The organism is Streptomyces sp. NPDC058274, assembly GCF_042881375.1.
Classification (GTDB): domain Bacteria; phylum Actinomycetota; class Actinomycetes; order Streptomycetales; family Streptomycetaceae; genus Streptomyces.
This window is the reverse complement of the sequence record NZ_JBHVXW010000017.1, coordinates 1-115343: the sequence shown is the minus strand read 5'-3', so window position 1 is coordinate 115343 and position 115343 is coordinate 1. Positions and strand designations below refer to the sequence as shown.

The 115343-nt window shown below is 71.8% G+C and carries 88 protein-coding genes, 3 pseudogenes and 1 riboswitch (1 of these 92 running past the window's edge); of the genes and pseudogenes, 35 read left to right on the top strand and 56 right to left on the bottom strand.

Annotated elements, in window-relative coordinates:
- The 4 genes from ACFVYF_RS28160 to ACFVYF_RS28145 form a co-directional block, all read left to right on the top strand.
- Positions 1 to 1315: the 3' portion of a PEP/pyruvate-binding domain-containing protein gene (locus ACFVYF_RS28160; protein WP_389459780.1), read on the top strand. It extends 1367 nt beyond the left edge of the window; only the last 1315 of its 2682 coding nucleotides appear in the window; its start codon lies off the left edge, out of view; it ends in the stop codon at positions 1313 to 1315.
- Positions 1312 to 2265 carry a hypothetical protein gene (locus ACFVYF_RS28155; RefSeq protein WP_389459778.1) on the top strand — a complete coding sequence of 318 codons (954 nt, stop codon included), beginning with the start codon at positions 1312 to 1314 and terminating at the stop codon, positions 2263 to 2265. The genes ACFVYF_RS28160 and ACFVYF_RS28155 overlap by 4 nt, the downstream gene beginning before the upstream one ends.
- Positions 2266 to 2382: 117 nt before the next feature.
- Entirely contained in the window at positions 2383 to 3006 is a 624-nt protein-coding gene (locus tag ACFVYF_RS28150) for a nitroreductase family protein (protein ID WP_389459776.1), read from the top strand.
- An 84-nt stretch (positions 3007 to 3090) separates the two neighbouring features.
- Positions 3091 to 3678: an NUDIX hydrolase gene (locus ACFVYF_RS28145; RefSeq protein WP_389459774.1), complete on the top strand. Its 588-nt coding sequence runs from the start codon at positions 3091 to 3093 to the stop codon at positions 3676 to 3678.
- Here the strand turns inward: ACFVYF_RS28145 and ACFVYF_RS28140 are convergent.
- Together ACFVYF_RS28140 and ACFVYF_RS28135 are read right to left on the bottom strand one after the other, a co-directional pair.
- On the bottom strand, positions 3644 to 4906 hold the full coding sequence (locus ACFVYF_RS28140; RefSeq protein WP_389459772.1) for a metallophosphoesterase: 1263 nt from the start codon (positions 4904 to 4906) through the stop codon (positions 3644 to 3646). The genes ACFVYF_RS28145 and ACFVYF_RS28140 overlap by 35 nt on opposite strands.
- A 62-nt stretch (positions 4907 to 4968) precedes the next feature.
- Positions 4969 to 5211: an SCO4848 family membrane protein gene (locus ACFVYF_RS28135; RefSeq protein WP_389459771.1), complete on the bottom strand. Its 243-nt coding sequence runs from the start codon at positions 5209 to 5211 to the stop codon at positions 4969 to 4971.
- A 91-nt stretch (positions 5212 to 5302) separates the two neighbouring features.
- Between ACFVYF_RS28135 and ACFVYF_RS28130 the strand changes: the two genes are divergently transcribed.
- Positions 5303 to 6619 (top strand): D-alanyl-D-alanine carboxypeptidase family protein, encoded by a 1317-nt coding sequence (locus ACFVYF_RS28130; RefSeq protein WP_389459769.1) that lies wholly within the window; start codon positions 5303 to 5305, stop codon positions 6617 to 6619.
- Here ACFVYF_RS28130 and ACFVYF_RS28125 read toward each other — a convergent pair.
- Genes ACFVYF_RS28125 through ACFVYF_RS28110 form a run of 4 tightly spaced genes read right to left on the bottom strand, consistent with a single transcriptional unit; the run spans position 6567 to position 9503 of the window.
- Positions 6567 to 7487, bottom strand: a complete 921-nt coding sequence (locus ACFVYF_RS28125; protein WP_389459768.1) for a YihY/virulence factor BrkB family protein — start codon at positions 7485 to 7487, stop codon at positions 6567 to 6569. The two genes, ACFVYF_RS28130 and ACFVYF_RS28125, sit on opposite strands and share 53 nt — an antisense overlap.
- Positions 7475 to 8023, bottom strand: coding sequence for a GtrA family protein (locus tag ACFVYF_RS28120; RefSeq protein WP_389459766.1), 549 nt, complete (start codon positions 8021 to 8023; stop codon positions 7475 to 7477). Before ACFVYF_RS28120 ends, ACFVYF_RS28125 begins: the two co-directional genes overlap by 13 nt.
- The gene (locus ACFVYF_RS28115; protein WP_389459765.1) at positions 8020 to 8961 is read right to left on the bottom strand and encodes a decaprenyl-phosphate phosphoribosyltransferase; all 942 of its coding nucleotides are present in this window, start codon (positions 8959 to 8961) and stop codon (positions 8020 to 8022) included. Before ACFVYF_RS28115 ends, ACFVYF_RS28120 begins: the two co-directional genes overlap by 4 nt.
- The gene (locus tag ACFVYF_RS28110) at positions 8958 to 9503 is read right to left on the bottom strand and encodes a phosphatase PAP2 family protein (protein ID WP_389459763.1); all 546 of its coding nucleotides are present in this window, start codon (positions 9501 to 9503) and stop codon (positions 8958 to 8960) included. The genes ACFVYF_RS28115 and ACFVYF_RS28110 overlap by 4 nt, the downstream gene beginning before the upstream one ends.
- Positions 9504 to 9645: 142 nt before the next feature.
- Between ACFVYF_RS28110 and ACFVYF_RS28105 the strand changes: the two genes are divergently transcribed.
- Positions 9646 to 11019, top strand: coding sequence for an FAD-binding protein (locus tag ACFVYF_RS28105; RefSeq protein ID WP_389459761.1), 1374 nt, complete (start codon positions 9646 to 9648; stop codon positions 11017 to 11019).
- A 78-nt stretch (positions 11020 to 11097) separates the two neighbouring features.
- Positions 11098 to 11853 (top strand): decaprenylphospho-beta-D-erythro-pentofuranosid-2-ulose 2-reductase, encoded by a 756-nt coding sequence (locus tag ACFVYF_RS28100; protein WP_389459760.1) that lies wholly within the window; start codon positions 11098 to 11100, stop codon positions 11851 to 11853.
- An 81-nt stretch (positions 11854 to 11934) separates the two neighbouring features.
- Here ACFVYF_RS28100 and ACFVYF_RS28095 read toward each other — a convergent pair whose 3' ends face one another.
- Together ACFVYF_RS28095 and trpS are read right to left on the bottom strand one after the other, a co-directional pair.
- Positions 11935 to 12519, bottom strand: a complete 585-nt coding sequence (locus tag ACFVYF_RS28095) for a 2'-5' RNA ligase family protein (protein WP_389459758.1) — start codon at positions 12517 to 12519, stop codon at positions 11935 to 11937.
- Positions 12520 to 12665: 146 nt separating this feature from the next.
- Positions 12666 to 13679, bottom strand: coding sequence for a tryptophan--tRNA ligase (gene trpS / locus ACFVYF_RS28090; protein ID WP_389459756.1), 1014 nt, complete (start codon positions 13677 to 13679; stop codon positions 12666 to 12668).
- A 102-nt stretch (positions 13680 to 13781) separates the two neighbouring features.
- On the opposite strand from trpS, the pseudogene ACFVYF_RS28085 reads away from it, so the two are divergent.
- Positions 13782 to 13883: pseudogene (locus ACFVYF_RS28085) on the top strand (siderophore-interacting protein); the annotation flags it as partial.
- Positions 13884 to 14209: 326 nt separating this feature from the next.
- On the opposite strand, the gene ACFVYF_RS28080 reads toward ACFVYF_RS28085, so the two are convergent.
- Positions 14210 to 15655: a glycine hydroxymethyltransferase gene (locus ACFVYF_RS28080; RefSeq protein WP_389459754.1), complete on the bottom strand. Its 1446-nt coding sequence runs from the start codon at positions 15653 to 15655 to the stop codon at positions 14210 to 14212.
- A 315-nt stretch (positions 15656 to 15970) separates the two neighbouring features.
- Here ACFVYF_RS28080 and rocD point away from each other — a divergent pair, with 315 nt between their 5' ends.
- On the top strand, positions 15971 to 17185 hold the full coding sequence (rocD, locus tag ACFVYF_RS28075) for an ornithine--oxo-acid transaminase (protein ID WP_389459753.1): 1215 nt from the start codon (positions 15971 to 15973) through the stop codon (positions 17183 to 17185).
- A gap of 92 nt (positions 17186 to 17277) precedes the next feature.
- Positions 17278 to 18129, top strand: coding sequence for a DMT family transporter (locus tag ACFVYF_RS28070; protein ID WP_389459898.1), 852 nt, complete (start codon positions 17278 to 17280; stop codon positions 18127 to 18129).
- Between the two features lie 229 nt (positions 18130 to 18358).
- Here the strand turns inward: ACFVYF_RS28070 and ACFVYF_RS28065 are convergent, their stop codons facing one another.
- On the bottom strand, positions 18359 to 19870 hold the full coding sequence (locus tag ACFVYF_RS28065; RefSeq protein WP_389459751.1) for a PLP-dependent aminotransferase family protein: 1512 nt from the start codon (positions 19868 to 19870) through the stop codon (positions 18359 to 18361).
- Positions 19871 to 19917: 47 nt separating this feature from the next.
- Between ACFVYF_RS28065 and ACFVYF_RS28060 the strand changes: the two genes are divergently transcribed.
- Together ACFVYF_RS28060 and ACFVYF_RS28055 are read left to right on the top strand one after the other, a co-directional pair.
- The gene (locus tag ACFVYF_RS28060) at positions 19918 to 20445 is read left to right on the top strand and encodes a carboxymuconolactone decarboxylase family protein (protein ID WP_389459749.1); all 528 of its coding nucleotides are present in this window, start codon (positions 19918 to 19920) and stop codon (positions 20443 to 20445) included.
- Complete coding sequence (locus tag ACFVYF_RS28055; protein ID WP_389459747.1) at positions 20442 to 21179, top strand: isocitrate lyase/phosphoenolpyruvate mutase family protein; 738 nt, start codon at positions 20442 to 20444, stop codon at positions 21177 to 21179. The genes ACFVYF_RS28060 and ACFVYF_RS28055 overlap by 4 nt, the downstream gene beginning before the upstream one ends.
- Positions 21180 to 21551: 372 nt before the next feature.
- Here the strand turns inward: ACFVYF_RS28055 and ACFVYF_RS28050 are convergent, their stop codons facing one another.
- The 5 genes from ACFVYF_RS28050 to ACFVYF_RS28030 all read right to left on the bottom strand — a co-directional run bounded on the left by ACFVYF_RS28050 (position 21552) and on the right by ACFVYF_RS28030 (position 28842).
- Positions 21552 to 22517: an ABC transporter substrate-binding protein gene (locus tag ACFVYF_RS28050; RefSeq protein WP_389459746.1), complete on the bottom strand. Its 966-nt coding sequence runs from the start codon at positions 22515 to 22517 to the stop codon at positions 21552 to 21554.
- Position 22518: 1 nt separating this feature from the next.
- Positions 22519 to 24477, bottom strand: a complete 1959-nt coding sequence (locus ACFVYF_RS28045; protein WP_389459744.1) for an ABC transporter permease subunit — start codon at positions 24475 to 24477, stop codon at positions 22519 to 22521.
- Entirely contained in the window at positions 24477 to 25592 is a 1116-nt protein-coding gene (locus tag ACFVYF_RS28040) for a glycine betaine/L-proline ABC transporter ATP-binding protein (RefSeq protein ID WP_389459742.1), read from the bottom strand. Before ACFVYF_RS28040 ends, ACFVYF_RS28045 begins: the two co-directional genes overlap by 1 nt.
- A complete protein-coding gene (locus ACFVYF_RS28035) occupies positions 25589 to 27121 on the bottom strand; it encodes a GMC family oxidoreductase (protein WP_389459740.1) in 1533 nt (510 codons plus the stop codon). The genes ACFVYF_RS28040 and ACFVYF_RS28035 overlap by 4 nt, the downstream gene beginning before the upstream one ends.
- Positions 27122 to 27321: 200 nt before the next feature.
- A complete protein-coding gene (locus tag ACFVYF_RS28030) occupies positions 27322 to 28842 on the bottom strand; it encodes an aldehyde dehydrogenase family protein (RefSeq protein WP_389459739.1) in 1521 nt (506 codons plus the stop codon).
- A 208-nt stretch (positions 28843 to 29050) separates the two neighbouring features.
- On the opposite strand from ACFVYF_RS28030, the gene ACFVYF_RS28025 reads away from it, so the two are divergent.
- The gene (locus tag ACFVYF_RS28025; protein WP_389459737.1) at positions 29051 to 29980 is read left to right on the top strand and encodes a GNAT family N-acetyltransferase; all 930 of its coding nucleotides are present in this window, start codon (positions 29051 to 29053) and stop codon (positions 29978 to 29980) included.
- A 73-nt stretch (positions 29981 to 30053) separates the two neighbouring features.
- Here the strand turns inward: ACFVYF_RS28025 and ACFVYF_RS28020 are convergent, their stop codons facing one another.
- The 5 genes from ACFVYF_RS28020 to ACFVYF_RS28000 form a co-directional block, all read right to left on the bottom strand.
- On the bottom strand, positions 30054 to 30884 hold the full coding sequence (locus tag ACFVYF_RS28020; RefSeq protein WP_389459736.1) for a hypothetical protein: 831 nt from the start codon (positions 30882 to 30884) through the stop codon (positions 30054 to 30056).
- Between the two features lie 421 nt (positions 30885 to 31305).
- Positions 31306 to 31716, bottom strand: coding sequence for a hypothetical protein (locus tag ACFVYF_RS28015; RefSeq protein WP_389459734.1), 411 nt, complete (start codon positions 31714 to 31716; stop codon positions 31306 to 31308).
- Positions 31709 to 33460, bottom strand: coding sequence for a hypothetical protein (locus tag ACFVYF_RS28010; RefSeq protein WP_389459733.1), 1752 nt, complete (start codon positions 33458 to 33460; stop codon positions 31709 to 31711). The genes ACFVYF_RS28015 and ACFVYF_RS28010 overlap by 8 nt, the downstream gene beginning before the upstream one ends.
- 207 nt (positions 33461 to 33667) lie before the next feature.
- Positions 33668 to 34657, bottom strand: coding sequence for a malate dehydrogenase (locus ACFVYF_RS28005; RefSeq protein ID WP_389459731.1), 990 nt, complete (start codon positions 34655 to 34657; stop codon positions 33668 to 33670).
- Positions 34658 to 35229: 572 nt separating this feature from the next.
- Positions 35230 to 36471: a DUF2690 domain-containing protein gene (locus ACFVYF_RS28000; RefSeq protein WP_389459729.1), complete on the bottom strand. Its 1242-nt coding sequence runs from the start codon at positions 36469 to 36471 to the stop codon at positions 35230 to 35232.
- A 911-nt stretch (positions 36472 to 37382) separates the two neighbouring features.
- Here ACFVYF_RS28000 and ACFVYF_RS27995 point away from each other — a divergent pair.
- Positions 37383 to 37916: a peptidoglycan-binding protein gene (locus ACFVYF_RS27995; RefSeq protein WP_389459727.1), complete on the top strand. Its 534-nt coding sequence runs from the start codon at positions 37383 to 37385 to the stop codon at positions 37914 to 37916.
- A 7-nt stretch (positions 37917 to 37923) separates the two neighbouring features.
- On the opposite strand, the gene ACFVYF_RS27990 is transcribed toward ACFVYF_RS27995, so the two are convergent.
- From ACFVYF_RS27990 to ACFVYF_RS27980, 3 genes are all read right to left on the bottom strand, one after another.
- On the bottom strand, positions 37924 to 38472 hold the full coding sequence (locus ACFVYF_RS27990; protein WP_389459725.1) for a helix-turn-helix domain-containing protein: 549 nt from the start codon (positions 38470 to 38472) through the stop codon (positions 37924 to 37926).
- Positions 38473 to 38653: 181 nt separating this feature from the next.
- Positions 38654 to 39322, bottom strand: coding sequence for a response regulator (locus tag ACFVYF_RS27985; RefSeq protein ID WP_389459723.1), 669 nt, complete (start codon positions 39320 to 39322; stop codon positions 38654 to 38656).
- A gap of 49 nt (positions 39323 to 39371) precedes the next feature.
- A complete protein-coding gene (locus tag ACFVYF_RS27980; RefSeq protein ID WP_389459722.1) occupies positions 39372 to 40544 on the bottom strand; it encodes a sensor histidine kinase in 1173 nt (390 codons plus the stop codon).
- A 276-nt stretch (positions 40545 to 40820) separates the two neighbouring features.
- Here ACFVYF_RS27980 and ACFVYF_RS27975 point away from each other — a divergent pair, with 276 nt between their 5' ends.
- Positions 40821 to 41207, top strand: a complete 387-nt coding sequence (locus ACFVYF_RS27975) for a peptidoglycan-binding protein (RefSeq protein WP_389459720.1) — start codon at positions 40821 to 40823, stop codon at positions 41205 to 41207.
- Between the two features lie 87 nt (positions 41208 to 41294).
- Here the strand turns inward: ACFVYF_RS27975 and ACFVYF_RS27970 are convergent, their stop codons facing one another.
- Both ACFVYF_RS27970 and ACFVYF_RS27965 read right to left on the bottom strand, forming a co-directional pair.
- Entirely contained in the window at positions 41295 to 41801 is a 507-nt protein-coding gene (locus tag ACFVYF_RS27970; RefSeq protein WP_389459896.1) for a DUF3017 domain-containing protein, read from the bottom strand.
- Positions 41802 to 42096: 295 nt separating this feature from the next.
- Complete coding sequence (locus tag ACFVYF_RS27965; RefSeq protein ID WP_383291140.1) at positions 42097 to 42951, bottom strand: bifunctional methylenetetrahydrofolate dehydrogenase/methenyltetrahydrofolate cyclohydrolase; 855 nt, start codon at positions 42949 to 42951, stop codon at positions 42097 to 42099.
- Between the two features lie 285 nt (positions 42952 to 43236).
- Between ACFVYF_RS27965 and ACFVYF_RS27960 the strand changes: the two genes are divergently transcribed.
- A complete protein-coding gene (locus ACFVYF_RS27960; protein WP_389459718.1) occupies positions 43237 to 43839 on the top strand; it encodes a hypothetical protein in 603 nt (200 codons plus the stop codon).
- A 176-nt stretch (positions 43840 to 44015) separates the two neighbouring features.
- Here the strand turns inward: ACFVYF_RS27960 and purH are convergent, their stop codons facing one another.
- Both purH and purN read right to left on the bottom strand, forming a co-directional pair.
- A complete protein-coding gene (gene purH, locus ACFVYF_RS27955; protein WP_389459716.1) occupies positions 44016 to 45611 on the bottom strand; it encodes a bifunctional phosphoribosylaminoimidazolecarboxamide formyltransferase/IMP cyclohydrolase in 1596 nt (531 codons plus the stop codon).
- Positions 45608 to 46237 carry a phosphoribosylglycinamide formyltransferase gene (purN, locus tag ACFVYF_RS27950; RefSeq protein ID WP_389459715.1) on the bottom strand — a complete coding sequence of 210 codons (630 nt, stop codon included), beginning with the start codon at positions 46235 to 46237 and terminating at the stop codon, positions 45608 to 45610. Before purN ends, purH begins: the two co-directional genes overlap by 4 nt.
- Before the next feature lie 540 nt (positions 46238 to 46777).
- Here purN and ACFVYF_RS27945 point away from each other — a divergent pair.
- A complete protein-coding gene (locus tag ACFVYF_RS27945) occupies positions 46778 to 47794 on the top strand; it encodes a hypothetical protein (protein ID WP_389459713.1) in 1017 nt (338 codons plus the stop codon).
- A gap of 40 nt (positions 47795 to 47834) precedes the next feature.
- Here the strand turns inward: ACFVYF_RS27945 and ACFVYF_RS27940 are convergent, their stop codons facing one another.
- Positions 47835 to 49700, bottom strand: coding sequence for a DUF6350 family protein (locus ACFVYF_RS27940; protein ID WP_389459711.1), 1866 nt, complete (start codon positions 49698 to 49700; stop codon positions 47835 to 47837).
- A 96-nt stretch (positions 49701 to 49796) separates the two neighbouring features.
- On the opposite strand from ACFVYF_RS27940, the gene ACFVYF_RS27935 reads away from it, so the two are divergent.
- Positions 49797 to 51323: a helix-turn-helix domain-containing protein gene (locus ACFVYF_RS27935; protein WP_389459709.1), complete on the top strand. Its 1527-nt coding sequence runs from the start codon at positions 49797 to 49799 to the stop codon at positions 51321 to 51323.
- 154 nt (positions 51324 to 51477) lie between these two features.
- Here the strand turns inward: ACFVYF_RS27935 and sucD are convergent, their stop codons facing one another.
- The 6 genes from sucD to ACFVYF_RS27905 all read right to left on the bottom strand — a co-directional run bounded on the left by sucD (position 51478) and on the right by ACFVYF_RS27905 (position 61498).
- Positions 51478 to 52362: a succinate--CoA ligase subunit alpha gene (sucD, locus tag ACFVYF_RS27930; protein ID WP_389459707.1), complete on the bottom strand. Its 885-nt coding sequence runs from the start codon at positions 52360 to 52362 to the stop codon at positions 51478 to 51480.
- Positions 52363 to 52383: 21 nt separating this feature from the next.
- A complete protein-coding gene (gene sucC / locus ACFVYF_RS27925) occupies positions 52384 to 53562 on the bottom strand; it encodes an ADP-forming succinate--CoA ligase subunit beta (RefSeq protein WP_389459705.1) in 1179 nt (392 codons plus the stop codon).
- A 975-nt stretch (positions 53563 to 54537) separates the two neighbouring features.
- A complete protein-coding gene (locus ACFVYF_RS27920) occupies positions 54538 to 54849 on the bottom strand; it encodes a hypothetical protein (RefSeq protein WP_389459704.1) in 312 nt (103 codons plus the stop codon).
- 1311 nt (positions 54850 to 56160) lie between these two features.
- Complete coding sequence (locus tag ACFVYF_RS27915) at positions 56161 to 57270, bottom strand: vWA domain-containing protein (RefSeq protein WP_389459703.1); 1110 nt, start codon at positions 57268 to 57270, stop codon at positions 56161 to 56163.
- Positions 57271 to 57551: 281 nt separating this feature from the next.
- Positions 57552 to 60335, bottom strand: coding sequence for a DUF5682 family protein (locus ACFVYF_RS27910; protein WP_389459702.1), 2784 nt, complete (start codon positions 60333 to 60335; stop codon positions 57552 to 57554).
- The gene (locus ACFVYF_RS27905) at positions 60332 to 61498 is read right to left on the bottom strand and encodes an AAA family ATPase (protein WP_389459701.1); all 1167 of its coding nucleotides are present in this window, start codon (positions 61496 to 61498) and stop codon (positions 60332 to 60334) included. Before ACFVYF_RS27905 ends, ACFVYF_RS27910 begins: the two co-directional genes overlap by 4 nt.
- Positions 61499 to 61631: 133 nt before the next feature.
- Here ACFVYF_RS27905 and ACFVYF_RS27900 point away from each other — a divergent pair, with 133 nt between their 5' ends.
- Both ACFVYF_RS27900 and ACFVYF_RS27895 read left to right on the top strand, forming a co-directional pair.
- Positions 61632 to 62984 (top strand): SWIM zinc finger family protein, encoded by a 1353-nt coding sequence (locus ACFVYF_RS27900; protein ID WP_389459700.1) that lies wholly within the window; start codon positions 61632 to 61634, stop codon positions 62982 to 62984.
- Between the two features lie 64 nt (positions 62985 to 63048).
- Positions 63049 to 64680: a DUF5691 domain-containing protein gene (locus tag ACFVYF_RS27895; protein WP_389459699.1), complete on the top strand. Its 1632-nt coding sequence runs from the start codon at positions 63049 to 63051 to the stop codon at positions 64678 to 64680.
- A gap of 673 nt (positions 64681 to 65353) precedes the next feature.
- Here ACFVYF_RS27895 and ACFVYF_RS27890 read toward each other — a convergent pair.
- On the bottom strand, positions 65354 to 65770 hold the full coding sequence (locus tag ACFVYF_RS27890) for a cobalamin B12-binding domain-containing protein (RefSeq protein ID WP_389459698.1): 417 nt from the start codon (positions 65768 to 65770) through the stop codon (positions 65354 to 65356).
- Positions 65771 to 66230: 460 nt separating this feature from the next.
- On the opposite strand from ACFVYF_RS27890, the gene ACFVYF_RS27885 reads away from it, so the two are divergent.
- Together ACFVYF_RS27885 and ACFVYF_RS27880 are read left to right on the top strand one after the other, a co-directional pair.
- Positions 66231 to 67091 (top strand): esterase/lipase family protein, encoded by an 861-nt coding sequence (locus tag ACFVYF_RS27885; protein WP_389459697.1) that lies wholly within the window; start codon positions 66231 to 66233, stop codon positions 67089 to 67091.
- 266 nt (positions 67092 to 67357) lie between these two features.
- Positions 67358 to 68995 carry a M23 family metallopeptidase gene (locus ACFVYF_RS27880; protein ID WP_389459696.1) on the top strand — a complete coding sequence of 546 codons (1638 nt, stop codon included), beginning with the start codon at positions 67358 to 67360 and terminating at the stop codon, positions 68993 to 68995.
- Between the two features lie 257 nt (positions 68996 to 69252).
- Here ACFVYF_RS27880 and pcrA read toward each other — a convergent pair whose 3' ends face one another.
- On the bottom strand, positions 69253 to 71775 hold the full coding sequence (gene pcrA, locus ACFVYF_RS27875; protein ID WP_389459695.1) for a DNA helicase PcrA: 2523 nt from the start codon (positions 71773 to 71775) through the stop codon (positions 69253 to 69255).
- 571 nt (positions 71776 to 72346) lie between these two features.
- Positions 72347 to 72519, top strand: a riboswitch (cyclic di-AMP (ydaO/yuaA leader).
- A gap of 7 nt (positions 72520 to 72526) precedes the next feature.
- On the opposite strand from pcrA, the gene ACFVYF_RS27870 reads away from it, so the two are divergent.
- On the top strand, positions 72527 to 73678 hold the full coding sequence (locus tag ACFVYF_RS27870) for an NlpC/P60 family protein (protein ID WP_389459694.1): 1152 nt from the start codon (positions 72527 to 72529) through the stop codon (positions 73676 to 73678).
- A gap of 510 nt (positions 73679 to 74188) precedes the next feature.
- Complete coding sequence (locus ACFVYF_RS27865) at positions 74189 to 75175, top strand: tellurite resistance/C4-dicarboxylate transporter family protein (protein ID WP_389459693.1); 987 nt, start codon at positions 74189 to 74191, stop codon at positions 75173 to 75175.
- A gap of 170 nt (positions 75176 to 75345) precedes the next feature.
- On the opposite strand, the gene ACFVYF_RS27860 is transcribed toward ACFVYF_RS27865, so the two are convergent.
- Positions 75346 to 75699 carry a hypothetical protein gene (locus ACFVYF_RS27860; RefSeq protein WP_383282878.1) on the bottom strand — a complete coding sequence of 118 codons (354 nt, stop codon included), beginning with the start codon at positions 75697 to 75699 and terminating at the stop codon, positions 75346 to 75348.
- Positions 75700 to 76239: 540 nt separating this feature from the next.
- On the opposite strand from ACFVYF_RS27860, the gene ACFVYF_RS27855 reads away from it, so the two are divergent.
- Positions 76240 to 77316, top strand: a complete 1077-nt coding sequence (locus ACFVYF_RS27855) for an NlpC/P60 family protein (RefSeq protein ID WP_389459691.1) — start codon at positions 76240 to 76242, stop codon at positions 77314 to 77316.
- Between the two features lie 102 nt (positions 77317 to 77418).
- Here the strand turns inward: ACFVYF_RS27855 and ACFVYF_RS27850 are convergent, their stop codons facing one another.
- The 4 genes from ACFVYF_RS27850 to ACFVYF_RS27835 all read right to left on the bottom strand — a co-directional run bounded on the left by ACFVYF_RS27850 (position 77419) and on the right by ACFVYF_RS27835 (position 81317).
- Complete coding sequence (locus ACFVYF_RS27850) at positions 77419 to 78441, bottom strand: hypothetical protein (protein ID WP_389459690.1); 1023 nt, start codon at positions 78439 to 78441, stop codon at positions 77419 to 77421.
- A gap of 269 nt (positions 78442 to 78710) precedes the next feature.
- Entirely contained in the window at positions 78711 to 79079 is a 369-nt protein-coding gene (locus ACFVYF_RS27845) for a DUF397 domain-containing protein (RefSeq protein WP_389459688.1), read from the bottom strand.
- A gap of 115 nt (positions 79080 to 79194) precedes the next feature.
- A complete protein-coding gene (locus tag ACFVYF_RS27840) occupies positions 79195 to 79995 on the bottom strand; it encodes a LuxR C-terminal-related transcriptional regulator (protein ID WP_389459687.1) in 801 nt (266 codons plus the stop codon).
- Positions 79992 to 81317: a PspC domain-containing protein gene (locus ACFVYF_RS27835; RefSeq protein WP_389459685.1), complete on the bottom strand. Its 1326-nt coding sequence runs from the start codon at positions 81315 to 81317 to the stop codon at positions 79992 to 79994. The genes ACFVYF_RS27840 and ACFVYF_RS27835 overlap by 4 nt, the downstream gene beginning before the upstream one ends.
- 142 nt (positions 81318 to 81459) lie before the next feature.
- Between ACFVYF_RS27835 and ACFVYF_RS27830 the strand changes: the two genes are divergently transcribed.
- Complete coding sequence (locus tag ACFVYF_RS27830) at positions 81460 to 82950, top strand: PspC domain-containing protein (protein ID WP_389459684.1); 1491 nt, start codon at positions 81460 to 81462, stop codon at positions 82948 to 82950.
- Positions 82937 to 83191: a hypothetical protein gene (locus tag ACFVYF_RS27825; protein ID WP_389459681.1), complete on the top strand. Its 255-nt coding sequence runs from the start codon at positions 82937 to 82939 to the stop codon at positions 83189 to 83191. Before ACFVYF_RS27830 ends, ACFVYF_RS27825 begins: the two co-directional genes overlap by 14 nt.
- A gap of 67 nt (positions 83192 to 83258) precedes the next feature.
- Here the strand turns inward: ACFVYF_RS27825 and ACFVYF_RS27820 are convergent, their stop codons facing one another.
- Together ACFVYF_RS27820 and ACFVYF_RS27815 are read right to left on the bottom strand one after the other, a co-directional pair.
- Positions 83259 to 83789, bottom strand: a complete 531-nt coding sequence (locus ACFVYF_RS27820) for a DoxX family membrane protein (RefSeq protein WP_389459679.1) — start codon at positions 83787 to 83789, stop codon at positions 83259 to 83261.
- A 356-nt stretch (positions 83790 to 84145) separates the two neighbouring features.
- Positions 84146 to 85519 (bottom strand): hypothetical protein, encoded by a 1374-nt coding sequence (locus ACFVYF_RS27815; RefSeq protein WP_389459677.1) that lies wholly within the window; start codon positions 85517 to 85519, stop codon positions 84146 to 84148.
- A 206-nt stretch (positions 85520 to 85725) separates the two neighbouring features.
- Here ACFVYF_RS27815 and ACFVYF_RS27810 point away from each other — a divergent pair.
- Positions 85726 to 85995 (top strand): annotated as a pseudogene (locus ACFVYF_RS27810) (DUF4429 domain-containing protein); the annotation flags it as partial.
- A 221-nt stretch (positions 85996 to 86216) separates the two neighbouring features.
- Here ACFVYF_RS27810 and ACFVYF_RS27805 read toward each other — a convergent pair.
- Complete coding sequence (locus ACFVYF_RS27805) at positions 86217 to 87011, bottom strand: class II aldolase/adducin family protein (protein ID WP_389459675.1); 795 nt, start codon at positions 87009 to 87011, stop codon at positions 86217 to 86219.
- A gap of 470 nt (positions 87012 to 87481) precedes the next feature.
- On the opposite strand from ACFVYF_RS27805, the gene ACFVYF_RS27800 reads away from it, so the two are divergent.
- Both ACFVYF_RS27800 and ACFVYF_RS27795 read left to right on the top strand, forming a co-directional pair.
- Entirely contained in the window at positions 87482 to 88834 is a 1353-nt protein-coding gene (locus tag ACFVYF_RS27800; RefSeq protein WP_389459673.1) for an FG-GAP and VCBS repeat-containing protein, read from the top strand.
- Positions 88835 to 88905: 71 nt separating this feature from the next.
- A complete protein-coding gene (locus ACFVYF_RS27795) occupies positions 88906 to 89373 on the top strand; it encodes a pyridoxamine 5'-phosphate oxidase family protein (protein ID WP_389459671.1) in 468 nt (155 codons plus the stop codon).
- A gap of 7 nt (positions 89374 to 89380) precedes the next feature.
- On the opposite strand, the gene guaA is transcribed toward ACFVYF_RS27795, so the two are convergent.
- Positions 89381 to 90967, bottom strand: a complete 1587-nt coding sequence (gene guaA, locus ACFVYF_RS27790; protein ID WP_383282842.1) for a glutamine-hydrolyzing GMP synthase — start codon at positions 90965 to 90967, stop codon at positions 89381 to 89383.
- Positions 90968 to 91316: 349 nt separating this feature from the next.
- Here guaA and ACFVYF_RS27785 point away from each other — a divergent pair, with 349 nt between their 5' ends.
- A complete protein-coding gene (locus ACFVYF_RS27785; RefSeq protein WP_389459669.1) occupies positions 91317 to 91646 on the top strand; it encodes a chorismate mutase in 330 nt (109 codons plus the stop codon).
- Between the two features lie 685 nt (positions 91647 to 92331).
- Here ACFVYF_RS27785 and ACFVYF_RS27780 read toward each other — a convergent pair.
- Positions 92332 to 93117: a hypothetical protein gene (locus ACFVYF_RS27780; protein ID WP_389459667.1), complete on the bottom strand. Its 786-nt coding sequence runs from the start codon at positions 93115 to 93117 to the stop codon at positions 92332 to 92334.
- A 97-nt stretch (positions 93118 to 93214) separates the two neighbouring features.
- Positions 93215 to 94351 carry a hypothetical protein gene (locus ACFVYF_RS27775; protein WP_389459665.1) on the bottom strand — a complete coding sequence of 379 codons (1137 nt, stop codon included), beginning with the start codon at positions 94349 to 94351 and terminating at the stop codon, positions 93215 to 93217.
- 214 nt (positions 94352 to 94565) lie between these two features.
- Here ACFVYF_RS27775 and ACFVYF_RS27770 point away from each other — a divergent pair, with 214 nt between their 5' ends.
- Entirely contained in the window at positions 94566 to 95576 is a 1011-nt protein-coding gene (locus tag ACFVYF_RS27770) for an LAETG motif-containing sortase-dependent surface protein (RefSeq protein ID WP_389459663.1), read from the top strand.
- A 181-nt stretch (positions 95577 to 95757) separates the two neighbouring features.
- On the opposite strand, the gene ACFVYF_RS27765 is transcribed toward ACFVYF_RS27770, so the two are convergent.
- From ACFVYF_RS27765 to ACFVYF_RS27750, 4 genes and pseudogenes are all read right to left on the bottom strand, one after another.
- Entirely contained in the window at positions 95758 to 97638 is a 1881-nt protein-coding gene (locus ACFVYF_RS27765; protein ID WP_389459661.1) for a GMC oxidoreductase, read from the bottom strand.
- Positions 97639 to 97711: 73 nt separating this feature from the next.
- Positions 97712 to 99388, bottom strand: a complete 1677-nt coding sequence (locus ACFVYF_RS27760) for a succinic semialdehyde dehydrogenase (protein WP_389459659.1) — start codon at positions 99386 to 99388, stop codon at positions 97712 to 97714.
- Positions 99389 to 99968: 580 nt separating this feature from the next.
- Positions 99969 to 100238: a hypothetical protein gene (locus tag ACFVYF_RS27755; RefSeq protein ID WP_389459657.1), complete on the bottom strand. Its 270-nt coding sequence runs from the start codon at positions 100236 to 100238 to the stop codon at positions 99969 to 99971.
- 5 nt (positions 100239 to 100243) lie between these two features.
- Positions 100244 to 100942: pseudogene (locus ACFVYF_RS27750) on the bottom strand (HYD1 signature containing ADP-ribosyltransferase family protein); the annotation flags it as partial.
- On the opposite strand from ACFVYF_RS27750, the gene ACFVYF_RS27745 reads away from it, so the two are divergent.
- Entirely contained in the window at positions 100923 to 101495 is a 573-nt protein-coding gene (locus ACFVYF_RS27745; protein ID WP_389459910.1) for a hypothetical protein, read from the top strand. The pseudogene ACFVYF_RS27750 and the gene ACFVYF_RS27745 overlap by 20 nt on opposite strands.
- 325 nt (positions 101496 to 101820) lie before the next feature.
- A complete protein-coding gene (locus ACFVYF_RS27740; RefSeq protein ID WP_389459655.1) occupies positions 101821 to 102648 on the top strand; it encodes a hypothetical protein in 828 nt (275 codons plus the stop codon).
- Between the two features lie 56 nt (positions 102649 to 102704).
- Here ACFVYF_RS27740 and ACFVYF_RS27735 read toward each other — a convergent pair whose 3' ends face one another.
- The 5 genes from ACFVYF_RS27735 to ACFVYF_RS27715 all read right to left on the bottom strand — a co-directional run bounded on the left by ACFVYF_RS27735 (position 102705) and on the right by ACFVYF_RS27715 (position 113823).
- On the bottom strand, positions 102705 to 104489 hold the full coding sequence (locus ACFVYF_RS27735) for a serine/threonine-protein kinase (RefSeq protein WP_389459653.1): 1785 nt from the start codon (positions 104487 to 104489) through the stop codon (positions 102705 to 102707).
- A gap of 194 nt (positions 104490 to 104683) precedes the next feature.
- Positions 104684 to 106339, bottom strand: coding sequence for a protein kinase (locus tag ACFVYF_RS27730; RefSeq protein WP_389459651.1), 1656 nt, complete (start codon positions 106337 to 106339; stop codon positions 104684 to 104686).
- A 131-nt stretch (positions 106340 to 106470) separates the two neighbouring features.
- Positions 106471 to 108225, bottom strand: a complete 1755-nt coding sequence (locus tag ACFVYF_RS27725) for a serine/threonine-protein kinase (RefSeq protein WP_389459895.1) — start codon at positions 108223 to 108225, stop codon at positions 106471 to 106473.
- Between the two features lie 199 nt (positions 108226 to 108424).
- Complete coding sequence (locus tag ACFVYF_RS27720; protein WP_389459649.1) at positions 108425 to 111100, bottom strand: protein kinase; 2676 nt, start codon at positions 111098 to 111100, stop codon at positions 108425 to 108427.
- 284 nt (positions 111101 to 111384) lie between these two features.
- Positions 111385 to 113823 carry a serine/threonine-protein kinase gene (locus ACFVYF_RS27715; RefSeq protein ID WP_389459893.1) on the bottom strand — a complete coding sequence of 813 codons (2439 nt, stop codon included), beginning with the start codon at positions 113821 to 113823 and terminating at the stop codon, positions 111385 to 111387.
- A gap of 182 nt (positions 113824 to 114005) precedes the next feature.
- Between ACFVYF_RS27715 and ACFVYF_RS27710 the strand changes: the two genes are divergently transcribed.
- On the top strand, positions 114006 to 115166 hold the full coding sequence (locus tag ACFVYF_RS27710; protein WP_389459647.1) for a serine hydrolase domain-containing protein: 1161 nt from the start codon (positions 114006 to 114008) through the stop codon (positions 115164 to 115166).
- Positions 115167 to 115343: the final 177 nt, after the last annotated feature.

Below are 115343 nucleotides of genomic sequence, written 5' to 3'. Positions count from 1 at the left end.
CCGTCTCGCGGACCGGTTCGGCCAGTGGTGGGCGACCACGATCCGCCGGCACCGTGCGGCGGCGGTCGGCGCCGACACCTTCGAGCTGGTGCGGCTCATGCGGAGTCTGTGGGCGCAGGTGCGGGCCGGCTGGGGCCTCACCCTGATGAACGACTTCTTTCTCCAGACGACCACGGACGTGAGCTCGGCCCTGTTCGCGCGCTGGCTGCCCGACGCGGACACCGGTCTGCACAGTGATCTGCTGTGCGGGGACGAGGAGAACACCAGCGTCGCCATCCTGATGTCGACGCTGGACCTCGCCGAACAGGCCAGGGGAAACCCGGCCTTCCTGAAGGATCTCGCGGACGAGTCCCCCGGTGAGGTGTGGTCGCGGCTGGAACAGGGCGCGTACGGCGGGGAGTTCCTCGGTCAGGTCCGCGAGCACCTGCAGGCGTACGGCGACAGGGGACTGCAGGAGCTCAAGCTGGAAGTGCCCGGCCCTCGCCAGCAGCCCTCCCAACTTCTGGCGATCATAGGCAAGTACGCCGCGGCCGGCGTCACCTCCGGAGAGCTCAGGGAACGGGAGAGGGAGATCCGGCGGCAGGCCGAGATCCGGCTCGACCGCCTCCTGGCGGGCAAGCCGGTCCGGCGCCGTCTCCTGCGCGGGCTGCTGGAGTCACAACGGAGATACGTGGCCTTCCGGGAGAACTCCCGGTACGCCCGAAGCGAGCTGTACAGCTTCGCGAAGGACGTGTTCGGCAGGCTGAGCGAGGAACTCGTCGCGCGCGGGGACCTGGACGCGGTGGACGACATCTTCCATCTCCAGCAGGACGAGATACTCGGGTTCTTCGACGGCACAGGCGTCACCGCCGACCTGAAGGGCCTCGCACGCGTCCGGCGTGCCGAGTACGAGCGGCACACCGCCGAACTGCCCATGAACTTCGCCACGCACGGCGCGGTACGGGACTCGCTGCCCGTCCTCACCACGCCCGGCAGCGGGGAGCTCACCCTGCGGGGGCTCGGCTCCAGCGGCGGAGTCGTACGGGGCACGGCCCGTGTGGTTCTCGACCCGCACCAGCCGGTGGACCTGGACGCCGATTCCATTCTCATCGCCCGCGAGACCGACCCCGGCTGGATCTTTTTGATGCTCGCCGTCAAGGGGATCGTCGTCGAGCGGGGCACGATGCTCTCCCACACCGCGATCACGGGGCGCAAGTTCGGTATCCCCACGGTCGTCGCGGTCCCCCACGCGACATCCAGGATCAGCGACGGGGCGTCCATCGAGATCAACGGCGCCACGGGAACGGTGCGGCTGCTGGAGGAGGGCGACGCATGACCGGCACCCTGAGCCCCGCTGCCTTCTCCACGCCCGAGCGCCTGCGGCAGTTCGTCGTCGAGCGTGCGCCCGCCCGCGTCTACCTCACCTACGCCGTCACCTGGGTGCTCGGCCTCCAGTCGGTCGTCGCGCTGGCCGCACCGCCGGGCACCCGCTGGATCCTCGGCACGCGCACACTCACCGAGATCCTGTCCGTGTATCTCGCCCTCGTCTTCGCCCGCATCGTGGACGAGCAGAAGGACCTCGCCTACGACACGGAGCACAACCCCGAACGCCCGCTGCCGCGAGGGGCCGTCAGCGTCGTCGAGCTGCGCGCCACGATGGTGTTCATCGTGGCGGCGGAGACCGTCCTCAACGCGTGGCGGTCACCGCTGCTGCTCGGGCTGATCCTCCTGTTCCTGGCCTACGACTGTTTTCTGGTCCAGCTGGAGCGCTGGTCGCGGACCCTGCGCGACAGCATGTTCCGGAACCTTGCCGTGACGTATCCGGTCCAGGTCCTGCTCAGCGTGCACATCTGGCTCGCCTGCGCGCACACGGGCCCGGCCCTTCCGGTGTGGACCGCGCTGCTGGCGACGGCGCTGGGCGCGAGTGTCTTCCTGCACTTCGAGTTCGCGCGCAAGACCGGCCGCTCGCCAAGGCCCGGCGCCGCGCTCTACTCGAACGTCGTGGGGTGCCGGGGGTCTGTCCTGCTGACGCTGGCCATGCCCGTCATGGCCGTGGCCACGGTCATGGCCGTCGTCGAACCGTGGACCGTCCACGGCGTCGCCGCCTTCGCCGCGTGGGCGCCCGTTTCCGCCGCGGCTTTCGTCTGGCAGGGCGCGGAGCAGTTCGTGACACTCCGCAGGCCCACCTGGCCACCGCTGCCCGCGATGGGCTTTCTGGCCTGGCTGTACGGCGGGCTCTTCGTCGCCGCCCTGTTCGTGGCCCACCCGCTCCTGCGGCACCCGTGACGAGCCGCTCACCGTCCCGGAGGTCCGCGGCGCGTCGTGCCGGCGTGGGCCGGGCCGCATGCCCGAGCCCTGCCGACGCCTCACGGACAGATCCTCACGGACAGACAGGGAGAGCTGATGAACGTAGAGGAAGCACTCACGACGACCCGCGCCGTCAGGCGCCGCCTCGATCTGGCGCGGCCGGTCGGGTTGGACGTGATCAGAGCGTGCCTGGACACTGCGCTGCAGGCACCCGCCGGAGGCGACCGGCAGCAATGGGTCGTCGTGACCGACCGTGCGCTGCGCCGGAAAGTGGGCAGCATCTACCGTCGCTGCTTCGAGCAGCGGTATCCGGGGGTCGTCGACCGCAGGAGCGATGAGCCGACGACTCCTTTGGAGCGGAGCGCGGGGCACCTCGCGCTGCATATGGAAGACGTGCCCGTGCACGTCATTCCGTGTCTCGAACTCAGGGACGGGAACCTTCCGGCCGGGAGCCAGGCCAGCGCCTGGGCGGGGCTCCTGCCGGCGGTGTGGAGCTACATGCTCGCCGCCCGCAGCCGTGGACTCGGCACCGCGTGGACGACCACCCACCTCATGGCCGAGGAGGAGGTGGCGGACCTGCTCGGCATACCGCAGGGCGTCCGCCAGGCGGCCCTGATACCCACCGCGTACACCCTGGGCACCGAGTTCAGCCCGGCACGGCGCAGCCCCTTGGACGGGGTGCTGCACCTCAACGGCTGGCACCGGCGGGAGGGGGGATAGGCCGCTGCCCGGCAGGCTGTGGCCGGCCCGCCACACCGGCAGGGCTGTCTGCCGGACACACATCCGACGGAAAGCGAGCAGGGAATGCCACGGGCGCTTCAGCGGCCGGTCGTCTGCATCCTCGCCGTGCGAGCCCGCGCCTGCGAGGGCTACGAGTTGCTCCTGCAGTCACGGGCGAAGCCGGACGACGACACGCCGTACAACGGATACCTGGAACTCCCGCAAGGCAAGGTGGAGGCGAACGAAACGCTCTCCGACGCGGTCCACCGGGAACTCCGGGAAGAGACGGGGCTCACCGTCACGAGGTTCCTGGCCGGCGGTGAGAGTGGCGCCGCTTCGGGTGTCGAGACGTCGGTCCTGACGACATCGCAGCCACTCATCTGTGTCACCGACTCCGCGCAGAACCACATCGGGCTCGGTGTCGTCGTCGAGGTGTCCGGGGAATTCCAGGAGACGGCGGAGGCCGACGGACACGCCTGGTTCACTCCGGGTGAACTCGTGTCCTTGCTGCCCGAGTCGAGGATCTTTCCGTTGAACGTCCCGATGGTGCGCGCCTTCCTCGACAGCGCCTCCTCGTGGAACGAGACCCGTGGGCCGCAAGGAACCCCGCACGTTCCGCCGGTTGCACCGCCGGCGCTCAGGCCTCCCGGGACGCCAGTTCCACGACCGTGATGTCGGACGGCGCGCCCACGCGCACCGGCGGGCCCCAGGCGCCGGCGCCGCGTGAGACGTACAGCTGGGTGTCGCCGTACCGCTCCAGGCCGGCGACCGTGGGGTTGGCGAGCTCGGCGACGTAGTTGCCGGGCCAGAGCTGGCCGCCGTGGGTGTGGCCGGACAGCTGGAGGTCGACGCCGTGCCTGACGGCCTCGTGGATCTGGACCGGCTGATGGGCGAGGAGCACGCACGCGCGTGCCGGGTCCCGGTCGCCGAGCGCCTTGGCGAAGTCGGGGCCCTGCCCCTCGCTCTCGCCCTGTACGTCGTTCACCCCGGCCAGATCGAATCCGGTCAGCTCGGTCCGCGCGTTCTCCAGCGGGTGCAGACCCAGTTCCCGTACCTCGCGGACCCATTGCTCGGCGCCGGAGTAGTACTCGTGGTTGCCCGTGACGAAGTAGGAGCCGTGGCGTGCGGAGAGCCGGGCGAGCGGTGCGGCGGCCGGGCCGAGGTCCTTGACGCTGCCGTCGACGAGGTCTCCGACGACCGCGATGAGGTCGGGCTGGGTCGCGTTGATGGTGTCGACGACCCGTTGGCAGAAGTCCCGGCCGAGCAGCGGCCCGAGGTGGATGTCGCTGACCACCGCGATCCGGAACCCGTGTGCGGACCGCGGCAGCTTGGCCAGCGGCACGGTGACGCGCTTGACGGAGGGCCCGCGCAGGACGCCGTAGGCGCCGTATCCGACGGTGCCCACAGCGGCGGCGGCCGCGGCCCCGCCGACGACCCGGGAGACGAAGAGCCGCCGGGACGGACCGTCGGTCTTCCGCGGCTCCTCGGATTCCTCGGGCGCGACGCGGTGCGCCGGTTCGGGGCGGCCGGCGGCACCCGCCGGTACCGGCACCGTCTCCCGTACGGCCGCAGCGGTCGCCCCGCGCTCCGTCAGCCGTCGCACCAGCGGCCGCAGGAGCTCGGCCGCCGCCAGCGCGAGCAGGAGGTAGAGCGAGAGCGCCATCCACAGGAACCCGGGCCAGCCCAGCACCTGCTGGAGCCAGAAGGGCGCCCCGGCGCGTTCGGTGGCCACGGCGGCGAACATCAGCACGGGTCCCGCGACGATCGCCGCGGTGCCGGCCCGGCGGCCGAGTCCGGGCCCGCGCGTCGTGTCGCGGACCAGGCGGCGCCACACGTACCAGTGCAGCGCCCCGAACGCGGCCAGGACGGCCAGCCCGATCAGCACGTAGACGATGACCATGACGCCGTAACCCCCGCAGCCCTGGATGTCCCTTTAGTGGCAAATGCCCGACGGATGCGTCCTTAGGACGCGTGGCGCAATGCGCGCAGCCCGCGCAACCCGATCCACCCGACGATCGTCCCCAAGACAAAGGAGACGACGGCCAGAGTGAGATGCACCCAGAAGTACGCCGTGGGGTCGCCGGCGTCGTCGAAGGCGAGCCCGCTGCCGTCCTTGACGAGATTTTTGACGAAAGTGATCCAGATGATCCAGCTCCACACCCCGAAGGCGAGCAGGAACCAGGAGACGGGGCGGCTGAGCTTCATGCGTTCAGTATCACCGCCGTCGAGCGGACGCCGCGGCCGGGGTGGGGAGGGCAGCGCGACTTCCCGCTCGCAGCCCTGTACTTTCTCGACCGTGCCCGCCTCGAAAAAGACCGCCAGGCGCCGCCTGCCGGTCACTTCCGCCGCCCTCCTGTCGTTCTCGCTGTCGCTCTCCCCCGCGGCCCCCGCCTTCGCGGACGCGAGCCCGACGGCCAGCCCGACGGCCACCTCCACGACGACGGCCGACCCCACGGCGCCCCCCTCGGCCACACCCCCGGCGAACATGTCGACCGTCGGCGGCGCCCGGCTCGGCCGGGCCGGGACCCAGGTCAACCTCGGCAGCGGCGCCCCGGTGCTCCCCAAGGACGTGACCGCGCGCTCCTGGATCGTCTCCGACGCCGAGACGGGCGACGTCCTGGCCGCGCACAACGCGCACTGGCGGCTGCCCCCGGCGAGCACCCTGAAGATGCTCTTCGCCGACACGGTGCTGCCGAAGTTCCCCAAGGACCAGAAGCACAAGGTCGAGGTCTCCGACCTCGCGGGCATCGGTACCGGCTCCAGCACGGTCGGGATAAAGGAGGGCGAGACGTACACGGTCCACGACCTGTGGCTCGGCGTCTTCCTGCGCTCCGGCAACGACGCCGTGCACGTCCTGTCCGCGATGAACCAGGGCGTCGACCGCACCGTCCAGGACATGCAGGCGCACGCGGACGAGCTCCAGGCCCTGGACACCCACGTGGTCACCCCGGACGGCTACGACGAGGCGGGTCAGGTCTCGTCGGCGTACGACCTGACGCTGATCGCCCGCTCGGGAATGCAGAAGAAGGACTTCCGGGAGTACTGCAAGACGGTGCGGGCGACGTTCCCCGGAAAGACGACGAAGAACACGAAGGGCAAGGAGATCCGCGAGTCCTTCGAGATCCAGAACACCAACCGGCTGCTGGCCGGTGACAGCGACGTCACGCCGTACCAGGGCATCGCGGGCGTGAAGAACGGCAACACGTCCAACGCGGGCGCCACCTTCACGGGCGTCGCGGAGCGCAACGGCAAGGTCCTGCTGGTCACCGTGATGAACCCGGCGAAGGACGAGCACAACGAGGTCTACAAGGAGACCGCCCGCCTCTTCGACTGGGGCTTCCAGGCGGCCGGCAAGGTCGAGCCGGTGGGCGAGCTGGTGCCGCCGAAGGGCGCCGACACGACGGCGCAGCCGGGTGGGACCGCCTCCGGCCCCGCCGGGGACCAGTCCACCAAGCCGGTGGCGGCCTCCTCCGCCGACAAGGGCGGTACGAGCGGGATCGGGATCGCGCTGGCCGTGACGGGCGGGCTCCTGGTGCTGCTCGCGGCGGGCGTCTTCCTGGTCAACCGCCGGTGGCCGGTGCCGGATCTGGTGCGTCGCCGGACGCGTCGCTGACGTCCGGGCCGGCCTCCGCCTCGAAGCTCTGCGTCGCCGTCCAGGCGGCGCAGAACAGCACCAGTTTCGAGGTGAAGTTGATCCACAGCAGCAGCGCGACGGGCACCCCGAAGGCGCCGTACATGCTCTTCGCCGCGACCCCCTGGATGTAGCCGCTGAGCAGCAGCTTGAGCAGCTCGAATCCGACGGCGCCGATCAGCGCGGCGACCAGCAGCCGGTGCCGGGCCGGCTCGACGCCCGGCAGCAGGGTCAGCACGTACAGCAGCAGCAGGAAGTCGGCGAGTACGGCGACGAGGAACGCGGCGAGGCGCAGCAGGGCGCTGCCCCAGCCGCCCTTGTCGAGGCCGAGCTGGTCGGCGGCCCAGCCCACCAGGGCGGAGGCCACGGTGGACGCGGCGATGGTGATCAGGACGGCCCCGCCCAGGCCGATGAGCACCCCGCCGTCCTTCAGCTTGCGCAGCAGGGGGTTCTCGTCCGAGTCGTCCCGCTCCCACACCGCGCGCAGGCACTCCCGCATCGAGCCGACCCAGCCGATGCCGGTGAACAGCAGCAGGGCACCGGCGATGACACCGACCGTGCCCGCGTTCTGGACCAGGCCGCTGATGTCGAGCTGGTCGGAGATGCCGGGGATCTGCTCGGCGATCTTGTCCTGGAGCTCCTGCTGGCGACTGGAGCTGAGCGTCGCGGCGGCGATCGCGGCGGCGACCGTGAGCAGCGGGAAGAGCGCCACGAAACTGATGAACGTCATCGCGGCGGCGAGCCGCGTCCACTTCACCCGGTCCAGCCGCTCGTACGACCGCCACGCGTGCGTCTCCATCAGCCGCGCGACGAGCGGGCCGATCCCCGGGAGCTTCTTCAGCCAGTCCATGATCCGTCTCTGCCCTCGCCTCGGAAAACCAATGTCCGTGTACCCCAAAAGCGCAGGACGGTGGCGAGCGCCATGCCGATTCCCGCTCCCGACACGGTGTCCGCGCGCTGCGAGGTGAAGCCGAGGCCGTAGTGACTGACGGCGAGGCACAGCAGCTGGACGAGGGCGCCCGCGATGTTCACCGCGAAGAAGATCCCGTACTGCCGCAGGCCCCGCGTCGCCGTGTGCCGGTACGTCCCGAGCGCGTTGCCCGCGTACGCCACCGAGCACCCTGCCACGAAGGAGAGCGCCTTGGCGGTCAGCGGGCCGAGGCCCACGGGACCGCGCAGCCAGACGAAGAGCCCCAGGTCGACGGCGTACGCGAGGCCACCGGTGGCGGCGAAGCCGAGGAGCTCCCGGGCGAGCGGTGTCCGTCCGGCGGGGCTCGGGGGCCGGCCCTTGGCGAGGGGCTCGGTGGGGCTCGATGGCCGCCGCGGGGCGAGGGGCCCGGTGGGGCTCGCCGGCGGGCCGTCCGTGGGCCATTGGGCGAGGCTCACCAGTTCGCCACGGCGAGGGCGTACATCGCCACCCACACCACACCGATCACCGCGAGCGCGCGGTCGCGCAGGACCACGTCCTCGGGCTCGCCCGCCGTGCCCCGGTCGGCGAAGACGGCGTACCGCAGGATCGCGAGGATGAAGGCGATCACCGACAGCTGCCGCCACGGCAGCACGCTGGTGCTCGGCACGCCGCCCTCCTCCAGGGCCCACAGGCAGTAGCCGAGCACGGCGACACCGGCCGCCAGTTGCCAGACGAAGCGGAGGTAGCCGGTCGTGTACTCGGTGAGCAACGCGCGCGTGGCGCCCGCTTTTCCGGCCATCTGCACGGCTTCGGAGTAGCGCTTCGCGGAGACCATGAACAGCGCGCCGAAGCCCGTGGTGATCAGGAACCAGCGCGACAGCGGAATGCCGAGGGCCAGCCCGCCGATCATCGCGCGCATCAGGAACCCGGTGGTGACGACCACGAGGTCGACGACCAGCACGTGCTTCAGGCTGACGCAGTACGCCAGTTGCATGCCGAGGTAGGCGGTCAGCAGGGCCGAGGTGAACGGTGAGCACAGCCAGGCGGCGACGGCGGGGGCGAGCACCGCGAGGGCGCCTCCGACGGCGTAGGCGAGCGGGACGGGGACCTGGCCCGCGGCGACCGGGCGGTGCCGTTTGACCGGATGGGCGCGGTCGGCCTCGGCGTCCCGCGCGTCGTTGACCAGATAGACGGCGGCGGCGCAGGCCGTGAACAGGACGAAGACGAGCGCGAGTTGGCTCAGCGCATGGCGCGAGAAGAGCTGGCCCGCCGCCGCCGGGGCGGCCACGACCAGGACGTTCTTCACCCACTGGCGGGGGCGCGCGGTCCTGAGCAGACCGCGGGCGACGCCGCCGTGTCGGGGCACCGCCGGGGTGGCGCTGCGGGGTTCGAGTACCGCTGTGCGCTCGGTCATCGGGCGGCTCCCATCCAGCGGGCGCCCAGCCGGGCGGTCACGGCACCCAGGGCCGCACCCGCGGCGACGTCCGAGGGGTAGTGCACGCCGACGACGAGCCGGGACACACACATCGCGGCGGCCAGCGGCAGCACCGCGGGCACGCCCAGCGCCCCGAACGCGACCGCCGCTGCCGCCGCCGACGTGGCGTGCGAACTGGGGAAGGAGTGCCGGCCCGCGGTGCGGACCAGCGGCCGGACGTGTCCTGGACGAGGGCGGCGCACCAGCCGTTTCACACCCATGCTGGTCAGGTGCGCGGTGGCGGTCAGCGCCGTGCCGCGCAGCCAGGGGCCGCGCCGCTCCCGGTCGACGGCGGCCCCGACGAGCCCCGCCGTGAGCCACAGCGCGCCGTGCTCCCCCGTCCACGACAGGGCTCGCGCGACGGCCGCCACGCGCGGATCCGCCCCGCACGCGTGGAGTGCCGACAGCAGCCGACGGTCCATGTCGTCGATCCGACGGTCCATTTCGTCAACCCGACGGCCCATGTCGTCAATGTCGTCCATGTGATCTCACTCTTCTAGGTACTGGGCCCAGAATTACGGCAATCTTGGACGACATCCCATTAATCACCCATTTCGGTGAGGACCCGTGAGGACCGGGGAGATGGGGACGTTATGCACCCTTACCGGCGATACGGTCACGGGCATGCCTTCCCACACCGTCTCCGTCACCGGTTGGGGCCGCACCGCCCCGACCGCCGCCTGTCTGGTCCGCCCGCGCAGCTACGAGGAGGCGGTCGCCGCCGTCCGGGAGTGCGGGGCGCGCGGCGGCATCGCACGGGGGCTCGGGCGGGCGTACGGGGACGCCGCGCAGAACGCGGGCGGGGCCGTGCTCGACATGACGGGCCTGGACCGCGTCCACGTGATCGACGCGACGCCCGCCGTGACGGACGGCTCCGCAGGCGGCACCGTCCTGTGCGACGCGGGGGTGAGCCTGCACCGGCTGATGGAAGTCCTGCTCCCGCTCGGCTGGTTCGTGCCCGTCACGCCCGGGACCCGCTATGTCACCGTCGGCGGGGCGATCGGCGCCGACATCCACGGCAAGAACCACCACGTGTCCGGGTCCTTCTCCCGGCACGTCGTCTCCTTCGAACTGCTCACCGCGGACGGCGAGATCCGTACCGTGCGCCGCGGCACGCCCCTCTTCGACGCCACGACCGGCGGCATGGGCCTGACCGGAGTGATCCTCACGGCGACCGTGCGGCTCGAGCCCGTCGAGACCTCGCTGATGTCCGTCGACACCGAACGCGCCGCCGACCTCGACGACTTGATGGCCCGCCTCACCGCCACCGATCACCGCTACCGGTACTCCGTCGCCTGGATCGACCTGCTCGCCCGCGGCGCGGCCATGGGTCGCTCGGTGCTGACGCGCGGCGACCATACGCCCCTGGCCGCGCTGCCCGCCCGCGCGCGCCGGCGCCCGCTGGAGTTCCGTCCCGGCAGGCTTCCGGCCGCGCCCTCCTTCGTACCGGAGGGACTTCTCGGCCGGACGACCGTGGGCCTCTTCAACGAACTCTGGTACCGGAAGGCGCCCCGCGCGCGCACGGGCGAGCTGCAGAAGATCTCCACCTTCTTCCATCCGCTCGACGGGGTTCCGCACTGGAACCGCGTCTACGGGCGCGGCGGATTCGTGCAGTACCAGTTCGTCGTCGGATACGGCCACGAAGAGGCCCTCCGGCGGATCGTGGAGCGCATCTCCGGGCACCGGTGCCCGTCCTTCCTCGCCGTCCTCAAGCGGTTCGGGGACGGCGACCCGGGCTGGCTGTCCTTTCCCGTGCCCGGCTGGACCCTCGCCCTGGACATCCCCGCCAACCTGCCCGGCCTCGGCGCCTTCCTCGACGAACTCGACGACGAGGTCGCCGGCGCCGGCGGCCGCGTCTACCTCGCCAAGGACTCCCGGCTGCGGCCCGAGCTGCTGGACGGGATGTATCCCCGGCTGGGCGAATTCCGGGAGCTGCGGGCCCAGTTGGACCCGCGGGGCGTCTTCACCTCGGATCTGTCGCGGCGGCTTGGGATTTAGCCAGTCAATTGTGGTTTCGATCAAAGGGCCTTCAGAAGAGCACGTCTTCCGATGCGGGCCCCTAGGAGTGTGGTTTCGATGAAGGACGCCTTCGGCATCCCCCAGTCCCTGCTGATCCTCGGCGGCACGTCCGAGATCGCGCTGGCCACCGCGCGCCGGCTGATCGCCCGCCGTACGCGCACGGTGTGGCTCGCCGCCCGGCCCTCCCCCGCCCTCGACGCTGCGGCGGTGCACCTGCGCGGGCTCGGCGCGGACGTCCGTACCGTCGCGTTCGACGCGCTCGACCCCGAGTCCCACGAGACCGTGCTCGGCAAGGTCTTCGCCGAGGGCGACATCGACATGGTGCTGCTCGCCTTCGGTGTCCTCGGCGACCAGGCCCGGGACGAGAAGGAGCCGGTGGCCGCGGTGCGGGTCGCCCAGACCAACTACACGGGAGCGGTCTCCGCGGGGCTGGTGAGCGCACGGGCGCTCCAGGCCCAGGGCCACGGTTCGCTCGTCGTCCTCTCGTCCGTCGCCGGCGAGCGCGCCAGGCGCTCCAACTTCATCTACGGCTCCAGCAAGGCCGGGCTCGACGCGTTCGCGCAGGGTCTGGGCGACGCGCTGCACGGGACGGGGGTGCACGTCATGGTCGTACGTCCCGGATTCGTGCGGACGAAGATGACGGCCGGTCTGACGGAGGCACCGTTGGCGACCACTCCGGAAGCGGTGGCCGTCGCGATCGAGACGGGGCTGCGACGGCGCTCGGAGACGGTCTGGGTACCGGGTGCCCTGCGCCTGGTCATGGCAGCCCTCCGCCACGCTCCCCGCTCGGTCTTCCGCCGCCTGCCGGTCTGACGACCTCGCTCCACCCACGACCGGGGGTGCAGGAAGCGCGGGCCGGCAGGGGGAGAAGGGTGCCGGCCCCGCCGTGGAAGATCAGCGGGCGCGGAGTCTGGTGGAGCGCTTGGAGGGAGCCCCCGCCTGCGGCGGAACCACCGCGCCGCCGAAGACAAACTCCCGCAGCTTCCGCCACACCCCGTCCGGCCCCTGCTCGTAGAGCGCGAACCCGCTGCACGGCCACTCGGCCTCGTACCGGGCGAGCTCCTCGAACGCCCGGTCCATCGCCGCGTCATCGATACCGTGCGCCACGGTGACATGCGGGTGGTACGGGAACTGCAGCTCCCGCGCCACGGGCCCGGACGCGTCCCGCACCTGCTTCTGCAGCCAGGTGCACGCCTCGGCCCCGTCGACGACCCGCACATACACGACGGGCGACAGCGGACGGAACGTACCCGTCCCGCACAGCCGCATCGGGAAGGGCCGCCCGGCCGCCGCGACCTCGACGAGATGCGCATCGATCGCGGGCAGCGCCGAGTCGTCGACCTCGGTCGGCGGCAGCAGCGTGACGTGCGTGGGGATGCCGGAAGCCGCGGGGTCACCGAAGCCCGCGCGCCGCTCCTGGAGCAGGCTGCCATGAGGCTCCGGGACCGCGATCGACACGCCGATCGTTACGGTCCCCACGTCGTCTCCTGTCGTCTCGTCGTGTTCGCCGTCTCCCCCGGGCAGGGGGGACTGCGGTGTCAGCTATCGACTGTACGGCCGCGCGGGCCGGTACCGGCCGTCGTACCGGTGTCGTCCTCGTCTCGTACGGGCTTGCGCACCGGTCGTCAGTGCTTGGCCGGCAGGAAGCCGACCTTGTCGTACGCCTGGGAGAGCGTCTCCGCGGCGACGGCACGCGCCTTCTCCGCACCCTTGGCCAGGACCGAGTCGAGCGTCTCCGGGTCGTCCAGATACTGCTGGGTGCGCTCCCGGAACGGCGTCACGAAGTCGACCATGACCTCGGCCAGGTCCGTCTTCAGCGCACCGTAGCCCTTGCCGTCGTACTTCTGCTCCAGATCCGCGATACCGGCTCCGGTGAGGGTCGAGTAGATGGTCAGCAGGTTGCTGATACCCGGTTTGTGCTCGGGGTCATACCTGATGACGGTGTCGGTGTCGGTGACCGCGCTCTTGACCTTCTTCGCCGTCGTCTTCGGCTCGTCGAGCAGGTTGATCAGACCCTTGGGCGCCGACGCCGACTTGCTCATCTTGATCGTCGGGTCCTGGAGATCGAAGATCTTCGCCGTCTCCTTGAGGATGTACGGCTTCGGGACCGTGAACGTCTCGCCGAAGCGGCCGTTGAACCGCTCGGCCAGATCGCGGGTGAGCTCGATGTGCTGGCGCTGGTCCTCGCCGACCGGGACCTCGTTGGCCTGGTACAGCAGGATGTCCGCGACCTGGAGGATCGGGTACGTGAACAGGCCGACGGAGGCGCGGTCGGCGCCCTGCTTGGCGGACTTGTCCTTGAACTGGGTCATGCGGGACGCCTCGCCGAAGCCGGTGAGGCAGTTCATGATCCAGGCGAGCTGCGCGTGCTCGGGGACGTGGCTCTGGACGAACAGCGTGCAGCGTTCCGGATCGAGACCGGCGGCGAGCAGCTGCGCGGCGGCGAGCCTGGTGTTGGCACGCAGGTCGGCCGGATCCTGCGGAAGGGTGATCGCGTGCAGGTCGACGACCATGTAGAACGCGTCGTGGGACTCCTGCAGAGCCACCCACTGGCGGACGGCGCCGAGGTAGTTGCCGAGGTGGAACGAGCCTGCGGTGGGCTGGATTCCGGAGAGCACGCGGGGGCGATCTGAGGGCATGGGGCCATTCTCTCAGGTGTCCCTCATTGCTCGGGAACAGGTGGGAACCGATCCGTGCCCGGCGGTGCAACAAGAGTGTGAGGTCGCGGGAGGGGGGCCGCATCGTCGATGCGGCCGTGGCTGCTCTCGATCGTCGCCAATGAGACGAGGAACACAGTGCGGACGGCGATGCGCCGGCGGACGCCGGCCGGCCGGGAAGCATCTGGCTGCTCCACGACGTGTCGCCGTGGCGCCTCGACCGCGTCTTTCCCGGCACCTCCCACAGCAAGGAGGTCTGGATCCACACGGCGACCCACGTGCCCGACTCGCTCAACGGCTACTGGCACCGGGCCGAGCACCCGGCCCAGCTGCGGGCACTGCTCAAGAAGCTGGGTGAGGGGCCTGGAGTCGGACGGGCGCTCGGCGTCGCGGGCACAGCCTTGGTACACCGTCTCGGTACGCCGCGTGGCGGCCCGGCGATGTACCGGGCCGCCACGGGACGGCGACGGGAGCTGTGCGACGGGGAGCGGCTTTCAGCGCCCCGGCCGGCCTCAGCCGAGGTCGATCTCCGGGTACAGCGGGAAGCCGGCCAGCAGGTCGGTGGCCCGGTGGGAGATCTCGTCGGAGATCTTCGCGTCGAGGACGTGCTGGGCCTTGGACGGGGTGCCCTTGCCGGTGGTGCCGGGCTCGGCGGCGGTGAGGACCCGGTCGATCAGGCCGGCGATCTCGTCCATCTCGGCCGCGCCCAGGCCACGGGTGGTCAGGGCGGGCGTGCCGATCCGGATACCGGAGGTGTACCAAGCGCCGTTGGGGTCGGCGGGGATGGCATTGCGGTTGGTGACGATGCCCGAGTCGAGCAGGGCGGTCTCGGCCTGACGGCCGGTGAGGCCGTAGGAGGAGGCGACATCGATCAGGTTGAGGTGGTTGTCGGTGCCGCCGGTGACCAGGGTGGCACCCCGGCGCATCAGACCCTCCGCGAGCGCGCGGGCGTTGTCGACGACGGCCTGGGCGTAGTCGCGGAACTCGGGGCGGCGGGCCTCGGCGAGTGCGACGGCCTTGGCGGCCATGACGTGCGGAAGGGGGCCGCCGAGGACCATCGGGCAGCCGCGGTCGACCTGGTCCTTGAGGGAGTCGTCGCAGAGCACCATGCCGCCGCGCGGACCGCGCAGCGACTTGTGGGTGGTGGTGGTGACGATCTGGGCGTGCGGGACCGGGTCGAAGTCGCCGGTGAGGACCTTGCCGGCGACGAGACCGGCGAAGTGCGCCATGTCCACCATCAGCGTCGCGCCGACCTCGTCCGCGATCTCCCGCATGATGCGGAAGTTCACCAGGCGGGGATAGGCGGAGTAGCCGGCGACGATGATCAGCGGCTTGAACTCGCGGGCGGAGGTGCGCAGGGCCTCGTAGTCGATGAGGCCGGTGGCGGGGTCGGTGCCGTAGGAGCGCTGGTCGAACATCTTGCCGGAGATGTTCGGGCGGAAGCCGTGGGTGAGGTGACCGCCGGCGTCCAGGGACATGCCGAGCATGCGCTGGTTGCCGAAGGCCTGGCGCAGTTCGGCCCAGTCGGCGTCGGAGAGGTCGTTGACGTTGCGGACGCCGGCCCGCTCCAGGGCGGGGGCCTCGACGCGGTCGGCGAGGACGGCCCAGAAGGCGACGAGGTTGGCGTCGATGCCGGAGTGCGGCTGGGCGTAGGCGTGGGAGGCGCCGAAGAGTTCGCGGGCGTGCTCGGCGGCGAGGGCTTCGACGGTGTCGACGTTGCGACAGCCGGCGTAGAAGCGGCGGCCGACGGTGCCTTCGGCGTACTTGTCGCTGAACCAGTTGCCCATGGCCAGGAGGGTGGCCGGGGAGGCGTAGTTCTCGGACGCGATCAGCTTGAGCATCTCGCGCTGGTCGGTGATCTCCTGGCCGATGGCTTCGGCGACCCGGGGCTCAACGGCCCGGATCACGTCGAGGGCGCTGCGAAACGCGGTGGACTCGGTGGAGAGGGGCTCTGGCATGACGGCCTCCGGACGTGGCGTTCAGCGTTCACGGTTCGGCCCAGGCGCACGGCACTCGGTCGCTGTCTCTCCCCGGGTGACCGTCCGGGTCCCTCGGCCGGACTGTCTCCCGGCCAGGGATCCGGGGCAGCCCCGGGAAGGCACAGCGCGGGCCGCTCCCCGATGGTCGGTCCCATCCCAGCGCGCCAGTCACGGCCCGCCGGTCAGCCTACCGGGCGCGCCGGATCAGGGGGTTCCCCGGTCCACCATGCGAGCGACGATAGGAAGGGGCCGAAAGCCGCCCCCATTCCCCTGCGCGACAGGAACGGAGACCCCGTGAGCACTCCGGAGACCACACGGGCGTACATCGCCTCGGCCGAGGCGCACAGCGCGCACAACTACCACCCGCTGCCGGTCGTCGTGGCGACGGCCGACGGGGCGTGGATGACGGATGTGGAGGGGCGGCGTTACCTCGATCTGCTGGCCGGTTACTCGGCGCTGAACTTCGGGCACGGCAACCGCCGGCTGATCGACGCGGCGAGGGCGCAGCTGGAGCGGGTGACGCTGACGTCGCGGGCGTTCCACCACGACCGGTTCGCCGAGTTCTGCGCGCGGCTGGCGGAGCTGTGCGGCATGGAGCTGGTGCTGCCGATGAACACGGGGGCGGAGGCGGTGGAGACCGCCGTGAAGACGGCCCGCAAGTGGGGCTACCGGATCAAGGGCGTGCCGGACGGCAGGGCGAGGATCGTGGTCGCGAGCGACAACTTCCACGGGCGGACGACGACGATCATCAGCTTCTCCACGGACGCCGAGGCGCGGGAGGACTTCGGGCCGTACACACCGGGCTTCGACATCGTGCCGTACGGGGATCTCGCGGCGCTGCGCGCGGCGGTCACGGAGGACACGGTCGCGGTGCTGCTGGAGCCGATCCAGGGCGAGGCGGGGGTGCTGGTGCCGCCGCCCGGCTATCTCCAGGGCGTGCGGGAGCTGACGCGGGAGCGGAATGTCCTCTTCATCGCGGACGAGATCCAGTCGGGGCTCGGCCGCACCGGCCGGACCTTCGCCTGTGAGCACGAGGGGGTCGTGCCGGACATGTATGTGCTGGGCAAGGCGCTGGGCGGCGGGGTCGTGCCGGTGTCGGCGGTGGTGTCGAGCCGTGCGGTGCTCGGGGTGTTCCGGCCCGGTGAGCACGGGTCGACGTTCGGCGGGAATCCGCTGGCCTGTGCGGTGGCCCTGGAGGTGATCGCGATGCTGCGGGCGGGTGAGTACCAGCGGCGGGCGGCGGAGCTCGGGGACCATCTGCACCGGGAGTTGCAGGTGCTGGTGGACATGGGCCGGGTGACGGCGGTGCGCGGTCGGGGGCTGTGGGCGGGCGTCGACATCGCCCCGGAGTACGGCACGGGCCGGGAGATCTCCGAGAAGCTGATGGACCGGGGTGTGCTGGTCAAGGACACGCACGGGGTCACGGTCCGGATCGCTCCGCCCCTGGTCGTCAGCAAGGAGGACCTGGACTGGGGCCTGACCCAACTCCGGGGCGTGCTGGGCGTCTAGGTGTATTGGCCTGTCCGGCGGACCCTGCCGTGGGTCGGCGGGTCGGACGCTGTGGAGTCCGGCTCCCCTACAGTCACTTCGTGCTCTTTGGAATGGTGTGCGCCCTTGGTGCGGCGGTCTGCTTCGGTACGGCGACGGTGTTGCAGGCGGTCGCGGCGCGGGCGGCCGCCGGCAGCGGGTCGGGCGGGGACGCGGCACTGCTGCTGCGGGCGCTGCGGCAGTGGCGGTATCTCGCCGGTCTGGCGCTCGACGGACTCGGCTTTCTCCTCCAGATCGCCGCGCTGCGTTCGATCCCCATCTACGCGGTCGGGGCGGCCCTCGCGGCGAGTCTGGCGGTGACGGCGGTGGTCGCGGCCCGGCTGCTCCAGGTGCGGCTGAGCCGGGTCGAGTGGGGTGCGGTGGGAGTCGTGTGCGCGGGGCTGGCGATGCTGGGGCTGGCATCGGGTACGGAGGGCGAGCGGGCCGGGTCGACGGAGTTGAAGTACGCGATGCTGGGCGTCGCGGTGCTCGTACTGCTGGCGGGCGTGGTGGCCGGGCGGTTGCCCGAGCGGGGGCGGGCGCTGGTGCTGGGGCTGGGGGCCGGCTTCGGGTTCGGAGTGGTCGAGGTGGCGGTGCGGCTGATCGACGACCTGTCGGTCGGCGCGCTGCTCGGCAATCCGGCGACGTATGCGCTGCTGCTGGGCGGAGGGGCGGCGTTCGTGCTGCTCACGTCGGCGTTGCAGCGGGGGTCGGTGACGACGGCGACCGCGGGGCTGGTCATCGGGGAGACCATCGGGCCCGCGCTGGTCGGGGTGGTCTGGCTGGGCGACCGTACGCGGGACGGGCTGGAGTGGCTGGCGGTGCTCGGTTTCGCGGTGGCGGTGGTGGGGGCGCTGGCGCTGGCGCGGTTCGGGGAGGCGCCGGTGGAGGAGGGCGTCGCCGGTGGAGGAGCGGTGGCGGGGTGATGTCACCGGGTTCCCCTCCGCTTCTGGGCCGGGCCTCCACCCGCCGTCCCTGCACCCCGCACGCGGCACGCGGCACGTGGCACCCGGCACGCCGCACCCCGAGGAACTCCCCACACACCGCACGGCTGAGGACCTGAGGGAACGGGGGCCTGAAGGAACCGAGAGCTGACGGAACCGAGGGCGGAGGGAACCGGGACCTCAGGAAGCGGGGCCCGGAAGCGCGTCAGTTCTACGGCAGTACCCGGCACAGCGCGTCCAGGGCGGCTGCCCAGGCGTGGTCGGGTGGGGTGCCGTAGCCGACGACCAGGGCGTCGAGGGGTGCGGTGGCTGCGTCGGGGTGGCGGAAGCGGGAGAGGCCGTGGACGGCGAGGCCCTGCCAGGCCGCCGCGCGGACGACCGACGGTTCGGTACCGGCCGGCAGGCGAAGGACGGCGTGCAGGCCCGCCGCGATGCCGGTGGCGTGGACCTCGGGGGCGCGGGCGGACAGGGCGGCGACCAGGGCGTCGCGGCGGCGCCGGTAGCGCAGCCGGACCGCGCGCACATGGCGGTCGTAGGCGCCCGAGGTGATGAACTCCGCCAGGGTCAGCTGGTCAAGGACGCCGGAGGACCAGCCGCCGCCCTTGACCGCCGCGACCTCCGCGGTCAGTGAACGGGGCAGGACCATCCAGCCGAGCCGCAGGCCGGGGGCGAGAGATTTGCTGGCGGTGCCCAGGTAGACGACCTGGTCGGGGTCCAACCCCTGCAAGGCGCCCACGGGTTGGCGGTCGTAGCGGAACTCGCCGTCGTAGTCGTCCTCCAGGATCAGGCCGCCGGTGCGGCGGGCCCAGTCCACGACGGCGGCCCGGCGGTCCGGGTGGAGCGGCACGCCCATCGGGAACTGGTGCGCGGGGGTCATCAGGACCGCGGGTTCGTCGGTCAGGCCGCCGGTGCGCGTGCCCAGTTCGTCGAAGGGCAGGGGCACGGTGCGCAGGCCGGAGCGGTGCAGCAGGTTCCAGTGGACGTCGAGGCCGTACGACTCCACGGCGAGGGAGCGGTGGCCCCGTTCGCGCAGTACGGCGCCGAGCAGCATCAGACCGTCGGCGAAGCCGGCGCAGATCACGATGCGGTCCGGGGTCACCCGGACACCCCGGGCGCGGGCGAGGTATCCGGCGAGGGCCGTGCGCAGTTCGACGCGGCCCCGCGGATCGCCGTAGCCGAAGGCGTCGTGCGGTGCGGCGGTCAGCGCGCGGCGGGCCGCCTTGAGCCAGCCGGTGCGCGGGAAGGTGGCGAGGTCGGGGGTGCCGGGGGTGAGGTCGTAGGCGGGGCGGCCCTGCTCGCGGGCGCGGCGAGTCGACTCCGGTGCCGGTGCCGGGACCGTCCGCTCCGCCACCCGGGTGCCCGAGCCCTGGCGTGCGGTGAGCCAGCCCTCGGCGACGAGATCGCCGTACGCGTCGGCGACCGTGTTGCGGGCGATGCCCAGGTCGGCGGCGAGGGAACGGGAGGACGGGAGACGGGTCCCGGGGGCCAGCCGGCCACCGCGGACCGCCTCGCGCAGGGCGTCGGTCAGCCCCCGGCGCACCCCCGAGCCGGTCGGTTCCAGATGCAGGTCCACGCCGAGGGCGGCACGCAGGGCGTCGTCCGACCCGCCCGACACGGACGACCCGCCCGACACGGACGACGTGGATGCCGCCGGTGCCGACGATGCCGACGATGCCGTCGATGCCGTCGATGCCGTCGATGAAGTGGCCCATGATTCCGCCATGGAAATGGACCATACCCCTGGGCTACTCCGCTCGTAGGGTCGGTCTCATGACGACTCATGCGAACGCGGAGAAGACCGGGCACAGCGACCCGACCGGGGAGTACGCCGCCGAGCACGGCCCCCGTCTGGAGTGGGCCAAGCTCGCGCCGGACGTCTACAAGGCCATGGTCAGGCTGGACGCGGCCGCCCGGCAGGGCGTCGACCCCGTCCTCCTGGAACTGGTGAAGATCCGCGCGTCGCAGCTCAACCACTGCGCGTTCTGCCTGGACATACACAGCAAGGACGCGCTGGCCGCCGGTGAGAGCGTCCAGCGCATCGTGCAGCTCAGCGCCTGGGAGGAGTCGGCGCACTTCTACACGGAGAAGGAGCTCGCGGCGCTCGCGCTGACCGAGGCGGTGACCGTACTGACGGACGGCTTCGTGCCGGACGCGGTGTACGAGAAGGCGGCGCGGCACTTCGAGGAGGCCGAGCTGGCCCAGCTCATCGCCGCGATCACGGTGATCAACGCGTGGAACCGGTTCGGGGTGACCTGCCGTCTCGTGCCCGGTCACTATCAGGCGGGACAGTACAAGTGACGGCGCGCGCGGCGACGCCGGACACGGCTGCCGACGTCTTCCGTGCCCTGCATCACGGGCGGGCGCCGGGCGACCCGCTCGTCCTGCCCGGCCCCTGGGACGCGGCCGGCGCACGGGTGTTCGCGGATGCCGGGTTCCCGGCGCTCGCGACACCCAGCGCCGGGGTCGCCGCTTCGCTCGGGTACGAGGACGGGGCCACGCCGGCCGACGAGATGTTCGCGGCGGTCGCACGGATCGTACGGGCGGTCGACGTGCCCGTGTCCGCGGACGTCGAGGACGGATACGGGCTCGCGCCGGAGGAACTGGTGGACCGGCTGCTGGAGGCGGGGGCGGTGGGCTGCAACCTCGAGGACTCCAACGGGGGTGTCCTCAAGGACCCCGCCCGGCACGCCGACTGGCTCGCCGAGGTGAAAGCGGCGGCGGGCGAGCGGCTCTTTCTCAACGCGCGCGTCGACACGTTCCTGTGCGGTGAGGCCGATCCGGAGCGGGCGATCGAGCGGGCCGCGCTGTACGTGGCCGCGGGTGCCGACTGCGCGTATCCGATCGGTGCTCCCGCCGAGGTGCTTCCCTTGTTGCGGGCCGGGATACAGGGGCCGGTCAACGCGTTCGGCCGGCCCGATGCCGCTTCCGTCGCCGAACTGGGTGAACTGGGAGCGACGCGGATCACGTTCGGGCCGGGGTTGCAGCGCCGGGCGACGGAGGCGTTGCGGAAGATCGTGACGGAGCTGCGGTAAGCCGCGCCGGACCGAAGATCTCCCGGTACCGGACCGAGGACCTCCCCGTACCGGACCGAAGACCACCCCGCGCCGGGCCCAAGACAAGCCCCACCGGACCGGAGACAAGCCGCATCGGACCGGAGACAAGCCGTGGCGGGGGCCGCCCCCACAAGCGCCCCGCCCCACAGCGGAGGACCGCCGCCAGCCCCCCCCCCCGCCGCCACAACCCCCCACTCCTCGCGTGCGTGCGCCCCCCCATCAAAGGCCCCACCGGGGCCCAAACACAACCCCCACCGCACCTCAAACTACCCCTATCGGACCTCATACATGCGCGCCCGGGCCCACCCCCTCCACGCCCCCGCCACAACTGCTCAGGACCTCAGCCTGCCCTCACGCCGGAAGCCACTTCCGCCAAGTCGACTCGTGCGTCCGCACCCACTTCTTCGCCGCCTCCTGGGCCGACATCTTGTCGTTGGCGATCATCAGGGAGACCTCGTTCTGGTCCTCGGTCGTCCACTTGAAGTTCTTCAGGAACTCGGCCGCCTTGCCGCCGCTCTTCGCGAAGTCCGTGTTGAGGTACTTCTGGAGCGGGGTGTGCGGATAGGCGCAGGCGACCTTCTCGGCGTCGGCATCGCAGCCCTCCTGGTAGGCGGGGAGCTTCACCTCCGTCATGGGGACCTTCTCGAAGAGCCACTGGGGCGAGTACCAGTACGTGAGGAAGGGTTTCTTCTCCTTGGCGAACTGCTTGATCTGGGTGATCTGCGCGGCCTCCGAACCGGCGAACACCACCTGGTAGTTCAGCTTCAGGTTGTCGACGAGCGCCTTGTCGTTGGTGACGTAGGAGGGGGACCCGTCGAGCAGTTGGCCCTTGCCGCCGCTCTCCGCCGTCCGCAGCTGGTCCGCGTACTTGTCGAGGTTCTTCCAGTTCGTGACGTCGGGGTGCTGCTTGGCGAAGTACGTCGGGACGTACCAGCCGATGTGGCCGGTGACGCCCAGTTCTCCGCCGGAGGTGATCGTCTTCTTGTCCTGGACGTACCGCTTCTCCTGCTCGGGGTGGCCCCAGTCCTCCAGGATCGCGTCGACGCGGCCCTGGCTGAGCGCGTCCCACGCGGGGACCTCGTCCACCTGGACGGTGTCCACGCGGTAGCCCAGCTCGTGCTCCAACAGGTACTGCGCCACAGCCTCGTTGGACTGTGCGCCGACCCAGGACTGGACGGACAGGGTCACGGTCCTGGCGCCCTGCGCGTTGGCGAAGGGCGAGGCCTGCTTGGTCATGTCGGCGGCACCGCAGCCGGTCGCCAGCACGAGTACCGCGAGGGCGGCCGTCGTCCGCGTCTTCGTCAGCGTACGAGACATGTCACGCTCCCTTCTTCGTGCGGCGTTCGGTCGGCTGGGTCACCCGGTCGAGCATCAGGCCGAGGCAGACGATCGCCGCGCCGGCGACCAGACCGGTGGCCAGGTCGCCCTGGGCGAGGCCGAACACGACGTCGTAGCCGAGCGCGCCACCGCCGACCAGACCGCCGATGATGACGACGGCGAGGACCAGGACGACGCCCTGGTTGACGGCGAGGAGCAGCGCCGGACGGGCCAACGGGAGCTGGACCTGGCGCAGTTGCTGGCCGCTGCTGGCACCGAGTGAGCGGGCCGCCTCCATTGCGGCCGGGTCGACCGCGCGCAGCCCCTGGGTGGTGATGCGCACGACGGCGGGCAGCGCGTAGACGACCGCGGCGGCCACGGCGGGCGCGCGGCCGATGCCGAACAGCGCCACCACGGGGATCAGATACACGAACTGCGGCATCGTCTGGCAGACGTCGAGGACCGGGCGCAACACGCGCTCGACGCGTTCGCTGCGGGCCGCCGCGACACCGGCCGTGAAGCCGAGGACCAGGGTCACGGCGACCGCCGCGAGCACCTGCGACAGGGTGTCGAGGGACGGCTTCCAGACGCCGAGGACGCCGATCGCGGCCATCGCGAGGACGGCGGTGAGCGCCGTGCGCCAGGTGCCGATCAGCCAGGCCAGGGCCGCGACGACGAGCAGCACCGCCCACCAGGGCAGGCCCTGCAGGCCGTCCCGCAGCGGGTCGAGGACCCAGGTGGTGAAGTGGCCGGCCCAGTCGGCGGTGCCGCCGATGTAGGGGACGCCGGAGTAGAGGTGGCCGGTCATCCAGTCGACGGCGTGGTTCACCGGCTCGGCGACCGGCACGATCCAGGCGTCGGGCCAGTCGAGGCGGCCGGCGAGCCGCGCGGCGAGGGTCACGACGACGACCGCGACGGCGGTGTACGCCCAGTGCGCGCCCTTCGTCTCCGCGTTCGCCCCGAGCCGCTCGCCGGCGGCTCCGGTCACCCGGTCGAGGACGATCGCGAGCAGCACGATCGGGATGCCAGCGGCGAGCGCGGCGCCCACGTCGACGGAGGCCAGGGCCTGGTAGACGCGGTCACCGAGGCCGCCGGCGCCGATCACGGACGCGATGACCGCCATGGACAGCGCCATCATGATCGTCTGGTTGAGGCCGAGCAGGAGTTCCTTGCGGGCCAGCGGGAGGCGGGCGGTCAGCAGCCGCTGACGGGCCGTGGCGCCGAGCGAGGCGACGGCCTCCATCACTCCGGTGTCGGCGTCGCGCAGACCCAGCGCGGTGAGCCGGGCCATCGGCGGGGCCGCGTACACGACGGTGGCGAGCACGGCCGCGGGGACGCCGATGCCGAACACCAGGACGACGGGCAGCAGGTAGGCGAACGCCGGCAGCACCTGCATGGTGTCGAGGACGGGACGCAGTGCCCGGTAGGTGCGGTCGGACAGGCCCGCCGCGAGACCGAGCAGGACGCCGAGTACGACGGAGGTCAGGACGGCGACCACCATGAGCGCCAGCGTCTGCATGGCCGGCACCCACATGCCGAGCAGCCCGCAGGCGAGGAACGCGGCGGCCGTGCCGAGGGCGAGCCTGAGCCCCGCGGTCCGCCAGGCGACGGCGGCGGCCACCGCGGTCACGCCGGCCCAGCCGGCCGCGAGCAGCACCAGATAGACGGCGCGTACGGAGAGGACGACGGCGTTGCTGACGTATCCGAAGAAGTAGAGGAACAGCGGGTGGCTGTCGCGGTTGTCGATGATCCAGTCGCTGGTCCTGCCGAGCGGCTCGGTGAGGTCGACGGTCAGGGCGTGCGGCCAGGTGCCGCTCGCCCAGCGGGCGTCGAGCAGCGGGACGAGCACGGCGGCGATGACGGCGAGCAGCAGGAGCTTGCCCACGGGACGGTATGCGCCGAGGCCTCTGGCCCGGCCCACGATCCCGCTCGGGGAAAGGGGCGCGGTGGCGGTAGCCATCAGGCCGCCCCCTCGCCGTCGGCGGACGTGTCCGTCCCTGCCACCACCCCGAGCAGCGCGTCGGAGTCGACGACGCCCAGGCAGCGCCCGGAGTCGACCACCCGCACCGCGCAGCCCGCGCGCGCCACCGCCTCGATGGCTTCCGAGACCGTGGCGTCGGGCTTGACCGCCGGGCCGCGGCCGGCCTCGTCCGCGGACGCGGCGCGCATCGCCCGGCGGACGGTCATGACCTGCTCGCGGGGCACGTCGCGGACGAACTCACGCACGTAGTCGTCGGCCGGCGAGCCGACGATCTCCTCGGGTGTGCCCAGCTGGACGATCCGGCCGTCGCGCATCAGGGCGATGCGGTCGCCGAGGCGCAGGGCCTCGTTCAGATCGTGGGTGATGAAGACCATCGTGCGGCCCTCCTCGCGGTGCAGCCGGATGACCTCCTCCTGCATGTCGCGCCGGATCAGCGGGTCGAGCGCGCTGAACGGCTCGTCGAACAGCAGGACTTCGGGGTCGACGGCGAGCGCCCGGGCGAGGCCGACGCGCTGCTGCTGACCGCCGGACAGCTGCCCGGGCCTGCGCTGCTCCAGGCCTTCGAGGCCGACCTTGACGACGACTTCGGCGGCCCGCCTGCGGCGTTCGGCGCGCGGGACGCCCTGGATCTCCAGGCCGTAGGCGACGTTGTCGAGGACGGAGCGGTGCGGCAGCAGGCCGAAGTGCTGGAAGACCATCGCGGCCCGGTGGCGGCGCAGTTCGCGCAGCCGGCCGCGGTCCATCGCCAGGACGTCCTCGCCGTCGATCGCGAGGCTGCCGGAGGTCGGCTCGATGAGCCGCGTGAGGCAGCGTACGAGGGTGGACTTGCCGGAGCCGGACAGGCCCATGACGACGAAGACCTCGCCCTTGTGCACATCGAAGCCGACATCGCGGACGGCGGCCGTGCAGCCGGTGCGGGAGCGCAGCTCGGCCGGGGTGAGGGCGGCGAGTTCGGGGTCGGCGGGCACGCGGTCCGCCTTCGGACCGAAGACCTTCCACAGATTGCGCACGGAGAAGACGGGGGACGCGCTCCCGGCGCTCACCGGCGTACCGGGGCTCTCGGGGGTCTTCGGGCTCTCCAGGGTCGTACTCATCGGCCCTCACCTCCCAGCAGGTCGGCACACTTCTCGCCGACCATGAGCACCCCGATCATCGGGTTCACGGCGGGCATCGTCGGGAAGACGGAGGCGTCGGCGATGCGGATGCCGTCGAGACCGCGGATGCGCAACTCCGGGTCGACCACGGCGAGTTCGTCCGCCGGGTCGCCCATCCGGCAGGTGCCGGCGGGGTGGTAGACGGTGTGCGCCACCTGACGCGCGTACGCGCTGAGCTCCTCGTCGTCCGTGACCTCGGGACCGGGGCACACCTCGCGCTTGAGCCAGCCGGCCAGCGGTTCGGCGCGGGCTATCTCGCGGGCGATCTTGATGCCGTCGACGAGCGTACGGCCGTCGTAGTCGTCCTCGTCGGTGAAGTAGCGGAAGTCGAGGGCGGGCTTGACGGCCGGGTCGGCGCTCTCCAGGTACAGCCGGCCGCGGCTCTTCGGCTTGGGGATGTTCGGGGTCATCGAGACGCCGTGCGCGGGGCGTTCGTAGCCGAGGCGCTCCGGGTTGTCCGTGAACGGGATCTGGTAGAAGTGGAACATCAGGTCGGGGCCCTGGTGTTCGGGGTCGCGGCGCACGAACAGGCCCGCGTCGGAGTCCATCGCGGAGTTCTCGGGGATGGGGCCGTTCGTCTCCCACACGATGACCGACTCGGGGTGGTCGAGCAGGTTCTCGCCGACGCCGGGCAGGTCGTGCGCGACGGGGATGCCGAGCCGCTCCAGGTCCTCCTTCGGCCCGATGCCGGAGTGCAGCAGCAGCCGCGGCGAGTCCACCGCGCCGGCGCACAGCAGCACTTCGTTCCGGGCGCGTACGAGGGTCTCCTCGCCGTCCTTGCCGCGGACGTGGACGCCGGTGGCGCGGGTGCCGTCGAGTTCGAGGCGGTGGGCCCAGGTCTCCAGCAGGATCGTCAGGTTGGGCCGCTGGTCCATCACCGGGTGGAGATAGGCGACGGAGGCGCTGGAGCGCTTGTTGTTCTCCGGGTGGTACGCCAGGTCGAAGAAGCCGACGCCCTCGGTGAACGGCTTCTTGTTGAAGCCCTCCACGCGCGGCACGTCGAGCGCGGCCTGTGCGGCGTCGACGAAGTCGCGGGCGATGGCGTTCCGGTCCTTCTCGTCGACCGGGACGATGTTGTTGAGGAGCCGCGCGAAGTACGCCTCCATCGGGGCCGCGCCCCAGCCGCGGGCGCCGGCCGCCTCCCACTCGTCCCAGTCGGACGGCAGCGGCTTGAACGCGATCAGGGTGTTGTGCGAGGAGCAGCCGCCGAGCACCCGGGCGCGGCTGTGCCGGATGTGCGAGTTGCCGCGCGGCTGCTCGGTGGTCGGGTAGTCGTAGTCCAGCTCTCCGCCGAGCAGGCCCATCCACCGGCGCAGGGTGAGGACGTCCTCGCGGCCGACGTCGCTGGGGCCGCCCTCGATGACGGCGACGGTGACGTCCGGGTTCTCGGTCAGACGGGACGCGATGACTGACCCCGCGGTGCCGCCTCCGACGACGACGTAGTCGTACGTGTGATCGTGCTCGGGCATGAAGGAGTGCTCCTCTGGGGGTGCAAGGTGCTGCGCGTAAACGGTCGGGGGGTGCGCGGCGGGGGCGGACGGTGGGCGTGGGCCGGGGGGCTCAAGGGCTGGTGGGCCGACGGGCCCTGAGCCGAGGGGCTCATGGGACCTGCGGCTCACGGGGCCCCGGCTCACGGGACCTGAGGCCGGGGCTGACGGTGTCGACCGCGTCAGCCCGCGAACCAGCGCACCGGTTTCGGCGCGAGGTTCTGGTACACGTGCTTCGTCTCCCGGTACTCGGCGAGGCCGGCGGGGCCCAGTTCGCGCCCCACACCGCTCTTGCCGAAGCCGCCCCACTCCGCCTGCGGGAGGTAGGGGTGGAAGTCGTTGATCCAGACGGTGCCGTGGCGCAGCCGTCCGGCGACCCGGCGGGCGCGCCCCGCGTCGGCGGTCCAGACGGCGCCGGCGAGCCCGTACTCGGTGTCGTTGGCGAGCGCGATCGCCTCGTCCTCGGTGCGGAAGGTCTCGACGGTGAGGACGGGTCCGAAGACCTCCTCGCGGACGACCCTCATCGTGCGGTGGCAGCCGTCGAGGACGGTCGGCTCGTAGAAGTAGCCGGTGGCGGGCCGGACTTCGGACGGCTCGGGCCGCTTGCCGCCGGCGCGCAGCAGCGCGCCCTCCGCGAGGGCCGAGGCGACGTACGCCTCGGTCTTTTCCCGCTGCTGCTCGGAGACGAGCGGGCCGCATTCGACGCCGTCCTCGGTGCCGCGCCCGAGCCTGATCCGCTCGGCCCTGCGGGCGAGTTCGGCGACGAAGCGTTCGCGCACGGACTCCTCGATGATGAGGCGCGAGCCGGCCGAGCAGACCTGACCGCTGTGGATGAACGCGGCGTTGAGCGCCTGGTCGACGGCGGTGTCGAACCCCTCCTCCGTCGCGCAGGCGTCGGCGAAGACGACGTTCGGGTTCTTGCCGCCGAGTTCCAGGGCGACCTTCTTGACGCTCACGGCGGCGACCTGTGCGACCTTCGTCCCGCTGACGAGGCCACCGGTGAAGGAGATGAGGTCGACGTCAGGGTGTTCGGCGAGCCGGGCGCCGACGGTGTGGCCGGGGCCGGTGACGATGCCCGCAACTCCGTCGGGCAGTCCGGCCTCGGCGAGCAGGCCGATCAGGGCGACGGTGGTCAGCGGGGTGACCTCGCTCGGCTTGATGACGAAGGTGTTGCCCGCGGCGAGAGCGGGGGCGATCTTCCAACTGGCCTGGAGGAGCGGGTAGTTCCAGGGCGTGATCATGGCGCAGACGCCGACGGGCTCGTGCACGACGACGCTGTGGATGTCGTCGGAACCGGCGTCGACGACTCGCCCGCCGCCCTCTCCCACGACGAGATCGGCGAAGTAGCGGAAGGCGTCGGCGACACAGTCGATGTCGACGCGCCCCTCCTCGACGGTCTTGCCCGCGTCGCGGCTCTCCAGCAGGCCGAGCTCCTCCCGGTCCCGTACGAGGAGATCGGCGACGCGGCGCAGGAGTGCGGCGCGGTCGGCGACGGGGGTGCGGGGCCACGGGCCTTCGTCGAAGGCGCGGCGGGCGGCCTCGACGGCGGCGTCCGCGTCCTTCTCGTCACCCTCCGCGACCACGGCGAACGGCTTGGCATCCGCGGGGTCGACGATCTCGCGCGTGGCACCGGAGGCGGCCTCCTGCCACCGCCCGCCCACATGAATGGTCTGCTGCGCCTGTCGTTCGGTCTCTCGCGCCATGCTCGGCATTGCCTTCCGTTCCTGGTTCTCGCCCCGGCGTCACCCTGGGTCACCCTTGGGCCGTGAGCACCTGCCCTTCTGGCCTCGTTGCATGCACAACCAGTGACCGAAAGTGCCCGGCGTCACGAAAAAACCGGGGGATTTGCGGACAGAACAGCGTCCCTGGACATGGACATCCCGGCATTCCTTTGACTAAAGTCAAAGGAATATGAGGCCGACTACGGAGCCAGTGGCAGTGGACGACGTGCGGGTGCTGCGGCGGTTCAACCGCTACTTCACCCGGCGGATCGGGGTGCTCGACGATCACTACCTCGGGCAGGACCGGCCGCTCGGCGAAGCGCGCCTGCTGTTCGAGGTGGGCGACGGGGCCTCGCTGCGGGAGCTGCGGACCCGGCTGGGGCTGGACGCCGGGTATCTGAGCCGGATGGTCAAGGCGCTGGAGGCGCAGGGGCTGGTGCGGGTGCGGGTGCATCCCGGCGACAGCAGGCTGCGGGTCGCGGAGCTCACGCCCGCCGGCCGCGACGAGGTCACCGAGCAGAACCGGCGGGCCAACGGGCTCGCCGAGGGCCTGCTCAGCGGCCTCAGTCCCGCCCAGCGCGGCGAGCTCACCGCCGCCGTCACCGTCACCGAGCGGCTGCTGCGCCTCGCCGCGATCACCGTCGAGGTCGTCGACGGCGCCTCCCGCGACGCCCGGGCCACGCTCGCCGCGTACGCCGCCGACATCGACGAACGGTTCCCGGAAGGCTTCGATCCCGCCGCCCTCGTCAGGCCGGGTGAGGTGTCGGGCAGGACGGGCGCCTTCCTCGTCGCGTACGAGGAGGGGCGCGCCGTGGGGTGCGGGGCGCTGCGGCGGCTCGCACCGCGCGTCGGCGAGATCCGGCATGTATGGGTGCACCCCGGCGCACGGCGGCTCGGCCTGGCCCGGCGGATCCTCGACGGCCTTGAGCGCGCGGCCGTCGAGCGCGGCTACGGCACCGTCCGCCTCGACACCCACGCGGCGCTCACGGAAGCGCAGGCCCTGTACCGGGCATGCGGGTACACGGAGATTCCGCGCTACGACGAGAACGTGTACGCGGCCCACTGGTTCGAGAAGAGGCTGGCCCGGCCCGGGGCGGACGGGCGCGCCGGGAACCGGTGACTCCCTTGCGGTCGACGTGAACTCCCTTGTGGACAACGGGGTTTGCGGACAGCGGCGACGCGCGCGGCGCGGCTCAACCGCCCGCGCAGTCCGCGCCCGTGGGGCAGAAGGAGTCCAGGGCCATCTGGAAGGGCGTCGTCACGTCCGTACCTTCGACACCGCTCGAGCGGATCGCGTACGGCGTGCCGTCCGGGGCCGTGAACCGGTGGTCGACGACCTGCGTGGGTCCGTCCTGCTCGTCGTCGTAGCGATAGGTCAGCTCCGCCCAGTCGGCGCCGGTCCGCCGGTCGATGACCCGGTAGCCGGCGAGCTTGGCGACGAACCCGAAGGACGGATCGTTCTCGGCCTGGTCCAGCGAGTCGGCCGGGCTGGGCTCGATGACCTCGAACAGGTCGAGCACCCCGCCGCCGCCCGGCGCGGAGTAGTGGACGACCGCCGGTTTGCCGCTGCGCCGGTCCACCGTGCGCGTCCAGCCCTCGGGCACGTCCACGGTGTAGCCGAGGGCATCCACCGCCCGGCTGTAGCCGGGGGACGGTGACGCGTACGGCGAGGCCAGGGGTGACTGCGGGTCCGCGAGGGTGCCCTCGCCCTCGGAAGCGTCGGCGCTCCCGGAACCCTCGGAGCCCTCCTCGCCCGAGGGCGCGCCCTCCGTGGCCGTGACGGTGACCGACGACCGCGCCCCGCCGGCGGCCCCGCCACCCGAGGAGTCGTCCCGGGTCAGCGCCCAGACCCCGCCGCCGGCACCGCCGCCCAGCAACGCGACGGCGACGACCACCAGGAGCAGCCGGCGCGAGCCACCGGACCGGGCCGGCGGCCCGTCACCCGGTCCACCGGGCAGCGACGGCTGACCGTCGCGGGGTCCCCCGGGCCAGGGCGGCCGGCCGTCGCCCGGAACCGGGGTCACCCATGGCTGCGGGGGCGGGGGCGGGGGCGGAGGCAGCGGCCCCTGAGGCAGCAGTCCTTCCGGCCGGAGCAGCGCCGACTGCGTCTCCGCCGTCGACCATCTCTGCCGCTCGGGATCCGCCGGTACGCCACTGGCACCGCCACTCCCACTCCCACTGCCACCGCCACTGCCACTGCCACCGCCACCGCCACTGCCGACGACGGTTCCCCCGCCGTTGGCGTCCGGTGCCGCGCCTCCCCCGGCCCGGGCGTCCGGCGTCGTACCCCTGTCGGCCCGAGCGTCCGGCGACCCGTCTCCCCCGGGTCCGCCCGGCCCCCCGGACGTGCTCGTCCCGTCGTCGTCGACCCAGCGCTGCCGGTCCGCGTCCCACCGTTGCCGCATGTCGTCCCCTCCCCTCGGTTCCCCTGAGCCGGTCGTCCCGTCAGCCGGTGAACTGTGCGATCACCTGCACCACGGCCGCCGTCGACGCCAGCCCCGCCACTGCCGCGGCGGCGGTCTCCAGCCGCTGCCGCAGCCGGCCGAGCCGCGCCGGATCGGCCTGACCGGTCCGCTCGATCTCCCCTTGTACGACGGCGAGTTCACCGTCCAGCTCGCTCGCCCCGGCGGCCTCCGTGAGCAGGTGGAGATGCTCGCGCAGGGTGCGTACGGCGTCGAGGAGAGCCTCGGTCTCCTCGTCGGCGGCGGCCGCGCGCGGCGCCTCGCGGTACTCGGCCGTGCCGTGGTCGCCGAAGCTCACCGCGCTCCGGCTGATCCGGCCGACCCGCGTACCCCCGCCGCCACCGGTTCCGTCCCCGCCCGGCCCCCGGCCCGTCCCGTCGTCCCCGTCATTCATCCCGACTCCCCTCGCCGTACAACGCGCCGCCGCTGCCTGTCGTGACGGCGCTTCTGCTGATCCGGCCCACCGCGGTACCGCCGCTCATCTGCCCGATGAACTGGCCGCCCGCGGCCACGTTGACGATGTGCTGCTCGAAGCTCCCCGTCTCGCAGCCGCTGCGCCGCAGCGCCTCGCGCACCCCGCTCGCGATGCGGTCCTCGACGGTCTTGATGTAGCGGCTGACGTCCATCTCCTGGAAGAGCGACAGCCGGTCGGTGCTGCCCAGTTCCCGTACGGACACCAACGGCGCGTCGGGCGGGGCCTGTTCGGGATGGGCGAGCCAGGTGCGCAGGCACTGCCCGACGGTGCGCAGCGCGGAGAGCCCGGCCACGACGTTCGTCGCCGGCCCGGACAGCAGCGTCCGCAGCACCTCGCCCGCGTCGCCCTCCCCGCGGCCGGCGATGACGTCCACCCGCCGGTACTCCTCGAGGATCGGCCCCAGTACGTGCGGCACCACCTCGAGGACCAGCATCCCGCCCTGCGTGTGCACCCGGACCAGCACCGACACGACCACCTGCTCGTCCCAGGCACCGACTCTGACGCGCAGGAAGTGCCGGCGCGCCTCGCCGCCCTCGTCGACCGACTCGTCGATGTGCAGCCGGGCCGACGACGGCTGGTAGACCCCCTCGTCGCGCCCCACGCCCGACGGCAGATAGACGAACTCGTCGATCTCCAGGTCCCGCAGCCGGTCCCGGCTGGTGAGCGCCGCCGACTCGCGCAGCGCTTCCAGCTTCGGTCTGACGAGGTCGATGATCCGGCGGTTGGTGAGCCGCACCGGTGCGCGCGGCTCGTCCGGGTCGTCGGGGTTCCCGGGATCGTCGGGGTCGTGCGGGAGCCCGTTGCTCCGCCCGTCCGGCGCGGCCCCGTTCAGCACCGTCCGGGGCTTCCTGGCGGGGGTGATCTCCATCGCGAACGACCAGGGCTCGTACGGCTTTCCGGCGCCGACGAACGGCCGGTGGGCGTCGTAGAGCGCGACGTCGGCGTGCTGCTCGCGGGTGATCGCCTCGGCGACGCGGAGCTGGCGGGCGCCGACCGCGGGCGCCGGCGCCGGCGCCCGGGCGAAGACGTCCCGGGCGAGTTCACGGCGCATCACCTCGGCCACATGGGAGCGGTGCACTCCCGTGGTGAAGGTGATCGCCAGCGGGAACAGCAGCGCGAACGGGTCGTCCAGGATCCGGGCGAGGGCGTACGCCCAATAGCCGAGCTCCAGTGCGCGGGCCACGAACGTGAATCCCCAGGCGGTCGCCTGCCGCGGTAACCGCAGCTGGCTCGTCTCCGTGCGGCTCACCGCGTACATGGTCGTGCCCCAGCCGGACGCCGCCCGCGCGCACCACAGAAGGGCGCAGACGATCGCGTAGAAGAGGACCGGGGAGGCGCTGAACAGCACCCCGAGACTGAGGAAACCGAGCACCAGCGCCCCGCCGGGCTCCGTCCACCCGTCCGCGAGGGCGACCTCCACGACGAAGAAGGCGATCCAGATCCCGCACAGGACGAACGCCGTCGCGGCCTCCTGCCGCCGTGCCCGCATCGCGTGCCCGAGCACGGAGACGACGTCGACCCCCAGCGACGGGGGCGCGGGCCGCTCCTCGTGCCCGATGAGTTCGTCGATCACGCCGGCCCGGAACACCGTGTCCAAGTGGGCCCCCGCACACAGCAGCCGGGTGGCCTCGCTGCGTGCGTACCGCCGATTCGATCCCGTCAACGGGACCACCCCCGCCGTCTTTCCCCCGGGCTGACCGCCCGTCACGACCATAGCGAGGTCTATGCCTCTGGCACCCCTTTTGCACGGACAAAGCGCATACGTTCGATACGTACTTTCCGTACGCACGCATTTCGTGCGGAACGCCGAACAGGCCCCGCCCCCGGGTGTGTTCGGGGGGAGGCCTGTTCGGCGTGCGAGTCAGTCGGCTCAGATGAGGCCGAGACCGCGGACCGCCTCGCGCTCCTCCTCGAGCTCCTTGACGGAGGCGTCGATACGGGTGCGGGAGAACTCGTTGATGTCCAGGCCCTGGACGATCTCGTACTGCCCGTCCTTGGTGGTGACCGGGAAGGAGGAGATGAGGCCCTCGGGGACGCCGTAGGAACCGTCCGACGGGATGCCCATGGAGGTCCAGTCGCCGTCCGCGGTGCCGTTGACCCACGTGTACACGTGGTCGATGGCGGCGTTGGCGGCGGAGGCGGCCGAGGACGCGCCGCGCGCCTCGATGATCGCGGCACCGCGCTTGGCGACGGTCGGGATGAACTCCTCGGCCAGCCACTTCTCGTCGTTCACGGTCTCGGCGGCGTTCTTGCCGGCGACCGTGGCGTGGAAGATGTCGGGGTACTGGGTGGCGGAGTGGTTGCCCCAGATGGTGAGGCGCTTGATGTCCGCGACCGTCGAACCCGTCTTCTTCGCGAGCTGGGTCAGCGCGCGGTTGTGGTCGAGGCGGGTCATCGCGGTGAAGCGCTCGGCCGGTACGTCCGGGGCGGCGGCCTGGGCGATCAGGGCGTTGGTGTTCGCCGGGTTGCCGACGACGAGGATCTTGACGTCGTCCGCGGCGTTGTCGTTGATCGCCTTGCCCTGCGGCTTGAAGATGCCACCGTTGGCGGAGAGCAGGTCGCCGCGCTCCATGCCCTTGGTGCGGGGGCGGGCGCCAACGAGCAGACCGACGTTCGTGCCGTCGAAGGCGACGTTCGGGTCGTCCGTGATGTCGATGCCCTGAAGCAGCGGGAAGGCAGAGTCGTCGAGCTCCATCGCCGTGCCCTCGGCGGCCTTGAGCGCCGGGGTGATCTCCAGGAGACGCAGCTTGACCGGCACGTCCGCGCCGAGCAGCTGGCCGGAGGCGATGCGGAAGAGCAGTGCGTAACCGATCTGGCCGGCCGCGCCGGTGACGGTGACGTTCACGGGAGTGCGGGTCATGGCGTTCTCCGTATGACAGCTGGCGGTGGGGCGTCCCTGCCCCGGGTGCAGGATCCCCGCCGCCGACCGGATGACCGGCGCCGACCGCCGCACTGATCGATCAGGGGTTGCGATGATCGATCTCTCGGCGTCAAGAGAGATCCGCCGTCAGGCTATCGCGCATCCGGGACCCCCGACGGCCGGGTCCCGTGTGGCCCGCCCCACAGCGGCCGTTCAGGCCACAAGCAAGAGGCGGCCGCCGGTCCGGGAGAGGGGGACACGGCGGCCGCGGTGGGGTACCGGGGAGGCCCGAGAGGGGGTGTCTGGCTCCCGAACGCGTCCGGATCCCGTGGGGGTACCGTTCCGCCTGCCCCGTACCGGGAAGAGCATTCCTCCGTACGGGACTTTCCTCGCCCGCCCCTCCGGCACCGGGAGTCCGGCCCCTGCCGACGCCGGGAACACACAGGGAGTCCGGCCCCTGCCGACGCCGGGAACACACCGGGGGGCCGCCCCCGCCGAAGCCGCGGGGACCGCACCGAGGCCCGCGGTGGCCAGGGGCGGAGCCGCTCACCTCCGCGGGCCGGGTGTGGGCGCTATGCCGTGCAGCCCCGCTGTCCCGATGCCAGCGTCGCGCAGGCCTTCGCGTCGTCGGCGTCCTTGACGGCCACCATCGGGGTGTACGCGTCGGTGTCCGTGTCGACCGACCCGGTCTGCTTGGCCGCCGTACCCGAGGACACCTCGACCTGGTCGCCCGCCGCCGCCCGGGTGATACGCGCCCAGGCCGCGCCGCAGGTCTTGCTGTAGCGGACCTCGACGAGGGTCGTGCCGACGGTGACGCTGGTGGTGGTCTTGGCCAGCTCACCGCCGCAGCCCATGTTCTCCGGGTCCTTGCCGGTGCAGTCCTTGCCGCTGCACTTCACGCCGGCCGGCAGGTCGGGCTCGGTGCTCGCGGAGGCGGCGGGGGACTTGGGCGTCCCCTCGTCCTTCTTGTCGCCGCCGCCGTCGGTGAGGAACACGGCGGCGGCGATCACCACGAGCGCGCCGACGACACCGGCGAGGAACATCGTCAGCCGCCGCTTGCGGCGCGCCCCGTCGGGCGAACCGCCGTCCCGCGGCCGGGCGTCCTGCGGCGGACCCCCGCCCGGACCGGACGGCGCGGACACGACCGCCGGACCGAAGGAACCGGCAGGACCGAAGGAGCCGCCGGCCCCGGCGAGACCGGCGGAGCCGGAGGCTCCCGAGGGCCCGGACGGGTCGGACGGCGTGGTGGCGGTGACCCCCCAGCCACCGCGCGCGGACCCGCCGGAGCCCGGACTCCCGTACCTTGCGCCGCCGCGCGCGCCGCCGCCGTACGACGAGTCCTCCGCGTCCCGGGCCGTCGGCTGCGGCGGCACCGTCGGCGCCACCCCCGCGGGCCCGGCGATCCCGGGGGTCGCCGTCGCGCTTCTGCCCTTGCGGGCCTGCTTGCCGCCCGCGCCGTTGGCCGGCGGGGCCCCGAACTCCCCCAGCGCGGCGCGCGCCTGGGAGATCCGGATCGCCTCCATGGTCATGTCGTGGCGCATCTCCGAGCGGCTCCAGGCACGTTCGGCGAGCTCCCACATGGTCGTCAGATGAACGGGATTGGTGCCCGTGACCTCGGCCAGCGCGACGATGGCGCCCTTGGGCGCGAGCAGCCGGCCGTTGAGGTAACGCTCCCAGGACGTCTTGCTGTAGCCCGTGCGGTCCGCCACCGCGGCGATGCTCAGTCCACTGCGGTCGACGAGCCGGCGCAACTGGCTCGCGAACTCCCTGACCTGCGGATCGAGTTCGTCCGGCAAGGCCCTCCAACGAGGCATTGCTTCCCCCCTCTTCCCCCCGTACGTGCCTGACTTCCCCGCACTTCCCCCCGTGCGTGGCGCCCTCTGCCGAGTCCCCGTTCTGGCTACCCACAGGGATGCGCCCGGCCGGGATCTCAGTTCCCGGGATGGGGGCGCACGGGAGCATTGGGGCCGAGACATGCACCGTCGCACGCCCATCGGGACGCGGTCCAGTGTCCCACCGGGACGCTGTATACGACCGGCTGAACGTCTGAAGACCGCACAGGACGTCCCGGACCGTCCCGGACCGTCCCGATTGGACACGTTAAGCACGGTGTGCAGCGCCTTCGTGTCACATCCTCGAACTTGTCAACACATCGACACAACGGGAACACATGCGCGACCACTTGAGTCACGCGAGCGACCGGATCACTCAGGCGCCACGACCGCGCCCGGGCGTGCGTACGAGTGCGGGTGCGGGTGCCGCCAGGAAACCCCGCGGGCCGGTTCCCGTTGCGGGGCGCGGACACGGTGGCGGAACGGTCACTTCCGTGCCACAGCGAACTCACGGCTGTTGAACAGGCTGTTCACCGTGGAGGAGTGTTGACCGCAGGCGGTCAACCGCCGACGGCGCTCGTCCTCCCACGGGGGAGAGGACGGGCGCCGTGCCATGTCCGGCCCCGGAAGCACACCGTCCGCCACCCCCGCACCAGGCGTCACATCCCGGGATCCCGTCCCACGGCCGTCCCGTCCCGCGCTGTCCCGCGGCGCGGGGCGGGACAGCGCACGTCCACGACCGGGACGTCCCGGTTCGTCCCGCCTCCGTCCGTCCGGGGAGCCGGACCAGGGGCTGACGGCGACTTGATGGCTGTCGGCAGAACACGCCACGGGCCGCACCGGGGGATCACTGGGATCAGCGGGACAGGCGGCCCAGGGGAGGAAAGAAGACCATGCGCAAGCACATCCGCAAGGCAGCAGTCGCGACGGTTCTGGCGGCGGGGGCCGCTCTCGGGGGATTCGCGGTGACGGGCACCGCCCAGGCGTCCGAGGACAGCGGTTTCGTCGACGGCACCGGCGGCACGCACAACGACTGGAGCGACGAGGGCACGCTCCAGCGCGGCGACGAGAGCAACGCGGTCGCCCTGTGGCAGACCGTCCTGGTGGCCGACGGCGCCAAGTGGAAGACCTCCGGGGGCGCCCTGCGCGCCTTCACCGAGGACGACATCGACGGCGACTTCAACGGCCGTACCGTCTCGGCGACCAGGTTCTGGCAGCAGCAGAACGGCGTCCGGGTGACCGGCAAGGCCGACCCCCGGTCCTTCTCCGTGGCGGACAACAACCTCGGCGCCGTGGGCCGGCGGGGCACCGTCAGCTACGACGGCAGCTCCGACGACGCGCGCTTCCGGCGTCTGACGGTCGGCGGCGTCGGCCCGCAGGTCTACTTCGTCACCTTCGACGGCTCGCTGGTGGCGGCGAGCTACTGATCCACCGTCACGGCACCGTCGTGCACCCGGTGTCCTCCCGCTCGAGGATCTCCAGGGACACGGCGGTGACGGCGAGCAGAGCCGCCAGGAGTACGGCGGACAGCAACCGCCAGCGGCGCGCTCTGGCCGCCGGCGGGGCCGCGGGGGCGGCGGGCACGGGGAACTCCTCGTCCCGCCGCTCCCGCGGTGCCGTTGTGGTGTCGGGGGCGAGCGCCCCGGCCCCCGGGGGCCCGCTCACCTCCGACGACGGCCGGAGTCCCGGCGTCGCCAGGGGAGCGCGGCCGGACCGCAGCACCGCCTCGCGCAGCCCCAGCAGCCGCACCGGGTCGGCCCCGGCGGCCTCGGCCAGCGCCCGCAGCGCCGAACGCGGCGGTGTCTGGAGGCCGTTGAGGCACCGCTGCCAGGAGGACTTCGAGTAGTGGGTCCGCTCCGCGAGGGCGGCCAGGCTGAGCCCGGTGCGTTCCTTGAGGAGGCGGCAGTGCTCGGCCAGCGCCCGAGCCTCCCGCCCCAGGTCCGCGGGCAGCTCGGCCCACTCCCCCCGACCCCGGTCCGTCACGTAACTCCCCCTTTGCCGCCGTGCCGACCATCGTCGGCGCAGCGGCGGGGGTCGTGCCACCAACCAGGGATGTTCGATTCCGCGGGCATGCGCAACGCCGCGGGCGGCTACAGCACAACCCGCAGACCGGGTACGCACAGTGACGCCGGGACCGGACGGATCGCGTAGGTCGGCGCCATCCCTATCCGCCCGGCGTCACCAGCCCCGTCTCGTACGCCACAACCACCGCTTGGGCCCTGCTGTCCAGGCCGAGCTTGGTCATCGTGCGGTTGAGATGCGTTTTGACGGTGGCCTCGCTGATGAAGAGGCGGTCCGCGATCTCCCCGTTGGACAGGCCCCGGGCGATCAGCTTCAGGACCTCGACCTCACGGGACGTCAACGCGCCGAGGTCCGGGGGCGGTTCGTCGCCCGGGGCGGGTCCGGTCTGCCGGGCGAAGGCCTCGACGAGCCGGCGGGTGACGCTGGGCGCGAAGAGCGCGTCGCCGCCGCCGACCGCGGCCACCGCGGCGAGCAGCCGCTCGGGCCCCGAGTCCTTGAGCAGAAACCCGCAGGCACCGGCCCGCAGCGCCCCGTACACGTACTCGTCGAGATCGAAGGTGGTCAGTACGAGGATGCGCGGGGCCGGCTCGGCGGCCTCCGCGAGGATGCGCTCGGTGGCCTCGATCCCGTTCGTGCCGGGCATCCTGATGTCCATCAGGATCACCTCGGGCCGGGTCTCGGCCGCCAGCCGTACGGCCTCGTCGCCGTCGGCCGCCTCCCCCACGACCTCCATGCCGGGCGCCGCGTTCAGCAGCCCCACGAGCCCGGCCCGGATCAGGAACTGATCGTCGACGACGAGCACTCTGGTCATCCGGCACACCCCGGACGCCCGGTGGGCCGGGTCCGCCTGCCTGGTCCGGTCATTCCGTACGGTCGTCCCCCTGCCGTGCGGCCTGCGCCGACGTGGGAAGGGTCAGCCGCACGGCGAACCCGCCCCCGCTCCGCGGGCCGATGCTGATCGTCCCGCCGTAGAGCTTGGCCCGCTCCCGCATACCAATCAAGCCGTGCCCGCCACCGGTTCCGACTCTGTCCTGAATCACCCCCTGTCCGTCGTCCGTGACCTCGACCGTCACCTGGTGGCGCCGGTAGACGAGTTCGACGGTGGCGCGCGCGTCGCGGGCGTGCTTCAGCACGTTGGTGAGCGCCTCCTGGACGACGCGGTAGGCGCAGAGTTCGACGCCCGGGGCGAGCGGACGCGGGGGGCCCTCGACGCGCAGTTCGACGGGTATGCCGCCGGCCCGGACGCGCTCGACGAGTTCGCCGAGCCGGGCCAGACCGGGCATGGGGGCCGCGGGAGCCGCACCGGGATCGTCGAGGTCCTCCTCCCGCAACACCTGGAGCATGCGCCGCAGTTCGTCGAGCGCCTCGGCACTCGTCCCGGTGATCGTGCCGAGCGCCGAGCGGGCGGTGGGCGGGTCGGAGTCGAAGACGAAACGCGCGAGGCCCGCCTGCACGGAGATCACCGACATGTGGTGGGCGACGACGTCGTGCAACTCCCGGGCGATGCGCCCGCGTTCCTCGGCGACCTCGCGGCGGGCCCGTTCGGCCTGTTCGGCGCGGAGCTCACGGGCGAGTTCGGCGGAGCGCCGGGCCAGGTACCCGAAGCGCCACAGCACGGCGGAGAAGAGCAGGGCCTGCCCGACGACGGACGCCATGGCGCCGCTCTCGCTGACCACACCGGCGTAGATCCACACGGCGACGAGCAGGCCGACGCAGACAGCGGTGGTGCGGGCCGGGCGCACGGACGCGACCGTGTAGAGGGCGAGCATCGGACCGAAGGTGCACACCACCGGCCAGTAGCCCGCGCTGATGTACACCACGCTGGCCGCCTGCACGGCGCCGAAGACGACGAGCGGCGCCCGGCTGCGGAAGGCCACCGGCAGATGCGCGAGGGCCACCAGCGCATAGGCGGGACAGTCGAGTTCCGGCCACCCCTGGCGCACCGACTCCCCGCCGAGCAGTACGGCCACGGCCACCATGGCGAGCGCGATCACCGTGTCGACGGCGAACGAGCGGGACGGCCGGATGCGCATCGCCGCAGCGTAACCCCGCGTCCCGGACACCGGCGTCAACCTTCCGCGGTACCGCGGAAGTTGCAGGAACCGGCCCGCTACCGCCCCTGGAGGGGCCGGAGTTCAAACCGCCGCGGGACGCGTGGCGTGCGTGGCGGCCCGTACGTTCTGGGACACGACGGAGCCGGGCGACCACCGGCACCGCAGCGCACGACGGGCCGGCCGACCACCGGCCCCGCAGTGCACGAAGGGACCGGCAGACCACCGGCCCCGCATCCGAGAAGGGGAATCGGAACCATGAACACACGTAAGCGCATCGCACTCGGGCTGGCCGCCGTGGCACTGGGCAGCGGGCTCGCCGTCGGCCCCGCGGCCGGCGCGTTCGCCGCGGAGCACACCGTCGCCTCCGTACCGTCGCAGTGCGGCGGCTACTCCGGGACGACGCTCACCAAGGCCGGGCAGACCGGTTCGGACGCGGTGAAGCGCATCAAGGAGGTCCAGTGCCTGATCAACTACAACACGAGCTACCCCAACTGGCTCGACCAGGACGGCAAGTTCGGCGACAAGACCTACAACGCCGTGATCGCCGTACAGAAGAAGGCGTTTCCGAACGACTCCAGCCAGTGGGACGGCCAGGTCGGCACCAAGACCTGGGGGAAGCTGCGCGCGGGCGTGAGGTGGTAGACGACCCCCGGCGACGGGGGTGAACGACGGTGGCCCGCACTCCCGGGGGAAGTGCGGGCCACCGTCGTGCCGTGAAGCGTGCGGCGGTCAGCGGACCGTGAAGTGCAGGGTGTCGTCCAGGAACGGGATCTCCAGCACCGAGGGCTGCGCCATCAGCGCCAGCAGCACGATGGCCACGCCCAGCACGCCGTACGTGACCATGTCCGTGAAGCGGGAGCGGACGGCGAGCATGCCCACGTCGGGGAGCATCCAGCGCAGGGCGGCGGCGCCCAGCAGCGCGGCCCCGATCAGGATCGTGCCGAAGCGGAAGACGTCCAGCGCCGTCAGCAGCAGCCCGAGCCCGACGGCGGACAGCACGGCGAGGATCGGCCACTGACGGGCGGGCGCCGGCGCGCCCCGGGGCGCCGCGCGACCGCCGCCCTCGGGCCGTGCGGTGTCCCGGGTGAACAGCGGGAAGCGGCGCGTGGTGCGGCGCGGCCGGCCCGTCGCGTCGGGGGCGCTGACGGCGTCCCGTACGGTCGGTTCCGCACGCGCGCCGTCCTCTGCACCCGCACTCGTACGGTCATCGGCTCCCGCACTCGTACGGTCATCCACTCCCGCGTTCGGGCCGTCCACGACGCCTGCGCCCGTACCCTCCGTCACGCCCGTCTCCGTACCCTCCGCGACGCCCGCGTCCGTGGTCTCCGTGACGCCCGTGTCGGTGGTCTCCGTGACGCCCGCGTCGGTGGTCTCCGTGACGCCCGTGTCGGTGGTCTCCGTGACGCCCGTGTCGGTGGTCTCCGCGGACTTCGTGTGCGTGCCCTCCACGGCCTCCGCGGGCGCGGTCCCGTCCGCGACGTCCGGGCCCGCGCCGCGCGTGTCCGGCGTCTCCGTGCCCTTGGACCTGCCGTCAGCCGACACTGCGCTCCGCCGCCTCGACCACGTTGACGAGCAGCTGGGCGCGGGTCATCGGGCCGACACCGCCCGGGTTCGGGGAGATCCACCCGGCGACCTCGGCGACGCCCGGGTGGACGTCGCCCACGATCTTGCCCTCGGCGCTGCGCGAGACGCCGACGTCGAGCACGGCCGCGCCCGGCTTCACGTCCTCGGGCCGGATCAGATGCGCGGAGCCCGCCGCGGCGACGATGATGTCGGCGCGCTTGAGATGGGACGACAGATCACGGGTGCCGGTGTGGCACTGGGTCACCGTGGCGTTCTCGGAGCGGCGGGTGAGCAGCAGCGGCATCGAACGCCCGATGGTCACCCCGCGGCCGACGACCACGACTTCCGCGCCCTTGATCTCGACGCCGTACCGGCGGAGCAGGGTGAGCACGCCGTTCGGCGTGCAGGGCAGCGGGGCCGGCTCGTTCAGCACCAGGCGCCCGAGGTTCATCGGGTGCAGTCCGTCCGCGTCCTTGTCCGGGTCCATCAGTTCCAGGATGCGGTTCTCGTCGATGCCCTTGGGGAGCGGGAGCTGGACGATGTATCCCGTGCAGGCGGGGTCCTCGTTCAGCTCGGTGACCACCGCCTCGATCTCCTCCTGCGTCGCCGTCGCGGGCAGTTCGCGCTGGATGGAGGCGATGCCGACCTGGGCGCAGTCGCGGTGCTTGCCCGCGACGTACTTCTGGCTGCCGGGGTCCTCGCCGACCAGGACGGTCCCCAGGCCGGGCGTGACACCCTTCTCCTTCAGGGCCGCCACGCGGGCGGTCAGATCGGACTTGATCGCGGCTGCGGTGGCCTTGCCATCGAGAATCTGGGCGGTCATGGCCCCATCCTCGCGGATGACCCGCCCCCGGTTCCAATCCGGGCGCCTCCCGGTGATCCGCCCGTGACCCGGCGGTCCCGCTCCCCCGCGCTACGCCCATGATCAGCGATGTTGCACTTGCACAACACATGTCAACAGCCGCTGGACAAACAAGCCGAGCCTTGAGAACGATGAAAGGCACAGTGCCGCGGGCAGTACCGGGGGGACGAACCGCATTCTGTAGAACATTCCTCCGAACCGTGCCGCGTCGTCCCCGCGCTCGCAACAAACGGAGGAAAGACCGCCATGAGTTTTGGCGACCCGAACAATCCCTACGGTCAGCCGCCGCAGCAGCAGCCTGCCCCGGGCTACGGCTACCCGCAGCAGACCCCGCCCCAGCAGGGGCACGGCTACCCCGCCGCCCCGCCGGTCCAGCAGTCCTACGGTGACTACCCGGGCGGTTATCCCGGTGGCGCTCCCGCCGAGATGCCCGGCATCACCCGTGCCGCGCGGATCATGCTGGCGGTCCTGGCCGTGGTGCACGTGATCCTCGCGGGCTTCTACGGCTACGCGCTGTCCCAGTGGGACCAGACCATGGCCGACGCCGGCATATCCAACGACTCGGAGACCCAGCAGTTCGCCGACCTGGGCAAGGGCGTCATCGTCTTCATGCTCGGCCTCGCCGCCGTCTTCGCCGTCCTCGGGCTCGTGCTGCTGCTGCAGTACGCCAAGGGCGGCAACGGCATCCGGGTCTGCTCGATCGTCTACGGCTCGTTCGCGATCGTCACCGGCATCTTCACCATCGCGGCGTACGGCCTCGGCCTCGTCGTCCTCGCCGTCGCGATCCTGCTGATCGTGTTCGCCGCGAAGCGCCCGACCGCCGAGTGGTTCCGGCGCCCGCGCTACTGACCCGGCGCCCGCTCGTCGCCGTCAACGCCAAGGGCCGTGTCTCACCCTGAACAAGGGGAGACACGGCCCTGGCGCGTTCCACAGGTGCCGACCGTCAGCGGAGTCCGACTGTCAGCGCAGTCCGACCGTCAGCGGGTCCGGCCGTCAGCGGGTCCGGCCGTCAGCGGGTCCGGCCGTCAGTGGAAGAAGTGACGCGTCCCCGTGAAGTACATCGTGACGCCCGCCTTCTTCGCGGCCTCGACGACCAGCTCGTCGCGGACCGAACCGCCGGGCTGGACCACGGCCTTGACACCGGCCGCGGTGAGGATCTCCAGGCCGTCGGGGAACGGGAAGAACGCGTCCGAGGCGGCGTACGAGCCGGCGGCCCGCTCGGCGCCCGCCCGCTCCACCGCGAGCTTCGCGGAGTCGACCCGGTTGACCTGGCCCATGCCGACGCCGACCGAGGCGCCGTCCTTGGCGAGCAGGATCGCGTTGGACTTCACCGCGCGGCAGGCCTTCCAGGCGAAGGCCAGCTCGGCGAGCTCGTCCCCGCTCAGCGCCTCGCCGGTCGCGAGGGTCCAGTTGGCCGGGTCGTCGCCGTCGGCCTGCAGCCGGTCGGTGATCTGGAGCAGCGCGCCGCCGTCGATCGGCTTCACGTCGATGGGGTGGCCGAGGCCGCCGGGTACGCGGAGCACCCGGATGTTCTTCTTCTTGGCGAGGGCCTCCAGCGCGCCGTCCTCGTAGTCGGGCGCGACGATGACCTCGGTGAAGATCTCGGCGACCTGCTCGGCCATCTCCTTCGACACCGGGCGGTTGACCGCGATCACCCCGCCGAAGGCCGACAGCGGGTCACAGGCGTGGGCCTTGCGGTGCGCCTCGGCGACGTCCGCGCCGATCGCGATTCCGCACGGGTTGGCGTGCTTGATGATCGCGACGCACGGCTCGTCGTGGTCGTACGCGGCACGGCGCGCGGCGTCCGTGTCCGTGAAGTTGTTGAACGACATCTCCTTGCCGTGCAGCTGCTCGGCCTCCGCCAGGCCGCCGGTGCCGGCGGTGTAGAGCGCGGCGGGCTGGTGCGGGTTCTCGCCGTAGCGCAGGGTGTGCGCGCGCTCCAGGCTGGTGGCGAGGAACTCGGGGAACGGCGAGTCGTCGGCCGGGGCGTAGGCGGAGGCGAACCAGGAGGAGACCGCGATGTCGTACTCGGCCGTGTGCCGGAAGGCCTCCGCGGCGAGCCGCTTGCGGGTGGTGAGGTCGAAGCCGCCGCCCTTGGCCGCGGCGAGGACGTCGCCGTACCGGGCGGGGCTGGTGACCACGGCCACGGACGGATGGTTCTTGGCCGCCGCGCGGACCATCGAGGGACCGCCGATGTCGATCTGCTCGACGCACTCGTCGGGCGTCGCGCCCGAGGCGACGGTCTCGCGGAACGGGTAGAGGTTCACGACGACGAGGTCGAACGGCTCGACCCCCAGTTCCGCCAGCTGCCGCCGGTGGTCGGGCAGCCGCAGGTCGGCGAGGATGCCGGCGTGGACCTTGGGGTGCAGGGTCTTGACCCGGCCGTCCAGGCACTCCGGGAAGCCGGTGAGCTCCTCGACCTTGGTGACCGGGACGCCCGCGGCGGCGATCTTCGCGGCGGTGGAGCCGGTGGACACCAGCTCGACACCGGCCTCGTGCAGGCCGCGCGCGAGCTCTTCCAGCCCGGTCTTGTCATAGACGCTGACGAGTGCGCGGCGGATGGCTCGCTTGCCGTCCTGCTCCTGCGAACCGTTCGTACCGTTCGTGCCTTCGGCGGTCACGGGATAACTACCTTTCGTCCCTCGATGCGATAGCCGTTGCGGGCGAGCCGCCCCACGACATCGACGAGCAGCCTTCGTTCGACTTCCTTGATGCGCTCATGGAGAGCGGCGCCACTGTCCTCATGGTCCTCGTCCCGGACCTCGACCACGCCCTGAGCGATGATCGGGCCGGTGTCGACGCCGTCGTCGACGAAGTGGACCGTGCATCCGGTGACCTTCGCGCCGTACGCGAGCGCGTCGCGCACGCCGTGGGCTCCCGGGAAACTGGGCAGCAGGGCGGGGTGCGTGTTGACGAACCGCCCGCCGAACCGGGCGAGGAATTCCTTCCCCACGATCTTCATGAACCCGGCCGACACGACGAGGTCGGGGTCATGGGCGGCGACCGCCTCGGCGAGCGCCTGGTCCCACTCCTCGCGGGTGCCGTAGTCCTTGACCCGGCGGACGAAGGTCGCCACGCCCGCCTGCTCGGCGCGCTCGAGCCCGGCGATGCCGTCCCGGTCCGCGCCGACGGCCACGATCTCGGCGCCGTAGGCCTCGGTGCCCTGCGCCGCGATGGCATCGAGCAGTGCCTGCAGATTCGTGCCTGATCCGGAGACCAGCACGACGAGGCGCTTGGCCTTGGCCACGGCGGGGCCCTTTCTCGGGGAAGCGTTTGTACGGTCATACGAATGCTTCGCGCCCCGGGATACGGGGAAGTCTACGAAGCGGCCGACCGCCAGCAACGATACCGGCACTCCGGACAGCCCCCACGGGACGGGGGCGCGGCCGGAAGGTAGCGTCAGGGCAGGACCCGCCCGGGGGTACCGCCCCACCGCGGGGAACGCCTTGCACACGCGGGACGTTGACCAGGCACAAGCACGAAAGCTCGGGGCGCGGGCCCTGGAACCCGACGTCCGGGGCATGATCTTTGCTGTGAACCCCGGGGCGTTCGTCCTGGGCGGCTGGGCGGCCGGGGCGCGAGTCCCGGAGGCCGGGCGGCCGGGGCGCGAGTCCCGGAGGCCGGGCGGCCGGGGCGCGAGTCCCGGAGGCCGGGCGGCCGGGGCGTGAGTCCCGGAGGCCGGGCGGCCGGGGCGTGAGTCCCGGAGCGAAGAATCGGGGCGTGGGTCAGGAGCGACAGCTCGGTGACACGCGCCCGCCAGAACCACCAAGGGGAAGACGCACACCTGATGCCGGACCGCAGTCTCCGACTCCCTCCGCTGCTGCTGCGCGAGCGGCGCTCTTCGCCTACCCCGCCGCAGGAGAGCGGGGGCGCACCCGGCGCCGGGCACGGTTCCGCCGGCGGGCGTGACTCGTCGGACGGACGTGACGGCTCGGGCGGACATGACTCCTCGGGTGGGCACGGTTCCGGTGGGCACGGCTCGGATGGGCACGGCCCGGGTGGGCGCGACGGCTCCGGTGGACCCGACGGCTCGGACCGCGGCGGCCCCGGTGGGCACGACGGATCGGGTGGACGGGGCACCTCGGGTGGCTCCTCGGGTGGGCGAAACCCGCAGGCCCCCTCGGACGACAACCCGTTCGCGGCGCCCCCGGAAGGAACCCCGGACCGTCCGTGGCAGCCGCGCCGGCCCGCCGACGGCGGCGACGGAGAGGGCGCGGAGCCGGGCTCGGAGCAGGGCGGCCGCGGCGGACGCTCTCCCTGGGGCAGCCAGTGGAGCGACCGCCAGCCCGGCCCCTCACAGGGCGGTGGATTCGGCGACCGCCCCGGCACCCCCGGAGGACAGGGCGGACCGGGCGGGCAGGGCGGACCGGAGGGAGGCCAGGGCGGCGGACCCGGCGCGGGGATGCGCTGGGACCCGACGGACCCGGCCCAGCGCCGCGCGCGCTACGCACTGCTGTCCGGAATGTGGGCGTTCTTCTTCGCCCTCTTCAGCTGGCCGTACGTGGCCCTGCTGCTGGGCTCACTGGCTCTGTACTGGGGCATCAGCGCCGTACGCGCCAAGCCCCGCACCCCGGACGCGAACACCCCGGCCCCGGATCCGAACGTCCGGCCGCAGACGACCGCCGCCGTGAGCGGCCTGGTCACCGCGTCCCTGGCGATCATCATGGTGGCCGCGACCTTCACCGCCCAGCTCGTCTACAGCGACTACTACACCTGCACGAAGGACGCCCTCACCAACGCGTCCAAGCAGTCCTGCGACAACCTTCTCCCCAAGGAACTCCGGGGCTTCCTGGGCACCCGCTGACGCGTCCCAGCCTCCGACCACGGTGACCGCGGCCGGCGCATCACGGCTCCGGCTGCCGCTCCGGCGGTTCCTGCGGATGCCCCGGCTCCGAGGATTTCGGCTGCCCCTGCGATTGCTGCAATTCCCGAGGATCCCGAGGATCCCGAGGATCCCGAGGATCCCGAGGATCTAGCGATCCCTTCGGGTCCGGGTCCTTCGACGGTTCCGCTGGAGTGGACGCCTCCTTGAGGGCCGCCCAGCGGGCCTGACGGGACTCGTCGTCGTGCCAGCCCACGCCGTCGGACGGCAAGAAGTCGTACAGCTCGAGATCCGCCTCGGCGACCGCCGCTGCCACCGCTGCCGGAACCGGAGCCGGCGTCGAAGCAAGCGCCGGCCCGGGTACGGGAGTCGGCGCAGACGGCGGCACACCCCGGTCCGGACGGGACAGCTTCGCCCACGAGAACCAGGCGGCGACGGAACCCGCCGACGCCGTGCCCACCCGGAACCGGCGCCCACCCGAGACCGACCCGGCGGACGGCTCGTTCGGTCCGGCCGACCCGTCCGTCTCCGATTCCGGCGCCTCGGGCCCCCGTACCGGAGTCTCCCGCTCCGCAGGCTCCGTGTCCCGGGATCCTCGTAGCCACCACCCCCGCAGTCCCACCGCCACCGGCGCCCCCAGCACCGCGGCCCATCCCCCGGCCGCGCCGCCCGCCTCCCACCACACCGGCCCGAACCGGGCCAGCGCCGCACTGCCCAGCGGTCCGCCCGCCAGCGCGGCGAGCAGCGCGAACGCGAGCCCGCACAGCCCGGCGGCAAGGACCACCGAGCCGGCCGTCCGCCGCCAGGACCAGGCCGCCGCCCGCTCCTTCGTCGCCGCCCTCGCCACACACCACGCCACCGTCGCTCCGCCCGCCACCGGCACCACTCCCACCAGCCAGCTCAGTGGCGTCCCGCCGGCCCCCGGCACCGCCGCCAGGAGCGGAAACGCCGGCAACAGCGGCGGCGGAGCGGCAGCGGACAGCGGCGCCGCGACCTGCCCCGCGCCCAGCACGAAGCCGGGGCCGAGCCCGTACGCCGCCGCCCACACCGCCGCGTTCGGCACCAGCGCCAGACACAGCAGCAGCACCGCGAAGCGGCCCGACCACACCTCCGTGAGCTGCACGAAGGAGCCCCGCGCCGCTCCCCCGTGCCACACCAATGAGGCCGCGACGAGCAGCGAGCCCGCCCCGACGAGCGCCGCCACGCCGGCCCCGGCCGCCCGTACCACGGCCAGGACGCGCCCCCTGGCCTCCGGCGCCAGGACGGAATCGGTGACGAAGCGGCGTACACCCGCGGGAAGTGCGGCGAGACCACGCCGCCCCCACGGCGGCATGGGCCCGTGCGGGCACCCGTACGCCGCCCACACCCCCGCGCCCGCCGCGCCCGCGGCCAGCACGGGCAGACACAGGGCGGTGAACACCCACGAAGGGCGCAGCTCCCCGCCGGACGCGTACAGCGCGGCCGCCGTGCCGACCGCGAGGTATCCCGCGACGGCGCCGGCCCACGCCGTACGCGGCATGATCACGCCGTCGACGGCGTCCCGCGCCGCCCGGTACAGCAGCCACACGGGCAGCGCGACCAGCAGCAGCGGGGTGAGACCCACGGGCGCGGGGACACCCGACAGGGTCTCGGTGCGGACGAGTTCGACGCCGTGCGCGAGGAGCCAGAGGGACGCCGCCATGTGGAGCGCTCCGTCGGGGCCGCTGTCGGGGTACGGCGAGCTGACCCACAGCACCATCACGAGCACGGCGAAGGAGGCGAGCCCGAGCCCCGCCGCGACGGCACCGCCCAGGAAGGCGGCACCCAGTCCGGGGGATCGGCCGCGCATCCGGGTGAGCAGGGGCGGCAACGACGGGCGGCGGTCGGTCAGATGGGTCACACCCGCCATGCTCCCAACGACACGCGCTTTCTCGGCGTAACAGGCAAACCCCCGATGTGTCGCTCAATATACGTTTATGTACTTTTTCGTACGAAGGGGCGCCCTGTGACGCAGAGCCCTGCCACCCCGCTGCCGTCCCCCAAGGAACGCCGGCGCCTGCGCGAGGCCAAGTCGCTGAGCCAGGCCGACGTCGCCGCCAAGGTGGGCGTCAGCCGCGAGACCGTGCGCTCATGGGAGAGCGGTCGTACGACACCACGCGGCCGCAAACGGGAAGCGTACGCAAAGCTGCTGGCGGCACCGAAGCCCAAGCCGGCGCCCCCGCAGGCACCGACACCCGTTTCCGGTACCGCGTCTGATGCCGCGTCACCGCACGGCTCCGACTCCGGCTCCGACTCCGGCTCCGGCTCCGGCTCCGGCTCCGGCTCCGGCTCCGGCTCCGGCTCAAAGGGTGCGCTGGAGTCGGCCGAGGCCACCGCAGGCCCGTCATCCGAGCCGGACTCTGATACGTCATCCGGGCCGGACTCTGATACGTCATCCGGGCCGGACTCTGATACGTCATCCGGGCCGGACTCTGACGCGACGTCCGGTCGGACGCCCGTCGCCGTACCCGAACACGCGCCCGAACACGGGCTCGAACATGCCTGTGCCGGCGCCGAGATGGCCGTATCCCGCGAAGCCCGCGAAGCCCGCGAGCACCTCTCGCCCGCACCGGCCGGCGAGGCACCCGCGGCCCCGTCCTCGGACGCGGCGGGAACCCCGGCGTCCCCGGTGCGGACCACGGCGGTGCAGCCCCCCAGGATCCCGGGCGAGCCCAAACTCGTCCTCCTGCCACGCCCCCTGACGCCCACTCAGGCCTTCGACGCGCTCTACGCGTTCTGCTCCCCGTCCCTCGTACGGCAGACGTTTCTGCTCACCGGGCGGCGCGAGCTGGCGCGCGAAGCCGTGGAGCGGGCCTTCCAACTCGCCTGGCAGCGCTGGCCCGAGGTGGCCGTCGACCGGGACCCGGCGGGCTGGGTGCGGGCGGCCGCGTACGAGTGCGCGCTCTCCCCCTGGCACCGGCTGCGCCCGCGTCACCGGCACCCGGAGGCACCCCCCGCCGACGCGACGGACCGCGCGCTGCTCGCCGAACTGCTCAGACTGCCGCCCGCCCACCGCCGCACCCTGCTGCTGTACGACGGTGTCGGGCTCGGCCTGCCGGAGACCGCGGCCGAGACGGAGGCGAGCACACCCGCCACCGCGAACCGGCTGCTGCACGCCCGCGAAGCCGTAGCCGCCCGCATCCCGGAACTGGCGGATCCGGGGAAGCTGCACCGCCGTCTCGCCGCGCTGGCGGGTGCGGAGCGGCTGCGCGCGGCCCGGCCGACGACCGTGCGCACCGGCAGCGAGCGGCGCGCCCGGCACTGGACCCGGGCGGCCATCGCCTTCACCACCCTGCTCGTCGGCGCCACCTCGATGGCGCTGAGAACGGCACCGGACCACTACGAGCCGCCCCTGGCCCCGCCCGCGACCGTCCGGGGCGTACCGCCGAAGGCCGCTCCGGGCACGCTCTCCCAGGAGGAACTCGACCTGCGCACCAAGCTCCGCTCGGAGACGGCGAACGGACCGGGCAGGCTGGTCCCGCAGACCAGATGAAGCCGGCGCGGCGGTCCGGGGACGACGCCGGTGCCGTCCGGCGGTCCGGACGACGCCGGTGCCGGTTCCGGCGATCGCCGCGCGGTCCGGAAAACGCGAGGGGGCCCGTACCCCCTGTCCGGGAGTACGGGCCCACTCGACGTCAGCTGAAAGCTCAGCCCGCGAGGATCTCGCGCGCCAGCTTCGCCGTCTCGGTCGGCGTCTTGCCGACCTTGACGCCGGCGGCCTCGAGGGCCTCCTTCTTCGCGGCGGCCGTGCCGGAGGAGCCGGAGACGATGGCGCCGGCGTGGCCCATGGTCTTGCCCTCGGGCGCGGTGAAGCCCGCGACGTAACCGACGACCGGCTTCGTCACGTTCTTCGCGATGAAGTCCGCGGCACGCTCCTCGGCGTCGCCACCGATCTCGCCGATCATCACGATCAGGTCGGTGTCGGGGTCGGCCTCGAACGCGGCGAGCGCGTCGATGTGCGTCGTACCGATGACCGGGTCGCCACCGATGCCGACGGCGGAGGAGAAGCCGATGTCACGGAGCTCGTACATCATCTGGTACGTCAGCGTGCCGGACTTCGAGACCAGGCCGATGCGGCCCGGCTTCGTGATGTCGCCCGGGATGATGCCGGCGTTCGACTGGCCCGGGGTGATGAGACCGGGGCAGTTCGGGCCGATGATGCGGGTCTTGTTGCCCTTCGACTTCGCGTACGCCCAGAAGGCGGCGGAGTCGTGGACGGCGATGCCCTCGGTGATGACGACCGCGAGGGGGATCTCCGCGTCGATCGCCTCGACGACGGCGGCCTTGGCGAAGGCCGGCGGCACGAAGAGGACGGACACGTTGGCGCCCGTCTTCTCGATCGCCTCGGCGACCGTGCCGAAGACCGGGATGTCGGTGCCGTCGATGTCGACGGACGTGCCCGCCTTGCGCGGGTTCACGCCACCCACGATGTTCGTGCCGTCAGCGAGCATGAGCTTGGTGTGCTTCATGCCCGTGGCACCGGTCATGCCCTGGACGATGACCTTGCTGTCCTTGTTGAGGAAGATAGCCATGGCGGTTGTTTCCCTCGTCCCTTACTTCGCAGCCGCGAGCTCGGCGGCCTTGTCGGCCGCGCCGTCCATGGTGTCCACGCGCTGCACGAGCGGGTGGTTGGCGTCCGACAGGATCTTGCGACCCAGCTCGGCGTTGTTGCCGTCGAGGCGCACGACCAGGGGCTTGGTGACTTCCTCGCCCTTGTCCTTGAGCAGCTGGAGCGCCTGGACGATGCCGTTGGCGACCTCGTCACAGGCGGTGATGCCACCGAAGACGTTGACGAACACGGACTTGACGTCCGGGTCGCCGAGGATGATCTCCAGGCCGTTCGCCATGACCGCGGCGGAGGCGCCGCCGCCGATGTCGAGGAAGTTGGCCGGCTTCACGCCGCCGTGGTTCTCACCGGCGTACGCGACGACGTCGAGGGTGCTCATGACGAGACCCGCGCCGTTGCCGATGATGCCGACCTCGCCGTCGAGCTTGACGTAGTTGAGGTTCTTCTCCTTGGCGGCGGCCTCGAGCGGGTTGGCCGCCGCGTGGTCGACGAGCGCCTCGTGGTCCGGCTGACGGAAGTCGGCGTTCTCGTCCAGCGAGACCTTGCCGTCGAGGGCGATGACCTTGCCGGAGGCGACCTTGGCGAGCGGGTTGACCTCGACGAGGAGGGCGTCCTCCTTGATGAAGGTGTCCCACAGCGTCACCAGGATCTCGGCGACCTGCTCCGCGACCTCGGCCGGGAACTTCGCCTGGGCGACGATCTCGCGGGCCTTCTCGATCGACACACCTTCGTTGGCGTCGACCGGCACCTTCGCGAGGGCCTCGGGGTTCTCCTCCGCGACGACCTCGATCTCCACGCCGCCCTGGACGGACGCCATGGCGAGGAAGGTGCGGTTGGTGCGGTCGAGGAGGTACGAGACGTAGTACTCCTCGACGATCTCGGGCGCGGTCTCGGCGATCATCACCTTGTGGACCGTGTGGCCCTTGATGTCCATGCCGAGGATGTCCGTCGCCCGGGCGACGGCCTCGTCCGGGGTGGCGGCGAGCTTGACGCCGCCGGCCTTGCCTCGGCCACCGACCTTCACCTGTGCCTTGATGACGGACTTGCCGCCAAGACGCTCGGTCGCCTCGCGGGCTGCCTCAGGCGTGTCGATGACTTCACCGGCCAGCACCGGTACACCGTGCTTGGCGAAGAGGTCCCTCGCCTGGTACTCGAACAGGTCCACGCGCGTCCGTCCCTATCAGTGATCTCGCCGCTCTGCGGTCTGCTGTCTGCATGGGCGTGCCGCGAAGGGCAACGTGACGTCCGCTGTCACAAGGGTGGCGCACACGGTGTCCGAGCGCGCGGCATGTCCGTCTCGCAGGTTATCGCCGCTGGCCGTGGGTCCCTAAATCGGAGGTCACACCTGAGCGGTGATACCTGTCACAGGAGCGGTCTCGGACGTGGCCCGCGGCGCCCCCGGCACACTCCGGCCCTGGCATCCGACCTGCGCAGACGCCGGCCTTCCTGAGTCCTGGAGCGGGGTCTCACCGGGTCGGGGTTTGCCCGGTGAGACCCCTGAGCGAGCCTTCAACGGCTTTGAAGGCTCAGGCCCCTCAATGGCTTTGAAGGGCCCGGGCCCGGCGGTCCCCACCCCAATGGGGACCGCCCGGCCCTGCCCGCGGGCTCACACGGCAGGACGACCGATGGCATTCGGCCGTCCGGGGCCACGTGGTCCCCACGGTGTCGATGGGATCCCCCTCGGGACGACCTGCGGCCGTCTTGGGGGACCGGTGTACGGGCCGGCCGTGTACGGGCCACCCGTGTATGGGCCACCCGTGTTACGGGCCACCCGTGTACGGGTCCGCCCGTGTATGGGCCACCCGTGGGCGGGGGTGTCCGTAATACGGAGGCGCCGTGTGTGGGGGTGTCCGGACTGCGGGGAGGCGTCGTGTACGGGGTGTCCGCGCACGGGGGTGTCCGTTGTACGGGTCCGCCTGCGTACAGGGGGCCGTGTACGGGTCCGCCCGTGTACAGCTGGTCCGTTATGTACAGCGGGGTCCGTTGTGTACAGCAGGGTCCGTGTACGGATGTCCGTACGGCGCGGGGGCACGGGGCGGGTGTCTGGTGCGGCGCCCTTGGTCGGATCCTGACCGGTGTCCGGGCGGCGCGCAGACGTGACCCTCTCCGCACACGTTGTCGCGGAGGGGCGGGACCCGACCTAGCCGGGGAACTCCCGGATGTCCCGGTGCCTGTCCCGGGTCTCCCCCACGGTGACGGCCACGGGAGCGCCGGGCACGAGCCGCAACGGCACCCGATGGATCAGAGTGACGGCATGCGGGTCGCCGTGCCTGGACGTACCGCTGTCGACCGCCGACTGGCTGCGCAGCACGCCGACCGGATCGCCGGGCGCCTGACGCGCGGGCGTCTGCAGGGCCCGTACTCCCTGGACGTACGGGGTGCGTACGCCCTCGGCGCCACCGCGCGCACCCCGGGCAGGCGTTCCGGTCCCGCCGAACCGCGGCCCGCGCACGCCGACCCTCCCCGCGCTCGCGCCCCCACCCGCGTCACGCCCGTCAGCGCTCGACCGCACCGCATCGCCGGCCGGCTGCCGCGGGGAGGCGGGGGCCGGGGTCGGGGTCGGAGTCGGGGTCGGGGCAGGCAGAGTCTGACCCGTGGCCGGGAGCTCGGGCGCACCCGGTACCTCGGGCCCATCGGGGAAGCTCGGGCCTTCGGGAAGCCAAGGCAGCGACGGCGGCGAGGACAGCGAAGGCAGCGAGGACAGCGAAGGCAGCGAAGGCAGCGAGGGATGTTCTGGCCCTCCCTGGAGCCCAGAACTCACGTCCGTCAGCCCCTCGGCGACCGTCCCCACGACCGCCCCGACGAGATCCCCGACCGGCCTGACCACTCCGGCGGCCGGACTCAGCTGTCGACCATCGCCGGGACGCGGAAGCCGGCCGCTGTCGGGATGCTGGGGCTGATCGGCGGCCGGGCGTACGGACTGGTCGGCGGCCGGATGCTGGGGCTGGTGCATGGCCGGGGGCAGAGGCCGGCCGGTGGGCGGGCGTACGGGCCGGTCAGTGGCCCGGCGTACGGGCCCGTCAGTGGCCCGGCGTACGGGCCCGTCAGTGGCCCGGCGTACGGGTTCAGGGGCCGGAGGGACTCGATTGACCGATGAGGCTGAAGGGGCTTCAGGCGTCCTGGTCTTCTCCCGGGGCGCCCCCACGACCCGCGTGGTGTGCCCGGCCGAGTTTCTGACGGTGTGCCCGGCCGGGATCCTGACGGTGTGCGCGGCCGAGCTCTGGACGGTGTGCGGGGCCGAGCCCTGGACGGCCCGGATGACATTCGCCGGCACGGACGGTCCCGTGTCCGTCGCATGGGCCTGCCCTCCGCAGAGGAGACCCAGGGCGAACAACCCGCCTGCCAACAGCCCCAGTTGCAGCCCGTGCCGCTCTGCCGCCGTGCGCATCACACGCAGAGCGGCACCGGCGAAGGGCAGTACGACTGGCGGGACCAAGACGGCGAGAGCCTCCCATGCGGCGGAACGAGACGGAATCCGGCGGCGTGGGACGGAACACGGCCTGCGCACCACTGGAATTCGAAGGGGCTCTCGATCCTCGCACGGGACTCCTGAGGTTGTGCAAGTCTCCCGTTACCGGTGGTAATTCATGGCCGGTTCCTGCCCGGTTCCTGTCCGGTTCCATATGCGTTCCAAGTGCGGTTCCATGTGCGGCTTCTCGACCCCGTGCGCCTCTTGACCCCGTGCGGCTTCCTGCCTCTGCGCGGCTTCCCGGCCCTCCTCACTCTCGGCATCCGGCAAGTCGCCGCTGTCCCCCTCGGCAGATCACTCGTTGTCCGGTATCGGCAACGGCCGCTTTTCGATCGCCGCTGCCATCAGGTCGGGAAACAGGTCGGGCGTGCAGGCGAACGCCGGTGCGTCGAGGGCCGCGAGCGCCGCCGCGTGCTCACGGTCGTACGCGGGCGCCCCTTCGTCGGACAGCGCGAGCAACGTCACGAACTGCACCCCCGACGCCTTCATCGCCGCCACCCGCTTCAGCATCTCGTTCCGTATGCCCCCCTCGTACAGATCGCTGATGAGCACGACCACGGTCTCCGCGGGCCGGGTGATCTGCGACTGGCAGTACGCGAGCGCCCTGTTGATGTCCGTACCGCCGCCGAGCTGCGTGCCGAAGAGGACGTCGACGGGGTCGTCGAGCTGGTCGGTGAGGTCGACGACGGCCGTGTCGAACACGACGAGCCGGGTCGCGATGGACCGCATCGACGCGAGAACGGCGCCGAACACGGAGGCATACACGACGGACGCCGCCATCGACCCCGACTGGTCGATGCAGAGGATGACCTCCTTCTTCACGGACTGGGACGCGCGCCCGTAACCGATCAGCCGCTCGGGCACGATCGTGCGGTACTCCGGCAGGTAGTGCTTGAGGTTCGCCGCGATGGTGCGGTTCCAGTCGATGTCGTGATGGCGAGGGCGGCTGATACGGGCACTGCGGTCCAGGGCACCGGTGAGCGTGGCCCGCGTCCGGGTGGCGAGCCGCTTCTCCAGGTCCTCGACGACCTTGCGCACGACGGCCCGTGCCGTCTCCTTCGTCGTCTCGGGCATGGCCTTGTTGAGGGAGAGCAGCGTGCCCACGAGGTGCACGTCGGCCTCCACCGCCTCCAGCATCTCCGGCTCCAGAAGCAGGGTGGACAGCCCGAGCCGGTTGATGGCGTCCCGCTGCATGACCTGTACGACGGACGAGGGGAAGTACGTCCTGATGTCCCCGAGCCACCGCGCGACGGACGGCGCCGACGCCCCCAGCCCGGCCGAACGCTCCCGCCCCGACCGCGCCTTGTCCCCCTGCCCGTACAGCGCGGCGAGCGCGCCGTCCATCCCGACGTCCTGCCCGGCGAGTACGCATCCGGTGCCGTCCGCCGCGTCTCCCCCGAGCACGAGCCGCCACCGCCTGAGCCGCTCGTCGGCCCCGGACCCGGACCCGGACCCGGTCCCGGACTCGTCCGCCCGCCGGTCTCCGGGCCCGGTTTCCGTCGCAGGCCCGACTCCGATTCCGGCACCGGCAGCGGCTCCGGCACCTGCACCAGCACCAGCACCGGCGCCAGCTCGGGATGCAGTCCCGCCCCCGGTGTCGCCCCGATCGTCCACCGAGGTCCCGATCGTCGTTGCCGTTGCCCCTCCCCCTGCCCCTGCCCCTGCCCCTGCCCCTGCCCCTGCCATCAGGCCACCCCCATCAGCTTGTTGTCGGCGGCATCACGGACGACGTCGGTATCGGCGCCGCCGGCCGTGCCGCCGCCGTCGAACTCGGTGAGCCCCAGCAGCAGTCCCAGCACCGGCACCACGGCGTCCGCGCGCTCGATGTCGAGTTCGGCCGCGAACCCCGGGACGGCCGAGGTGCTCACGGAGGCACGCGCCCCAGCTCCGGGACCGCGGCGCACCAGCTCACCCAATGTCCTGCGCACCCCCGTCTCGTACGCCGAGAACGTGCGCCGCAACAGGGGCAGTACATCGGTGAACGCGTCCGCCGGTACGCCCGTCAGCCACGCGTCCACCAGCCCTAGCAGCCGCTCGTCGTGCACGAGCAGCATCCCGCCGCCGGAACCACCCCCGACGAACCCCTCGATCCACGCGGCCGCGTCTGCCGGCGCCGTCCCGGGCGACAGCACGAGCCCCATGAGCCGGGCCGCCTCGTCCTGCGCCAACTCCCCGTCGTCCAGCAGCAGTCGTACGACACGCCCCCGGATGACCCCGGGCACCGCGTCCCTTCCGGACAGCACCCGCAGCACGGAATGCCAACGGTCCCGGATGGCTTCCCCGCCTCGCGCCTGCCCCGGCTCGGGCTCGGAGCCCGCCTCCGCGCGGGCCTCCCCCAACAGGCCCACCGCGCCCTGCACGGCGTCCACATGGCCTCGCATCTCCTCGGCGGCCTCGGCGTCGAGTGCCGCGCAGGCCGGCGGGAGTCCGACGAAGATGCGTTCGGCGAGACCCGCCGCGACCTCGGTGAGGGCGTGGGTGTCCGTGCCCCGCACATCGCCGTAGCGCAGGGAGCGGACGAGGGCGGGGAGCGCCTGGGCAAGGTGGCCGACGTCCGCGTCGAGGGCGGCTCGGTCGGCGAGAACGCGCATCACCACGGGCAGCGCGTCCGGCAGTTCGGCGAGCAGACAGCGCTCGGCGAGTGCCGTGACGTCGGCCAGGGAACGCGCGGCGACCGCGTCCGACTCGGCCTTCGCGGTCGCCGCGGACAGTACGGTCGTGCCCCACACGCCGGCCTCGGCGACCCGCACGGCCAGCTCCGGCTCCCAGCGCAGCCGCCACGTCTCCCGGAACGTACCCGTACTGCCTCGCGACGCGGTGGGCTCGCCCCAGTCGACGCCGAGGAGCCGCAGCCGGTGCAGCAGCCGACTGCGCCCGGCGTCCGTCTCCTTGCGTAGGTCGAGCTCCAACTCCCGCTCCAGCGGCTCCGGTTTGCACCGCAGCCGGCGCTGGAGGCGCGCGAGGTCCCGCTGCAACGGCACCGCGGGCGCGGAATCCGGCACCTCGCCCAGCACGTCCCCGACGACGAGCCGGTCGTGCACCAGCGCGAGCGGCACGTCCGAGCCCTCGCACATCACTGCGCGCACCGCGTCGGTGGTCTCGGACAGTCCCGGCAGCGGACGGCCCCGCATCGCGGCGAGCGTGTCCGCCAGCCGCACCGCCTCGATGACGTGCGCGGACGACACGAGCCTGTCCTCGTCACGCAGCAGTCCGGCCACCTTCGTCATCCAGCGCTCGATCGGCCGGTCCCGGACGCTGAACAGATGCCCGTACCAGCCGGGCGAGTCAATGCCCGCGCCGTAACCGCTCGCCCGGGACAGCCGGCGATGTGTCCACGGCACCCAGGTCATGTCGGCCTTGACCTTGGGCAGCCCCTTCAGCAGCGCCCGGTCGGCGGCGACCGGACGCTTCTCGTGCAGCGCGGGCACATGCCAGGCCCCGCACACCACGGCCACGTCGTCCCCGAACTCCCGCTGCGCGGCCCGTACCTGGAGCCGCATGTACGCCTCACGCACCAGGTCCCGGTCGTGCCCGCCGGATCCGTACGTCTCCCGCAGCGCCGCCATGGCCTCGCCGAGCGCCGCGAAGGGCGCGAAGGCATCGGTGCCCGCTCCGCCCCGGTGCTCGACCACGTCCTCCCACCACCGCTCGGGATCGTCGTACCCGGCGGTTTCGGCGAGCACGGCGAGGGGGTCGACGCGCACGGCTTCGTCGAGGTCAGCGGTGCCGGACTCCCCTGACGGCCCCTCGGGATCCGCCTCCCTCGCCGGCTCCGTCTGTCGCTCCCCGACCCGACCGGGCTCCCCTTCCCCGGTGCGGTCCGGCTCCCCTTCCCCGGTGTGGCCCCACTTCCCTCCGTCGACCCGGTCGGCCCGTGCCGTCCCATCCGGTTCCCCGCTCGGGTCCATCGCCGAGCCGGGCGTCGGGGCGGACGACGGGTCGGACGTCAGGTCGGACGTCGGTTCGGTGGGTGCGTCCTCGATCAGGTCACCCGGGGGAGGTGCGGCGCTCCCCTCTTGCCTCACCTCTTCCCTCCCCCACGCCAGCGTGTGCGTGGCCGGAAGATCGATGAACCGTGCCGGCACCCCGTGCTCCACGGCCCAGCGAATCGCCACCCACTCCGGTGAGAACTCGGCGAGCGGCCAGAACGCCGACCGCCCGGGCTCGTCCACGGCGTGGGCCAGCAGCGCCACAGGCGGCCGCATGCCGGCTTCGGCGGCGAGCGGAATGAGCGCATCCGCCTCGGGGGGACCCTCGATCAGCACCACCCGGGGCCGCGCCTCCTCCAGAGCGGCCCGCACCGCACGCGCCGACCCCGGCCCGTGATGCCGCACCCCCAGCAGCAACGGCCCGCTACCCCGCACTCCGGACCCTGCCTCCCGTACGGCGGAGCGCGCCCCCCGCCCGGGCTCCGCCGCCCCCTCGGGCCCTCCCTCCGGGCCGGTCGGCCTCCTCTCCGGGCCGCTCATGCGCTCACCTCCCGGCAGGCGCGGTAGAAGTCCTTCCAGCCGTCCCGCTCGCGGACGACCGCCTCCAGATACTCCTGCCAGATGACCCGGTCGGCGGCCGGATCGCGGACCACGGCACCGAGGATGCCGGCGGCGACATCACCGGCGCGCAGGACGCCGTCGCCGAAGTGGGCGGCCAGGGCCAGGCCGTTGGTGACGACGGAGATCGCCTCGGCGGTGGACAGCGTGCCGCTGGGAGACTTGATCTTCGTCCGTCCGTCGGCGGTGATCCCGTCGCGCAGCTCACGGAAGACCGTGACGACGCGGCGGATCTCGTCGATGCCGTCGGGTGCGGCGGGCAGGTCGAGGGAGCGGCCGATCTGGTCGACACGGCGCGAGACGATGTCGACCTCGGCGTCGGCGCTCTCCGGCAGCGGCAGGACCACCGTGTTGAAACGGCGGCGCAGCGCGCTGGACAGTTCGTTGACCCCCCGGTCGCGGTCGTTCGCCGTCGCGATCAGGTTGAAGCCGCGGACGGCCTGCACCTCCTGACCCAACTCCGGTATCGGCAGGGTCTTTTCCGACAGGATCGTGATCAGCGTGTCCTGTACGTCGGCCGGGATGCGGGTCAGCTCTTCGACGCGGGCGGTCATTCCCTCGGCCATGGCGCGCATGACGGGGCTCGGCACGAGCGCGTCCCGGCTGGGTCCGTGGGCCAGCAGCTGCGCGTAGTTCCAGCCGTAGCGGATCGCCTCCTCGGGCGTGCCCGCCGTGCCCTGCACGAGGAGCGTCGAGTCGCCGCTGACGGCCGCGGCCAGATGCTCGGACACCCACGTCTTCGCCGTGCCCGGCACGCCGAGCAGGAGCAGGGCGCGGTCGGTGGCGAGCGTGGTGACGGCGACCTCGACGATGCGGCGCGGGCCCACGTACTTGGGTGTGATCACCGTGCCGTCCGGCAGGGTGCCGCCCAGCAGATACGTCGCGACGGCCCAGGGCGACATCCGCCAGCGGGCCGGTCGCGGCCGGTCGTCCTGCTGCGCCAGCGCGGCGAGTTCGGCGGCGAAGGCCAGCTCTGCATGCGGCCGCAGCACCTCGCCGGCCTGTTCGCCGGCCTGCCCCGCGGCAGGCCCTGCCGCCTGCCCCGCGGGCGGATTGACGGACGTCGGTTCAACGGACACGGTCATGGCTCGGTCCCCCTCCAGCTCGGCCGGTTCGGATCTGGCTCAACCGTGCACCACGCCACTGACAATGCGTTCTGACCTGCGGAAATGCCCTCGCGACGGCCGATTGTCAGTGGCGGGATCTACCTTCGATGTCATGACTCAGCAGGGGGTGCGCTGGACGGCGGATCAGGTGCTGGCACTGGCGCCTGACGCCGCGTCACGCAAAGCGGGAAGCAAGCTCGGCGCGGCGGGACCGTGGTCGGAAGCGGGCAGTTCGGGCGAGGGGACGGTGTGGGGACTGTGCAAGGGCAGTGGCAGCAAGCCGTATCAGACGATCATCGACATCGCGGACGCCGCCGGGCCCGCGTACAAGTGCAGTTGTCCTAGCCGGAAGTTCCCGTGCAAGCACGCGCTCGGGCTGCTGCTGCTCTGGGCGGGTGAGGGCGGGACGGTGCCGCGGGGGCCGGCGCCGGACTGGGCGGAGCAGTGGACAGCGGGGCGGCGACAGCGTGCGGAGGAGAAACGGACGGCCGCGGCCGCCGGTTCCCCGTCCACCGGTGATCCGGAGGCGGCAAGGCGCAGGGCGGAGCGCCGGGCCGAGCGGATCACCGCGGGGGCGGTGGAGCTGGAGCAGCGGCTGGCCGATCTGCTGCGCGGGGGCCTCGCGGCGGCCGAGCAGGCGGGGTACGGGCTGTGGGAGGAGTCGGCGGCACGCATGGTCGATGCGCAGGCACCCGGCCTGGCCGCGCGAGTAAGGGAGTTGGGTGCGATCCCGTCGTCGGGGCCGGGCTGGCCGGTGCGCCTGCTGGAGGAGTGCGCGCTGATTCATCTCCTCGTCCAGGGCTGGCTGCGCCGCGAGCGCCTGCCGGACGGCCTGGCCGCCACGGTCCGTGCGCGGATCGGACTGTCCGGGCAGGCCGACGGCCCGCCGACGCGCGACCACTGGCTGGTCCTCGCCCAGTACGACACGTCCGAGAGCCACCTCACCACGCGCCGCATCTGGCTGCACGGCGCCGAGTCGGCCCGCACCGCGCTGCTCCTCTCCTATGGAGCCGCAGGCCGCGCACCCGAGCTGGCCCTGCCGGTGGGACTCGCCTTCGAGGCTGACCTTTCGGCGTACGCGGGCGCCGGTCAGCTGCGCGTGGCGCTGGGCGAGCAGCTGACACCTCCGGCTCCCACGACGGTACGGCCGCCGGGCATGACCACGGTGGAGGCGGCGGTGCGCTACGGAGAGGCCCTGCGGTCCGACCCCTGGCTCGACTCCTACCCGGTGACCCTGGACCGGGTCATACCGACCCCGGCCGGGGACACCTGGCAACTCGCCGACGCGGACGGCGACCTGGCACTGCCGATCACCATGTCCGCCGCCGCCCGCCCCGGGCTGTGGCGCCTGATCGCCCTCTCCGGAGGCGCGCCCGTCACGGTTTTCGGCGAGTGCGGTCATCGCGGTTTCACACCGCTGACCGCTTGGCCGGAGGGACAGGGAGAGGCGGTGTCCCTGTGCTGACCCACCCGGCCGGGCCGGCCGACTCCGGCTCCGACCCCCTGAAGACCCGAAAGAAGGGACACCCATGAACAGGACGCCGACTCCCCAGGACGTGCCCGTCGGTGACTCCTGGGAGGACCTCGTCACCACGGCGTTGCTCGGAACCGACCGGCGTACGCCCTCGGGTTCGGCGCCGGGCCGGGAGGCGCCGGTGGCGTTGCTGGACGCGGCAGCCGTGCAGACCGTACGGCGAAGGGCTGGGCTGCGGCCCGCGCGGGCGGCGACTCGGCCCGAACCAGCGGCCGAGGATCCCCGCCCGCCGCTGCCGCCGGCCGCGGCGAGCAGGCTCTCCATGCTGCTGGCCGACCGGTCGGGCTGGGCCGCCAGTGGCCGTCGCGGGGCGGCGCCCGACCTCACGGAGCTGCTGCCCCAGTGGCTCGCGCTGGCGAACGCGCGCGGGTTCGCCCCTCCGACGGACGTGCTGCCCGCGCTGCTGGACGCGGCCCGGGGCCGTACCGACCTGCGGCCGGCCGCCCTGGCGTTCGCCGGGCCGCGGGCGCTGTGGCTGGGCCGGCTGAACACGGACTGGCGGTTCGCCCTGCGTGCCGCGCCGGGCGGCGGCGCGTCGCTGCCGGGGCCCGAGGAGCCGGAGCGGATACGGGAGTTGTGGCAGGAGGGCCTGTTCGCCGAGCGAGTCGCGCTCCTCTCGGCGATACGGGCCCAGGAGCCGGCGACCGCGCGCGAACTGCTCGCCACGACGTGGGCGACGGAACGGGCGGAGGACCGCCTGATGTTCCTCGACTCGCTGCGGACGGGGCTGGAGGCGACGGACGAGCCGTTCCTGGAGCAGGCGTTGTCCGACCGCAGCCGCAATGTGCGGGCCACGGCGGCGGAGTTGTTGTCCACGCTGCCCGGTTCGGCGCTGGCCGCGCGGATGGGGGCCCGGTCCGGTTCGTGTGTGGCGGTCGACCGCACGCGGCCCGTGCCGACGCTCTTGGTCGAGGCGCCGCACCAGTGCGACGCGGACATGGAGCGCGACGGGGTGGTGCCCAAGGCCCCGGCCGGGCGGGGCGAACGGTCCTGGTGGCTGGGCCAGTTGGTGGAGGCGGCGCCGCTCGGGGAGTGGCCGAGGCGGCTCGGGGGGCGTACGCCGGAGGAGATCGTGGCGCTGCCCGTGGCGGACGACTGGCAGCCGGAACTGCATGCCGCGTGGTGCCGGGCGGCGGTCCGGCAGCGGGACGCCGACTGGTCCCGGGCCCTTCTCGGGGCCCCTTCCGCTCCGGAGGCGGGCGGGCCGGGAGCGGTGTCGCTGGCGGAGCGGGCGAAGCTGCTCGCGACGCTGGGCTCCACCGAGCGGGCCGACTGGGTGGCCCGCTTCATCGCGACGCATGGACTGTCCGAGGCGTTTCAGCTGCTCGGGGTGTGCGCGGTGCCCTGGAGCGAGCCGCTCGGGCGGGCTGTTGTCGACGCTCTCAACATCGCGCGGGACGCCGGGAGTTATCCGTGGAGTTTCAGTGGGGTGATGGGACTGGCCGAGCGGTGCCTGGATCCTGCGGAGGCCGGGCGGTTCGACGGGCTCACGGCGGTGCCCGATGAGCCTGAGGGGGCCTCGCCCGGGGCGGGGGGTTACTGGGCCGAGGCGTTCCAACGCCTCACCACGACCTTGCGTCTGCGCGCCACCATGTCAACCGAGCTGACACCTCCGCCGTCTTCATGACCCCGGGCGCCGCCCTTGCAACTGGACCCCCGTTCCTCGTGGACACCGGACGCCCACGGGGTGCCGCCCGGGTGGGCACACTCCCCTACCTGCGCTGGTGCCGACGCAGGGGCGAGCCGCCGAGCCCGGCGCCGCGGGGTGCCGCCCGGGTGGGCAAACTCCCCTACCCACGTGGGCACCCTGCGCCGGTGCTGGCGTAGGGGTGGGTCGGCGAGCCCGGCGCCTAGCGGGTGCCGCTGCGCCCACCCGTGCCGCCCCGAGCGGCACGCATGCCCGCAGCTATGACCGTACGGCCCCACCGCGTGCCCGCAGCCCGCAGCAAGAGCGGCTCCGCCGCCCCCCGGGGCGCCCGCTGCCCGCAGCGCAAGACAGCGACGGCGGGCCGCCCCCGCCCGCACCCCCCACGCACCCGCAGCCGCCCACGCACCGAAGGGGCCGTGCCGGTACATCAAATGCCCGTCGCCATGCGTCAGGACAGGCAAGAGAGCGCCCCCAGAAGACAGCACAGCCGGTAGGGCGACGGGCGGATGTACCGGCACGGACCCGACCCACCCACCGGCGCCAGGCGAACCACCCACGCACCGGACGGCGAACCACCCACCCACCGGCACCAGGCGACCGACACCCCCCGGCACAAAGCGACCCCCCGCTCAAGGCGCCCCGCCAGAAACCGTCACATACCCGCAGGCTGCCGCACGTTGGCCCGTACCCAGTCCACGATCGACGTCGTAGTCGCTCCGGGTGTGAAGATCTCGGCGACGCCCTTCTCCTTGAGGGGCGCGATGTCCGCCTCGGGAATGATGCCGCCGCCGAAGACCTTGATGTCCTCCGCGTCGCGCTCCTTGAGGAGGTCGATCACCGCGGCGAAGAGCGTGTTGTGCGCGCCCGACAGGATGGAGAGCCCGATCGCGTCGGCGTCCTCCTGGATCGCGGTGTCGACGATCTGCTCGGGAGTCTGGTGCAGTCCCGTGTAGATGACCTCCATACCGGCATCGCGCAGCGCCCGCGCGATCACCTTGGCCCCGCGATCGTGGCCGTCGAGCCCCGGCTTGGCCACCACCACGCGGATCGGACCGGCTGCCACACCCATCACTGCCTCCATGAACCGACTACACAACCTGCACCGAACATCCCGTACCGGGACAACTCGCACCGCCGCCCATCCACCGGATGCGCCCCTGCGGCACGGATGCCCCGCACCGACCGGCCGGGTAAGTGAACGAACGTTATCCCCAGCATCCCGCACCCGGCAGTTTCGCGGTGGAGAGCGAGGGGGAAATCACACGATGGGACACGTTCGCCGCGCACGTCTCCGAGTTCCTGCGGCACACGCGCCGCAGGACCCCACGGACCTGCGGTACACGGACCGCAGCGGAGTAGGCGCAAGGAGAGCCGCCATGAGGTGGCCGCACCACCGCACCGTCAGCGGGGCGCCGCGGTGGTGGGGCCCATCGGCGACGGCCTGGGACGGCAAGAGCACCGCGCCGCGGCTTTCCACTAGGGCACACGGGGGACAGAGTCGTCCTCAGCGTGCCGACGGGAGGTCGGCCATGAAGGTCACCAGGGCAGTAGAGCCCCTTCTTCCACTCTGCCAGCGCCTGTTCCCCGGCAGACTGGCCGGACTCTCGATGGCCCTCCTCAAGGCGACGGCCCTGGAGATCACGATCCTCGCGGGACATCTGCTCCTCTACCCGTCCGGGATCACCCAGGAGCGCCGGACAGCCCCACCGCTCCCGTCACCGGACACCGCCACGCTGCCCACCGGGACAAAACCCCCGGTCGTGCTGCTGCACGGCTTCATCGACAACCGCTCGGTCTTCGTCCTGCTGCGCCGCAGTCTGGCGCAGCACGGCAGGCAGCGCGTCGAGTCGCTCAACTACTCCCCGCTGACATGCGACATCCGCACCGCGGCCGGACTGCTCGGCCGGCACATAGAGGAGATCTGCGAACGCACGGGCCAGGAGCGGGTGGACATCGTCGGGCACAGTCTGGGCGGACTGATCGCTCGCTATTACGTGCAGCGCCTCGGCGGGGACACCCGCGTCCGCACTCTCGTCACGCTCGGCACACCGCACTCGGGCACCCGCGTCGTACCGCTGATGAACGCGCACCCGATCGTGCGACAGATGCGCCCGGACTCGCAGGTGATCGAGGAGCTGCGCCTGCCCGCACCGGGCTGCCGCACGCGTTTTGTGAGCTTCTGGAGCGATCTCGACCAATTGATGGTCCCGTTGGAGACCGCCTGCGTCGAGCACCCGGACCTGCTCGCGCAGAACGTGCGGGTCAGCGGGATCGGACACCTGGCCCTGCCCGTGCATCCAGCGGTCGCGACCGGGATACGCCAGGCACTCGACGCCGAAGAAACAGGAGTTCCGGCGGCCGCCCGGACCGGCGGCCTGACGGTGGCTTGAGCGCGCCGCAGGACATCGACCAGACGTCGACTCGACGCGGACTCGACGCCGACTCGACGCGGGCCCGGCATCGACTCGACGCGGGCCTGGCATCGAACACTCTTCGAACACCAGGCCAAGGCCATGCCCGCAGTCCGCCGAAACACGGCCGAATGCCCGTTTCCCGCAGGCATGAAACCTGCGGAAGATTGTCGCGCCCGCGTACTGCCGGGTACAGTCACCGCACTGCTCTGCCAGCCCCTGTTGTCGAGGCGAAAGAGAAGTTGGTGAACGACCGTCACCCGTCGGGGATTGTGACTCCCCCGGCTCCGGCTCCCGATGCCACCTCGGCGCACTACGCGTCGTACGGCCAGCAGGGTGCCCCGTACGGCGACTTCACCACGTATGACGGTTACCCCGCCACCGGTTTTGACACCGGTGATGCCGGCGGTAATTCCGCTTACACGACGGCCAGTTTCGACACCGACCCGCTCTTCGGCGACATGCCGGGCGCCCACACCGGTTCGTACGACACCACGCACTGGTCCACCGGCGGTCATCAGACGCAGGACACGGGCAGCCACCAGGCGTTCGGCTACGACCCGTACGCCGCGCAGCAGCAAGCCGCGTACGACACCGGCAGCTACGAGACGACCGCCTGGGCCGCCGGTTACCAGCAACTCGCCGACATCCCCGCGCAGTCGCAGGGCCCCGACGGCACCGGGCAGTGGGACGCGAACGCGTGGCTCCAGGCAGACCGGACCGCCCCGTTCGACCAGGGCGATCACACGCAGCAGTGGAACGCGGGGACCCTCGACACGGGCACGTACGACGCCACGCAGTGGAACTCGGACGGCAGCCAGGGCACCCAGGACTCCTACGAGTCGTACGACCGGAGCCATCCGGCCGCGTCGCCCGACGACTACGACCAGGGACACCAGGCCGCGTCGCCCGAGGCGTACGACCAGAACTCTTCCGAGGCCTTCGACCAGCAGGCGACCGCCACCTTCGAGCAGGTGCCGTACGACCAACCCGGCTCCGCGGACGGTGAGTTCGACGCCGGGGACGACGAGCACTCCGAAGAGCCGGAACCGCTGCTGCTCGATGAGGCCGAAGAGGCCGCCGTCGACCGCGCCTCCGAAACCCCCTTCGTCCCGGGTGGCCGTTCCGCGGCCCGCGCGGCGAATCGTTCCCGGCGCCGCGCCCCGGCCCGGCGGTCCGCGCTGCTGACGGTGGCCGTGCCCTCGGCGTGCGTGATGGGGGTCGCGGGGATCGCCGCCGCCTCCGTGGTGAGCGTGAGCAGCGACGACGGCAAGCAGACGACGGCCGGTGCGGCGGAGACGAAGTCCGTGAAACCGTCCGCCGCCAACAACAAGCTGGACACGCAGCTCGCGAATCTCTCCGCGGACGCCGACGACTTCGCCGACCGGGCGAGCCGGACGCAGGAACGTATCGACCTCAAGGCCCAGCAGGACGCCCAGAAGAAGAAGGCGGCGGAGGAGGCGGCCCGCAAGGAGCGGCTGCGCCCCAAGTTCGTCCTGCCGGTCACGCAGAAGGGGCTCAGCGCCTACTACGGCCAGGCCGGCATCAACTGGATGTCCGTGCACACCGGCATCGACTTCCCCGTGCAGTACGGGACGACGGTGATGGCGGCGACGGACGGCACCGTGCGGACGCAGTGGAACAGCGCGTACGGGAACATGGCGATCGTGACGGCCAAGGACGGTACGGAGACGTGGTACTGCCACCTCTCCACGTACAAGGTGCCGTCGGGGACGGTCGTGAAGGCCGGCGACCCGATCGCCTTCTCCGGGAACTCCGGCAACTCGACCGGGCCGCACCTGCACTTCGAGGTCCGGCCCGCGGGCGGCTCGGCGATCGACCCGCTGCCGTGGCTCCGCAGCCACGGGCTGGACCCGACGTAAACCGACCCGCTGCCGTGGCTCCGCAGCCACGGGCGGGACTCGACGTAAACCGACCCGCTGCCATGGCCCGTAGCCACTCGCGGGGCCCGACGTAAACCGACCCGCTGCCATGGCCCGTAGCCACTCGCGGGGCCCGACCTAAGCCGCAGACTCCCAGCCCGCGCCCAGGTGACCTGGGTGCCCGCACGCCGGCGACCGGCCGGGGACCGGGCCGAGGAGCCCGGCCCGGTGCGGTGCGGTGCGGCCCGGTGCGGTGCCTACAGCTTCTCGACCGGCGCGTACCGCAGCAGCAGGCGCTTCGGCTTGGGCTCGCCGAAGTCGACCGTCGCCTCCGCGTTGGCGCCCGTGCCGTTGACGCCGACCACCGTGCCGAGGCCGAACTGGTCGTGGGTGACCCGGTCGCCGACGGCCAGTGAGACCACCGGCTTCTCGGCGATACCGCGGCGCGTCGCGAAGCCGGACGCACCCGAGGCCGCGGACCGCGAGCGCGACGAGGAGAGCGAGGCCGCCACGCCCGAAACGGGACCCGAGGACACGGGGCCCATGGACCCGGTGCGCTTCCAGTCCAGATGCGCGTCCGGGATCTCCTCCAGGAAGCGGGACGGCGGGTTGTACGAGGGCTGGCCCCAGGCACTGCGCATGGAGGACCGCGTCAGATAGAGGCGCTCCCGCGCGCGCGTGATGCCCACGTAGGCGAGGCGCCGCTCCTCTTCGAGCTCCTTGGTCTGGCCGAGCGCGCGCATGTGCGGGAAGACGCCGTCCTCCATGCCCGTCAGGAAGACGACCGGGAACTCGAGGCCCTTGGCGGTGTGCAGGGTCATCAGGGTGATGACTCCGTTGCCGTCCTCCTCGTCGGGGATCTGGTCGGAGTCGGCGACGAGCGCGACTCGCTCCAGGAACTGGGAGAGGCCGCCCGGCGTCTCGCCCTCACCGGTCTCCTGCTCGAACTCCAGGGCCACCGCGGCGAGTTCCTGGAGGTTCTCGATACGGGTCTCGTCCTGCGGGTCGGTGGATGCCTGCAACTCGGCGAGATAGCCGGTGCGTTCGAGTACCGCCTCCAGGACCGTGGCCGGGCCGGCGCCCGACTCCACGATCGTCCGCAGGTCCTCCATCAGAGTGTTGAACCGCTTCACGGCGTTCGTCGAGCGGGACGCCATCCCGTACGCCTCGTCGACGCGGCGCAGCGCCTGCGGGAAGCTGATCTTCTCGCGCTGCGAGAGCGCGTCGATCATGGCCTCGGCGCGGTCGCCGATGCCGCGCTTGGGCACGTTCAGGATGCGGCGCAGCGGGACCGTGTCCTCCGGGTTCGACAGCACGCGCAGATACGCGAGGACGTCCCGGACCTCCTTGCGCTCGTAGAAGCGGACGCCGCCGACGACCTTGTAGGGCAGGCCGACGCGGATGAAGATCTCTTCGAAGACACGGGACTGGGCGTTCGTACGGTAGAAGACCGCGACGTCGCCGGCCTTGGCGTCGCCCGCGTCGGTGAGACGGTCTATTTCCTCGGCGACGAACTGCGCCTCGTCGTGCTCCGTGTCGGCGACATAGCCGGTGATCCGCGCGCCCGCGCCCGCGTTGGTCCACAGGTTCTTGGGGCGGCGGCTCTCGTTGCGCTCGATGACCGCGTTCGCGGCGCTGAGGATCGTCTGCGTGGAGCGGTAGTTCTGCTCCAGGAGGATCGTCGTCGCGTCCGGGTAGTCCTCCTCGAACTGGAGGATGTTGCGGATGGTCGCGCCGCGGAAGGCGTAGATCGACTGGTCGGCGTCACCCACCACGCACAGCTCGGCGGGCCCGAGGTCTCCCTCGCCGGGCGGCACGTCCTCGGGGCGGTCGCCGCCGGAGGGGCCGACGAGCTCGCGGACCAGCGCGTACTGCGCGTGGTTGGTGTCCTGGTACTCGTCGACCAGGACGTGGCGGAAGCGGCGGCGGTAGTGCTCGGCGACGTCCGGGAAGGCGCGGAGCAGATTGACCGTCGTCATGATCAGGTCGTCGAAGTCCAGGGCGTTCGCCTCGCGCAGCCGGGACTGGTACATCGCGTACGCCTGGGCGAGCGTCTTCTCGAAGCCGTCCGTGGCCTGCGCCGCGAAGTCCTCCTCGTCGATCAGCTCGTTCTTCAGGTTCGAGATCTTGGCGCTGAAGGACTTCGGCGGGAAGCGCTTGGGGTCGAGGTCCAGATCGCGGCAGACCAGGGCCATGAGGCGCTTGGAATCGGCCGCGTCGTAGATCGAGAAGGAGGAGGTGAAGCCGAGCTTCTTGCTCTCCCGCCGCAGGATGCGGACGCAGGCGCTGTGGAAGGTCATCACCCACATCGCGTTCGCCCGCGGACCGACGAGGTGCTCGACGCGCTCCTTCATCTCGCCCGCGGCCTTGTTCGTGAACGTGATCGCGAGGATCTGGCCGGGGTGGACATGGCGCTCGCCCAGCAGATACGCGATCCGGTGCGTGAGCACGCGCGTCTTGCCGGAGCCGGCGCCGGCCACGATGAGCAGCGGGGAGCCGGCGTGCACCACGGCCGCGCGCTGGTTCTCGTTCAGCCCGTCCAGGAGCGTGGCCGGGTCGACCACGGGGCGTGGGGCGCCGTCGCGGTAATACCCTCCCCCGCTCCCGGCTTCGCCCGAGCGGGATCCCGATCGGCTCGGCGGCACGTCGAAACGGCCGCCGAACAGGTCGTCCGGAAGCGGCTCGGCCGTCCCGTCCTCGGGCGGCGGCGGGGGCTCTTCCTCGTGGGCCGCGGAGGGCTTGAGGTCCGCCAGGAAGCTGTCGTCAAAGAGGCTGCTCATCGCTCTCCGAGTCTAGGCCGACCCACTGACACCCCGCGGCCACCCCGGAAATCCGGCCGGTTTCCCGAAGCGGGGCGGGCCGGCGGCCGGCCTCTTCCGAAGCCTCCCCCGCCCCCCTCGCCATCCGTAACGTACTGACTCTGCACAGTGAGCGGCCTCGGACGGCCGCCCGTACGAGGCCGGACGGCGGTCGGTTACCCGGCGGCGGGCGGCGGTGCGTCACCCGTCGGCGGCGGGCGGCGGGCTGCGGGCTGCGGGCTGCGGGCTGCGGGCTGCGGGCTGCGGGCTGCGGGCTGCGGGCTGCGGGCTGCGGGCTGCGGGCTGCGGGCTGCGGGCTGCGAACGACGAACGACGAGCGGCGAACGACTAGCGGCGAACGACGGCGGGGGAATCCCTCACCCCGGACAACTCGCCCTAGACCCCTCCGGATTGACCGAGTGGGTCGGCGACCATGGCGAAGGTCACGAAAATGTATCGGGCATATCGCCCATCAACCTTCACAGAAGTCACACGAGTTGGCTAACGTGCCGGTCAGGCCGCCCGACCCTCACCGGCGAACATCGCCGGGCCGGCGCGGCCTCCGCTGAGTCCGGTGCGCCCCCGCGGCAGCCGGAGCCGGGGACCCAATCGATCCCGGGGTGAATCGGTCCAACCGCCTTGTCGGGCCAGGACCGTAGGGCAACCCTTCCGAACCGTCCGCCCGAACCCGACAGCTAACTCGGTAAGCGGATGATGGAAGGAGTCGCCTCTCTTGGCGTCGCATCGCAAATGGCGTCCTACGGGTACGGGCATAGCGGGCATACGGACCCCCGGCCTCGCCACGGCGGCCCTCACCTCCGTGGCTCTGCTCTCGCAGACGGCGAACGCCGCGCCGTCGGCCGACCCCAAGCCCAGCCTGGAAGAGGTCGAGAAGAAGGTCAACGACCTCTACCACCAGGCCGAGGCCGCCACCGAGAAGTACAACGGGGCCAAGGAGAAGACCTCCAAGCAGCGCAAGCGCGTCGACACCCTCCTCGACGACGTGGCCCAGCGCACGGAGAAGCTCAACTCCGCGCGGGACGAGCTGGGCACGTTCGCCGCGGCCCAGTACCGCACCGGGGCCGCCGCCCCCGACACCGCGAGTCTCCTGCTGGCCGACAACCCGCAGGACTACTTCGACCAGACCCAGCTGATGAGCCGGCTGACCAGCCGCCAGAAGCAGGCCGTCGACGATTACGCCACCGAGCAGGCCGCGACGACGAAGAAGCGCCAGGAGGCCTCCGAGAGCCTCCAGGCACTGTCCACGTCGCAGACGACGCTGAAGTCGACCAAGGCCCAGGTCCAGCAGAAGCTCTCCGACGCCCGAGAGCTGCTGTCGAAGCTGACCGCCGCGGAGAAGGCGCGGCTCGCGGCGATCGAGGAGAAGCAGCGGGCGGAGGCCAAGCGCAAGGCCGAGGAGCTGGCCCGCAAGCAGGCCGCCGAACAGAAGCAGCGCCGGCAGGAGGCACCCCAGCAGGGCAGCGGCTCGGCCGGCCCCGGCACCTCCACCGACGCCGCCTACGCGACGAAGACCGCCAAGGCCATCGCCTTCGCCCGCGCCCAGGTCGGCAAGCCGTACGTCTGGGGCGCGACCGGCCCGGGCTCGTACGACTGCTCCGGCCTCACCCTCGCCGCCTGGAAGGCCGCCGGCGTCACCCTCCCCCGTACCACCTGGGACCAGGTCAAGGCGGGCACCACGGTCCCCGTCTCCGACATCAAGCCCGGCGACCTCGTCTTCTTCTACGACGACCTCAGCCACGTCGGCCTCTACATCGGCAACGGCATGATGATCCACGCCCCGAAGCCCGGCGCGTACGTCCGCGAGGAGTCGATCTACTACGCGGGCGACACGATGCCGATCCACAGCGTGGTACGGCCGGCGTGACGCCGTAAGGCGTGGCGAGGTCGTGACGTTGTGACGCGTGACGTTGTGACGCGTGACGTTGTGAAGCGCGATGCTGTGACGCCTCCGGGGGCGCGTTTCTGACTGTGCGCGCCGGCTTGGGCGGCCTGCGCGCCGGGCGTGTGCCTCATGGCATACGCAACCGGGGGCGCACGAGACGAGAGGGCGGCGCGGGACCAGTCGTCCGGGCGCGCGGGGAATCGTGCACGCCGGCGTACGGGCGGGCGTGCGCAAAGCGTGCGGGCGCGCGCGGCGGCAGCGCCCGGCATGGGCATGCGGGGCGCGCGTGGGCAGGCAGGCGCGCGGGCGTGCGTGAGCCGTTCAGGCGCGCGGGCGTGCGCGAGGCGTGCAGGCGCGCGTGGGCACGCGGGCGCGGGTGGGCACGCGGGCGCGGGTGGGCAAGGCGGGCGTGCGGGCGGTTTTCGCGCTCCGCGCGCTCGCGCCCTGCGCGCCCCGCGTGCGAGAGACGCGCAGCTCCCTAGCATCGGCCGCATGCCAGGCGCCTCCCCCCTCCTCACCTGGTGGGCGCAGCGCCCGCCCGCCGCCGGTGCCGCCGTGATGGCGACCGGCATCCTCTCGATCGGGCTGCACCTGACCGGTTACGAGACCCTGTCCCGGATCGCGCTGGTCCTGGCCTGCGCGGCCTGGCTGGCGCTGGCCGGGGACTTCGTGGCACGGCTCGTACGGGAACGGGAGCGGTGGCTGGCGGAGGCGGGGACGCCGGCCGCGCTGACCGCGGTCGCGGCGACCACGGTGCTGGGGGCGCGTTTCTCGGCGCTCGGGTGGCAGGGCGTCGCCGAGGCGCTGCTCGCGCTGGCTGCCGTGCTCTGGCCGGGGCTGCTCGTCCTGGTCGTACGGCACTGGGGACCTCGTATGCCCGGAGCCGTGTTCCTCGGTTGTGTTGCCACGCAGGGGCTCGCCGTACTCGCGGCGGCGCTCGCGGTGGCGGTGGGGAGCGCGTGGCTCTCTCATGCGGCGCTCGTGCTGTTCTGGCTGGGGCTCGTGTTCTACGCGGCCGGGCTGTGGCACTTCGATCCCCGGCAGGTCGCCCACGGCGCCGGGGACCACTGGGTGGCGGGCGGGGCACTGGCGATCTCGGCGCTGGCCGGCTCGAAGCTCGTCACCGCGGGGCAGGCGGGCCTGTCTTTGTCGGGCCATGGTGGCCCGTTCCTGTGGAGCGAGGGCGACAACAGCGTCCTGCGGACCGTGACCGTCGCGCTGCTCGTGCTCGATCTGGCCTGGTACTGCGTCCTGGCGGTGGCGGAACTGCGGTGGCCGCGCCCCCGTTACGACGTACGGCGCTGGGCGAGCGTCTTCCCGATGGGGATGACGGCGGTGGCGACGCTGTCCGTGTCGGCCGCCGTGGAGGTGCCGTGGCTGCGCGGGCCCGGACAGGTGCTGCTGTGGATCGCGGTGGCGGCCTGGCTGGCGGTCGCGGCGCAGGCCGTCCACTCGGCCCGCGCGGGCCGTTCCGGCTGACGGAGCCGCGCGTTCTCACATGCCGCCGTTCCGGCTGCCGAAGCCGCGCGCTCTCACATGCCGGACGATCTCAGGTCCAGAGCAACGACCTCAAGTCCAGAGCACCGGCCTCAAGTCCAGAGCACCGGCCTCAAGTCCAGAGCACCGGCCTCAAGTCCAGAGCACCGGCCTCAGGTCCAGAGGACCGCGATGAAGATGTTCGCCGTGGTCAGCAGGCCCACCAGCCCGAACGCGCCCTTCTCGACCTTCTCCTCGTCCCGCTTCACATAGACGAGCCCCAGGATCACGATCAGCAGGGCCAGCTTCACGCCGAGCTTGATGTTGTTGAGCGAGTTGTCGTCGGCCTGGTTCAGGCCGACCAGCACGAACCCCGTCACCAGCATGGTGAGCGCGCCATGCAGCATCGCGGGGACGAACCGGGCCGTGCCCCGGCCCATCGCCTTCATCTGGGTGAGAAACCCGCCGAGGAGGGAGGCGATCCCGATGATGTGCAGGCCGACGAAGAGATGGATGAGTACGTCCATGGAGCCGGAGCCTAACCGGGGTGCCCGGAGCCGCCTTTCACCGGCCCTGGGTTGACACCCGGCACTCGGCTTTTCACCGGACCTCAGTTGGCATAGACCCTCCTCGGGGTCGACCACCCCCGGGCGGGCGCCTCCCTCGACCCACAGCACCGGTCTCCCGGCCCATAGCACCCGCACCCGCCCGGCTGTCCGGAAACCGCCGTTTCGGTCAGCGCCACGCGTCAAGTCGGCGGCGGCCGGCCGGGATCACGGTCACATACGGACACCCGTCGACTCACTCGCGCCACTTCCGTACATAGCGTTACCGACCCATCACTCTCAGGTTTAGCGTCCTCCCCCAGGTGACCGGCTTCCCACCACCGCCCGGGCCAGGGGCGGCCGTCGGCCACCACCGCCAGGAAGGAATCCGGCGGCGGCCCGCTCCCCCTGTGCGGGACGCCGCCGGACGCGTAGCCGGACGACCTCGCTCCGGCGGTCGTACGGAACGAAAGTCTCTTGGGTCGTACGGAACGTAAGTCTCTTGGAAGGATGTGGGCCCTCGTGGCAGCGCACCGCAAGCCCAGACAGCGCTCGCTCGGCGGCAACACTGCACGCACCGCCGTCACCATCGCCCTGGCAGGCGCGGCGACGGCAACCGGTTTCGAGGGCACGGGGCACGCCGAGCCCCAGCTCTCTCCGGCGCAGGTCAAGGCCAAGGTGGACCAGCTGTACGAGGACGCGGAGGTCGCCACCGAGAAGTACAACGGCGCCAAGGAGAAGGCCGGGAAGGCCGAGCAGCGGCTGGACACACTGCGCGACGAGGCGGCGCGCAAGACGGACCGGCTCAACACGGCACGGGACGCGCTGGGTTCGATCGCCACAGCGCAGTACCGCAGCGGCGGCCTCGACCCCGCCGTGCAACTCGCGCTCTCCGACGACCCCGAGCAGTATCTGGACGGCGCCGCGTTCGCGGAGCGCGCCGGCAGCCGGCAGGCCTCGGCCGTGGGGCGGGTACGCAAGCAGCTGCGGGAGATCGAGCAGTTGCGCGGAGCCGCCCACGTCGAACTCGCCGCGTTGAAGTCCCGCCAGGCGGAGCTCAAGCGGCACAAGAAGACGATCACCGGGAAGCTGGGCGAGGCGCGCCGGCTCCTGTCCCGGCTCACGGACGAACAGCGTGCACAGCTCGCGGGGGACGGCGGGGCGGGTACGGCCGCTGGTCACGCGTCACGTTCGTCGGCGCGCGACATGGGCGCGCTCCCGTCCGGCGCCGGCTCGGCGACGGCGCCCAACTCCCGTGCGGCCGCGGCGGTCTCGTACGCCTACCAGAAGCTCGGCAGCCCGTATGTGTGGGGCGCCACCGGCCCCGACGCCTTCGACTGCTCGGGGCTCGCCCTGGCCGCGTACCGCGCCGCGGGCATCTCGCTGCCGCGCACGACGTACGCCCAGATCAACGCGGGCCGCCGCGTCTCCCGCTCCGAACTCCGCCCCGGGGACCTGGTCTTCTTCTACTCCGGGATCAGCCACGTCGGCATCTACGTGGGCAACGGCCAGATGATCCACGCCCCGAACCCATCGGCTCCGGTACGCCTGGCACCCATCGATCAGATGCCGTTCGCGGGGGCTGCGCGGGTGGGGTGAGGGCAGTTCAGGCCCTGGGGAGGCTCAACCAGCGGCCGCATCCAGTCGACCGTGCTGTGGGCCGGAGCGCGGAAGTGCTGTGGGCCGGTGCACGGAAGTGGCTCACGTGCGCAGTGGCATGCGGATCGCCCCGCGCACCTGCGCGGCTCGGACGCGTACGGCCGTCCGGGGAAGTGCGGTCGTCGGCGCTTCGACCGTGATGCCGCCACGGCACGCTCGGCAGAGACCACCGGGCAGGGCCTCCGGGCGGCCAGGCACGCGGCATTCGGTGCACTCCATGAGCAGACGTGCGCGTGGCGTGAGGCGTACCTCCGGGTCGGGCAGCTCGGGCGGCATCTTGTCCCGCAGCCGCCGCTGTACGAGGGCACGGGGTGAGTACACCTGCTCGGGGAGCCCGGTGACGAGGGCCAGCGTCAGGCCGGCCGGTGTCGCGCCACGGGCGAGCCATGCGGAGGCGAGTTCCTCCAGGGCGGCACAGTCGGCGGCGGAGAGGGTCAAACGGGCTTCGCAGCGGCCGAGTTGGGCGAGGACTTCGTAGGCGGCGGAAGGGCGACGCCGCCCTGAAAGCCGTTCCGTGTCGGCCTGTTCGGCCTGTTCGGCCTGTTCGGCTCGTTCGGCTCGTTCGGCTCGTTCGGCTCGTTCGGCTTGCTTCGGTTCCTGGGGTGATACGTCGCCGGAGGCGGCCCGAGGCGCAGGGGCGGGGCATGCCTCTGCGGGAGTCTCGGGCTGCGCCTCACCCGGTATGTCACCGGCGAGGAACCGGGCCCACCATTCGCTGTCACGTGCGGTACGGGTCCAGTAGGTGCGGAACACCCAGCGGGTCACGCCCTCCCCACCGTCGCCGGTCGCCCCGCCTTCCGCGCGGCGCCGTACGCGCCGGAGGTGTCCGGCCCGGGACAGCTCGTTGAGGGCGGTGCGGACAGCCTGCTGGCCGTACAGGGGCAGCGCCTTGGCGAGGGTCTTGGCGTCCATGGCGGCCCCGTCGGGAAGCCGGTCGATGAACGCGGCGACGTAGCGCTCGCGGGGCGGGAGATGGTCCAAGCAGCCCAGGCGGTACGGCGACTGGTCCGGCACGGGTCGTTTGCCGTAGCCGGGGTTGGCCATGGGGTGTGCGGGCGCGGGCATGACCGCGTTAGGGTCTTCGTAAGCCACGAGATCGTCCGTTTCGATCTTTGGGTGAGACCCCGGTCTGGTGTTGGTAGCACCTGCCGGGGTCGCTTGTTGCTGCGAACGCTAGAGGGTCACGACGGCACGTGGCAAGCCGATCACTAAAAGTCATGTGCGCTGGTGTGGGCGGGGGTCGGGAGGGAGGGCGGGTTGAACCAAACCACCCAATCCTCACAAACAGAGCTCGAATCTCGGCGCCCGAAGCACGGGGTTCGAGCGGCGACGCGTCACACGCTGCGGGCGTGGGCGACGAATGCGGCCCACGCGTGCGCCGCGACGGCGAGTTGCGGGCTCCGAGCGCCGAGCTTCGAGTCTCGGACGCGGGTGGTGTGGGGACAGGCGGCGACCTCTACGCAGGCGACGTCGAAGTCGTCGCTGTGACTGGACTTGCGCCAGGGGTAGGCGACTTCGAGGCATTCGCCGCCTTGGTCATCGCTGTAACTGGACTGGCGCCAGGTGTAGGCGACTTCAAGGCATTCGCCGCCTTGGTCATCGCTGTAACTGGACTGGCGCCAGGTGTAGGCGGCTTCGAGGCAGTTGCCACCCTGGTCGTCGCTATAGCTGGACTTGAACCACGCGAGCTGAGAGTCCCTCATAGCTCCGGCGCCGCCTTCCTTCTGCTGAGCGAGCTAATGACGCCACGCATACCGCTGCACGGCGGCGCGCAGGCCGCGGCCCATCACGCCGCCGGCCACAGGCCGCTTGTGGACCTCACACCAGCCGTCGAGCCGTAGCCCACCGCGTCAGCTCGTGCCGGTTGGACAGTTGGAGCTTCCTCAGTACCGCCGAGACGTGGGACTCGACCGTCTTGACGGAGATGAAGAGCTGCTTGGCGATCTCCTTGTACGCGTAGCCCCGGGCGATGAGGCGCAGGACCTCGCGCTCGCGCTGGGTGAGGCGGTCGAGGTCCTCGTCGACGGGCGGGGCGTCGGTCGAGGCGAAGGCGTCGAGGACGAACCCCGCGAGACGGGGCGAGAAGACCGCGTCGCCGTCCTGGACGCGGAAGATGGAGTCCACGAGGTCGGTGCCGGTGATCGTCTTGGTGACGTAGCCGCGAGCGCCGCCGCGGATCACGCCGATCACGTCCTCGGCGGCGTCCGAGACGGAGAGCGCGAGGAAGCGCACCGGCTGCTCGGCGTCGGCCATCAAGGGCGCGCAGCGGCGCAGCACTTCGACCCCGCCGCCACCCGGCAGATGGACGTCGAGGAGAACCACCTCGGGGCGCGTGGCCGTGATCACCGTGACCGCCTGGTCGACGTCCGCGGCTTCGCCGACCACCTCCACTCCCGTCCGCTCGGTCTGTCCGATCTCGGCCTGCACTCCCGTACGGAACATGCGGTGGTCGTCGACGAGGACGACCCGCGCCCGGCGTCCGCCCGTGGCATCCGCCGGCCCGGCCGCTGGCGTGGACTCGCCGGCCCCCGCGGTCGCCGCCGGAACCTGGCCCCCATCAGCCGAACTGCCTGGACCGACGGGCCCCTTGGCCTCGTCCGGACCGTTCACATCGCTCATGACGTCTTCTCCGCCCTCTCCATCTCCAGCTCGACCTCCGTGCCGCCGTCGGGCACCGCACGCAACCGTGCCGTGCCGCCGTTGCGCTCCATGCGGCCGATGATCGATTCTCTGACGCCCATGCGGTCGGCGGGTATCGCGTCGAGGTCGAAGCCGGGGCCCCGGTCCCGGACGGACACGAAAACCGTCCTGCCCTCGACTTCGGCGAAGACCTGCACCGCACCGCCCTCGCCACCGTACTTGGCGGCGTTCACCATCGCTTCCCGCGCGGCCTGCATCTGTGCGCCGAGACCGTCGTCGAGCGGGCAGTCCCCGACGATGACGACCTCGATGGGGACGCCGTGCTTGTCCTCCACCTCCGCCGCATTGCGCCGGACCGCTTCGGCGAGGGTGTCGGGCTCCTCGGCCTCGTCCTTTCCGGTGCCCTCGGGTTTGTAGAGCCAGGCGCGCAGGTCGCGCTCCTGGGCGCGGGCCAGCCGCCGTACCTCGTTGGGGCTTTCCGCGTTGCGCTGGATCAGGGTCAGGGTGTGCAGCACCGAGTCGTGGACATGGGCGGCGACCTCGGCCCGCTCCTGGGCTCGGATGCGCATCAGGCGCTCCTGGGAGAGGTCCTGGGTCATGCGCACGAGGTAGGGACCGGCGAGCAGCGCTATGCCGACCAGGACCGCGAGCGCCGCCTGGAGGACGGAGCCGAGATGGGCGGCGGAACCCTGGAGCACGAAGATGCCGGAGACGCCGGCGGTGACCAGCAGAACGCCGGCGGCGGAGCGCAGCAGCGTGAGCGTACGCCGGCGGCGGCCGACCTCCATCCAGCGGGCCCGCCGCGCGTTGTCCGCCTGGCGCCAGACCAGGGCGACGCCCGCGCCGACGAGCACCGTCGGCCAGAGATACGCCTTGGCGCCGCCGCCGAGATTCACATTGCCGACGAAGACCATGGCCACGACGACCATGAGGAGCAGCGCGACGATCTGGCCGCGGTCGGGCTTGCGGGCCACGAGTCTGCGGCGGCCGTCAGGAGAGGTCTCGGTGGCGAGGGCCGGGGGCCGTCCGGAACCGACGCCGCCGACTCCCAGCGGCACGAAGAACCAGAACGCGGCATACAGCAGCGCACCCAGCCCGTCCGCCATGAACAGGCCGACGAACATCAGCCGCACCCAGATCACCGGCAGCCCGAGATGCCCGGCGAGCCCCCGCGCCACGCCCCCGAGCCAGCGTCCGTCACTGCTGCGGTAGAGCTTGCGCGGAGGCCGCGGGTCGGCGACTGGCACTGTTGCGGCGTCCGGCATGCCATCGATGTTCACACGCCCGGCGGGCCGGGGCATCAGGGTCGACCCCCGAGACTCCCCTGATCTTCGCAAAGCGGGTGCTCGAACGGTTCCCCCCGATCCCGTCAGGGACGATCTCAGGGTCCGGCCAGGGTCATCCCGACTCCCCTCACGCCTCCCCGCCCGTCACCATGGACGCATGACAGATCACCAGCACGCGGCAGCGGAGCCGGAGCCCGGCCCGGGCGCCCGGCCGCCGGGCGGCCCCGGCCCGCGCGATGCCGCGCCCGCCGCGGGCCCTGCCGCCGGTGGCCCGGGTTCCGGGCCCGGCGCCCCGGGTCCCGCCACCGGTGAGGAGCCGCGCGCGCACGAAGGGCACCGCACCGCGGCCGCCGGGCCGCCCCAGGCCCCGGGAGCGCCCGAGGCCCCCGGGGTGCCGCACAGGTTCCGCCGCGACCGGCGGCAGAAGATGCTGGGCGGGGTGTGCGCCGGGCTGGGGCGCCAGTGCGAGATGGACCCGGTGATCTTCCGGATCGTGCTGGCCGTGCTCGCCGCGACCGGCGGTCTCGGTCTCATCTTCTACGGCTTCGTCTGGCTCTTCGTCCCGTCCGACGACGAGGAGGAGAACGAGGTACGCAAGCTGCTCACCGGCCGTGTCGACGGCCAGGCGCTGGCGGCCCTCCTCTTCGCCCTGGTCGGCTGCGGAGTCTTCCTCTCCATGCTCAACAACGGCGGGGTGCTCGCCTTCGCCTGTGTCCTGGCCCTGCTCCTCGCCGGCGCGGGGTACTGGTCGCAGCAGCGCGGTGCTCCCGACCCCGACCCGCTCGCGGCGCAGGCCGTGGCGGACGCCCCGCCCGAAGCCAAGGCACCGCCCGTCCCGGACTCCTACCCCTCCTGGTGGCGCGACCCGATCGTCAAGGACGGCACGCATGTGGGGGGCACCGGCTATCTCTGGGGGCCCCGGGACAGCCGGGAGCGGGACGTCGCGGCAGCGGTGAACATCGCCCGCGGCACCTCGGCCCGTGGCCTGCGCACCCCGCGCGCGCCACAGCCGCGCGGCCCGCGCTGGATCGGCGGCTGGGCGTTCCTGCTCGCGCTCGTCGCGGGCGGTCTCGGCACCGGCCTCACCTGGGACGACCACGCACTCGGCACGAGCGTGCAGACGGGCCTGTCCTGTGCGCTCATCGTCCTCGGCGCCGGCATAGCCCTCAGCGCCTTCGCGGGACGTACGGGCGCGGGATCGATCTTCCTGGCCGTCCTCACAGCAGGCCTGCTCGCCGGCTCGGCAGCCCTTCCCAAGGACATCAGCACACACTGGGTGCGGACCAACTGGACACCGGCGGCCGTGTCCGACGTACAGAAGAGTTACGACCTCGGCACCGGCGTCGGCACCCTCGACCTGACCCACCTCGATCTCAGCAAGGGTCAGCAGGTGACGACCCACGCGGAGGTCGGCGTGGGCCGGCTGAAGGTGGTGGTCCCCAAGGACGCGACCGTCCGGTTGAACGTCGAAGTGGGCGTCGGCGACATCCAGTTGCCGGGCGACGGCAGTAAGGACGTGGATGTGGAGCCCGGCAAGCACAAGCAGCTGACGCTCTCCCCCACGGCCGGCGGCAAGAACGGCGGCACACTCGACCTCAAGCTCGAAGTCGGCGTCGGACAAGCGGAGGTGGCCCATGCTGCGTCATGATTTCCAGCCGGGAAAGCTGGTCGCGGGCTGCTTCCTCACCCTCGCGGGCATCGTCTACGCGGGGGACGCGGGCGGCGCCTGGGAGACCCCGTGGTTCGCGGTGATCCCCATCGTCACGGGCGGCCTGTGCCTGGCGGGCGCCGTGGCGTTCCTGACCTATGCGGTACGGCGGCGGCGGGCGCCCCGAGAGGCCAAGGCGCCCGAGGACGCGTGGGCGCCGGACCCCGAGGTGCGCCGCTAGGGCACGCTGCCGAGAAGCCCGGCGCAGGCGGGCCCACCCGAGGCCCGCTCACCTATCGCCCATCCATCTATCGGTAGCCGCCCGAGCGTTGGCGGCGGCGTGAGCGCAGAGCCGCGTCGACGGAGAAGACGGAGGCGCCGGCGAGGACGAGGGGCAGCCAGGCCATCAGATAGGCGAGGTCGTTGCCGTAGTAGTACGGGTCGTTGGCCCAGCTCACGGTCAGCCACAGGCTGAGGGAGATCAGCGCGCCGCCGAAGGCGGCGAGCCGGGCCAGCAGGCCGAGGAGGGTGCCGATGCCGACGGCCAACTCGCCGAAGGCGATGGCGTAACCGAAGCCGACGGGGTTCTTCAGGGAGAGATCGACGAGGGCCGGGATCGCCGAGGAGTCGCGCACCGTGCGCATCATGTCGCCGATCGAGCCCGAGCCGGCGTCCTTCATGAAGGAGCTGTCGGTGAGCTTGTCCAGGCCGGCGTAGATGAAGGTGACGCCGAGGAAGACGCGCAGGGGCAGCAGGGCGTACCGCGTGGCGGTGTCCCGCCAGTCCCGGCCGCCGTCGAGGTATGCGTGGTGGGTGTCCGTACGAGTGCCGTGAGCCATCGCGTTCCGCCGCCTCTCGCGTCATGCCGTTGACCCCTCAACAGACCATACGTACGGCGGGGGCTCCCGGCTCAACCATGGGCACCCCCAGTTTCCCTCCCGAGACGCGCCCCTGCCCCCTCGCGGAGCCCGACGAATCCTGCGCCTACGGGGTGCCGCCCGGGTGGGCCCACTCCCCTCCCCGCCCGGTGCACCGCGCGCTGGTGCCGGCTCCCGGCTGAGCCGTCGAGTCCAGTGCCCACGGGATACCGCCTGGGCGAGCCCAGCCCCCTCCTGCACGGCACCCGGCGCCGATGCCGACGTCGTCTGGGCGGGCCGAGTCCCCCACCTCCATGGGCGGCGCCGGTGCCGGCGCCTCAGTCCGTCACATCAATGGCGCACCGATTCGTCTCCACCCCGGCCGCCGTGACGACCTGGACCTCCACCCGTCCCGGCTCGACATCCACCGGTACCGGCACGGTGAGTACCGCGTCGGTCGGGTTGCTGAAGCCGCCGGGGACCGGAACGAGGGGCACATGCACGTGGACGGCCCCGATGCGGACGACCATCCGGGACAGCCGGTCGGCGGTCCCGGCACCCGGCGGCACGAACCCCGCACCGCGGATCTCGATGTCGTCACCGGTGCGGATCGGCGCGTCGAGGTCGCCCGCCTCCCGGGAGCGGACGACGGAGAGGATCACGGGACGGCCGCCCTCGGCGTACTTCCCGGCGACGTACGTGGCCGCGGAGACGAGAACCAGCAGCCCCAGCCCCCACGGCAGATCGGGCAACTGCTCCGGCCGCCGGGCCAGCCGTACCGCCGCGAAGACCAGCGCGACCGCGCAGACGACGACGTACTGGAGGTCGGCGAAGCTGCCGCGCCCGGAGTCGTCGGTCAGCAGATCGGCGGCGCGCGGCCGGTCCGCGCGTACCTTCTGCAGCCGCTGCCCAAGAACCCGCAGCCCGACGACCCGCCGCACCAGCACGGCGATCCCGCACACCACGGCGGTGACGGTCACGACCCCGGCGCCGCGGGCGAGTTCGAGCCCGGCGATCAGCCGGTCCCGCTCCGCGTGCCCGGAGGCGGCGGCCAGCTGCCCGACCAGCACGAGCACGGCGTACACGACGAGGAGCACCCAACCGACCGCGACCGCACGGGAGGTGGAGAGCCGGTTGTCCTCGCCGACGACGGGGGCGAGGACTCCACCCCGGGCCCGATGGAGATAGCCGGCTCCGGTCAGCAGGCCGCCGAGGAGTACCGCGGCGACCAGTCCCGCGGTCCGCGCGGCCGTCCAGCCCGCCCCGATCGCGGTGAGCGCCTGTACCAGGAGCAGCACCCCCACGGACCCCCACACCGCGAACGCCGTACGCCGCCACAGCCGGCCCAGCCAGGCCTCGCCGTCGACCCGTCCGCGTTCGGCGACGAGGTCGGCGGACTGGGTGAGTTCGTCCGAGATCCACTGCCGGGAGGCGGACGCGGAGTACGCGACCGCGGCGGGCAGCCCCCGTCCGGACGCGAACTCGTCGCGCAGGGCGAGGAATTCGGCGACCGCGCGCCGATGCCCCTCGCGCGCCCCGTGCGGACAGTCCCCGCACGTGCAGCCACCCCCGTGCCCACCCGTGCCAGACCCCGTGCCGGACCCGAGTCCGGGCCCCTGACCAGCACCGACCCCGGCGCCAAGCCCAGCACCAAGCCCAGCGCCGCGCCCCGCACCGCGCTCCGCGCCGTGTCCAGCCTCCTGCACCGCCACGCCCGCTGCCGCCTTCCCCGCGCCACAAGCTCCGCGCAGCCAGACTTTCCGTACGCCTGACTGCCGTACAACTGCCTTATCACTCCCCCGCGATGACAGCGCATTGTGCCGTACGCAACACGGCCGGCGTCCGGCAGGTGTGGTCAGCGTGGGTGAAGCGGCGGACCCCGTGTTGACCCGGCTGCGAGAATTTCCGTAGGGCCGAGATCATCCAGCGCGACGGGACCTGGGCCTTCGACGGCAGCACGGTCCGCATCACGCCGGGACTCCACCGCTCCGTGCCGTTGTTCCGGCAGACGTACGGGGAGATCGCCGTGCCGCTGGAGGCGGTGTCGGGCATCGGCTACGAACCGGAACGCAAGCGCGGCCGGCTGCGGTTGAGGCTCCGCGAGGGCGCCGACCCGCTGCTCCAGGCGACCGGCGGAAGGCTCCCGGACGCGGCGGATCCCTACCGGCTCACGGTGGACATCCGTCGCCGCTTCGGCGGACCATCACGACGTACTCCTGCGCCGGCTGCGCGAGTTGGGCACGCCGCACCGTGAAGGGGTGCTCACGGACGAGGAGTTCGCCGCGACGAAGGCAGCGGTGCTCCGCGGCTTCTAGTCGGACGGCCGGCCGCTCCCACCCCGAAGCGCGCCAAGCCCTACGCAGAAGCCGGGGCCCCGCCGCCGCCCCCTCCCGAAGCGCTCAGCCCAGCTCAGCTCAGCAAGTCCGGCTCGCTGCGGCTGATGTCCTGCCACAGGGGCTGGTAGTTGATCCACGCCACCAGGTCGCCGCCGAGCTGTTCGCGGGTCGCGACCGCCTGCTTGTGGTCGATCAGGATCGGCCGTCCGGCCGCCTGCGCGGTGAGCTGCACCTGGGAGGACCGCTCCATCGACAGGAACCACCAGGCCGCCGCGTCCACCGAGTCGCCGACCGTCAGCAGGCCGTGGTTGCGCAGGACGAGCGCCTTGCGGGAGCCGAGCGCGGCCGCGATCCGGCGGCCCTCCTCGGCGTCGACGGCGACACCGGTGTACGAGTCGTAGAGCGCGTGGTCCTCGTAGAAGGCGCAGGACTCCTGGGTCAGGGGGTCGAGCAGGTCCCCGAGCGCGGACAGGGCGCGCCCGTGCACGGAGTGGCAGTGGGCCACGGCGACGACGTCCGGGCGGGCGGCATGGACCTGGGAGTGCACGGTGAACGCCGCCTGGTTCACGTGATAGCTGCCCTGGATGACCTGCCCGTCCTGGTTGGCGAGGACCAGATCGCTCACGGTGACGTGCTTGAAGGGCATCCCGAACGGGTTGACCCAGAAACAGTCGCTGTACTCCGGATCGCGTGCGGTGATGTGGCCGGAGACGCCGTCCTCCAGTCCGGACCGCCCGAAGATCCGCAGCGCACCCGCCAGCCGCTCCTTGCGGTGCTGCCGCTCGTCGTCCAGCGACTCGTGCATCGGCGGCATGGCGAACCGCAGCTGGTCGGTGGGTAGGGGCAGGGGCGGTGTCGGCCCGTGCATATGTCCTCCAGCCCTGAGTTCCGTCACGCAGCGGAAGTTACCGCCGGTCAGTGCAGACCAACAGTGCCTTTCTGTGAAGAGACGCGTGAAGGTCACCGGCCCGGCTGGTGCAGAACCGTTGTCGGGGACCGCACCCGACGGGTTCGCGGAATCCTCGGCCGGCGACGGCAGTGAGGCCCGGTCCCCCGCCACCTCGCGGATGTCTCCGGCGCCGGTCTCCCGGCAGTCCCGGGCTGCCCGGGGGGCTGTAGCGGACCTGTGACAGATGAGTCCCAACCCCCTGCCACCTCGCAACTCTCCGTTCGAACTCCCTTGATCCTCGGACGATTCGGGTGGCTGAGACGGTCCTGTGACAGACGACGCACAACCGTTCCCGATGGACGCGAGTCTGGCTGTGTGAAATCCACGGCCTCTCGGACGACCGCCCTTCGGGCTGTCCCCGACGGACCCCGTTCACTCAGGAGGAACCCGTGCGCCACCGCCCCTTCACCCGCACCGCGCGCTGCTGCGCCCTGGTGGCCGCGGCCCTGACGGCCCCGCTCGTGCTCGCCCCCAGCGCTTCGGCGGCCCCCGCCGTCGTGCAGCCGCCCGCGGCCGACTTCGACCACGACGGTTACGCCGATGTCCTCGCGACCGCGCCGGGCGACTTCTCGACGCCGGACGACGACTACGTGGCGGTGCGGTACGGCGGTCCGGGTGCCCGGCACCAGACGTTCAAGGCGTTCGGCTTCCGCTCGGCCGCCCGCGACTTCGACGGCGACGGCTACACGGACCTGGCGATCGGCACGACGCTGTTCTGGGGCTCCGCGAAGGGCCTGGGAGCCACGCCCACCACGATCCCCGACTCGGCCCTGTTCGACGGCTACGGCCTGACCGCCGGCGACTTCAACGGCGACGGGCACGCCGACCTGGTGTCGGAGAAGACGGGCGACGACGAATGGGGTGACCTGCGCGTGCTGTACGGGCCGTTCGACCGCGCCGGCACCGCACACGGGGCCTCCGACATCCTGACCGGCCGTACGTACGGGCCGCGCGACCTGACCGCCGGCGACATCACGGGTGACGGCAAGGACGACCTCGTCACCCTGCACTCCTTCGAGGAGATGTCCGAGTCCAGCCAGCTCTGGAAGGGCACCGCGAGCGGCCTGGCGACGACGTCCACGACCCTCCCGGCCGCCGACACGGCGACCACCGGCGACGTCGACAAGGACGGCCGCGGCGACCTCGTGATCCGTACGGTCCCGAACGGCATCGTGGAGAACCTGCCGTACGACTCCGGCACGATCAAGGTCCTGTACGGCACCGCGAGCGGCCCCTCGACCACGCGGACGACGACGATCACGCAGAACACCGCCGGGGTGCCGGGCGTGAACGAGGACGGGGACCAGTTCGGGGACTCGCTGGCGGCGGCCGACGTCAACGGCGACGGGTACGCGGACATCCTGGCCGGCATCCCGGACGAGGATCTGACCGCGGACGGCCGCACCCTCAAGGACGCGGGCTCCACCGTGGTGCTCAGGGGCGGTGCCGGCGGCCTGACCGGCACGGGTGCGGTGGCATTCACCCAGGACACGACGGGCGTTCCCGGAATCGCCGAGGCGAGCGACCACTTCGGCGCGACGGTCTCGCTGGGCGACACGAACGGCGACGGCCGTGCCGACCTGATCGCCGCAGCGCCCGGCGAGAACACGACCGTGGCGGACACGGGCGCGGTCTGGGTCCTGCCGAACGCCGGCACGACCGGGGCGTACGCCTTCAACCCGGGCGACCTCGGAGCCCCGGCGACGAAGGCGCAGCTGGGGTACGACCTCGCGCACCACTGAGGTCCCATGATCCCGAGGTCCCCGCGCATACCCGACAGCAGATGTCGGGTATGCGCGCCAGACTCCACCGTATGAACTGGGCAGGCTTCACCACAGCGGAACCGTCACTGGCCGAAACCGTCGAGAACCGCTTCGGTGCCTTCACGCGCCACACCCTCGCGACCCTGCGCAAGGACGGCTCCCCGCGCACCAGCGGCCTCGAAGTCCGTTTTCTCCAGGGCGAGTTGTGGTTCGGCATGATGCCGAACTCCCTCAAGGCGCTGGATCTGCGCCGGGACCCGCGCTTCGCGCTCCAGGTGAATCCGGGCCCGGACGCGCAGATGGCCGGCGGGGACGTCCGGATCAGCGGCCGGGCGGTCGAGGTCGAGGACTCCGCGGCGAAGAGCGCGTACGTGAAAGAGGTGGAACCGCCGCAGCCGTTCCACCTCTTCCGCACCGAGCTGACGGAGGTCGTGCGGACCTACGTCGAGGACGACACGTATCTGGTCGTCGAGATCTGGCAGCCCGGAGAGCCGGTGCGGACTCTTCGACGGACCTGAGGAGTGATCACTCCCACTCGATGGTGCCCGGCGGCTTCGACGTCACGTCGAGGACGACTCGGTTGACGTCCGCGACCTCGTTCGTGATCCGGGTCGAGATCTTGGCGAGGACGTCGTACGGCAGACGCGACCAGTCGGCGGTCATCGCGTCCTCGCTCGACACCGGGCGGAGCACGATCGGGTGGCCGTACGTCCGGCCGTCGCCCTGGACACCGACGGAGCGCACGTCCGCGAGCAGGACCACCGGGCACTGCCAGATCTCGCGGTCGAGGCCGGCGGCCGTCAGCTCCTCGCGGGCGATGGCGTCGGCCTCGCGCAGCAGGTCAAGCCGCTCCTTGGTGACCTCGCCGACGATGCGGATGCCGAGGCCGGGGCCCGGGAAGGGCTGGCGCTGGACGATCTCGTCCGGCAGCCCGAGCTCCTGCCCGACCATCCGGACCTCGTCCTTGAACAGTTTGCGCAGCGGCTCGACGAGCTGGAACTCGATGTCCTCGGGGAGGCCGCCCACGTTGTGGTGGGACTTGATGTTGGCCGTGCCCGTACCGCCACCGGACTCGACGACGTCCGGGTAGAGCGTGCCCTGGACGAGGAAGGCGACGTCCTCGCCCGCCGCGGCCTCGGCGATGATCTCCGCCTGCGCCTGCTCGAAGACCCGGATGAACTCGCGGCCGATGATCTTCCGCTTCTCCTCGGGGTCCGAGACGCCCTTGAGCGCGGTGAGGAAGCGCTCCTCCGCGTCCACGACCTTCAGCTGTACGCCGGTCGCGGCCACGAAGTCCTTCTCGACCTGCTCGGTCTCGCCCTGGCGCATCAGGCCGTGGTCGACGTACACGCAGGTCAGCTGGGAGCCGATGGCCTTCTGGACGAGCGCAGCGGCGACCGCGGAGTCCACCCCGCCGGACAGACCGCAGATGGCCCGCTTGTCGCCGACCTGCTCGCGGATGAGCGCCACCTGCTCGTCGATGACGTTGCCGGTGGTCCAGGACGGGGTCAGCCCCGCGCCCCGGTACAGGAAGTGTTCGAGCACCTGCTGGCCGTGCGTGGAGTGCATGACCTCGGGGTGGTACTGGACCCCGTACAGCTTCTGCTCGTCGTTCTCGAAGGCGGCGACCGGGACGACGTCCGTGGAGGCCGTGACGGTGAAGCCCTCGGGGGCGGCGGAGCAGGCGTCGCCGTGCGACATCCACACCGACTGCTCGTCCGGGGTGCCCTCGAACAGGGTCGAGCCGGACTTCGAGACGTGCAGCTGTGTACGGCCGTACTCGCGGGCACCGGTGTTGTCGACCGTGCCGCCGAGGGCGGTGGCCATCAGCTGGAAGCCGTAGCACATGCCGAAGACGGGGACGCCGGCCTCGAAGAGCGCGCGGTCGAGGCGGGGCGCGCCCTCCGCGTACACCGACGAGGGGCCGCCGGAGAGGATGATCGCCGCCGGGTTCTTGGCGAGCATCTCCTCGACCGGCATGGTGCTCGGCACGATCTCGCTGTAGACCCGGGCCTCGCGGACACGGCGGGCGATGAGCTGGGCGTACTGCGCGCCGAAGTCGACGACCAGGACGGTGTCGGGGGTGGCGGCAGCGGAGGGTGCTGATGGCACGGTTTGCCTTCCGGCGGTGAGCGGGGTCTGCTGTGCCAATTCTAACGGGGCTCGCGGAGATCCCCTCCCGTCCCCGGGGGCCCAGCCCCGAGGCCCCCTCTCGCGCGCCGGACCGGCCCACATCCCGGACCGCGCTTGGACGGCGCTGCCCCACCGTGCATACTGCTCCCATGCTCACGCACCCGACCTTCGTCTTTACCTATGGCAACCGGCCCACCGGCTGCCATGGTCGTGCTGCTTGAGCAACTGACAAGCGACTTCCCAGGCGCCCCGGGCCGACAAGGCCCGGGGCGTCTGCCGTTTCCGGACCTGGTCGCTCCGGGGCACCCCACCCGATGAGGAGCCCTCCATGACCGCCACCACCGCCACCGCAGCCACCACCTCCGCCACCTCCGCCACCTCCGCCATCGATGTGACGGGTGCCCGCACCGCCGAGGCCGCCGACGTGATCACCGGCGCAAGGGAGCGCATCGACGCCCTCGACGACCGGATCATCGGTCTCGTCCAGGAACGGATGGCCGTGTCCGCGGTGATCCAGGAGGCCCGGATGTCCTCCGGCGGGCGCCGGGTGAACCTGTCGCGCGAGATGGAGATCCTCGGCCACTTCAGGGACGCGCTGGGCAAGCCCGGAACCTCCCTCGCGATGACGCTCCTGGAGCTGTCCCGGGGACGCGTCTGAGGCGCGCTGCGACGGGCGTCCGCCGCTCCTACGTTCGCATGTCCTCTCACCCGTACGGCGCGTGACCGGTGCGGCGCGGGCTTCGTTGTCCCGGTGTCCGTGCCAGCCAGGGGCGGGCCCGAAAGAACCACGCGTGGCTCCGCTGGGGCGATGAGACGTACGGATCGTGCTGTGCGTCGTGGGACCTCGTCCCAGGATGGTGACCGGACGGCAGGGGACAGCAGCCCGGTCACTCAAGAGAACGGCCGGCTCCGGGGACGCCCGGAGCCGACCGGCGGAATCTGCCACAAGGGTGGTCGAAACGGTTGCGGAGGCCGTGGACCGTCCAGCACGATGCACGAACAGCCCCGAGTCCCAGAGCAGACAACAGAATTCGTTCGTACGGCTCGTACCGCCCGGTTCGCGACCCCCTCGTACCCGGTTGTACGACCCGACTGCCCATGGTCGACACCACGTGCGCGCCCCCAGCGCGCCGGGGCGCGCGACCGGCGGGCGTCCGAGCCAGCGGCGCAACCCCCCGGCGCCGCTCCCCGGCACCGGCGCTGCCCTGACGTCGGTGCTGACGAAGAAGGGCCCCGCGGTCCTCCCCCAGCTGTCGGCCCCGCCGAGCAGGGGAACCCCGACCGCGGGGCCCTTCGCCATGCCGTGACGGGGATCCGGCGCCCGTGGCCTCGGCCCGAGGACGTCAGGCGGTCGCCTTCTTCACCTTGGCCAGCTGGGCGTCGACGATCGCGGACGGGATCTTCGTCTTGTCCGCGTCGAGCATGTTCATCGAGGTGAAGGAGACGACGACGGTCCCGACGCGGACCACGGTGAAGGTCGAGGGCACGGTCGCCCCCTCGATCGAGCCGCGCAGCCGGTACGCGACGGACTCGTCCCCGAGGCCGGGGTCCTTCAGGGCCTTGACGGCGCTGTAGTGATAGCCGGTGTGCTCGTACGCGGTGCATGCGCCGGTCGCCTTGCGCAGCCCCGCCAGCACCTCGCCGGCGCCCTCGGAGTCGTACGACAGAAGCGCGAGGGAGGTGACCGAGGCGTCGAGGTCGTCCTTGGCGCTGAAGGAGCGGCCGACGCCGGCCCGTGCGGCCGGGCTGGTGGTGAAGAGGAACATGTCGGCGATCGGCTGGCAGGCGGCCGGGTCGGCCGGTACGGAGTCGAGCGAGATGTCCGAGGCGGCCGTCTTCTTGACCTGATAGCCCTTGACCTCGCCGTCCGCGACGGCGGCCTTCTCCAACTGCGCCTCGGTCAGCGCGCGGTCGGTGCCCCCGTCCGCGCTCTCCTTCGGCCGGTCGTCGGGGTTTCCGGTGACCTTCGTGCCGTCGTCGGCCCGGGTGGACCCCGTGGTGGACCCGGCGGGGGTGCTCGCCTTCGCCGGCTCCGCGCCCTTGTCGCCGTCTCCGCCGCATGCCGCGGTGAGACCCAGCACGGCCATGGCCGCGGCAACCGCCGCGCACCGCGCCACCTTTGACTTCACGTTCCCCGCCTTCACGAACTTCCGGACATGGACCGCGTCGCGGGGACACGGTCCGGCGCGCCACGATCGCACACGTACCCGCGCGCACGCGCGTGACTCACGTCCGGGACACGACTCCGCACGACTCGTTGTCGGAGTGGCCGATGTCGCGGCTCCGGTCGTAGGGGTCCGTCGTCGGGCCGTTGGCGGGCGCGCCGGTCGGGCCCTGCGAGTCGAAGTGCGGGTGCAGGAAGCCGTCGTAGACACCGCAGGCACTGTTGCCGAGGTCCTGGTCGTAGCGGGCGACCGACAGTTTGCCGGGGGTGACCCGGTACTTCGCCGGGTCGGGCAGCTCCAGGTCGAGGACGCGGCGCACGATGGTGCGGGTCACCTCCGGGGAGTCGCCGCGGGAGACCGGGTAGACGAAGGTGTAGTCGGCGTGGATGACGACGGACGCCTGGTCGCCGGCCTTGAACGTCATACGGCCGCGGGTCTTGACCACGTCTCCGACGAGCCGGACCTCGTCGGGGTCGAAACGGCTGAACAGCCGCAGGGGGTCGTGCTCCTGGTCCGGCTTGCTCAGCGAGGTCCGCGCGTCGTCGAGCATCTTCGGCTGCTGGGGGTCGAGGACAGAGAGCGCGGTCTCCGGGTTCCCGCCGAGCAGGGTGTCCGGGTCGATGTTCGCGTCCACGAGCAGGGCTTTGGTCTGTTGCAGCGCCTGGGCCACCTGCGCCTTGGTGCGGGTGCCGACGGCTTTCGCCTCCGGCGGGACGATGCCGGCGGCGCCGTCGGCCCAGCGGGCGGCCGGGGATCCGGCGAACGGCCGGTCGATCGTGGGGGTGTCGGGCGCCGCGGTGGAGGGGGCCCCGGTCGGGCGCTCGGTCTCCGCGGGCAGTGCCGAACCGCCCGCGCCGGCCCCGGAGTGGTCCGCGCCGAAGGGATCGCCTGGCAGCAGGGACGGCCTCATCGCGACCACGGCCAGCACGATCGCGAGCGGCACGCCGAGGATCGCCCACCAGCGGCGTCGCCGGGACTTCCGTCCGTCCGTGGCCGGTCCGGTCCGCCAGCCGTCGGGCCGTATGCCCTGTTCGTCCTGGCGCCGCAGTCGTTCGGACACCATGCGCGCCCGCGCCGACGGCTCCTTCGGCGCCGAGCCGCGGATGTCGCGCTCGCTGTCACGGGCGAACTGCTCCCACACGTCGTCGGGGACGGAGGGCTCCTGGTCCGAGCGTTCTTCGGACGGCTTGTCAGACACGAAGGTCAGTTCTATGGCGCTGGCACCTGAGTTCACAAGTCGAACAGGTATGTGACCCAGACCACATAAAGATGATGTGAAAGACGGGGCAACCATTTTCGGCCGTCGCCGGTCACACCTGCAGAATCAACGGCCACACCCGCGCCCCACACGCGGAGGTCTCTCCACTTCGCGTACTGCGACACCGCGGTGCGCCGGACTTCCCGAGGTCTTCATGAAGCTTCGCCGTGCCATGGCCGTTGCGGCCGCTACGGCTGTCGTGGGTCCGCTCGCGCTGCTCTCGGCGCCGGCCGCGTTCGCCACCGAGCCGTCCGGCCAGACGTCGAGCCCCGCCGCGACGGTGACACCGCCGGCGACGCCCACCCTGCCCGAGTCCACGGTGTCGGGCACGCCCTCCGGCACGCCGGGCACCTCCTCGGCGCCCGCGACGACTCCGGCGGCCTCGACGACGCCGTCCGGCTCGCCGTCCGGCTCGCCGTCCGTCCCGGCCTCGCCCAGCGCTTCGCCGAGCGAGGACCCCGAGACCCCGTTCTGCGAGGACCTGGACGAGGACTACGGCGACGCCAAGGTGTCCGCGGACATCAAGGGTCTGCCCGGCAAGATCGTCGCGGGCAGCGGCTTCCACTCGTTCAAGCTGATCGTCACCAACGAGTCCAAGCTCGACATCGAGGGTGTCGCCTTCTACGCCGAGATCGAGAACTACGAGCTCGACGAGTCGAAGTACCTCAGCCCGTACGTCGACCTGGAGTTCAAGAACCCGGAGTCCGGCAAGTGGACCCGGATCGGCGACGAGGAGTGGGCCGGTGACCTCTTCTTCGGCGTCGACACGCTGAAGGCGCACCAGAGCGAAACGGTCTCCCTGCGCGTCAGCATCGACAAGGCCGCGCCCGCAGGTGACGCGTACTCCTTCGGCTCCGGCGCCTACGTCGACAACATCGACGGCCAGGACTGCATCGCCGAGGGCTGGGCGCACTACGACTTCCAGGTCCTGAAGGCCGGCTCCCAGAACCCGAACCCGGGTGACGCGGAGCCGGGCGACGGCGACAACGGCCCGGGCAAGCAGCCCCAGGGCGGCGTCTCCGACGTGCCGACCGGCAACCTCGCCGCGACCGGCTCCAGCTCCGCGCTGCCGATGATCGGTCTGGTCGGCGGGGTCGCCGTCGTCGCCGGTGCCGGCGCGGTCCTCGTCGTGCGCCGCCGCAAGAACGGTGACACCGCCGCGTAACGCATCAGCGGCTCGCGTCCGCTGGACACGGCCACAAAGAGGCGTCACGCCTCGCACATGAAGAAGGACCTGGGCTCGGAGGGGGGCACAGGTCCTTCTTCATGTGCTTCTTCGGGTCGTCCAAAGGTGCACGTGAAGCCCGGCGGGTCGCGTTATCAGGTGCACGTGGGCCCGGCTGGGGTCACGCCTTCGGCGGCACCGCCGGCATCCCCAGGAACGGCAGCTTCAGCGCGCCGAACGCGTCCGCCGGGACCGCGGGGCTCACCGGCTCCACCGGCTTGAGACGTTCGTACGCCGCTCCCTGCGCGGGACGCGGGTCGGCCTCGCCCCGGTTGGGCCAGTACGACATCGCGCGCTCGGCCTGGGCCGTGATGGTGAGCGACGGGTTGACGCCGAGGTTCGCCGAGACGGCGGCACCGTCGACGACGGAGATCCCGGGATGGCCGTAGAGCCGGTGGTACGGGTCGATCACACCCGTCGCGCGGGAGTCGCCGATCGGGCACCCGCCCAGGAAGTGGGCGGTGAGCGGCGCCCCCATCAGCTCACCGACGTTGCTGCCCGCGAAACCGTTGATCTCCTCGGCGATCGCGGACGCGGCCTCCGAAGCCACCCTGATCTGCTTGGGGTTGGGCGCGCCGTGCCCCTGACGTGCCGTCAGCAGCCCCTTGCCCGCGCCCTGCGGCTTCAGATAGGTCGTCAGCGAGTTGTCCAGGGACTGCATCACCAGCCCGATGATCGACCGCTCGGACCAGCGGCGGTTGGAGAGCGAGCGGAGCACCAGCATCGGGTGCCTGGCCGCGTTGGCCAGCCAGCCGAGGGCACGGGACGAGCCCTCCGCATACGGCACCTGGAGGATGGAGAGGCCGCCCATCGCGTTCGAGCCCTTGCCGTAGCGGACGGGCTCGATGTGGGTGTTCTCGTCGGGGTGGACCGAGGAGGTGATCGCCACCCCGCGCGTGAAGTCGGCCCTGGGCTCGCCGTGCGCCTTGCGGTAGCGGCGGTTGTCGGTCTGCGCGCCCACCAGCGCCTCGGAGTTGGTGCGGGTCAGCTCGCCCAGCCGGTCCGAGATGTACGGCAGTTGGCCGCCGGACTTCATCCGGTGCAGCAGCGTCTGCGTGCCGTAGGTGCCGGCCGCGATGACGACGCGGCGCGCCTTGAACGTACGGCCCTCGCTCTTGCGCCGGTCGTCGGTGGGCAGCGTCTGGACCGCGTACCCGCCCTGCGAGTCGTCGGTGACCGAGACGACGGTCGTCATCGGATGCACGACCGCGCCCGCCTTCTCGGCGAGGTGGAGGTAGTTCTCGTTGAGGGTGTTCTTCGCGCCGTGCCGGCAGCCCGTCATGCACTCGCCGCACTCGATGCACGCCTTGCGGTCAGGACCGGCCCCGCCGAAGTAGGGGTCGGCGACCTGTCCGCCGGGCTTCGCCCGCGCGCTTCCGTCGGCGTCCTCGCCGTCCCCGAAGAAGACGCCCACCGGCGCCATGTGGAAGGTGTCGCCCACGCCCATCCGCTCGGCGGCGGCCTTGAGATGGACGTCGGACGGGGTCATCGTCGGGTTGAGCCGCACCCCGAGCATCCGCCGGGCCTGGTCGTAGTACGGCCGCAGCTCCTCCTGCCAGTCGGTGATGTCCTTCCACTGCGGGTCCTCGAAGAACGGCTTCGGCGGTACGTAGAGGGTGTTGGCGTAGTTGAGGGAGCCGCCGCCGACTCCCGCGCCGGCCAGCACCATCACGTTGCCCAGCAGATGGATGCGCTGGATGCCGTACATGCCGAGCCGGGGCGCCCACAGGTAGTTCTTCAGGTCCCAGGAGTTCCTGGGCAGCGACTCACGGGTGAAGCGGCGGCCCGCCTCCAGCACCCCTACCCGGTAGCCCTTCTCGGTCAGCCGCAGGGCGGTGACGGAGCCTCCGAAGCCGGATCCGACGACGAGGACGTCGTAGTCGTACGCGGCCGCCTCGTACGAGCCCTTGTCGCCCCCGGGGGTGACGTCCGCGGCACTGTCCGCGGCACCGCCCACGGCGCCGTCCGCGTCCTGCTTCCGGGCAGAGTTCTCCTGTGACACGTGCTCTCCTCGTCGAGAACGGGTGAGGTCTGGGGCTGGGGGCGGCGGAATGACCTGGCGGGTGGGCCGGTGTTCAACGAAGTCGCAGTGCCTTCATGGCCCGCAGGCTCCGGCTCATGAACGCCGCGTACTTCTCGTCGTCCATGCCGAGGGACGGCGCCATGGGCAGCAGCCGCTGGTGGGCGACGGTCTGAGCCTCGGTGTACTTGAGGATGCCCTCGGAGCCGTGCCGGCGGCCGAGGCCGGAGTCCTTCATGCCGCCCATCGGCGACTGGACGCTGCCGTACGCGGGCGCGTACCCCTCGTTGACGTTGACGGTGCCGCTGCGCAGCCGGGCCGCGACGGCACGACCGCGCCGCCCGTCCTTCGTCCAGACCGACGCGTTCAGGCCGTACGGCGTGGAGTTGGCGCGCTCGACCGCCTCGTCCTCGTCCGTGAAGCGGTAGATCGAGACGACCGGTCCGAAGGTCTCCTCGGTGCAGACCGCCATCGGCGCCTCGACGCCGTCGAGGATGGTCGGCTCGAAGAAGTACGGGCCGATGTCCGGGCGGGCCACACCACCGGCGACGACCCGGGCCCCCTTGGCGACCGCCTCCTCCACGTGCCGGGTCACGGTCTCCAGCTGGCGTGCGCCGGCCAGGGAGCCCATCTCGGCGCCGTAGGCGAGGGAGGTGCCGAGCCGCATCGCCTTCGTACGGGCGGCGAACCGCTCCAGGAAGGCGTCGGCGACCGACTCGTGGACGTACAACCGCTCGATGGAGATGCAGAGTTGGCCGGCCGAGGAGAAGCAGGCACGGACGGCGCCGGCGGCGGCCTTGTCGATGTCGGCGTCCTCGAGCACCAGCATGGCGTTCTTGCCGCCGAGTTCGAGGGAGACGCCGATGAGACGGGCGGCGGCGCCCTGTGCGACCTCCCGGCCGGTCCGCGTCGAGCCGGTGAAGGAGACGTAGTCGGCGTGCTTGACGACCTCGGGCCCGACGACGGGGCCGTCCCCGATTACGACCTGGAACACCTCGGCGGGCAGCCCGGCCTCGATGAGCAGATCGCGCGCCCACAGCGCCGTCAGACACGTCTCCGTGTCGGGCTTCATCACGACGGCGTTGCCCGTGACGAAGGCGGGCAGTGCGTCGCCGACGGACAGTTCCAGGGGGTAGTTCCAGGGCGCGATCTGGCCGACGACACCGCGCGGGTGGCGCAGTTCGGTGACCTTGGTGAGCGTCGGGATGGCGCCGGTGTGCCGCTTGGGCCGCAGATACGCGGGGGCCTTGCGGCCGTAGTGCCGGGCCGCGACGGCGACGGCCTGCACCTCCTCGTGGGCGTGCAGCCGGGCCTTGCCGGTCTCCAGCTGGATCAGGTCGAGGACCTCGGCCTGCCGGGCGAGCACCAGGTCGTGGAAGCGCAGCAGGACGGCGGCGCGCTGCCGTACGGGGGTGGCGGCCCAGACGGCCTGCGCCGCCCGGGCCCGCTCGAACGCCTCGCGTACGTCGTCGGGGGTGGACTCGGGCAGGTCCGCCAGCTTCTCGCCGGTCAGCGGCGAGTGGTTGGCGGTACGGCCGGAACCGACCACTCCCCTGGTGAGCTGGGCAACCAGCTCGGGCGTGACCACGTCGGCGGCGGTCCGGGCGCCTTGCGGGGCGGGCGCGAGGGGATTGGTGCCGAGGGGGCCGGGGGCGGTGTCCGTACCACCCTTGCCGCCCTTGCCGTCGGTTCCGTCGGTGCCGGTCTTCTCCGGGGCCTGCGAGTCCGTCATGAGCGGCAGGGTATGCCCGCCCGCGCTCTTTGGGTACCCGTCGGTAATCGGCTTTCACCGACCACTCACACACCGCCAGTGATCGCTGGCAACGAATGGCCTGATCAGGGGGTTGTGGGTTGGGTGATCATGGGTGGATGCAAGGGCGATCGGGGGTCGGCGGCTTCTGGTCGGCACGGTCGCAGTCGGCGGGCCGGGGCAGCGGTTACGTGCGGTCCTCCCACGGATCGATCCCTAACGCGGTGCCCCTCTTGGCATGAACGAGCCGGAGAGGTACGGCACGTCCGCACATGTCTATCCTGTCGAGCCAGTCCTCCTTGATACGGAAGTCAGCTTGGCAATGCGTGAGAAATCTGCGCCATCGGTCGGCGCCCTTCGGCTCTCGTAGTGCAGATCCGACTACGACGCGACGCCCCCGGATCAGTTCGCACAGGTAGTCCTCCCAGGTGGAGTCCTCCGCGGTGCCCTATTGCTCAGTAGCCCCACCAGGGCTCGGTGGGGCTACTGAGCGGCGACCACTCACCGTGAGGGAGCGGCCTCTGAGGCGTTTATCGAATTGCGGGGATAAGGTGGCAGTAATTCACTTTCTACGCCCGTAACCCTCGACCTGTTCGGCGATCTCTTCCAGCTTATCCGCTCCGATGTATCGCTCCAGAGAGTCGCCCACAAATTCGCGAGCCCGAGCCATCCGCGCGGGGAGATTATGTTCCACCACGTACTCGACGAGAATGCGAGGATCTTCGCCCGCCCCGATGCGCGACAACACTCTATCCAGAGAGATCACATAGTCTTCCAAGTCACGAAATACCTCGACGAGCCCTTCCAGTTCCACAGGAATACTTCGCGCCACACCCGTCACCTCTTGACTCGAATATTCTTGACCGCCAGATCGCCGTCCGCGACCCACTCCGTGATTCCCATCGTTGAATTATATCGCGATCGAACCCGACCAGCGGGGACATCGAATTCGAGCACATGATTCCCCCTGCCTCGACCGATCCCCAGCGTGGACTCAGCGTCACGAGGGCTCATCGGCTTACCCTTCGCAGGCACGAGAAACACCTTGTTCTGGTCGCTCGCCCTGATGACCCCACTCTGGACGATTCCCGCCTTACCTCGCGAGTTCGTGTAGTGCCGCATCCTGATCATCTCTTCAGCGGCATCATCACCACCCGGAGGGCAATTGTGGACCAGAACGGGCGCTATCCCCGCCAGCACGTAATACGTGTGAAGGTTACTGATCGTCAGATTGTGGACCGTAGCAGTTAGTGCCGTTGACCGCTGGATCTTCACGATCTGCAAGTGAACACCCCTGCTGGTCTGCAGCCATTCACCCGCCTTCAGGCCAGTTGCTCTGATCCACTCACCAAGTTCCGGGACCCAGAAGGGGTGACCTTCAGTCGCTGTGACCGTAGAGATCTTGTTGCCCTTCTTGCCGTCGACGTCAATCGTGACCTTGACGAGGTGCTTGAGGCCTGTGCCCTTGATCTCGGCGGTGACGGTCTCGGTCTTGGTCTCGCCGGTTTCCGGGTCGGTGGCCAAGACCTTGTCGCCGCGGCAGGGCGGCAGCGAGATACGCGTTCCGCTGGAGAGTCCAGCGACACAGAAGGCTCCCTGGACGGCCGGCCTCCGCCGCGGCGACCTCACCTTGGCCGAGGAACGTTGGGACCTCTACGTGGAGCGCGGGGAGGACGGTGAACGGCGCCGCCTCAAGGCCACGCTCGTCGAACAGCGCGGCCTGCTGAACGCCGCCCTCCCGTCGGCCGGTCCGGTCACCTGGTGGATTCCGTACCCCACCAAGGACGGTTTCCTGGCGCTGCGGACCTTCCATCGCTCCGCGCACGCGGAGGTGGAGGTCATCCGCACAGGCGACGGATTTTTGCGTCTTGAGGGGCTGCTTCACGGAGTCGAGCTCCACGAGGACGCCGTGTTGCTCGGCCTCTCCCGGACGACGGGCGAGCCCGACGTCGAAACCCCCCTGGCCACTGCCGCCGACCGCCGCTTCGAGGCCACCCTGACAGGCGTGCCCGCACCCATCCGCACGGATGAGACGGTGTGGGATCTCCTCGCCATCGGTGGCGCGCGACCGGCGCCTGCGGCTCAATGAGCCTGCTCCGAGCAGCCATTGCCCTCAGGTCCCAGGCCCGCGCTCCTTGGGTACCCGTCCGTAATCGGCTTTCACCGACCACTCACACACCGCCAGTGATCGCTGGCAACGAATGGCCTGATCAGGGGGTTGTGGGTTGGGTGGTCACGGGGTGGTCAACGTGAGGGTCGAGGGTCGGTCGCTTTTGGACGTCGCCGGAATCCTCGTGCTCCCCAACGCGCCGCAGGACGCACCGGACTTGGGAATTTGACGTCTCTTTGACCTTGGCCGCATAGTCCATTCACCTTTTGATCACAGCTCAGGAAGCAGAAGGAACATCCTCGACATGAAGAGATCTACGCTGTCGCGCGCCGGCATAGCAGTGGTCGCGTCCGCTTTCTCGCTCGCGCTGGCCACCGGCTGCTCCGACAGCGGGTCCGGCTCCGGAGACGGCGACAAGGCCGCGGGCTCCGACAAGCCGACGACCGCCGCGAAGGCGCTCACCGAAGCCGAGTTGAAGAAGCGGATCATCGCCACCGGCGATGTGGACGGCTACAAGATCGGGGCGGCGGACGAGGCCGAGCCGTTCGCGTCCTCCAAGGACGACGTGAAGGTCGTGGACCAGAAATGCGCGCCGGTCGCGTACGTCGTCACCGGCTTCGCACCCGGGGACTCGTCCGCCTACGTCAACCGCCTGGCCACGGAACAGGTCGCCTCGCCCAGCGCGTCCTCCACGAAGAGTCTGGAGGATATGACGGACGACGAGTTCGAGGACGCGATGAACTCGATCCACGACTCCCTCGGCACCACGGCGACGTTCGTCTCGCTCTCCTCGTACGAGGGTGAGGGCGCGCAGAAGACCATGACGTCGGTCGCGGAGGCGATCAAGGGCTGCTCGAGCGGGTTCAAGGCCACGGCGCACGGCGACACCCAGAAGTTCTCCAAGGTCGAGGCCGAGAAGGCCTCGGGCACCGGCGACGAGTCACTGGCGTTCGCCGTGACCGGAGTCGCGGACGGCGGCAAGTACCTGGTACACGGCGAGGTCGTGCGCCACGGCGACAGCATCGCCACGTACTACACGATGAGCTTGGCGGCCTTCGCCGACGACGCCAAGGCCTCCGACTACGACGTCCCGGCCGACCTGGTCAAGGCTCAGGCGGCCAAGCTCGCCTGAGCCACCCGGCCCAGAACCCGCGCCCCTTACGGCCGGCCCGTCTACAGCTTGTCGATCTACAGCTTGTCGATCTCCAGATTCGCGATCGCCGTCCTCGCGACCTCGCGGCCCCGGTCGGTGAAGTCGCCCTTGCCCGGGTAGCTGACCGTGAGCTTGTACATGTCGCCGGTGGCGGAGGACTTGTAGTAGAAGATCTTCAGCTCGCGGGGGCGCGGGTCCTGGCTGTCGGTGGTCATGTAGACCACCGTGTTCTCCGCCGACTTCTTGCCGTGGTACGTGGTCGACCGCGGGGACGTCTTCGGGCTCTCCGGCATGTCCAGCTCGTATGCCCCGTTGGTCTTGAACTCTCCGTCGTCGGCGTACATCTCGGCCGCGGAGGACCCCTTGATCTCGTTGCTGCTGTCCTCGGACTTCTTCGCCAGCTTCAGGCCGATCCGGATGCTGCCGCTCCAGTCGCTGTACGTCACCCAGTTCTGGTCCGAGTCGTCCTTCTCCGGACGCACCGGCTGGTAGCCCGCCGGTACGGCCAGGGACGCGCCGAGCGCCTTCTCCTCCCGCTGCTTCCAGCCGTCCGGCAGCGGGCCGGCGAACGGGTTCGCGACCACCAGATACGCGGCCACCGCCACCGCGAGGACCGCCGCGCCCACGCCGGCCCACGCCTTGCGGCCGAGTCTGATGCCCTTGCCGCCCGGGACGGTGATCTGGACGACCTGGGTCTCCTGCGGGGGCTTCGCGGCCTCCTCGAGAAGCCGGCGGACCTGGGCGGCGACGGGGCGACGGGCCGGGTCCTTGTTCAGCAGTCCGTTGATCGCCTCGGCGAGCGGCCCCTTGGCCGCGGCGGGGGCCGCGGGCGTGGCGTTGAGGACGGACTGAAGGGTCGCGGGGGTGTTGCTGCGACGGAACGGGGAGACGCCCTCGCTGGCCGCGTACAGGACCACGCCCAGCGACCAGAGGTCGCAGGACGGGCCTGGGCGCTGGCCCAACACCCTTTCCGGAGCGATGTATTCGGGTGAGCCGACGAAGCCGCCCGTGTCCGTCAGATTGGTCTCGCCCTCGATCTGGGCGATGCCGAAGTCGGTGAGGACCACGCGGTCGTGGCGGCCGAGCAGCACGTTGTCGGGCTTGACGTCACGGTGCAGGATTCCCGCCGCGTGGGCGGCCTCCAGGGCGCCGAGCACCTCCAGGCCGACGCGGGCCGCCTCGCGCACCCCGAGGGTGCCCTCCTGGAGCGCGTCGCCCAGTGAGCGGCCCCGCACCAGCTCCATGACGATCCACGGCTGCCCGTCGACGATCGCGACGTCGTGGACGTTGACGACGGCCGGGTGGTCGAGCCTGGCCGCGGCCCGCGCCTCGCGCCGCATCCGCTCGAAGGCGTTGGCGCGTTCGCGCTCGGAAAGATGGTCCGGTACGCGGGGCTCCTTGACGGCGACCTCGCGGTCCACCGTCTCGTCCTTGGCCCGCCACACCGTGCCCATGCCGCCGTGGCCGAGCTTGGCGAGCAGTCGGTAGCGGCCGCCGATCAGACGGCCGGCGCCCGGGTCGTGCGACGGCTGGGCGTGCTCCTCGGGCCGCGACTGTTCCGGTCCCCGCTGGGGCTGATGCTGGGGCTGAGGCTGGGGCTGGGGCTGGGGCTGGGGCTGCTGAGCCTCGTGCTGCGGCACGAACTGGGTCGGGGCCGCGTACGGGTTTCCGGGATAAGGCACCCCGGGCTGCTGTCCGGGAGGACCGGACTGCTGCCCGGGACCGCCGGCCTGCTGCGCGGGCACGCCAGGCCGTGGCGGTTGCAGATCGAAACTCGTTGGCTCGTCGGATCCGTAAGGGGCTCCCCCGTTGCTGCTCATGGCCTCATGCATATCGCGGCGGGCCGCGCGGGATCCACCCCGGTCGCTTTCCGGTCACAGACCCGTGACGCGGGTTATCCCTTATCTACCGTTTACTACGGTACGACCATCTCCTGTTCACTACGGCACGAACGGGTCCCGTTACCACGGCACGAACGGGTCCCGTTCACTACGGCACGAACGTGTCCCGTTCACTACGGCACGAACGTGTCCACCGCGACGTCGAAGTACTCCTTCGACTCGGTGACCTTGCCGACCGGCGCCGACACCCACACGTCGTACATCCGCCCGTCCTGCTCCCAGCACAGGTCGTACGTGTGCCGCGCCCCCTCCGCCTTGGTGAAGCCGCCCCAGCTGAACTCCCAGAGCGCGGCCGGGTACCCGTTGTGCGTGGTCGCGGTGACGCGGCCGTCGTGGTATCCCGGGTTCGTGGACGGCCCCTTGGCGGCCGCCCGGCGCATCACGGCGGTCGGTCCGTCCGGTTCGGGATCGGTGGTCTTGATGCCGAGCCGGAAGGTCTCGCCCGCCGAGAGATAGAAGGTCCGCTCACCCTGCGCCTCGCGCGTGAAGCCCTCCGGCACCGCGAGCGAGAACCCGGCGGGGTCCTGCGCGAGGCGGTACCCCGAGGGGGCCTTGCGGGAGGCGGGCGCCACGACACCCGAACTCGTGACCGTGACCGTGGGCGTGGGGGCGGACGTCGTCGGTGTCGGGGCGCTCTTCGTCGGACGGGGCGGGGCGGGCGCGCTGTGCGGCGCCGAACTCGTGGGCGTATCACCGCCGTCACCGCCCTTGTTCATCAGCAGCGCCGCGGCGGACACGCCCGCCCCGGCCATGGCGGCGACCAGCGCGGCGGCGATCAGCACGCCTCGCGCGGAGTGCGCGGACTGCTTCGAGGGCGGCCGGTCGGCCGGGGCGGAGGCGGTCGTGGGAGCCGTGGGGGCGGGGGACGCCGGAACCGGCTTGCGCCGTGCCACATCGCGCTGCGTCGGCGTGTACCCGGACGACGCCCGTGGCGTGCGACCCGTATCCAGGAACGCGCGCAGCAACCGCTCCGCCTCCGTCGCGTCCAGCCGGAGGTCCGGATCGCGCTCCAGCAGCCCGCGTACGACCGGCAGGAGCGGCTCGGCCTGGGCCGGCGGCCGGATCTCGTCGACGACGACCGCGTGCAGGATGCCGCCCAACGAGTCGCGGCGGAACGGTGACGCACCGCTCAGCGCCGTGCACAGCAGCGCGCCGAGCGACCACAGGTCGGCCTCCGGGCCCGTCCTGGCCCCGGACATCCGCTCGGGCGCGGTGTACTCGGGCGAGCCGACGAAGGCCCCGCTCTCGGTGAGCGTCGTCGCGCCCGCGACCTGGGCGATCCCGAAGTCGGTGAGGACGACGCGGTCGGTGCCGGCCTCCATCAGGACGTTCGCGGGCTTGAGGTCCCGGTGCAGGACACCCGCCTCGTGCGCGCTGCGCAGCGCGCCGAGGAGATCGATGCCGATGCGAGCCGCCTCGGGGGCGTCGACGGGGCCGTCTCGGGAGATCCGGTCGGCGAGCGAACCGCCGACGATCAACTCCATGACGATGTACGGGCGTTCGTCGTCCACGACCACGTCGTGCACGACGATGATGTGCGCGTGCCGGAGCTGGGCGACCGCGCGGGCCTCGCGCAGCGTGCGGTCCCGCTGCATCATGGCCTCGCCGGCCGAGAGCGAGTCGTCGAGCACCAGCTCCTTGACCGCCACCTGACGGCCGAGGAGTTGGTCGGTGGCACGCCAGACGACGCCCATTCCGCCCCGGCCGATCCTGGCCTCCAGCCGGTAACGGCCCGCTATGACGCGGACGTTCTCCCCCTCGGTCCCCATGCGCCCCATCATGCCGCACCGGATGAGCGCCTTCCGGGGGCGGCGGTACGAGGTGGCCGACATGTGACACGGGGGGGCGGTGCCGACTGGCGTTCAGGCAGTGCAGGGCGCCGGATCCTGCCGCTGCCGTACTACTCCGCCTCCGACCGCCACCCTCGCAGCACCGCGTCGAACTGCTCGCGCGCGGTGTCCCAGTCGGCCACCGGCGACGACATGTAGATCGCGTACTCGACACCGTCGCGGCCGAGATACGTCTGCTCGATGGCTCGGCGCGGTCCGGGAAAGGCCGTGTCCTTGCCCGCGGTCCACGTGAAGTCCCACAGGGATCCCGGGCGGTCGCGGTAGGTGTTGGACTGGAGGCTCACCCGTTTGTAGTTCTGCAGCTTCTTCAACTGCTGTTCCAGGTCCAGCTGGTGGACGTAGGAGTTGTCGAAGTCCGGCGAGTCGTCCACGGCTATGCGCACGAAGTGCTTGCCGCCGTCGGGTGTGTAGTCGATCTGGGTGCCGTTGGCCTGCCGCTTCCAGCCCTTGGGCAGGGCGAGGCTGAAGCCCTCGACGTCGTTGATCCGCACCCAGTCGCCGGGGACGGCTCCGGCCTGCTGCTGTCCCGCACTGGAGCCGGAGGTCGAGGTACCGGATCCCTGTCCCGCACCGTCCGCGTAGTGCAGGGCCAGTGCACCGCCGCCGCCGGCGAGTGCGGCCAGCACCGCCACGGCGGCGAGAGTACGGCCGAGTCGCCGCTTCCTCGGCGCACCGGAAGCGCCGCCAGGAGCTCCGGTGGAGTCGCTGTACGCGGGGAAGGGCCCCGGCAGCGTCCCCCCGGGAGTGTCGAGGCCCGGCGCCTGGTGTCCCGGCACATGGGTCGTCGCCCCAAGAGCGCCACGGGCTTCCGCTGCGGACCCGACGGAGTGGCCGGACCCCGTGTGGCCGGAGCCCGTGTGGCCGGCTCCCGTGTGGCCCGCCCCTGTGTGGCTGGCCCCGCCGTACCCTGCCCCCGCTCCCTTATGGCCCGGAGCCACACGTCCCGTATCCACATGTTGCGTGGGCACATACGCCTGGGCCGCGCGCGGCCGGCGCCCTTCCGCGGCCTCGGCGAGCATCTGCTCGGTCTCCTCCGGGCTGGGCCGGGTGGCGGGATCCTTGCGCAGCAGAGCCCTGATCACGGGTTCCAGAGCACCGGCGTTGCGCGGCGCGGTGGGCTCCTCGTCGACCACCGCCTGCATCGTGGTCAGCGGCGAGGTGCGCCGGAACGGCGACCGCCCCTCCACCGCCGTGTACAGCGTGGCCCCGAGCGCCCAGAGGTCGGAGGAGGGGCCGGGGTCGTGGCCCCGCACCCGCTCGGGCGCGAGATAGTCGACCGAGCCGACGATCTCGCCGGTGCGCGTGATCGTCGTATCGCCCTCGACCTGCGCGATCCCGAAGTCCGTGAGCAGGACCCGGCGGTCGGCGGCCAGCAGGACGTTGCCCGGCTTCACATCGCGGTGCAGCACCCCGGCGGCGTGCGCGGCCCGCAGCCCGCGCAGCACCCACAGCCCGATGCGCGCCACCTCGGCGGGCTCGATCTGTCCTTGTTCCTTGACCTCGTCGGCCAGCGAGTTGCCCTCGACGAGCTCCATCACGATCCACGGACGGTTGTCGTGTTCGAGGACGTCGTGCACGGTGACGACGGCCGAGTGGTTGATCCGGGCGGCGGCCCGTGCCTCGGCGTGGGTCCGGGCGAGCAGGACCGCGCGGTCACTGTCCGTGACGTACAGCGCGGCGGTCAACTCCTTGACGGCGACGGCCCGGTGCAGCACCTCGTCGTGCGCACGCCACACCCGCCCCATGCCCCCGCTGCCGATGGAGTCGACAAGGCGGTAGCGGCCCGCGAGGAGCAGGCCCTGCATCTGATTCACGTTTCCCCGCAATGGTCTTGACGAGGTCAGACTAAGGACCCGGCCCTTCCTCAGGGAACCGGCGCGGTCGTACGGAGACCGCACTGTGACGGTTATCCCTTCCGCGTACAGACGGGAACCGCTGGGACAACTACACGTCACAGCACGGCAAAAGGTGCGAACACGAGTACGGAACGGCGCGGCAGAACGCTCAGCCGGTGACCTGATAGGTCGCCGACGCCTGCTCGTACAGCCGTGTCACCTCGTCACGCTCGGCCTCCGGGCCGCGTAGCTGCACCACGTGGTAACGCCCGCCGACGACGACCACGAGATTGCGCACGAACAGCTCACGCCCCTGGCCGTCCGTCCAGGTGAACTGCCCCTCGACCATGGTGCGGCCGCCCACGTCGATCGTCCGCATCCCGCTGGACGTGGCCCAGGTCGAGTCGCGGAACGGCTGCAACTCCGGCTCCTTTTCCCGCTGATACGCCATCGGATCGCTGCCGTACGCGCTCGTGCTGTCCCGCCCCGGTACGACGATGAGGTCGAAGTCGCCATGGGAGTACACCACCTGACCGCGCCCGTTCTTGGGGGCGCGGTCCCAGCCGCGCGCGACGGCGACACGGAAGCCCGCCGAATCCTTGCGCAGGGTGAAGCCCTGGGCGACATCCGGGTCGTCGGCCGGCTTCGAATGCGTCGAACCGGAGGAGCCGGAAGGGCTCTTGTTCCCGCCCGGGGAGGTCTGGTCGGGACGCGGCTCACTGCTCGCCTTGCCGTCCGCGCTGGTGGCGGGCGCGGGGCTGACATCCCCGGCGGCCCCGGTCCGCTCCCCGCCCGTACGGTCACCCGGCGCGGACTTCGGCATGAAGTACATCGCGTAGGCGATCGCGGCGGCCAGCAGAAGCAGCACCAGCAGGACGAGATTCCGCCCGAGCTGCCGGGGCTTGGGTGCCCGGCCCTGTTTGGCGCGCTTGTGGCGGGCGTGCGGGCTGGTCGCCGGCAGCCCGGCGCGACGCCTGCGGACGAGCTCGCCCCGACGCCGTACGATCGGCAGCCGCCTGGGGTCGACGGGCGGCGCCGCTATGACGTGCGCACCCGCCTCGGGCTCCGGAGCCGACCGGACAAGCGAGCGCAGCCAGCCGCGCAGCTCCTCGAAGTCGAGCCGCTCGGTGGGGTCCTGACGCAGCAACGACTCCACCACCGGCCGCAGCGCGCCGCACTCCTCGGCGAACGCGGGCGGCTCCGCGCACACCAGCTGCACCAGCTCGGCGGTGTTCTCCTCCGGGTAGGGCGCGTGCCCCTGTACGGCGCGGAAGAGCAGCGCCCCGAGCGCCCACAGGTCGGTCGCAGGACCGATCGGCGCGGCGAGCTGCCAGTTCTCGTGCACCGGGCCCGCCTGCTCGGGCGCCCAGCGCTCGGTCACCGGGCCGACCACCGCCATCCTCGCCTGCCGCGCCCGCTCGGCGGCGAGCGCGGTGGCGGGCCCGCGGCGGGGCGCGCTCCCGGCGGTCAGGTGGTCCCAGCGGGTGGCGGTGCCGGTGGGCTCCGGGGATGCCTGCGGACCGCCGGTGCGCGGCTGCGCCTGGTGAGGAGCCTGTCGGCTCTGGGGCGGCACACCCGTGGCGGTGGAAGGCGGGAGCGCGGTACGCCCCTGCTCATGGCCGCCTCCGTGCAACGCGCTGCGGCCGTTCTGGACCTCGCCACCGACACCACCGCGCGGTACGGCTCCGTGCCAGGGGTTGCCGCGCCCCACTCCGTAGGGGTCGGCTATCCGGCCCGGGGACGGGCCACTTGAGGTCTGCTCGACACCGCGGGCGGGGTTCCGCGGTGCGTCGACGCCGTAACCGGGGGCCGTCGGGGCTTCGTCGCCTGCGGGGGTGGGACGTGGCGCGGGCAGCGCCGCCTGGGCACCCCGCTGCGCCTCGTGCACGCGCGCCGCGGCACGGGCGCCCGCCCGGTACGCGGCGATCGCCCCGGCCCGTGCCGCCCTGGCGTCGTCACCGGCTTCAGGCTCAACGCCACCGCTGCCGAGGGCCGGTACTCCACCGCGCGGGCCGTCCGCCGCACGGGCCTCGGCACCGGCAGCACGCGCCTCGATGCCCTTCTCCCGCGCCTCGATCGCCGCCCGTCGCGCGGCCTCGGGGTCCACCGCCTGCGCGCCACCGCTCCCGCCACCGGGCGCGGCGGAACCGACCGTCGCCCGGCCGGGGCCGGGACCGCCGGGCCCCGCGGGACCGTTGCCGGGCGACTCCAAGTCCCTTGGCGGCACCGGGTCGTAACCGCACAGCGCCTCCTCCGCGGCCCCGACCGCCAGACCGGTGAGCATCACACGGCCGTCGTCGCAGATGAGCACCGTGCGCGCGGTGACATTCCGGTGCACCCAGCCGTGCGCATGCAGGACCCGCAGGGCCATCAGGACGTCCGAGGCGACCTCGGCCGCCCGGTACGGCGTGAGTGGTTTGTCGGCGAGCAGCGCCGCCAGCGGCCGCGCGGCCACCAACTCGCTGACCACCCACAGTGAACCGCCCTCGGCGAACACGTCGAAGACCTGGTCGAGCCGGGGATGGTCGGGTATCGAGGCGGCGGCCTGCGCGGCCTCGATCGCGCGCCGCACGGCCGGTTCGGCGGGCCGGCTCGCGGTCCGCGTGGAGGCGCCGGAGCGGCCCCGGCCGCCGAGGGCGCCCTCGCGCGCCACGAACCCCTCGGGCAGTCCGTCCGCGTCCAGTACCTCGGCCTCGACGACCTCCGGCAACGGCACCTGCCTGACCAGGACTTCCTGCCCGCTGTACGTGTCGAAGGCCCGGGTCTCGGCGAGTTCGTACTCGTCGGACGGCGGCAGCGGCAGGCGGTAGCGGTCAGCGAGTACCCGTCCCGCGTAGTCGTCCACGACGCCTCCCCCGGCCGCCCGGTGGTCAATTCCGTTCGGGTTGCGTTCCGTTCCGGCTTCGTACGGTCCGCAACCACTCACGATACGTGCCGGAGGCAACCCGCAAAGAGGGGATGCAAGATCTCACGCCCCCGAACTCCGTCTCGCACACAGACCGCTGAACAATCCCCTGCGGTCTGTCCACCCGCACCCCGCCGGCCCTCGACACCCCGGGGTTGGCCGTCACGACGCCGACGTCAAGCCCGCGACGACAACCACGGCCAGAACCCGGAGGCGAGCCGGCCTCACGACTTCGGCTTGAACGTCTTGGTCAGTGTCTGCCAGGTGCTCTTGCGCAGATCGCTGCCCCACTTGGCGTCCTTGGCGGTGTACATCAGGCCGTATCCGAGGTCCGAGTCGACGACGAACCCACGGTCGATCGACCGGTACTTCGTCCCGCCGTCCACATAGGTGAACTCCCAGTCGGCCGTGTTCCAGCCGCGGTAGTCCACCTTCTCTATTCGCACCCGCTTGTACTGCGAGCGCGTCATGTACTTCTCCTGGTTCTTCCAGTCGGCCACCGGGTCGTTCTTGGGCGTGGACGTCCAGCCCACCAGGAGCTTCTGCCCGTCGGGACCCGCGAAGCGCACCCCGGCCGCACTCGTGGACTGGTACTTCCACCCCTTGGGCAGCCCGATCGAGAACCCCTGATCGCCCTTGTACGTCGTTACGGCGGTGTCCTCGCCCGACGCCGAACCGTCGTCGCCGGACCCGCCCGACCCACCCGACGCATCGTCGTCCGCGCTCGCGCTCGCGCTCGGCGTGCTGCCGGCTTCCGCGTCCTTGCCCGAGCCGTCCGAGCCCGACGCGGAACCGGCCTTCTCGCCGCTGTCCGTGTGCGAGCCGGAATCCTTGTCCTTGTCGGCGCTGCCCGCGGTCGCCCCGCTGGAAGCAGCCTTGGAGTCGCCGTTCTTGGTGTCCTTGGACGAGCCGTCGTCACCGCCGAGGGTGAGGGCGAGCACGGCACCGAGGACGGCGAGGACGACGACCACCGCCACGATCACCAGCGTCCGCCGCGGCACCACGTCCGTGAGCGGCGCCCGGGGCACGGGGCGCGGCCGCGCCGGGGGAACGTCGGGCCAGCCCGAAGTCCGTGGCCCAGCACCCTGGTTCGAAACCGAGGTGGCACCATCCCGGGCGCCGGCCTTGGGAGAACCGGTGCCGGTACCTGTGCCGGTTCCGGTACCTGTGCCGGTTCCGGTACCTGTGCCAGTACCGGCGCCAGTGCGGGCCACGGCAGTCGCAGCAGCCGCGGCACCCGCCGCGCCGGCCGTCTTGGCCGAACCGGACCCACCGGATGCGGTGGACGCGCCGGACCTGCCGGAGCCTCCCGCAGCGGACGAGGTGGACGCACCGGACGAGGTAGACGCACCGGCACCCGTGGCCTTACCCCGCCCAGACACACCAGCGCCCGCGGCCGTACCCAGCCCAGACACACCGGACTTGCCCGAAGCCGGAGCACCCACGCCGGCCGACGCCGACGCCGACTTACCGGCGCCGCCAGATCCCCCAGCACCGGACACACCATCGGCCCCGGAGCCACCCACCGCACCCGAAGAACCCGCCGCACCCGAAGAGTCGGCGGAGCCAGGAGCGCGCGTACCGCCCGACTTGGTTCGCGCGTTGGCCGCTGCCGCGGCCGTCGCCGCGCCCGCCGCCGTGGCGGCCTTCCGCACGGAGCGCAGCGCCCCGCGCAGTCGAACGCCCGCCTCTTCGCCCCGCTTGCCTCCGGAGCCCGCGGAACCGTCCCTGCCCGGTCCCTCGTCCGGCACCGGCGGCATCGCCACGACCTTCGTCGCGTCGGGTGCCTCCGGCCCGGTCACCGGGGATGTGGGCGCGTGAATCACCTCGTTGAGCATCGCGCGCGCACCGGTGTCGTCGAGCCGCTGGCCGGGATCCTTGGCGAGCAGGCCGTAGATCACCTTCTCCAGCGGGCCCGCGTTCTTCGGCTGCTCCACCGGTTCGGTCATCACGGCGGTGAGCGTCGCGATCGCGGAACCCTTGTCGTACGGCGGCACGCCTTCGACGGCCGCGTACAACAACCCGCCCAGCGACCAGAGGTCGGCCGCGGGTCCGGGCTTGTGACCGCGCGCCCTTTCCGGCGATATGTACGAGGGCGCGCCGACCAGCATGCCGGTCGAGGTGATGGACGGGTCGCCCTCCACCTGTGCGATACCGAAGTCGGTCAGCACGACCCGGCCGTCATCGGACATCAGCACGTTCGACGGCTTCACGTCCCGGTGCAGGATGCCCTCGCGGTGTGCCGCCCGCAGCACGTCGAGGATCGCGAGGCCCACCTCGGCGGCCCTCGTCGGCGTGAGCACCCCGTCCTCCCGGATCACCTCGGCGAGCGACTTGCCCTCGACGAGCTCCATCACGATCCAGGGCCGGTCGTCCTCGTCGACCACGTCGAAGACGGTCACCGCGCCGTTGTTCCGGATCCGGGCGATCGCCTTGGCCTCACGCAACGTCCGTGTGATCAGCCGCCGCTTCTCGTCCTCGTCGATGCTCGACGGGAACCGCAGCTCCTTGACGGCCACCGTGCGGCCGAGGGTCTCGTCCTCGGCGCGCCACACCGTGCCCATGCCGCCGCGGCCGAGTACAACTCCCAGCCGGTACCGCCCGGCGAGGAGACGTCCGCTCTTGTCCTGACGGGATGCTCCCGTCTGCTCCGCCTCCGACATGCGTCCCCTCATGCAACCCGCCCTGACAGAGCCTCCATTGTCCCTCACGCATGGACCTCCCAACGCCCAGGGTGCCCCTGGGCCCGGACGGCACCCGCCTCGACGGCCGCCCGCACCGGGGTACCGCCCGACACGCTTCCCCGGCCGTCCCACATGATGGGACCCGACAAGGAAGGACCGCGATGCCGCAGCACCGGACACGCCGGACACTCGTGGCCATTCCGTTGGCCGTCGCCCTGTTCGCCCTCGCGCCGGCCGGCTCATCCGCCCGCACGGCCACGCCGACGGACGCGGCTCTCGCGCTGCTCGTCACCCGGGGAAAGGCCCCGGCCGCGGCCCTCCTGGCCCGCGAGGAGTCGGGTACCCGCTTCGCCCATGCCGAAGCCGGCACCGGCGCCACCGCCTCCGCCCCTTCCCGCCCGCCGGCCACTTCCGCCCCGGACGACGGGAGTGCTGTCGCGTCCCGCCCCGCCACCACCCCGGGCCCCGCCACCGCCATCCGCCGCGAGGACCACTTCCGTGCCGGCAGCATCACGAAGACGTTCCTCGCGACGGTCGTCCTCCAACTGGCCGCCGAGCACCGGCTGTCCCTGTCGGACTCCGTGGACGATCACCTTCCGGGTGTGGTCCGCGGAGCGGGCAACGACGGCCGCGCGCTGACCCTGCGTGCCCTGCTCACCCACACCAGCGGTCTCTACGACTTCACCCGGGACACCGAGGGAGCCTTCCCCGTCACCCCGCTTCAGGCCGTACGCATCGCTCTCACCCACCCCCCGGCCGACCGCGGCCGCTTCGCCTACTCGAACACCAACTACGTATTGCTCGGCATGGTCGTCGAGCAGGTCACCGGCGCTTCGTACGCCACCGAGATCCGGCGCCGGATCATCTCTCCGCTCCGTCTGACGGGCACCTCCTTCCCGGGCTCCCGCATGTCGCTCCCCTCACCGCACGGCCGTGCTTACGCCACCGACGGCTCCGATGTGACCGAACTCGACCCGCGCGCGGCCGGCGCGGCGGGCGAGCTGGTCAGCACCCTCGCCGACCTGGACCGCTTCTACGCGGCCCTGCTGGGCGGTGAGCTGCTCCCGCCGGACCAACGGCGCGAGATGCTCAACACCCGTGCCGCACAGGGCGAGTACGGCATGGGCATCTACCCCGTGAAGCTGCCGTGCGGCACCACGGTGTGGGGGCACAACGGCCGCATATCCGGCAGCTACGTGCGCACCGCGGCCACCATCGACGGTCGTCGCGTCCTCACCTTCCGGGTGAACACGAGCGGGATTGCAGACCCGGGCCTCGAACCGGCCCTGCTCTCGGCCGAGTTCTGCCCCCGCACCCCGTAGAACGGCCGGTTCCCGAGCAGAGATCCCAGCACACGACACCCGTTCGAGTGATATCCGGGCACCGGCCCGATCCCGGAACTGCCGGTGGGGGCGACTGCGAAGCCGATCCGGCCTCACCTGCGCGATCGGCCGGCGCACGCTGCTGCGGGACGCGGACCTGACCGCCCGGCCGGGGAC

Bases quoted from the DNA above. Each gene is read 5' to 3' on its own strand.
- ACFVYF_RS28155 (WP_389459778.1), top strand. From the start codon at position 1,312: ATGACCGGCACCCTGAGCCCCGCTGCCTTCTCCACGCCCGAGCGCCTG.
- ACFVYF_RS28150 (WP_389459776.1), top strand. From the start codon at position 2,383: ATGAACGTAGAGGAAGCACTCACGACGACCCGCGCCGTCAGGCGCCGC.
- ACFVYF_RS28145 (WP_389459774.1), top strand. From the start codon at position 3,091: ATGCCACGGGCGCTTCAGCGGCCGGTCGTCTGCATCCTCGCCGTGCGA.
- ACFVYF_RS28140 (WP_389459772.1), bottom strand. From the start codon at position 4,906: ATGGTCATCGTCTACGTGCTGATCGGGCTGGCCGTCCTGGCCGCGTTC.
- ACFVYF_RS28135 (WP_389459771.1), bottom strand. From the start codon at position 5,211: ATGAAGCTCAGCCGCCCCGTCTCCTGGTTCCTGCTCGCCTTCGGGGTG.
- ACFVYF_RS28125 (WP_389459768.1), bottom strand. From the start codon at position 7,487: ATGGACTGGCTGAAGAAGCTCCCGGGGATCGGCCCGCTCGTCGCGCGG.
- ACFVYF_RS28115 (WP_389459765.1), bottom strand. From the start codon at position 8,961: ATGACCGAGCGCACAGCGGTACTCGAACCCCGCAGCGCCACCCCGGCG.
- ACFVYF_RS28110 (WP_389459763.1), bottom strand. From the start codon at position 9,503: ATGGACGACATTGACGACATGGGCCGTCGGGTTGACGAAATGGACCGT.
- ACFVYF_RS28105 (WP_389459761.1), top strand. From the start codon at position 9,646: ATGCCTTCCCACACCGTCTCCGTCACCGGTTGGGGCCGCACCGCCCCG.
- ACFVYF_RS28100 (WP_389459760.1), top strand. From the start codon at position 11,098: ATGAAGGACGCCTTCGGCATCCCCCAGTCCCTGCTGATCCTCGGCGGC.
- trpS (WP_389459756.1), bottom strand. From the start codon at position 13,679: ATGCCCTCAGATCGCCCCCGCGTGCTCTCCGGAATCCAGCCCACCGCA.
- ACFVYF_RS28080 (WP_389459754.1), bottom strand. From the start codon at position 15,655: ATGCCAGAGCCCCTCTCCACCGAGTCCACCGCGTTTCGCAGCGCCCTC.
- ACFVYF_RS28070 (WP_389459898.1), top strand. From the start codon at position 17,278: ATGGTGTGCGCCCTTGGTGCGGCGGTCTGCTTCGGTACGGCGACGGTG.
- ACFVYF_RS28065 (WP_389459751.1), bottom strand. From the start codon at position 19,870: ATGGCGGAATCATGGGCCACTTCATCGACGGCATCGACGGCATCGACG.
- ACFVYF_RS28060 (WP_389459749.1), top strand. From the start codon at position 19,918: ATGACGACTCATGCGAACGCGGAGAAGACCGGGCACAGCGACCCGACC.
- ACFVYF_RS28050 (WP_389459746.1), bottom strand. From the start codon at position 22,517: ATGTCTCGTACGCTGACGAAGACGCGGACGACGGCCGCCCTCGCGGTA.
- ACFVYF_RS28045 (WP_389459744.1), bottom strand. From the start codon at position 24,477: ATGGCTACCGCCACCGCGCCCCTTTCCCCGAGCGGGATCGTGGGCCGG.
- ACFVYF_RS28040 (WP_389459742.1), bottom strand. From the start codon at position 25,592: ATGAGTACGACCCTGGAGAGCCCGAAGACCCCCGAGAGCCCCGGTACG.
- ACFVYF_RS28035 (WP_389459740.1), bottom strand. From the start codon at position 27,121: ATGCCCGAGCACGATCACACGTACGACTACGTCGTCGTCGGAGGCGGC.
- ACFVYF_RS28030 (WP_389459739.1), bottom strand. From the start codon at position 28,842: ATGGCGCGAGAGACCGAACGACAGGCGCAGCAGACCATTCATGTGGGC.
- ACFVYF_RS28025 (WP_389459737.1), top strand. From the start codon at position 29,051: ATGAGGCCGACTACGGAGCCAGTGGCAGTGGACGACGTGCGGGTGCTG.
- ACFVYF_RS28015 (WP_389459734.1), bottom strand. From the start codon at position 31,716: ATGAATGACGGGGACGACGGGACGGGCCGGGGGCCGGGCGGGGACGGA.
- ACFVYF_RS28005 (WP_389459731.1), bottom strand. From the start codon at position 34,657: ATGACCCGCACTCCCGTGAACGTCACCGTCACCGGCGCGGCCGGCCAG.
- ACFVYF_RS28000 (WP_389459729.1), bottom strand. From the start codon at position 36,471: ATGCCTCGTTGGAGGGCCTTGCCGGACGAACTCGATCCGCAGGTCAGG.
- ACFVYF_RS27995 (WP_389459727.1), top strand. From the start codon at position 37,383: ATGCGCAAGCACATCCGCAAGGCAGCAGTCGCGACGGTTCTGGCGGCG.
- ACFVYF_RS27985 (WP_389459723.1), bottom strand. From the start codon at position 39,322: ATGACCAGAGTGCTCGTCGTCGACGATCAGTTCCTGATCCGGGCCGGG.
- ACFVYF_RS27980 (WP_389459722.1), bottom strand. From the start codon at position 40,544: ATGCGCATCCGGCCGTCCCGCTCGTTCGCCGTCGACACGGTGATCGCG.
- ACFVYF_RS27975 (WP_389459720.1), top strand. From the start codon at position 40,821: ATGAACACACGTAAGCGCATCGCACTCGGGCTGGCCGCCGTGGCACTG.
- ACFVYF_RS27965 (WP_383291140.1), bottom strand. From the start codon at position 42,951: ATGACCGCCCAGATTCTCGATGGCAAGGCCACCGCAGCCGCGATCAAG.
- ACFVYF_RS27960 (WP_389459718.1), top strand. From the start codon at position 43,237: ATGAGTTTTGGCGACCCGAACAATCCCTACGGTCAGCCGCCGCAGCAG.
- ACFVYF_RS27945 (WP_389459713.1), top strand. From the start codon at position 46,778: ATGCCGGACCGCAGTCTCCGACTCCCTCCGCTGCTGCTGCGCGAGCGG.
- ACFVYF_RS27940 (WP_389459711.1), bottom strand. From the start codon at position 49,700: ATGGCGGGTGTGACCCATCTGACCGACCGCCGCCCGTCGTTGCCGCCC.
- sucD (WP_389459707.1), bottom strand. From the start codon at position 52,362: ATGGCTATCTTCCTCAACAAGGACAGCAAGGTCATCGTCCAGGGCATG.
- ACFVYF_RS27910 (WP_389459702.1), bottom strand. From the start codon at position 60,335: ATGAGCGGCCCGGAGAGGAGGCCGACCGGCCCGGAGGGAGGGCCCGAG.
- ACFVYF_RS27905 (WP_389459701.1), bottom strand. From the start codon at position 61,498: ATGACCGTGTCCGTTGAACCGACGTCCGTCAATCCGCCCGCGGGGCAG.
- ACFVYF_RS27900 (WP_389459700.1), top strand. From the start codon at position 61,632: ATGACTCAGCAGGGGGTGCGCTGGACGGCGGATCAGGTGCTGGCACTG.
- ACFVYF_RS27895 (WP_389459699.1), top strand. From the start codon at position 63,049: ATGAACAGGACGCCGACTCCCCAGGACGTGCCCGTCGGTGACTCCTGG.
- ACFVYF_RS27890 (WP_389459698.1), bottom strand. From the start codon at position 65,770: ATGGGTGTGGCAGCCGGTCCGATCCGCGTGGTGGTGGCCAAGCCGGGG.
- ACFVYF_RS27885 (WP_389459697.1), top strand. From the start codon at position 66,231: ATGAAGGTCACCAGGGCAGTAGAGCCCCTTCTTCCACTCTGCCAGCGC.
- pcrA (WP_389459695.1), bottom strand. From the start codon at position 71,775: ATGAGCAGCCTCTTTGACGACAGCTTCCTGGCGGACCTCAAGCCCTCC.
- ACFVYF_RS27865 (WP_389459693.1), top strand. From the start codon at position 74,189: ATGCCAGGCGCCTCCCCCCTCCTCACCTGGTGGGCGCAGCGCCCGCCC.
- ACFVYF_RS27860 (WP_383282878.1), bottom strand. From the start codon at position 75,699: ATGGACGTACTCATCCATCTCTTCGTCGGCCTGCACATCATCGGGATC.
- ACFVYF_RS27850 (WP_389459690.1), bottom strand. From the start codon at position 78,441: ATGCCCGCGCCCGCACACCCCATGGCCAACCCCGGCTACGGCAAACGA.
- ACFVYF_RS27845 (WP_389459688.1), bottom strand. From the start codon at position 79,079: ATGAGGGACTCTCAGCTCGCGTGGTTCAAGTCCAGCTATAGCGACGAC.
- ACFVYF_RS27840 (WP_389459687.1), bottom strand. From the start codon at position 79,995: ATGAGCGATGTGAACGGTCCGGACGAGGCCAAGGGGCCCGTCGGTCCA.
- ACFVYF_RS27835 (WP_389459685.1), bottom strand. From the start codon at position 81,317: ATGCCCCGGCCCGCCGGGCGTGTGAACATCGATGGCATGCCGGACGCC.
- ACFVYF_RS27830 (WP_389459684.1), top strand. From the start codon at position 81,460: ATGACAGATCACCAGCACGCGGCAGCGGAGCCGGAGCCCGGCCCGGGC.
- ACFVYF_RS27825 (WP_389459681.1), top strand. From the start codon at position 82,937: ATGCTGCGTCATGATTTCCAGCCGGGAAAGCTGGTCGCGGGCTGCTTC.
- ACFVYF_RS27820 (WP_389459679.1), bottom strand. From the start codon at position 83,789: ATGGCTCACGGCACTCGTACGGACACCCACCACGCATACCTCGACGGC.
- ACFVYF_RS27805 (WP_389459675.1), bottom strand. From the start codon at position 87,011: ATGCACGGGCCGACACCGCCCCTGCCCCTACCCACCGACCAGCTGCGG.
- ACFVYF_RS27795 (WP_389459671.1), top strand. From the start codon at position 88,906: ATGAACTGGGCAGGCTTCACCACAGCGGAACCGTCACTGGCCGAAACC.
- ACFVYF_RS27785 (WP_389459669.1), top strand. From the start codon at position 91,317: ATGACCGCCACCACCGCCACCGCAGCCACCACCTCCGCCACCTCCGCC.
- ACFVYF_RS27770 (WP_389459663.1), top strand. From the start codon at position 94,566: ATGAAGCTTCGCCGTGCCATGGCCGTTGCGGCCGCTACGGCTGTCGTG.
- ACFVYF_RS27760 (WP_389459659.1), bottom strand. From the start codon at position 99,388: ATGACGGACTCGCAGGCCCCGGAGAAGACCGGCACCGACGGAACCGAC.
- ACFVYF_RS27740 (WP_389459655.1), top strand. From the start codon at position 101,821: ATGAAGAGATCTACGCTGTCGCGCGCCGGCATAGCAGTGGTCGCGTCC.
- ACFVYF_RS27735 (WP_389459653.1), bottom strand. From the start codon at position 104,489: ATGAGCAGCAACGGGGGAGCCCCTTACGGATCCGACGAGCCAACGAGT.
- ACFVYF_RS27730 (WP_389459651.1), bottom strand. From the start codon at position 106,339: ATGGGGACCGAGGGGGAGAACGTCCGCGTCATAGCGGGCCGTTACCGG.
- ACFVYF_RS27725 (WP_389459895.1), bottom strand. From the start codon at position 108,225: ATGCAGGGCCTGCTCCTCGCGGGCCGCTACCGCCTTGTCGACTCCATC.
- ACFVYF_RS27715 (WP_389459893.1), bottom strand. From the start codon at position 113,823: ATGTCGGAGGCGGAGCAGACGGGAGCATCCCGTCAGGACAAGAGCGGA.
- ACFVYF_RS27710 (WP_389459647.1), top strand. From the start codon at position 114,006: ATGCCGCAGCACCGGACACGCCGGACACTCGTGGCCATTCCGTTGGCC.